The organism is Rhodoferax sp. LS1R11 (assembly GCF_056521395.1).
The window spans coordinates 1-99,870 of record NZ_JBWMAW010000015.1; the positions used below are offsets into that span (position 1 = coordinate 1).

100 protein-coding genes, 1 tRNA gene, 1 pseudogene and 1 riboswitch are annotated in these 99,870 nt (G+C 57.5%); of the genes and pseudogenes, 48 read left to right on the plus strand and 54 right to left on the minus strand.

Annotated features, from left to right (window positions below):
• The 14 genes and pseudogenes from AC097N_RS16365 to AC097N_RS16430 all read left to right on the plus strand — a co-directional run.
• Positions 1 to 655, plus strand: a pseudogene (locus AC097N_RS16365) (hypothetical protein); the annotation flags it as partial.
• Between the two features lie 15 nt (positions 656 to 670).
• The gene (locus tag AC097N_RS16370) at positions 671 to 1,903 is read left to right on the plus strand and encodes a hypothetical protein (protein WP_479582854.1); all 1,233 of its coding nucleotides are present in this window, start codon (positions 671 to 673) and stop codon (positions 1,901 to 1,903) included.
• A 16-nt stretch (positions 1,904 to 1,919) separates the two neighbouring features.
• Positions 1,920 to 2,795, plus strand: a complete 876-nt coding sequence (locus AC097N_RS16375) for a glycosyltransferase (RefSeq protein WP_479582856.1) — start codon at positions 1,920 to 1,922, stop codon at positions 2,793 to 2,795.
• Entirely contained in the window at positions 2,795 to 4,228 is a 1,434-nt protein-coding gene (locus AC097N_RS16380; RefSeq protein ID WP_479582858.1) for an O-antigen polymerase, read from the plus strand. The genes AC097N_RS16375 and AC097N_RS16380 overlap by 1 nt, the downstream gene beginning before the upstream one ends.
• Positions 4,225 to 6,126, plus strand: coding sequence for a glycosyltransferase (locus tag AC097N_RS16385; protein WP_479582859.1), 1,902 nt, complete (start codon positions 4,225 to 4,227; stop codon positions 6,124 to 6,126). The genes AC097N_RS16380 and AC097N_RS16385 overlap by 4 nt, the downstream gene beginning before the upstream one ends.
• A gap of 154 nt (positions 6,127 to 6,280) precedes the next feature.
• Entirely contained in the window at positions 6,281 to 7,429 is a 1,149-nt protein-coding gene (locus tag AC097N_RS16390) for an NAD-dependent epimerase/dehydratase family protein (RefSeq protein ID WP_479582862.1), read from the plus strand.
• A complete protein-coding gene (locus AC097N_RS16395) occupies positions 7,426 to 8,007 on the plus strand; it encodes a serine O-acetyltransferase (RefSeq protein WP_479582865.1) in 582 nt (193 codons plus the stop codon). The genes AC097N_RS16390 and AC097N_RS16395 overlap by 4 nt, the downstream gene beginning before the upstream one ends.
• Before the next feature lie 24 nt (positions 8,008 to 8,031).
• Entirely contained in the window at positions 8,032 to 9,024 is a 993-nt protein-coding gene (locus tag AC097N_RS16400; protein WP_479582868.1) for a WaaS/CpsH family glycosyltransferase, read from the plus strand.
• Between the two features lie 31 nt (positions 9,025 to 9,055).
• Positions 9,056 to 9,616 (plus strand): sugar transferase, encoded by a 561-nt coding sequence (locus AC097N_RS16405; protein ID WP_479582870.1) that lies wholly within the window; start codon positions 9,056 to 9,058, stop codon positions 9,614 to 9,616.
• A 51-nt stretch (positions 9,617 to 9,667) separates the two neighbouring features.
• On the plus strand, positions 9,668 to 9,931 hold the full coding sequence (locus AC097N_RS16410; protein WP_296443494.1) for an AbrB/MazE/SpoVT family DNA-binding domain-containing protein: 264 nt from the start codon (positions 9,668 to 9,670) through the stop codon (positions 9,929 to 9,931).
• Entirely contained in the window at positions 9,925 to 10,248 is a 324-nt protein-coding gene (locus AC097N_RS16415) for a type II toxin-antitoxin system PemK/MazF family toxin (RefSeq protein WP_479582873.1), read from the plus strand. Before AC097N_RS16410 ends, AC097N_RS16415 begins: the two co-directional genes overlap by 7 nt.
• 145 nt (positions 10,249 to 10,393) lie before the next feature.
• Positions 10,394 to 10,651: a UPF0175 family protein gene (locus tag AC097N_RS16420; RefSeq protein WP_479582875.1), complete on the plus strand. Its 258-nt coding sequence runs from the start codon at positions 10,394 to 10,396 to the stop codon at positions 10,649 to 10,651.
• Positions 10,651 to 11,127: a PIN domain-containing protein gene (locus tag AC097N_RS16425; RefSeq protein ID WP_479582877.1), complete on the plus strand. Its 477-nt coding sequence runs from the start codon at positions 10,651 to 10,653 to the stop codon at positions 11,125 to 11,127. Before AC097N_RS16420 ends, AC097N_RS16425 begins: the two co-directional genes overlap by 1 nt.
• 47 nt (positions 11,128 to 11,174) lie before the next feature.
• Positions 11,175 to 13,118, plus strand: coding sequence for a polysaccharide biosynthesis protein (locus tag AC097N_RS16430; RefSeq protein WP_479582879.1), 1,944 nt, complete (start codon positions 11,175 to 11,177; stop codon positions 13,116 to 13,118).
• On the opposite strand, the gene AC097N_RS16435 is transcribed toward AC097N_RS16430, so the two are convergent.
• On the minus strand, positions 13,115 to 14,563 hold the full coding sequence (locus AC097N_RS16435; RefSeq protein ID WP_479582882.1) for a PglL family O-oligosaccharyltransferase: 1,449 nt from the start codon (positions 14,561 to 14,563) through the stop codon (positions 13,115 to 13,117). The two genes, AC097N_RS16430 and AC097N_RS16435, sit on opposite strands and share 4 nt — an antisense overlap.
• 99 nt (positions 14,564 to 14,662) lie before the next feature.
• On the opposite strand from AC097N_RS16435, the gene AC097N_RS16440 reads away from it, so the two are divergent.
• Both AC097N_RS16440 and vapC read left to right on the plus strand, forming a co-directional pair.
• Entirely contained in the window at positions 14,663 to 14,896 is a 234-nt protein-coding gene (locus tag AC097N_RS16440; RefSeq protein WP_479582884.1) for an antitoxin, read from the plus strand.
• The gene (gene vapC / locus AC097N_RS16445) at positions 14,893 to 15,327 is read left to right on the plus strand and encodes a type II toxin-antitoxin system tRNA(fMet)-specific endonuclease VapC (protein ID WP_479582887.1); all 435 of its coding nucleotides are present in this window, start codon (positions 14,893 to 14,895) and stop codon (positions 15,325 to 15,327) included. The genes AC097N_RS16440 and vapC overlap by 4 nt, the downstream gene beginning before the upstream one ends.
• Here the strand turns inward: vapC and AC097N_RS16450 are convergent.
• Positions 15,314 to 16,909, minus strand: a complete 1,596-nt coding sequence (locus AC097N_RS16450; protein ID WP_479582890.1) for a hypothetical protein — start codon at positions 16,907 to 16,909, stop codon at positions 15,314 to 15,316. The genes vapC and AC097N_RS16450 overlap by 14 nt on opposite strands.
• Positions 16,910 to 17,061: 152 nt before the next feature.
• Between AC097N_RS16450 and AC097N_RS16455 the strand changes: the two genes are divergently transcribed.
• Positions 17,062 to 18,444, plus strand: coding sequence for a Fic family protein (locus tag AC097N_RS16455; RefSeq protein ID WP_479582892.1), 1,383 nt, complete (start codon positions 17,062 to 17,064; stop codon positions 18,442 to 18,444).
• Between the two features lie 55 nt (positions 18,445 to 18,499).
• On the opposite strand, the gene phbB is transcribed toward AC097N_RS16455, so the two are convergent.
• From phbB to AC097N_RS16470, 3 genes are read right to left on the minus strand one after another with little or no spacing between them, the layout of a single operon-like run.
• On the minus strand, positions 18,500 to 19,237 hold the full coding sequence (phbB, locus tag AC097N_RS16460) for an acetoacetyl-CoA reductase (protein WP_479582894.1): 738 nt from the start codon (positions 19,235 to 19,237) through the stop codon (positions 18,500 to 18,502).
• Positions 19,238 to 19,288: 51 nt separating this feature from the next.
• Positions 19,289 to 20,467 (minus strand): acetyl-CoA C-acetyltransferase, encoded by a 1,179-nt coding sequence (locus AC097N_RS16465; protein ID WP_479582897.1) that lies wholly within the window; start codon positions 20,465 to 20,467, stop codon positions 19,289 to 19,291.
• A 25-nt stretch (positions 20,468 to 20,492) separates the two neighbouring features.
• Positions 20,493 to 22,217, minus strand: a complete 1,725-nt coding sequence (locus AC097N_RS16470; RefSeq protein ID WP_479582899.1) for a PHA/PHB synthase family protein — start codon at positions 22,215 to 22,217, stop codon at positions 20,493 to 20,495.
• Positions 22,218 to 22,321: 104 nt separating this feature from the next.
• On the opposite strand from AC097N_RS16470, the gene AC097N_RS16475 reads away from it, so the two are divergent.
• Complete coding sequence (locus AC097N_RS16475) at positions 22,322 to 22,600, plus strand: hypothetical protein (RefSeq protein WP_479582901.1); 279 nt, start codon at positions 22,322 to 22,324, stop codon at positions 22,598 to 22,600.
• On the opposite strand, the gene pgeF is transcribed toward AC097N_RS16475, so the two are convergent.
• Genes pgeF through ycaO form a run of 4 tightly spaced genes read right to left on the minus strand, consistent with a single transcriptional unit; the run spans position 22,532 to position 26,260 of the window.
• Positions 22,532 to 23,311: a peptidoglycan editing factor PgeF gene (gene pgeF / locus AC097N_RS16480; RefSeq protein ID WP_479583063.1), complete on the minus strand. Its 780-nt coding sequence runs from the start codon at positions 23,309 to 23,311 to the stop codon at positions 22,532 to 22,534. The genes AC097N_RS16475 and pgeF overlap by 69 nt on opposite strands.
• 2 nt (positions 23,312 to 23,313) lie before the next feature.
• Positions 23,314 to 23,964 (minus strand): maleylacetoacetate isomerase, encoded by a 651-nt coding sequence (maiA, locus tag AC097N_RS16485; RefSeq protein WP_479582904.1) that lies wholly within the window; start codon positions 23,962 to 23,964, stop codon positions 23,314 to 23,316.
• A 47-nt stretch (positions 23,965 to 24,011) separates the two neighbouring features.
• The gene (locus AC097N_RS16490; protein WP_479582906.1) at positions 24,012 to 24,503 is read right to left on the minus strand and encodes a hypothetical protein; all 492 of its coding nucleotides are present in this window, start codon (positions 24,501 to 24,503) and stop codon (positions 24,012 to 24,014) included.
• A 26-nt stretch (positions 24,504 to 24,529) separates the two neighbouring features.
• Complete coding sequence (gene ycaO / locus AC097N_RS16495; RefSeq protein ID WP_479582908.1) at positions 24,530 to 26,260, minus strand: 30S ribosomal protein S12 methylthiotransferase accessory factor YcaO; 1,731 nt, start codon at positions 26,258 to 26,260, stop codon at positions 24,530 to 24,532.
• A 100-nt stretch (positions 26,261 to 26,360) separates the two neighbouring features.
• Here ycaO and AC097N_RS16500 point away from each other — a divergent pair, with 100 nt between their 5' ends.
• The 4 genes from AC097N_RS16500 to AC097N_RS16515 all read left to right on the plus strand — a co-directional run bounded on the left by AC097N_RS16500 (position 26,361) and on the right by AC097N_RS16515 (position 29,525).
• Positions 26,361 to 26,663, plus strand: coding sequence for an antibiotic biosynthesis monooxygenase family protein (locus AC097N_RS16500; RefSeq protein ID WP_479582911.1), 303 nt, complete (start codon positions 26,361 to 26,363; stop codon positions 26,661 to 26,663).
• A gap of 27 nt (positions 26,664 to 26,690) precedes the next feature.
• Positions 26,691 to 27,386, plus strand: a complete 696-nt coding sequence (locus AC097N_RS16505) for a fumarylacetoacetate hydrolase family protein (RefSeq protein WP_479582913.1) — start codon at positions 26,691 to 26,693, stop codon at positions 27,384 to 27,386.
• Positions 27,387 to 27,456: 70 nt separating this feature from the next.
• Entirely contained in the window at positions 27,457 to 28,002 is a 546-nt protein-coding gene (locus AC097N_RS16510) for an NUDIX hydrolase (protein WP_479582916.1), read from the plus strand.
• Positions 28,003 to 28,121: 119 nt separating this feature from the next.
• Complete coding sequence (locus AC097N_RS16515; RefSeq protein ID WP_479582919.1) at positions 28,122 to 29,525, plus strand: exonuclease domain-containing protein; 1,404 nt, start codon at positions 28,122 to 28,124, stop codon at positions 29,523 to 29,525.
• On the opposite strand, the gene AC097N_RS16520 is transcribed toward AC097N_RS16515, so the two are convergent.
• On the minus strand, positions 29,522 to 30,139 hold the full coding sequence (locus AC097N_RS16520) for an outer membrane beta-barrel protein (RefSeq protein WP_479582921.1): 618 nt from the start codon (positions 30,137 to 30,139) through the stop codon (positions 29,522 to 29,524). The two genes, AC097N_RS16515 and AC097N_RS16520, sit on opposite strands and share 4 nt — an antisense overlap.
• Positions 30,140 to 30,329: 190 nt before the next feature.
• On the opposite strand from AC097N_RS16520, the gene AC097N_RS16525 reads away from it, so the two are divergent.
• Positions 30,330 to 30,947 (plus strand): EcsC family protein, encoded by a 618-nt coding sequence (locus AC097N_RS16525; RefSeq protein ID WP_479582924.1) that lies wholly within the window; start codon positions 30,330 to 30,332, stop codon positions 30,945 to 30,947.
• Between the two features lie 68 nt (positions 30,948 to 31,015).
• Here the strand turns inward: AC097N_RS16525 and AC097N_RS16530 are convergent, their stop codons facing one another.
• Positions 31,016 to 31,303: a hypothetical protein gene (locus tag AC097N_RS16530; protein WP_479582926.1), complete on the minus strand. Its 288-nt coding sequence runs from the start codon at positions 31,301 to 31,303 to the stop codon at positions 31,016 to 31,018.
• Between the two features lie 57 nt (positions 31,304 to 31,360).
• Positions 31,361 to 33,508, minus strand: a complete 2,148-nt coding sequence (gene dinG / locus AC097N_RS16535) for an ATP-dependent DNA helicase DinG (RefSeq protein ID WP_479582928.1) — start codon at positions 33,506 to 33,508, stop codon at positions 31,361 to 31,363.
• A gap of 120 nt (positions 33,509 to 33,628) precedes the next feature.
• Here dinG and AC097N_RS16540 point away from each other — a divergent pair, with 120 nt between their 5' ends.
• The 6 genes from AC097N_RS16540 (at position 33,629) to AC097N_RS16565 (ending at position 38,877) form a co-directional block, all read left to right on the plus strand.
• A complete protein-coding gene (locus AC097N_RS16540; protein WP_479582931.1) occupies positions 33,629 to 35,221 on the plus strand; it encodes a GGDEF domain-containing protein in 1,593 nt (530 codons plus the stop codon).
• 157 nt (positions 35,222 to 35,378) lie between these two features.
• On the plus strand, positions 35,379 to 35,831 hold the full coding sequence (locus AC097N_RS16545; protein WP_479582933.1) for a CHRD domain-containing protein: 453 nt from the start codon (positions 35,379 to 35,381) through the stop codon (positions 35,829 to 35,831).
• Positions 35,832 to 35,965: 134 nt separating this feature from the next.
• The gene (locus tag AC097N_RS16550; protein ID WP_479582936.1) at positions 35,966 to 36,241 is read left to right on the plus strand and encodes a DnaJ domain-containing protein; all 276 of its coding nucleotides are present in this window, start codon (positions 35,966 to 35,968) and stop codon (positions 36,239 to 36,241) included.
• A gap of 13 nt (positions 36,242 to 36,254) precedes the next feature.
• The gene (locus AC097N_RS16555; protein ID WP_479582938.1) at positions 36,255 to 36,821 is read left to right on the plus strand and encodes a hypothetical protein; all 567 of its coding nucleotides are present in this window, start codon (positions 36,255 to 36,257) and stop codon (positions 36,819 to 36,821) included.
• Between the two features lie 35 nt (positions 36,822 to 36,856).
• A complete protein-coding gene (locus AC097N_RS16560; RefSeq protein WP_479582940.1) occupies positions 36,857 to 37,603 on the plus strand; it encodes a hypothetical protein in 747 nt (248 codons plus the stop codon).
• 38 nt (positions 37,604 to 37,641) lie between these two features.
• Positions 37,642 to 38,877: a hypothetical protein gene (locus AC097N_RS16565; protein ID WP_479582941.1), complete on the plus strand. Its 1,236-nt coding sequence runs from the start codon at positions 37,642 to 37,644 to the stop codon at positions 38,875 to 38,877.
• On the opposite strand, the gene AC097N_RS16570 is transcribed toward AC097N_RS16565, so the two are convergent.
• The 22 genes from AC097N_RS16570 to AC097N_RS16675 all read right to left on the minus strand — a co-directional run bounded on the left by AC097N_RS16570 (position 38,823) and on the right by AC097N_RS16675 (position 61,093).
• Positions 38,823 to 39,845: a Stealth CR1 domain-containing protein gene (locus AC097N_RS16570; protein WP_479582942.1), complete on the minus strand. Its 1,023-nt coding sequence runs from the start codon at positions 39,843 to 39,845 to the stop codon at positions 38,823 to 38,825. The two genes, AC097N_RS16565 and AC097N_RS16570, sit on opposite strands and share 55 nt — an antisense overlap.
• Positions 39,846 to 39,937: 92 nt before the next feature.
• Positions 39,938 to 40,014, minus strand: a tRNA-Pro gene (locus AC097N_RS16575).
• Between the two features lie 38 nt (positions 40,015 to 40,052).
• A complete protein-coding gene (locus AC097N_RS16580) occupies positions 40,053 to 40,502 on the minus strand; it encodes a MerR family transcriptional regulator (protein WP_479582946.1) in 450 nt (149 codons plus the stop codon).
• Between the two features lie 102 nt (positions 40,503 to 40,604).
• Positions 40,605 to 40,964, minus strand: coding sequence for an integration host factor subunit alpha (locus AC097N_RS16585; RefSeq protein WP_479583066.1), 360 nt, complete (start codon positions 40,962 to 40,964; stop codon positions 40,605 to 40,607).
• 8 nt (positions 40,965 to 40,972) lie between these two features.
• A complete protein-coding gene (gene pheT / locus AC097N_RS16590; RefSeq protein ID WP_479582947.1) occupies positions 40,973 to 43,411 on the minus strand; it encodes a phenylalanine--tRNA ligase subunit beta in 2,439 nt (812 codons plus the stop codon).
• A 25-nt stretch (positions 43,412 to 43,436) separates the two neighbouring features.
• Positions 43,437 to 44,513: a phenylalanine--tRNA ligase subunit alpha gene (gene pheS / locus AC097N_RS16595; protein ID WP_479582949.1), complete on the minus strand. Its 1,077-nt coding sequence runs from the start codon at positions 44,511 to 44,513 to the stop codon at positions 43,437 to 43,439.
• Between the two features lie 111 nt (positions 44,514 to 44,624).
• Complete coding sequence (gene rplT, locus AC097N_RS16600; RefSeq protein WP_114968774.1) at positions 44,625 to 44,984, minus strand: 50S ribosomal protein L20; 360 nt, start codon at positions 44,982 to 44,984, stop codon at positions 44,625 to 44,627.
• A 25-nt stretch (positions 44,985 to 45,009) separates the two neighbouring features.
• Complete coding sequence (gene rpmI / locus AC097N_RS16605) at positions 45,010 to 45,213, minus strand: 50S ribosomal protein L35 (RefSeq protein ID WP_092758776.1); 204 nt, start codon at positions 45,211 to 45,213, stop codon at positions 45,010 to 45,012.
• Positions 45,214 to 45,386: 173 nt separating this feature from the next.
• Positions 45,387 to 45,980 carry a translation initiation factor IF-3 gene (gene infC / locus AC097N_RS16610; RefSeq protein WP_479583070.1) on the minus strand — a complete coding sequence of 198 codons (594 nt, stop codon included), beginning with the start codon at positions 45,978 to 45,980 and terminating at the stop codon, positions 45,387 to 45,389.
• A gap of 89 nt (positions 45,981 to 46,069) precedes the next feature.
• Positions 46,070 to 47,995, minus strand: a complete 1,926-nt coding sequence (thrS, locus tag AC097N_RS16615) for a threonine--tRNA ligase (protein ID WP_479582951.1) — start codon at positions 47,993 to 47,995, stop codon at positions 46,070 to 46,072.
• A gap of 262 nt (positions 47,996 to 48,257) precedes the next feature.
• Positions 48,258 to 49,577 (minus strand): isocitrate lyase, encoded by a 1,320-nt coding sequence (gene aceA, locus AC097N_RS16620; protein WP_479582953.1) that lies wholly within the window; start codon positions 49,575 to 49,577, stop codon positions 48,258 to 48,260.
• Between the two features lie 286 nt (positions 49,578 to 49,863).
• Positions 49,864 to 51,192 (minus strand): type III glutamate--ammonia ligase, encoded by a 1,329-nt coding sequence (gene glnT, locus AC097N_RS16625; protein WP_479582955.1) that lies wholly within the window; start codon positions 51,190 to 51,192, stop codon positions 49,864 to 49,866.
• A 2-nt stretch (positions 51,193 to 51,194) separates the two neighbouring features.
• On the minus strand, positions 51,195 to 51,332 hold the full coding sequence (locus tag AC097N_RS16630; RefSeq protein ID WP_479582957.1) for a hypothetical protein: 138 nt from the start codon (positions 51,330 to 51,332) through the stop codon (positions 51,195 to 51,197).
• A 74-nt stretch (positions 51,333 to 51,406) separates the two neighbouring features.
• Positions 51,407 to 51,676: an aminotransferase class III-fold pyridoxal phosphate-dependent enzyme gene (locus tag AC097N_RS16635; protein WP_479582959.1), complete on the minus strand. Its 270-nt coding sequence runs from the start codon at positions 51,674 to 51,676 to the stop codon at positions 51,407 to 51,409.
• Positions 51,677 to 51,720: 44 nt separating this feature from the next.
• Positions 51,721 to 53,190 (minus strand): aldehyde dehydrogenase, encoded by a 1,470-nt coding sequence (locus AC097N_RS16640; protein WP_479582962.1) that lies wholly within the window; start codon positions 53,188 to 53,190, stop codon positions 51,721 to 51,723.
• Between the two features lie 36 nt (positions 53,191 to 53,226).
• Positions 53,227 to 54,087, minus strand: a complete 861-nt coding sequence (locus AC097N_RS16645) for an ABC transporter permease (protein WP_479582965.1) — start codon at positions 54,085 to 54,087, stop codon at positions 53,227 to 53,229.
• A gap of 1 nt (position 54,088) precedes the next feature.
• Complete coding sequence (locus tag AC097N_RS16650) at positions 54,089 to 55,015, minus strand: ABC transporter permease (RefSeq protein WP_479583074.1); 927 nt, start codon at positions 55,013 to 55,015, stop codon at positions 54,089 to 54,091.
• A gap of 10 nt (positions 55,016 to 55,025) precedes the next feature.
• Positions 55,026 to 56,126 carry an ABC transporter ATP-binding protein gene (locus AC097N_RS16655; RefSeq protein WP_479582967.1) on the minus strand — a complete coding sequence of 367 codons (1,101 nt, stop codon included), beginning with the start codon at positions 56,124 to 56,126 and terminating at the stop codon, positions 55,026 to 55,028.
• Positions 56,127 to 56,221: 95 nt separating this feature from the next.
• A complete protein-coding gene (locus AC097N_RS16660; protein ID WP_479582969.1) occupies positions 56,222 to 57,385 on the minus strand; it encodes an extracellular solute-binding protein in 1,164 nt (387 codons plus the stop codon).
• 88 nt (positions 57,386 to 57,473) lie between these two features.
• A complete protein-coding gene (locus tag AC097N_RS16665; protein WP_479582970.1) occupies positions 57,474 to 58,883 on the minus strand; it encodes an aspartate aminotransferase family protein in 1,410 nt (469 codons plus the stop codon).
• 33 nt (positions 58,884 to 58,916) lie between these two features.
• Positions 58,917 to 60,284, minus strand: coding sequence for a glutamine synthetase family protein (locus tag AC097N_RS16670; RefSeq protein WP_479582973.1), 1,368 nt, complete (start codon positions 60,282 to 60,284; stop codon positions 58,917 to 58,919).
• Complete coding sequence (locus AC097N_RS16675; RefSeq protein ID WP_479582976.1) at positions 60,284 to 61,093, minus strand: gamma-glutamyl-gamma-aminobutyrate hydrolase family protein; 810 nt, start codon at positions 61,091 to 61,093, stop codon at positions 60,284 to 60,286. The genes AC097N_RS16670 and AC097N_RS16675 overlap by 1 nt, the downstream gene beginning before the upstream one ends.
• An 86-nt stretch (positions 61,094 to 61,179) precedes the next feature.
• Here AC097N_RS16675 and pdxR point away from each other — a divergent pair, with 86 nt between their 5' ends.
• Entirely contained in the window at positions 61,180 to 62,655 is a 1,476-nt protein-coding gene (gene pdxR / locus AC097N_RS16680; protein WP_479582977.1) for a MocR-like pyridoxine biosynthesis transcription factor PdxR, read from the plus strand.
• Positions 62,656 to 62,690: 35 nt separating this feature from the next.
• Here pdxR and AC097N_RS16685 read toward each other — a convergent pair whose 3' ends face one another.
• Positions 62,691 to 63,986 (minus strand): NAD(P)/FAD-dependent oxidoreductase, encoded by a 1,296-nt coding sequence (locus AC097N_RS16685; protein ID WP_479582979.1) that lies wholly within the window; start codon positions 63,984 to 63,986, stop codon positions 62,691 to 62,693.
• A 7-nt stretch (positions 63,987 to 63,993) separates the two neighbouring features.
• Positions 63,994 to 64,917, minus strand: coding sequence for an agmatinase (gene speB / locus AC097N_RS16690; protein ID WP_479582981.1), 924 nt, complete (start codon positions 64,915 to 64,917; stop codon positions 63,994 to 63,996).
• 227 nt (positions 64,918 to 65,144) lie between these two features.
• Between speB and AC097N_RS16695 the strand changes: the two genes are divergently transcribed.
• On the plus strand, positions 65,145 to 66,035 hold the full coding sequence (locus AC097N_RS16695) for a DMT family transporter (protein WP_479583077.1): 891 nt from the start codon (positions 65,145 to 65,147) through the stop codon (positions 66,033 to 66,035).
• 1 nt (position 66,036) lies between these two features.
• Here AC097N_RS16695 and rraA read toward each other — a convergent pair whose 3' ends face one another.
• On the minus strand, positions 66,037 to 66,558 hold the full coding sequence (gene rraA, locus AC097N_RS16700; protein ID WP_479582982.1) for a ribonuclease E activity regulator RraA: 522 nt from the start codon (positions 66,556 to 66,558) through the stop codon (positions 66,037 to 66,039).
• A 273-nt stretch (positions 66,559 to 66,831) separates the two neighbouring features.
• Between rraA and AC097N_RS16705 the strand changes: the two genes are divergently transcribed.
• A complete protein-coding gene (locus AC097N_RS16705; RefSeq protein ID WP_479582984.1) occupies positions 66,832 to 67,296 on the plus strand; it encodes an SWIB/MDM2 domain-containing protein in 465 nt (154 codons plus the stop codon).
• 54 nt (positions 67,297 to 67,350) lie between these two features.
• On the opposite strand, the gene AC097N_RS16710 is transcribed toward AC097N_RS16705, so the two are convergent.
• The 6 genes from AC097N_RS16710 to AC097N_RS16735 form a co-directional block, all read right to left on the minus strand.
• Positions 67,351 to 68,337 carry a peptide ABC transporter ATP-binding protein gene (locus tag AC097N_RS16710; RefSeq protein ID WP_479582985.1) on the minus strand — a complete coding sequence of 329 codons (987 nt, stop codon included), beginning with the start codon at positions 68,335 to 68,337 and terminating at the stop codon, positions 67,351 to 67,353.
• Entirely contained in the window at positions 68,334 to 69,308 is a 975-nt protein-coding gene (locus AC097N_RS16715; protein ID WP_479582987.1) for an ABC transporter ATP-binding protein, read from the minus strand. Before AC097N_RS16715 ends, AC097N_RS16710 begins: the two co-directional genes overlap by 4 nt.
• A 22-nt stretch (positions 69,309 to 69,330) precedes the next feature.
• A complete protein-coding gene (locus tag AC097N_RS16720) occupies positions 69,331 to 70,266 on the minus strand; it encodes an ABC transporter permease subunit (RefSeq protein ID WP_479582988.1) in 936 nt (311 codons plus the stop codon).
• A gap of 15 nt (positions 70,267 to 70,281) precedes the next feature.
• Positions 70,282 to 71,310, minus strand: coding sequence for an ABC transporter permease subunit (locus tag AC097N_RS16725; protein WP_479582990.1), 1,029 nt, complete (start codon positions 71,308 to 71,310; stop codon positions 70,282 to 70,284).
• A 103-nt stretch (positions 71,311 to 71,413) separates the two neighbouring features.
• Positions 71,414 to 73,003 (minus strand): ABC transporter substrate-binding protein, encoded by a 1,590-nt coding sequence (locus tag AC097N_RS16730; RefSeq protein ID WP_479582992.1) that lies wholly within the window; start codon positions 73,001 to 73,003, stop codon positions 71,414 to 71,416.
• A gap of 279 nt (positions 73,004 to 73,282) precedes the next feature.
• Positions 73,283 to 75,007 (minus strand): thiamine pyrophosphate-binding protein, encoded by a 1,725-nt coding sequence (locus tag AC097N_RS16735; protein ID WP_479582994.1) that lies wholly within the window; start codon positions 75,005 to 75,007, stop codon positions 73,283 to 73,285.
• Positions 75,008 to 75,092: 85 nt separating this feature from the next.
• Positions 75,093 to 75,326: riboswitch (cobalamin riboswitch) on the plus strand.
• A gap of 197 nt (positions 75,327 to 75,523) precedes the next feature.
• Between AC097N_RS16735 and cobM the strand changes: the two genes are divergently transcribed.
• Genes cobM through cobA form a run of 13 tightly spaced genes read left to right on the plus strand, consistent with a single transcriptional unit; the run spans position 75,524 to position 85,547 of the window.
• Entirely contained in the window at positions 75,524 to 76,378 is an 855-nt protein-coding gene (cobM, locus tag AC097N_RS16740) for a precorrin-4 C(11)-methyltransferase (protein WP_479582996.1), read from the plus strand.
• Complete coding sequence (locus AC097N_RS16745) at positions 76,375 to 77,262, plus strand: sirohydrochlorin chelatase (protein ID WP_479582998.1); 888 nt, start codon at positions 76,375 to 76,377, stop codon at positions 77,260 to 77,262. The genes cobM and AC097N_RS16745 overlap by 4 nt, the downstream gene beginning before the upstream one ends.
• Positions 77,259 to 77,957 (plus strand): precorrin-8X methylmutase, encoded by a 699-nt coding sequence (locus tag AC097N_RS16750; protein ID WP_479583003.1) that lies wholly within the window; start codon positions 77,259 to 77,261, stop codon positions 77,955 to 77,957. Before AC097N_RS16745 ends, AC097N_RS16750 begins: the two co-directional genes overlap by 4 nt.
• A complete protein-coding gene (locus tag AC097N_RS16755; protein ID WP_479583005.1) occupies positions 77,954 to 79,051 on the plus strand; it encodes a cobalt-precorrin-5B (C(1))-methyltransferase in 1,098 nt (365 codons plus the stop codon). The genes AC097N_RS16750 and AC097N_RS16755 overlap by 4 nt, the downstream gene beginning before the upstream one ends.
• Positions 79,048 to 80,385, plus strand: a complete 1,338-nt coding sequence (gene cbiE, locus AC097N_RS16760; RefSeq protein ID WP_479583007.1) for a precorrin-6y C5,15-methyltransferase (decarboxylating) subunit CbiE — start codon at positions 79,048 to 79,050, stop codon at positions 80,383 to 80,385. The genes AC097N_RS16755 and cbiE overlap by 4 nt, the downstream gene beginning before the upstream one ends.
• Positions 80,378 to 81,199 carry a precorrin-2 C(20)-methyltransferase gene (cobI, locus tag AC097N_RS16765; RefSeq protein WP_479583009.1) on the plus strand — a complete coding sequence of 274 codons (822 nt, stop codon included), beginning with the start codon at positions 80,378 to 80,380 and terminating at the stop codon, positions 81,197 to 81,199. Before cbiE ends, cobI begins: the two co-directional genes overlap by 8 nt.
• The gene (locus AC097N_RS16770; RefSeq protein WP_479583011.1) at positions 81,196 to 81,939 is read left to right on the plus strand and encodes a cobalamin biosynthesis central domain-containing protein; all 744 of its coding nucleotides are present in this window, start codon (positions 81,196 to 81,198) and stop codon (positions 81,937 to 81,939) included. Before cobI ends, AC097N_RS16770 begins: the two co-directional genes overlap by 4 nt.
• On the plus strand, positions 81,936 to 82,373 hold the full coding sequence (locus AC097N_RS16775) for a cobalamin biosynthesis protein (RefSeq protein WP_479583014.1): 438 nt from the start codon (positions 81,936 to 81,938) through the stop codon (positions 82,371 to 82,373). Before AC097N_RS16770 ends, AC097N_RS16775 begins: the two co-directional genes overlap by 4 nt.
• A 12-nt stretch (positions 82,374 to 82,385) precedes the next feature.
• Positions 82,386 to 82,577: a CbtB domain-containing protein gene (locus AC097N_RS16780; RefSeq protein ID WP_479583017.1), complete on the plus strand. Its 192-nt coding sequence runs from the start codon at positions 82,386 to 82,388 to the stop codon at positions 82,575 to 82,577.
• A gap of 28 nt (positions 82,578 to 82,605) precedes the next feature.
• A complete protein-coding gene (locus tag AC097N_RS16785; protein ID WP_479583021.1) occupies positions 82,606 to 83,439 on the plus strand; it encodes a CbtA family protein in 834 nt (277 codons plus the stop codon).
• Positions 83,436 to 84,416: a precorrin-3B C(17)-methyltransferase gene (gene cobJ, locus AC097N_RS16790; protein ID WP_479583023.1), complete on the plus strand. Its 981-nt coding sequence runs from the start codon at positions 83,436 to 83,438 to the stop codon at positions 84,414 to 84,416. The genes AC097N_RS16785 and cobJ overlap by 4 nt, the downstream gene beginning before the upstream one ends.
• On the plus strand, positions 84,413 to 84,763 hold the full coding sequence (locus AC097N_RS16795) for a (2Fe-2S) ferredoxin domain-containing protein (protein WP_479583025.1): 351 nt from the start codon (positions 84,413 to 84,415) through the stop codon (positions 84,761 to 84,763). Before cobJ ends, AC097N_RS16795 begins: the two co-directional genes overlap by 4 nt.
• Positions 84,753 to 85,547: a uroporphyrinogen-III C-methyltransferase gene (gene cobA, locus AC097N_RS16800; protein WP_479583027.1), complete on the plus strand. Its 795-nt coding sequence runs from the start codon at positions 84,753 to 84,755 to the stop codon at positions 85,545 to 85,547. Before AC097N_RS16795 ends, cobA begins: the two co-directional genes overlap by 11 nt.
• A gap of 14 nt (positions 85,548 to 85,561) precedes the next feature.
• Here cobA and AC097N_RS16805 read toward each other — a convergent pair whose 3' ends face one another.
• From AC097N_RS16805 to hutC, 6 genes are read right to left on the minus strand one after another with little or no spacing between them, the layout of a single operon-like run.
• A complete protein-coding gene (locus tag AC097N_RS16805; RefSeq protein ID WP_479583029.1) occupies positions 85,562 to 86,800 on the minus strand; it encodes an MFS transporter in 1,239 nt (412 codons plus the stop codon).
• 31 nt (positions 86,801 to 86,831) lie between these two features.
• Positions 86,832 to 88,253, minus strand: coding sequence for a formimidoylglutamate deiminase (locus AC097N_RS16810; RefSeq protein ID WP_479583031.1), 1,422 nt, complete (start codon positions 88,251 to 88,253; stop codon positions 86,832 to 86,834).
• Positions 88,243 to 89,043, minus strand: coding sequence for an N-formylglutamate deformylase (hutG, locus tag AC097N_RS16815; RefSeq protein WP_479583033.1), 801 nt, complete (start codon positions 89,041 to 89,043; stop codon positions 88,243 to 88,245). Before hutG ends, AC097N_RS16810 begins: the two co-directional genes overlap by 11 nt.
• Positions 89,040 to 90,254: an imidazolonepropionase gene (hutI, locus tag AC097N_RS16820; RefSeq protein ID WP_479583036.1), complete on the minus strand. Its 1,215-nt coding sequence runs from the start codon at positions 90,252 to 90,254 to the stop codon at positions 89,040 to 89,042. Before hutI ends, hutG begins: the two co-directional genes overlap by 4 nt.
• Positions 90,251 to 90,811 carry a HutD/Ves family protein gene (locus AC097N_RS16825; RefSeq protein WP_479583039.1) on the minus strand — a complete coding sequence of 187 codons (561 nt, stop codon included), beginning with the start codon at positions 90,809 to 90,811 and terminating at the stop codon, positions 90,251 to 90,253. Before AC097N_RS16825 ends, hutI begins: the two co-directional genes overlap by 4 nt.
• On the minus strand, positions 90,808 to 91,518 hold the full coding sequence (gene hutC / locus AC097N_RS16830) for a histidine utilization repressor (protein WP_479583041.1): 711 nt from the start codon (positions 91,516 to 91,518) through the stop codon (positions 90,808 to 90,810). Before hutC ends, AC097N_RS16825 begins: the two co-directional genes overlap by 4 nt.
• Positions 91,519 to 91,607: 89 nt before the next feature.
• Here hutC and hutU point away from each other — a divergent pair, with 89 nt between their 5' ends.
• Positions 91,608 to 93,311, plus strand: coding sequence for a urocanate hydratase (gene hutU, locus AC097N_RS16835; RefSeq protein WP_479583043.1), 1,704 nt, complete (start codon positions 91,608 to 91,610; stop codon positions 93,309 to 93,311).
• Positions 93,308 to 94,876, plus strand: coding sequence for a histidine ammonia-lyase (gene hutH / locus AC097N_RS16840; RefSeq protein ID WP_479583046.1), 1,569 nt, complete (start codon positions 93,308 to 93,310; stop codon positions 94,874 to 94,876). Before hutU ends, hutH begins: the two co-directional genes overlap by 4 nt.
• A gap of 19 nt (positions 94,877 to 94,895) precedes the next feature.
• On the opposite strand, the gene AC097N_RS16845 is transcribed toward hutH, so the two are convergent.
• The 4 genes from AC097N_RS16845 to cadR form a co-directional block, all read right to left on the minus strand.
• The gene (locus tag AC097N_RS16845; protein ID WP_479583048.1) at positions 94,896 to 95,297 is read right to left on the minus strand and encodes a phage holin family protein; all 402 of its coding nucleotides are present in this window, start codon (positions 95,295 to 95,297) and stop codon (positions 94,896 to 94,898) included.
• Entirely contained in the window at positions 95,282 to 95,509 is a 228-nt protein-coding gene (locus AC097N_RS16850; protein ID WP_479583050.1) for a hypothetical protein, read from the minus strand. Before AC097N_RS16850 ends, AC097N_RS16845 begins: the two co-directional genes overlap by 16 nt.
• A 98-nt stretch (positions 95,510 to 95,607) precedes the next feature.
• Positions 95,608 to 95,748, minus strand: a complete 141-nt coding sequence (locus tag AC097N_RS16855) for a hypothetical protein (RefSeq protein WP_479583052.1) — start codon at positions 95,746 to 95,748, stop codon at positions 95,608 to 95,610.
• A gap of 168 nt (positions 95,749 to 95,916) precedes the next feature.
• Positions 95,917 to 96,348 (minus strand): Cd(II)/Pb(II)-responsive transcriptional regulator, encoded by a 432-nt coding sequence (cadR, locus tag AC097N_RS16860; RefSeq protein WP_479583054.1) that lies wholly within the window; start codon positions 96,346 to 96,348, stop codon positions 95,917 to 95,919.
• A gap of 75 nt (positions 96,349 to 96,423) precedes the next feature.
• On the opposite strand from cadR, the gene AC097N_RS16865 reads away from it, so the two are divergent.
• On the plus strand, positions 96,424 to 98,712 hold the full coding sequence (locus AC097N_RS16865) for a heavy metal translocating P-type ATPase (protein ID WP_479583057.1): 2,289 nt from the start codon (positions 96,424 to 96,426) through the stop codon (positions 98,710 to 98,712).
• A gap of 38 nt (positions 98,713 to 98,750) precedes the next feature.
• Here AC097N_RS16865 and AC097N_RS16870 read toward each other — a convergent pair whose 3' ends face one another.
• Positions 98,751 to 99,689 carry a L,D-transpeptidase family protein gene (locus AC097N_RS16870; RefSeq protein WP_479583060.1) on the minus strand — a complete coding sequence of 313 codons (939 nt, stop codon included), beginning with the start codon at positions 99,687 to 99,689 and terminating at the stop codon, positions 98,751 to 98,753.
• Between the last annotated feature and the right edge of the window lie 181 nt (positions 99,690 to 99,870).

Below are 99,870 nucleotides of genomic sequence, written 5' to 3' on the forward strand. Positions count from 1 at the left end.
CTATGGTTCAAATTTTGAAGCACCAGTCGATGAAAACTCGAAAGCTGTAATACCGATCAATGGCCTTCAGCCGCAAGATTGGTATGGCGTGGCCAAACTGCATGCGGAATGCCGTCATCGCTCGTTGCCGCATCTACCGATTGTTGATATTCGAGTGTTCAACTACTTCAGTCATACGCAGGATATGTCGGCGCGCTTTCTCATTACCGATATCTTGCGGGCCATTCGTGACAGGACCGTGCTCAAGACATCGTCTGACTGCATCGTGCGTGATTATTTGCACCCGTCAGATTTTTTTAATTTGATCAACGCGATACTTGCAGCACCTGCGACCAATGCGACGGTGGATGCTTACAGCAAAGCCCCAATTGATAAACGAACCTTGTTGGCTATCATGCAAGAGAAGTTCGGCTTGCAGTATGAGGTTGTGCAAACGGGTGCTAGTGTGAATGCCACAGGCGGTAAACCGCATTACTACTCTTTAAATACGCGGGCTGTGGAATTTGGGTATCAGCCCACCCTGACTTCGGTTAGAAGTATTTTGCATGAGTTTCAAAAAAATTTGAAAGTATATCTTAATGAATACCAAAGCTCTTCACTTCAAGATTATTTTTTACATGAATCGCCCCCATTGGGAAACGCCCCCCAAGATTAACTATATTATCCGGCGATGAAAGGGAATTTCACTTTATTATTATTTCGCATGATTTCAATATTAATTGCTGTCGCAATTAATATTTTGATAATTAAATTTTTATCACTTGATGAAGTTGGGAAATATTATATTATAGGAACAATTGCATACTTTGGAAATGCTTTGTTTTTTGTCGGTTTTGATTTTTCCCTACAGCGAAAAATTAAAAATATCTCCACTACAAAAGTAATAGATTTTTTGTCGCTTCGATCTAGCATTTTAAAAATACTTCCTTATGGAGTTTTTTCCTCTTTCTTATTGTCATCGGTCGTATCTTATGTAGGCGATGCTCGCTATTGGTTTGGAATCGCACTACTTTGTGCTGTACTATCGATTATTAACTTTTCAACTTCTATTTTACGCAACATATTACAAATTGCGGGTGAAAAATATCGAGTTTCGCATTCATTGCTTCTTGAACAATTGGTTAAATTATGCCTTTGCTTTGCAATGGTATTATTTTTTGGCGCATCCGCTATCGTTATAGCGATAGCATTTATATTGACAGGCTTGGTTTGTCTCGTCTTTAATTATTATCAAATTTCAAAATGCTTACATCCAGTCAATGGAACTGAAAATTATGCCATTGATTCAAATGATATTTCTAAAATCATTCTGCCAGTCAGTGCAGGCGGGGTTTTGAACTGGCTGCAGTTGCAGGCATACCGCCCCGTCCTCGGGCAATTCTTTCAAAAAACAGAGCTTGTTGGAACTGTATCTTTTCTGACAATGCTTGGAGCGACTGTTACCTCGGCTTCGTTAGGTGTTCTGGCACAAGTGTGGACACCGAAGCAATTTGCTACGAATGGCGACGCAAGCCGTCGGTTTGTCCAATTGGCATGTTTTACTACTTTTGCCCTTGCGTTATTAGCATATCCAGCGGCCTATATTTTCTTGCGCCTATTAAAAAAAGATAGCCTGTATGGCCTCGAATATTTGGTAAGCTTTGGAGTGATCATGGAAGGTTGTAACTTTATTCTCGGTGTGCTTGGGAATCATACGAGTTTGACACTCAAAAGCTTCGTTCCCTCCATGCTTGCCGGAGTTGTTGGTTTTGTTACGGTTGTAGTTATTATATTTTCCGTTGATTTCTATCAATGGATGGGACCCGGAACGATAGGTTTTGCTCTTGCTGCGAGCCAATGCGTCGCTGTAGCAGCACTCCTGCCGGTTTTATTGCGAAAACCGTACAAGCAGATGCACTCTTGACTTTTATGGATAATATATGTTAAATAATATAACAGTTTGCATATTTGCTTTTAATGAAGAGAAAAGGATTCTGCGCTGCATTCGTAATTTCGAAAAACATGCAAAAATTCTTGTCATTGACAACTACAGCGTCGATGCAACAAAGAAAATTGTTGAAGGAGCAGGGATTCGGTGTGTATCGATTAAAAATCCAAATTTTATCGAAACCCCTGAAGTTATGAATCCGGTGCTTGATGCAGTTGATACAGACTATATTTTGATTGCTTCCGTTAGCGAATATGTGCCTTTAGCATTACTAAGTAAGTATGCTGACGTAGCCAATACAGGTAGTCATGATGTTGTCGTCACATATCGCGAAAGTATCACAGCCGGACAGCCGATACCAATTAGCGGCGTAGCGCGCAAGGGGGCTCTCGGAGAATTGCGCTTCTTCCGTAAAGGCGCTGTGGACTACACAGGCAACCAAGTTCACGGTCGAGGCATCGTCCGGGCTACCCAAAGCATGGTATTAAATGTCGTCACCAACCCTGCGTTTCATTTTTATCAATTTCGAGACTACGACTGTTCGCAAACGGAAATTGCGCACTGCCGCTACGATGACGTGCTCGCCAAGCAGCGTTACGATGCCGGTCAGCGGTTCTCTTGGACTCGGGCGCTCTATTACTCCAGTAAGTCATTTATCTCTAGCTACGTCCGCGCTGGCTCTTTCCGCTTTGGCATGCTTGGTTTCATGCACTGCTACTACCGGGGACACATGGAGTTTACAGTTTGGCTGCGCATCTGGGAGTGGGAGCAAGGCTATGCCAGGGCAGACGTCATACGGCTAAACAACTCTGTTCGTCAGCACATGGAGGCAGAGCTTGGCGGTAACGCTCTTCGCAGCCCAACTTGATGCTTGATGCGGACTTCCTGTTGCGACTGATGGCGTTTGCGCTGATGGCATCGAGCCTGTACATGGCTCGTATGCTTAGCGGACGGAGTATTGGCAACATACCGCTTTGGAACGGACTAGGAATGCTAGTGCTCTACGCGTGCTATTGTTTTTTAGGGATTCGGTTCAATAATGGCATCTCGGGTGTCGCTGAACTGGTCGTCGCAGCCCTAGTCGCGACAAGTGTCGCCTCATTTGTACTCGGTGAGCGCATGCTTACTATGCGATCCACAAGCAAGCGTCAGACGGGGCGAGCCCTTAATGGGGATATTCGGCCCATCCCCGTGCGCTACCTGTGGGCGCTGGTAGTCGTCTCCAGCATCTTTTATTCAATATTGACACAGGGTCAGCCCCTACGGTTGCTCACTGACGGGGTCGGTCTAAAATTCGAGCGCCTACAGGGCATTGCAGAGAAAAGTCCACTGTTACTTAATCTTGATGCACTGGTGTTGGCTATGACTCTTATAAGTCTTGCATGGGCCATTCTCGGTTACCGCGACAATCGTAAATCAAGATTCACCTTAGGTGCCAGCGTCTTTTTGATTTTGTTGTACGTTCTCTCCACAGGCTCAAGGACACCCTTGATCGCAGTAGTACTGCAGATATTTCCCGCCATAAGCGTGGCACGCTTACGTTCTCGCCACATGGCATGGTTAGCACGCAAGAAATGGGTACTCATTTGGGCATTGGTCGCAGGAATCGGATTCATGATTGTCACGACGGGCTCGCGTATGAAATTCGAGGAACTCAGTGACGACGTTTTCTACTTCTACTTCGGTGTGCGTGATTTCGGAGTTATTGCACCGCTCTTGCAGTCAGGAGACGCAGCGGATTTTTTCCTTGCCACTGCGGCAACCTATGCCGCGAGCACCTTCAACAATGTAATCATTCGATATCAGGAGCTAGATGCGATTACCCTTTCCATGGGATACAAGTTTTTGTTTTTCTACATTTCTGCAGCGCAAATACTTATGCCTGGGTTGGTTCCTCAAGGCGCGGTTGAATGGCGCAACCTCGCCACGACTAACAAAGACTATCTAGAATCGATCTCGCAGGCCGCAGGTCAATGGTCAACACCCTATGGCGACTTAATCTGGGAATTTGGTGTTATCGGCACGTTCATTATCGTAGCTCTTTTGGGCATTTTGGCAGGCTTGATCATTGGGAGTGTTCGGAAAAACCCAAGCTTTAAGAATATCCTGTGGCAAGTTATGGTAATCGGTTTTTCGCTATCCCCCTTGGTGAATTCGTTACTTTCGCTATACGTGCACTATGTATTAGCGCTCCTCATCTTCATTACGTTTCGGTCATCGCGGAAATCACGTGGCGCCACCACTGGTTGGCAGCAAGGCAAGTCTTTCGCCAATAGCCAACAAACTCTTCAGCAAACATGAAGCATCCAACTCTTTCAATAATCACCGTTTGCTTCAATGCCCAATTGACCCTCCGTGACTGCATTCAGTCCATCGCTCAGGACAAGACGCCGGAGGTTGAATATCTGGTCATCGACGGTGCATCAACCGACGGAACGCTGGACATCGTCCGGCAGTATCCTAAATTGGTTGACACGCTGATCTCCGAGCCTGATGGGGGAATTTTTGACGCTATGAATAAAGGCCTTTCGAATGCGACCGGTGATTACGTGGCTTTTCTCAACGCTGACGATATCTATCTGCCGGGCGCGATCCCGGCCATTCTGGATGCAATTTATAGGTCGTGCAAAGAGGTGGACGTGATTTACGGTGACTGGATCGGCGTAGATGCGAAAGGCGTAGAACATTCGCGACGAGCCGATCATCGTCTGAGATGGCGATATTCCCTCTGCCACCAAGCCGTCGTCGCTAGGCGAACCATTTTTCCCGCCCCGTTGGGCTTCAACCTCCGTTATCGACTTTGTGCTGACTTTGATCTTCTCTTGCGCTGGCAAGCAGAAGGAGCCCGCTTCAAGCGGCTTGCCCAGCCGATTGTGCGTTTCAGCGAGATTGGATCGAGTGCCAAATTCATTCGCAGGTCAGCGTGGGAAAGCATAGTGATCGCATTGCGCCGTGCACAGTCCCCTTGGGCTCTAGTGTTCTCTGCGCGGGTCGCGCTGTACGTCGCTCGCGCCACGCTATTTTCTTGGGTCCGCCCTCTGCCACATTTGCCTCCCACCCCGGAAGTGGAGAAGACCGACGGCACTTTACGCATTGTTGTCTCGGCGGTCAACTTCACTGAGGGCGGTCCACTCACTGTGCTACGTGAGTGCCTCGCGTCTGCCGCTGCCGTGCTATCGGTCAAATGGGAATTGGTAGCTCTCGTTCATCGCGTTGATCTAATCAATGAACCGCGAGTTCGTTTGATATCAATTCCGAGTTCAAAGAAATCCTGGTTTCATAGGCTGTACTGGGAATGGTTCGGGTTCAGTCGCATTTCCCGCGAACTAAAGCCCGCATTGTGGTTGTCGTTGCATGACATCACACCACGCGTATCTGCCACGCGCCAAGCGGTTTATTGCCACAACCCTTCACCCTTCTATCGCATTCGCTTGCGTGAGGCATTGATGGAACCAACGTTCCTCATGTTTAACCAGTTATACGCATTGCTATATCGTCTTTTCATCCGTCGCAACTACTGCGTTATCGTGCAGCAAGACTGGCTTCGTGCTGAGTTTATAAGGCGCATGGGGCAACTCCCTGTGGTCGTCGCTCACCCATCCTTTCAGGCTGCCGAGCGTCCAGGCGCTCCGAAGTTCGGACCGGCATTCGTCTTTATCTATCCAGCCCTGCCACGGGTATTTAAGAACATCGAGACTTTGTGCGACGCGGCACAGTTACTGGTTTCCCGGGGCGTCAGAGGTTTCGAGGTACGGCTGACTCTTGACGGCAGCGAGAATCGATACGCCCGATGGCTACAAAGAAGGTTTGGCGCGACGGTGCAAATCCAATTCATCGGCCGCCAGTCCAAGGAAGAGATGGCGATGCAGTATCGCGAGGCCTCCGCAGTCGTGTTTCCTAGCAAGCTGGAGACGTGGGGTCTGCCCATTACCGAAGGCAAGGCACTACGACGGCCGCTACTCGTGGCCGATCTCCCATATGCACGGGAAACCGTCGGAAACTACGATTTAGTGAGCTTCTTTCCGTCCGAATCCTCTGATGTCCTTGCAGATCTCATGCAGTCGATGATTGAAAAAACGTGGCGGCCGACTGGGCACCACTATCCGGACCCTGCGGCCCCATTTGCACCCGACTGGGCGAGCTTGTGGGACATTCTCATTAACGAGCTGCCGCTTGTAACGCAGAACTGTAGTGACTAATTTATATGGCGCTGTTGTTAGTTATTCATCTGAATTGCCTTCACTGCCCGTATTTCATAGGTTAGTTGATCCGACTGATGAATGACGGCGCGTGCGCACGATTGGGGTTTATGAATCACCCGTAGTTTTTTGATTTATTTTTAGAGAGTGACTTATGTCAAATTTAGTTCTTATTACAGGTGGAGCAGGTTTTATTGGACTTCGAATATCTCGTGCGTTGTTGCGACAAGGCTCCAAGGTGCGCATTCTCGATAACTTCAGTCCACAGATACACGCCACGGAGGTCCTGCCAGATGATCTGGCAGGACATATAGAGGTAATCAAGGCGGATGTGCGCGATCGTGATGCGCTTAAGAGCGCCTTGTCCGGTGTAGATACAGTGGTGCATCTCGCGGCAGAAACGGGTACAGGTCAATCGATGTACGAGATTGAACGTTATTTCAGCGTCAACGTGCAAGGCACTGCCGCTTTGCTTGATTTGCTGCAGAACGATGATTGCGGAAAGTCACTTCGCTCCATTGTGGTGGCATCGAGCCGAGCGGTCTATGGCGAAGGAGCTTATCAGTGCGCTGTCCACGGTATGGTGTTCCCAGAGCAACGTACGCGCGCGCATATGTCTTGCGGCGCGTTTGAGCCCGTGTGCCCATCGTGCGAAGCGCCTGTAAGCTTATTGCCCACGCCAGAGTCAGCGCCCTTTATGCCAATGTCGATGTATGGCTTGACAAAACAAGTGCAAGAGCAGGCCGTTTTGTTGTTTGCGCGCACGCGCGGCATTAATGGATTTGGTCTGCGCTATCAGAATGTTTATGGCCCCGGTCAGTCGCTAAAGAATCCATACACAGGGATTTTGGCTGTGTTTTCAAATTTAGCACGTCAAAACCAGGGGATCGAGATTTACGAGGACGGGCTCGAATCAAGAGACTTTGTGTATATCGATGACGTGGTTGAGGCCACGATACGCAGTATTAATTATTCGGATCAATTTGTTGGAGCTTTGAACGTGGGGTCAGCTCAAGCCACCAGTGTGATGACTGTTGCGCAAGAAATAAAAGCTTATTTTGGCAGTGACAGTATCATCAAGGTGACAGGCGCGTTCCGCATGGGTGATATTCGTCACAACATTGCCGATGTATCGAAGCTTGAACAAGTGTTGGGCTTTGTGCCTGGCATGCCTTTCAAGCAAGGCTTGGCTACCTTTTTGGGCTGGGCCGCCGAGCAAGCGCCAGAAGATAAGGCAGCCTATCTGCGTTCGGTGAGTGAACTGGCAGCGCGCGGTCTGATGGGTAATACATCAGCTCAATGAAAAGCAATTTGAAGATGAGTGACGCTGAAGAATATAGCTTGTGGTCATACTTGGCGGCTGATTTGCGTAGAGCGCGAGTATTGCTGCATGGGACGACAGACTGCGTGGCCGGTCTGCGATTGTGGGTGGGTGTGTTTTCGCCAAGGTTTGTACCAGTGCTGCTGTGCAGACTAGCGCATTCCTTCTATCGTTTGAAATTGGGGCCTATTGCCAAGCTGGTTTCATTACTCAACTTCTTTTTGTTTGGTATTGAAATCGCAGTACGCTGTCCTATCGGAAAGGGACTCTTTCTTCCCCACACGCAAGGTACGGTAATTGGGGCTTACTCAATTGGCGAAAATGCCACAATTTTTCAGGGCGTGACATTAGGTGCGCGTGAAGTTGATTTCTCCTATCAAGAAAACTCACGACCCACTGTTGGCGATGGAGTCATCATTGGTTCTGGTGCAAAAGTCTTGGGAGGTTTGACCCTTGGTTCAGGCTCGCGTATCGGCGCGAATGCTGTTGTATTGGAATCGATACCAGAAAATGTGGTGGCTGCAGGTATTCCTGCTCATGTAGTCAAGACGTTGGGCTAACTCCGGCGTTGTCATGTAAATAGTATGTACGATCTCCTTGGTAAAAAAGTTCTATTCGTTGGACCACAGACTTTCGGCTATGAAACGGAAATTGCAAATGAAATGCGCAGACAAGGCGCAGAAGTCGATTTTTTGCCTGACAGGCCATTCACATCACCTTTGATGAAGGCCGTGATGAGGGTGCGTCGCGAGTGGGTGCTGCCTTTAGCTGATAGATTTGTGCTTAGTTCGGTCGAGGCTTTTGGACGAAGCAGCTATGACCTGGTTTTTGTGATTGGAGGCGAAGGACTTTCTGCTAATACTTTGCCAAAATTGCGGACTTTTTTTCCGACCGCAACTTTCGTTTTGTATCTATGGGACTCACTGAGTAACAAGCGGCAGCTTGATCGCAATTTGCCATTCTTTGATCAGTGCATTACCTTTGATGCAAATGATGCAAAGGCTTTTGGAATGAAATTCAGGCCCCTGTTCTTTTCACCTGGTTTTGCACGTGGTCCGAGTACAGCATTTCAATATCATTTGAGTTTTATTGGAACTGCACACTCGGATCGCTTCAAGATAGTGTCAAACCTGCTTGCAGTGTTGCCTGAGAATACAGTTTTCCATCGGTATTTATATCTGCAAGCACCTTGGATGTTTTGGGTTCACAAGTTGGGGAATTCAGCGTATCGAAATGCTTCGATGAAGGACTTCCGTTTTGATCCGCTAGCCAAAGCGGAGGTGCAAAACGTGTTTTTCAACTCACTCGCAGTGTTGGATATTGAGCATCCTGGTCAAACAGGCTTGACCATGCGAACTTTTGAAACAATGGGTGCCAACAAAAAGTTAATCACTACAAATCCGCTTGTAAAAGAGACAGACTTCTACAATTCTAAAAATATTTTAGTAATTGATCGCGCCACTACTCCAAAAATTCCGGACTCTTTTTTTGCTACTCCGTATGTACCGCTAGAAGATGCGCTATATCAGAAATATTCTCTGGCGGGTTGGTTGAACGACGTTCTGTCACGTTCTTAACCAAACAAAAAAATGCAATGAGAATAGTTAAATGAAGCGTTTATTTGATTTGGCATTAGCCTGTTGTGCGGCGGTGATATTGCTGCTACCCGTGTTGTTCGTGGCGATAGCTGTTCGCCTGACCTCCAAAGGCCCCGCCCTGTATTGGTCTGACCGTGTCGGTCGCCACAACCAGATTTTCAAAATGCCCAAGTTCCGCAGCATGCGGGTGGGCACGCCCGCCGTGGCAACCCACTTGTTGGCAGACCCCAAGGTTTATCTGACGCCTATTGGTTCATTTCTGCGCAAAAGCAGCCTGGACGAATTGCCGCAGTTGTGGAGCATTCTGGTGGGTGACATGAGTTTTGTCGGGCCGCGCCCTGCCCTGTTCAATCAACATGACTTGATTGCCTTGCGCACCCAGCAGGGGGTGCATGCCTTGGTGCCCGGGCTCACGGGTTGGGCACAGGTGAACGGCCGTGATGAATTGCCTATTCCGGACAAGGTCAGGCTTGATGCAGACTACTTGCTCCGCCAGTCGCTGCGGTTTGACATTCGCATTTTGTGGCTCACCTTTGTCAAGGTGTTGCGCCGGGACGGGGTGTCGCACTGACGGTATTAGCTAAAAAGTTATAATATTGTTATTATTTTTTAGAGGCTATCCATGCTTACATCCGTGCGCCAAATTGGGAATTCCCGGGGGGTGTTGATTCCGGCCGCCTTTCTTGTGTCTTGCCAGATCGAAGATCAGGTGGATATGCAGTTGCAAGATGGCCAAATTGTGATCAAGCCAGTTCGCCGCAAACTGCGCGACGGTTGGTTTGTTCACGCGGCCGCACCATCAAAAGCTGTCTTGGCCCAAGAGAAGGTAGAGGCGCAGGACTGGAGTGACGCACCTGTTGCCGATGACAGCGAGTGGGTATGGTGAACCAGGCTGTTGTGGCCCGAGGTGATGTGTATTGGGTCAACCTTGACCCTACCATCGGCAGCGAGATTCAAAAGACGCGCCCTGCGCTGGTGGTGTCACCAGACGATATGAACACCGTATTGCCCCGAGTCATCATCGCGCCCATCACCAGTGCTGGGTGGCCTATGGGCTGTCGCCCCGAAGTGATTTTTCAGGGGAAGAATGCGCGTATTTTGTTGGATCAGGTGCGATGCGTGGACAAGATAAGGTTGGGTAAAAAGATGGGCAAGATTGATGAAAAGGTCTGGCATGACGTTTTGCTGGAAATGCTGGCCTAATAAAAAGGGGACGCTACCCTTTTTCTCACCTTTGCCTGTCCTCCAAGGGGTGATGGGCACCAAAGCCCGGCTGGGTTGTGGCGTTATCATCAATTCAGCGGTTTTGGTATCTGCTTAATACACAGTCTTATGCTTGGAGTAGCCAATGAAACACACGATTGAAATTGATTGCCCACCTGAAATATTAATGGGCTTGCATCTGGATGCAAAAAGGTTTGCAGATTTGGTCAAGCTGCAGTCAGCCACGACCTTATTTAGAGAGGGAAAGTTGTCGTCTGGCATGGCGGCCCGGTGGTGCGGCTTGCCACGTATGCATTTTTTGTTGCAAGCCATGCAGGCCGGGGGAGCAAGTTTGCTGGACAACAATGATGACGACTTTGCGCGTGAAACGGCTTTGTTGTGATGATTGTTTCGAATACAACGCCATTTATTTCACTGAGCAGTGTCAATTTACTGCATTTGTTGCCATCTATTTTTGACGAGGTGGTGGTCGCGCCGTCAGTAGTAGAAGAATGCAGCGAAGGCGGCCGAATCTTTGTACCAGATTTGACTAGTCTGCCTTGGGTCAGAGTGGCGCCCGTGAATAGTGACCGACAGTTACCTGCCCTTTTCGAACTCGACAGGGGCGAGCGCGACACTTTGCTATTGGCGGCATTGCAAACCAAAGCCTTGGTGGTGATGGATGAAAAATTGGGTCGAAATTTGGCTGAATATATGGGACTGCAAGTCATCGGCACTTTGGGCGTTCTAGCCAAAGCAAAAACCATGGCATTGATTCCATCTTTTTCGCAGGCAGCATTTCAAATGCGCGAGCAGGGTATCTACTTTCACAAGGATCTTGTGAATAGGATGGCCACCCGGCTTGGAGAGATCAATTGACGTCTTCAGTATCTGAGACTGTTTGCCTTGTCGGCTTGAATATTTAAATGATCAATCAAATTGCAGATCCGCTGCTGGCCTTGTCTCGGCCAATCAAACGCTTGTTGGCGCTGAGCATTGACGCCTTGTTGTGCGTGCTGACCGTGTGGCTGGCCTTGTGTCTGCGGCTGGAAAGCTGGGTCACGATTCAAGGGAACGAGTGGCTGGCGGTGGGCTTGTCGCTGGTGTTGGCTTTGCCCGTGTTTGTGGTGTCAGGCCTGTACCGGGCTATTTTCAGGTACGCGGGTTTGGCGGCCTTGACGACGGTGGCCAAAGCGGTTTTGCTCTATGGCGTGATGTATGCGGGTGCACTGGCTGTGCTGGCCTTGCCAGGTGTGCCGCGCACGCTGGGGGTGTTGCAGCCTATTCTGTTGCTGCTGGCTGTGGGTGCGTCACGGGGGATTGCTCGCTACGGCTTAAGCGGTGCTTATTTAAGCCAGATCAAGCGCAATGCACTGCCCAAGGTGCTGATTTATGGCGCGGGGTCCGCGGGCAATCAGCTGGCGGCCGCCATGGCCAACAGCATGGAAATGCGGGCGGTGGGTTTTCTGGATGATGACGAGCACATTCACGGCCAGGTACTCAATGGTTTGAAGATTTACAACCCCAACCACTTGCCACGCCTGGTGGACCGACTGGAGGTGAGCGATGTGTTGCTGGCGCTTCCATCGGCCAGCCGCCAGCGGCGCAACGAGATTCTGGAACTCACACGCAAGGCCCATGTGTCGGTGCGCACCCTGCCCGGTTTGATGGATTTGGCCCAGGGCCATGTGCAGGCCAGTGACCTCCGTGAGCTGGACATTGAAGACCTTTTGGGGCGCGATGCCGTGCCCCCCAATGCGTCACTGTTTGACAAAAATATTCGTGGCAAGGTGGTGCTGGTCACCGGCGCGGGGGGGTCGATTGGCAGCGAGTTGTGTCGCCAGATCATCAAGGCGGCGCCGTCCAGGCTGCTGCTGGTGGAGTCGAGCGAATTTGCGCTGTATGCCGTGCACCAGGAGTTGACGCAACTGTTGTCTGACGAGGACACGCCGAACATTGAGTTGTTGCCCCTGCTGGCGTCGGTTCGGGACAAAGACCGCATGCGTGAAATCATGCGCACCTGGCTTCCCCATACGGTTTACCACGCCGCGGCCTACAAACACGTGCCCATGGTGGAGCACAACCCGGCCGAGGGTGTCAAAAACAACGTGCTGGGCACCATGACCACGGCCAAAGCGGCGGCAGAGCATGGGGTGAGCGACTTTGTGCTCATCAGCACCGACAAGGCGGTGCGCCCCACCAACATCATGGGTGCCAGCAAGCGTCTGGCGGAGATGGTGTTGCAGGCCGTGGCGGCCGCGTCGGTTCAGGAGGGGTGGAAGACCCGTTTTGCGATGGTGCGCTTTGGCAATGTGCTGGGGTCTTCCGGCTCGGTGGTGCCGCTGTTTCGCAAGCAAATCAAGGACGGCAGCGCGATCACGCTGACGCATGCTGACATTACCCGCTATTTCATGACCATTCCGGAGGCCGCGCAGTTGGTCATTCAGGCCGGGGCCATGGCCAACGGGGGTGATGTATTTGTGCTGGACATGGGCGAGCCGGTGCGCATCATTGATTTGGCGCGCCGCATGGTGGAGTTGTCCGGCCTGTCAGTGCGGGACGATGCCAACCCCGAAGGCGACATTGCGATCCAGATCACCGGCCTGCGCCCCGGTGAAAAGCTCTATGAAGAGCTGTTGATTGGGGACAACCCCCTGCCCACCGAGCACGCGCGCATCATGAAGGCGCACGAAGACTTTGTGCCCTGGACGGAGTTGACGGCCCGTCTGGATGTCTTGGTGACCGCTTTGAACGCCAATGATGTTCCCGCCATGCGCACCCTGCTCAAAGAACTGGTGCCGGGTTACCAGCCCGATGGCGAGGTGGTGGACTGGGTGCACATGGCCCAGGCCCAGAAGGCCTGCCTTTAAGGGAAAGCCGCCCGGGCGCGCTGCAGGTAAAAAAGCGCCTCTTCCTTGCGACCGAGCAAGGTGGCGCTGTCAATCAGCTTGTCCACCACCCGGGGTTCGGGTGAAAAATGCAGCAGGGTTTTGGCCAACGCATGGAGGTGGGCCGCGTTGTTGGTCGTTAACTCCGTGGTGGTGAGCTCCGCAAATTGCACCTGGTCCCTGAAGAGCCACGAGGCTTGCAGTTTGGCCATGGTGTTTTCACGGTAAGGCGCTGAACGATGGGACGGGCTGATATAGACCTGGCTGATGCGGTGGTAGTCCCAGGCCGCATAGCCTGAAAATGCTATTAAAAACATAGCTATACCCGCAGGTAGTACAAGGGCTACAGGCCATATTCTTATAAATTTCTGTGCTGCCTCGCCTGATTCAGGCCACAGCAGCCACACACCAAGAACAAACGCCATCTGAAAGGGCCCGTACCACAACGGGTATTCCAGCAGGCTGTGCAGCAGGATCACAGCCAACACCAGCCACGCCATCTGCCGCGTGGCATTTGCTTCTCGCCAGGGCTTGGCGCGCCACGCCAGCCACAGCCCGCCACCGCACACCACCAGGGCAGCGGGAATACCCAGCTCCACCGCCAGTTGCAGCGGCAGGTTGTGGGCATTGTCCAAAATGGCACAAAACCGCGGCCCTGGATAGAGCGTGATGAAATGGGCGTAATCGAGCTCGCCCCAACCCCAGCCGAACCAGGGCTTCTGGGCAATGAGGTGCAGCACGTTGCGCCACAGGGTCAGGCGGCTTGAACACAATGCGTCGCCTTCATGCAAGCGCGCCAGCACGCCGGTTGCCTTGAGGTCAAAGCCGGACAAGGCGGGCAAGGCCACCGCTGCCACACTGTAGGCCAGGGCCGCAGCCAGCAGCACGCGCCGAATGGCGGGCTGGCGCCAGCCGCCCCAAACCAAACCCAGGGCAACCAGCAGCACCAGCTGAACCATGCCGGTGCGGGACGAAGACGCTGCGTTACCCACACTGAGTAGCGCAGCGGCGACTGCCGCCGCAACAGGGCCCCAAGAGCGGGGTTTGAAAGGCGTTTTGGCGACCCACCACAACAACGCAGCCAGCCCGATATTCATCAAGGTTGCGAACTGGTTGCGTTGGCGCAGGTTGGCATAGGCCTCGCCCACGCCCGTGGTGTTCACCCACGGACCAAAGACCGAAGCGGCGCCAAAGTACTGCAACAAGCCCATCAAGGCACTCAACAGCGCCGCGACCAGCCAGGCCATGGCAACCGCCGCCACCAGACGGGGTTTCCTGTCCTGGTCAGTGGTGAGCCCAATCGCCACCATCAGCCCGGCAGCGCAAGCCCAAGAGAACAGAAGCGGCGCGACGCCAGGCGACGGCCCGAACGTAAACGGGTTGAGCCACGGCAGGGCAACAAAGAGAAATACGACAGAGATTTGCATAAACGATTCGGGGGAGCTGCGTATTGTCGATGCAACTGCATTTGCTTTTTTAAGTCATGGTAATTACCATTGGTGATCATCATTCGCAAAGGAATACAAATGGACACAGCACGTCTTTTTCAGTCGGGTCGCAGCCAGGCCGTTCGTTTGCCAAAAGAATATCGTTTTGAGGGGGTTGAGGTAGTTGTTCGGCATTTCGGCAATGGCGTTTTGCTGCTTCCCGTCAATGAGCCCTGGCGCATGCTGGAGGCCGCCCTGGATGCGTTTGAGCCGGGCTTTCAAATCAGTCGGGACCAGCCCGAGACGCAAGTGCGTGAGGAGATTGGGTCTTGATCCATTACATGCTCGACACCAATATCTGCATTTATGTGATCAGTGCCCGTCCACCGGCCGTGCTGGCACGCTTCAGGGAGGAACATCTGGGCGCTATTGGCATTTCCAGTGTGACGGCTGCCGAGTTGGCTTTTGGTGTGGCCAAAAGCGGATCAGCACGCAACCGCGAGGCACTGAAGATGTTTCTGGCGCCATTGGAAGTCATGCCTTTTGACGATTCCGCCATTTGGCACTATGCAGAGATTCGGACCGATTTGGAGCGGCGCGGCCAGCCGATCGGTGCCCTTGACACCATGATCGCGGCGCATGCACTTGCGTCCAACACAATTTTGGTCACGAACAACACCAGAGAATTCGCCCGGGTGCCAGGATTGCGGCTGGAAAATTGGGCCCAAACACATCCCCCGGGCAGTTCACCTACTTCTGCGTAAACCCGGTAAATTGGTACGCCATCGAGATACCCGCCACATTGGCTTTGAAGTCCCCCCGAATGGCGTCAACACGGCCTGCCGTGGCCAGGATGGAGAGCGACTTGGACAAGCGGTAACCCACTGACGCGTTGCCCTGCACCACCAAACCACCGCCCACCGCCAGCCCGCCGCCGCCCGCCGCGCCAACCAGGGCTTCGCCTTCCACAAACCAGCGCTCGGACAAGGGCCACTGCGCACCGGCACCAATTTGGCCGGTCATGTAGGCCCCCGCGTCACCCGCATAGGCGGCCAGGCCCTGGCCTGTGACAAACCAGTTGGGGGAAACGAAGTAGTCAAGCTGCACACCGAGGTTGCTGACCGAGTCGTCAATGGAGCGGTTGCGCCACTGGGGCGATGCTTTGAAATAGGTCTGGTTCGCCACCCTCACCCGCAGGTTTTGGGCATCAAAACCCTGCAAGGCGCTCCAGGCCACGGTGTCTGAGGACACGTCAGGCAAGCCAAACAGGTAGTCCAGTTTGAGGCCCACGCTTTGGGCCCTGAAGCTGCGGGACGGCGCACGCACTTCACCCAGGGACAGTTCCAGCGCCATGCGCCGGGTGATTTTTTGTTGCAGGGCAATGCCGGCATCCAGCAGCAAGCCGCCACCGGTGTCCACACCACCCCCGCCCGCCGGGCCTGCTGCGGCGTGAAATTTGACGGCCGTGCTGCTGGTAAGCGGCAGGCGGTAGCCCCCGCCTGCCAGAATTTGCATGTAGCCGTTGCTCTGGCCGCCCATGGCGCCTTCGGACTCCAGCTTCAGGAACCAGCGGTCGTCCACATAGGACAACCACTCTACCCCCAGCAAGGCCATGCTGGGGTGTTGGGGTGTGCCGTCGTCACGCACCACCGAGGATGGGATTTTGTAGCTTCGCGCCACCATTGAAAACTCGTTGACACCGGGCTTCACAAGCCGCATGCCCGTGCTGCTGCCGGTTGCTGCAGGGGCTTGCCAACCCGAACTGAGCAGGCTGTAAAAAGGGTACTCATATTGCAGGTAGGGCTGCGTGCTGCCAATCACCCCGGAGGGGAATTTGACGTGGCTCAGGCCAAAGCCCAGGTTGCCGTAACCCGCGGTCTCGTAGGTCAGGCCAACGTCGCCACGCAACATCAGGCCGCCACCCGACAGCGTGTAGCCACCGCGCCCGCCCCCGGCACCCACAAACAAACCGGCATGGCCCACCCACGAGGGGCTGAACCGCTGGCGCATTTCACCCGAAACGCCCAGGGTGATGAAGCCACCGCGTTCGCCGCGCACCGCGCCATAGGTGCCAACGCCCAAACGAACGGAATCGGTCACATCAAACAACAAGTCGCCCCCCACCATGCCCATCTTTTCGCCACCGGGCAGCGAGAGGGTCTCGGAGGTCAAACGCAGAGTGGTTGGCGTGGGCGTCAGCACGGCAGCTGATTCGTTGCTGGTTTGGGCCTGGCTGGCAGCGGGGGCAAACAACGCCCCGGCGCACAAACTGGCGATGGCAATGGCGAGCGGTCGCAGGCAAGGCTTGGCAAAAGTGGCGTGTTTCAGGGGGAGTCCTAGTCGCAATGATGGAAATTGAGGTCCATTTTAGAGGCAGCGTCCAGGCGGGGTTGACGAGGCTGATGGCCCAAATCACGGCTACCCGTTCAAAAATAGAGCTGATACAGGCCAAATTAGCTCGATTTGTTTACAATCAGCTCACTACATCGAGCTGATTTATGCCCTATAACGACCGTCTGACAGCCAATACCTTGCTGCAAGCCATGTTCACACTGGCGTCTGAGGGGCATGAGTCCGTCACATCGACCCAGCTGGTTGAAGCCACGGGCTCGAGTCTGCCTGCCGTCAAGCGCATGCTGTCAAGGCTTTCTGTGGAAAGGCGAGTCGAGGTTACCGGCAAAGCTCGTGCTACCCGGTATCGCCGACTGGCAACAAGCACTCCTGCCACGGTTGTGAAAACGACTGCTCAGCCGCCTGTCGTCCCAGCCTCAAGCCGCTTTGCGCTTCCCTGGAGCGCAACGAGCCTGGAACTCCGGCAGCAACTGGCACTGCCGCTGGCGGCCCGCTTGCCGGTAGCGTACCGTCGTGAATTCGTCGACGAATACAAACCGAACGAAACCTTCCTGCTGCCACCAGAACTCGCAGAAGAACTGGCCTCACTCGGTCGCCTCCCGGGGCAACTGCCAGCCGGCACCTATGTCCGCAAGGTTCTGGAGCAACTGCTAATCGACTTGTCATGGTCGTCCTCTCATCTCGAGGGCAACCGCTACACATTACTGGATACAGAGGAGCTTTTCAAGAGCGGTGCGGCTGCCACGGACAGTGACGCGGTCATGCTGCTCAATCACAAGGCATCCATCGAGTTCCTAGTGGATGCTGTCCCGAACCAGGGACTCAGTGCGGGACTCGTTCGCAATCTGCACGCCGTGCTAATGCAAGACCTGATGGCGGATGTGACGTCGCTCGGGGCCATTCGCGAAAAAGTAGTCAACATCAGCGGCACCACCTACGTTCCCACCCAGGTTCCTGCAATGTTGTTGGAGATGTTCGAGCGCATCATCTCGACAGCTCAGTACATCAAGAACCCTTTGGAGGCCGCCTTCTTCCTATGGGTCAACCTAGCGTACCTGCAACCCTTCGAGGATGGGAACAAGCGAGTGAGTCGGCTTGCCGCCAATATCCCGCTCATGCTATATAACCAGGCACCCCTGTCATTCCTGGATGTCGACCGGGAGGATTACGCGCTGGCCATGATGGGCGTTTATGAGTCATGTGACGTTTCGATGGCGGTGGACCTCTTCAATTGGACCTATCGACGCTCCCAGGTCAAGTACAAGGTGGTGCTGGAATCCATGGGCTCGCCGGACCCCTTCCGCGTCAAGTTCCGTGAAGCGCTCAGCGAAGCGGTGGGTCTGGTGGTTCGCGGTCGTAAGTCTGAGGGGGAGGCGCTTTCCAGCCTGGGTCTGCCCGACGAGGATGAGTCGAAGTTCCAGCAGCTTCTTGCGCAGGAACTGAATGCCCTGGCGGGTTTCAACTGTGCACGCTACCGGATTGGCATCAAGGAAACTCAGGCTTGGATTGACGAGGGGCGCCCTCGATAGCCGTTCATAAAAAAACCCGCCGAAGCGGGTTTTTTAGAGTAAATGCCACGGGGCATCAGCCCATGTGCAGGCCGCCATTGACCGAGAAATCGGCGCCGGTGGAGTAGCCACCTTCTTCCGATGCCAGCCACGCGATGATGGAGGCAATCTCGCTGGGCTTGCCCAGGCGCTTCACGGGGATGGTGCCCACGATCTTGGCGAGCACGTCTTCACGAATGGCGTTGACCATGTCGGTACCGATGTAGCCAGGGCTCACGGTGTTGACCGTCACACCCTTGGACGCCATCTCTTGCGCCAAAGCCATGGTGAAACCGTGCATGCCGGCTTTGGCAGCCGAGTAGTTGGTTTGACCAGCCTGGCCTTTTTCGCCGTTGACGGACGAAATGTTGACGATGCGGCCCCAGCCTTTTTCAACCATGTCGGCCACCACTTGCTTGGTGACGTTGAACATGGAGTTCAGGTTGGTCTCGATGACCGAGTCCCAGTCTTCGCGTGTCATTTTGAGGAACATGCGGTCGCGGGTAATACCGGCGTTGTTGACCAGCACGTCGATGGTGCCGTGCTCGGCTTTGGTCCTGGCGAACGCTTCGACGGTGGAATCCCAGTCACCCACATTGCCTGCCGACGCGTAGAACGTGAAGCCCAGCGCGGCTTGCTCAGCCACCCATTTGGCATGGTCGCGTGTGGGGCCGCAACCGGCGATGACCTTGAAACCTTCAGCGTGCAGACGCTGGCAAATAGCGGTACCGATGCCACCCATGCCACCGGTCACGTATGCTACTTTTTGACTCATTTTGTATTCCTCTTTGTTGAAATCTTGAAACTGATTTATTGTGAACGCAAATCAGCGCTCGATAGTTAGGGCAACCCCCATCCCGCCACCAATACACAGGCTGGCAATGCCTTTTTTGGCGTCGCGGCGCTGCATTTCGTGCAGCAGCGTCACCAGAATACGGCAACCGGACGCACCAATGGGATGACCAATCGCAATGGCGCCGCCATTGACATTGACTTTGGAGATGTCCCACTCCATTTGCTGGTTCACCGCGCAGGCTTGAGCGGCAAACGCTTCGTTGATTTCCAGCAGGTCCAGGTCAGCGGCTTTCCAGCCAGCGCGGGCCAGGGCTTTTTGCGACGCCGACACGGGGCCCATGCCCATGAGTGCGGGGTCCAGACCACTGGTGGCAAAGCTGGCAATGCGGCCCAGGGGCTTGAGGCCCAGAGCGGCGGCTTTTTTGGCGGTCATCACCATGACGGCGGCAGCGCCATCGTTCAGGCCGGAGGCGTTGCCGGCGGTCACGCCACCGGTTTTGTCAAACGCGGGGCGCAGGCCAGCCAGAACCTCGGCATTGGTCTTGCGGTTGATGAATTCGTCAGCGGCAAACACGAGCGGGTCACCCTTGCGCTGGGCGATGCTGAAAGGCACGATTTCGTCCTTGAACTTGCCGGCGTCCTGGGCCGCAGCGGCCTTGAGCTGGCTGGCCAGGGCCAGGGCGTCTTGCATCTCGCGGGTAATGCCGTATTGCTTGGCCACGTTCTCGGCCGTGATGCCCATGTGGTACTGGTTGTACACGTCCCACAGGCCGTCCACGATCATGGTGTCGATCATCTTCCAGTCGCCCATGCGCTGGCCGTCACGCGAGCCGGGCAGGACGTGCGGTGAAGCACTCATGTTTTCCTGACCACCGGCAATCACGATGTCGCTGTCGCCATAGGCCACGGCCTGCGCCGCCAGCATCACGGCCTTCAGACCGGAGCCGCACACGGCGTTGATGGTGAGCGCAGGGGTTTCCTTGGCCACACCGCTCTTGATGAGCGACTGGCGCGCCGGGTTTTGACCCGCGCCAGCAGCGAGCACCTGGCCCATGATGACTTCACCAATCTGGTCTGCGCCGACACCGGTGCGGGCCAGAAGGTCTTTGATGACCGCGGCGCCGAGTTCGGTCGCTGGGGTTTTGGCGAGGGTGCCGCCAAATTTGCCGACAGCGGTGCGGGCGGCTGAAACGATGACGATGTCTTCCATTTTTTAGGTCTCCTGAGTGAAAAAATTAAGCCTTGGCCTTGACGTAGCGGCCAGGGGCGGGTTCGATGACTTGGTAAGGGCCTTTGCCGTAGGTCTTGGGTGCGGGTATTTGTTTACCCGCCTGCGCGCTCAACCAGTTGGACCAGTCGGTCCACCAGCTGCCGGCATGTTCGGTGGCGCCTGCCAGCCAGTCGGCCTGTGATTTGGGTAACTTGCCGTCTTCACGAATCCAGTGGCTGCGCTTGTTTTTGGCGGGCGGGTTGATCACGCCTGCAATGTGGCCGGACGCGCCCATCACAAAACGCTTTTTGCCAGGCATGACTTGCGTGGCCGCATAGGCGCCGCCGATGGGAACAATGTGGTCCTCACGCGAGCCATAGATATAGACCGGGATATCGACCTTGCCCAGGTCAATTTTTTCGCCACAGACGGTCGTCTTGCCAGGCTTGATCAGGTTGTTTTCCAGGTAGGTGTTGCGCAGGTACCAGGCGTAGAAAGGGCCGGGCAGGTTGGTGGAGTCGCTGTTCCAGTAGAGCAGGTCAAACGGGGGCGGTGTCTCGCCCTTGAGGTAGTTGCCCACCACGTAGTTCCACACCAGGTCGTTGGGCCGCAAGAAACTGAAGGTTGACGAAAGGTCTTGCCCCTTCATCAAACCGCCCTTGCCCATCTCCTGTTCACGCTTTTTGACCGAGTCTTCATCGATGAAGATGTCCAGAATGCCGGTGTCCGAAAAATCGAGCAGGCAGGTGAGCAAGGTGGCGCTGGCCACCGGCTTTTCGCCGCGCGCCGCCAGCACCGCCAGGGCTGTGCCCAGGATGGTGCCACCCACACAAAAACCCAAGGCATTGATGCTCTTGGCGCCCGTGATCTCTTGGGTTACCGCTATTGCTTTGATAGCAGCATCTTCGATGTAGTTGTCCCACGTTTTGGTCGCAAGCGAGGCATCGGGGTTGCGCCAGCTGATGACAAACGTGCGGTGACCCTGCGCCACGGCGTAGCGAATTAAGGAATTCTCGGGCTGCAGGTCAAGGATGTAGAACTTGTTGATGCAGGGTGGCACCAGCAGGAACGGCTTCTCGTAGACCTTGGCGGTGAGCGGCTTGTATTCGAGCAGCTGGAACAGCTCGTTCTCAAACACCACGGCGCCTTCGGTGGTGGCGACGTTTTTACCCACCTCAAACAGGCTCTCATCGGTCATGGACACGTGGCCCTGCTTCATGTCATGCAGCAGGTTTTGCACGCCTTTGGCGATGCTCTCGCCCTTGGTCTCGATCGCCTTCTTTTGCGCGTCGGCATTGAAGGCGAGAAAGTTGCTGGGCGACGCGGCGGCCGAAAGCTGCTCTACCGCAAACCGGATGCGGGCGCGGGTCTTTTCGTCCGCCTGCACAGCGTCAGCCATGCTCATGAGGGTGCGGGCGTTCAGGAGGTAGGCGGCGGCAGAAAAAGCGGCCACCGGGTTGGCACCCCAGGCCTCGGTTGAGAAACGCTTGTCATCCGCTTTGGGCGCGCCCTGCATGCCCTGGGCCCAGAGGCTGGCAGCGTCTTTGAGGTACTGCTGCTGTAGTTCTTGCAGCTTTTCGGGAGGAATGGTGATTTGAGGTGGCTTGGTGGTAGGTGCGACAAGCGTCGCGCCAGCAGCACCCAGGTCCATGTTCTGGAAAGACTGAAATGCCGCGGTCCAGCCGTCGGTCAAGGTCTGTTGAAATTGCTGGGCCGATTGTGCCCAGAACTCGCGTGAATCTTCTGTCATGTCATCTCCTCTTATTGTTGCCATTTTTGCAAACGCATTAGTATCCTGCTCTTACCCCTTCGGATAACTGACAATTCACCAAGCGAATATTAACCCGCCAATTTATGTACATTGTTCCTATCGCCTGGTTATATGTTGCGCTCATGATGGCGGTTGCCGAGGCCACCAACACCAACGGCACGATTCTGGGCGCGGTCATCACTTTTTTGCTGTACGGCCTGGGCCCGGTTCTGTTGGTGGTGTATGTGTTGGGAGCCCCTTCCCGACGTCGTGCCATCAAGGAAAAAGAAGCGGCAGAACTGCATGTCTCGTCCTCAACCCAGCCAGATGCTGGCAGCCTGGCGACCACTGACGCGGTCGCGCCGGTGCGAGAAAAACCGTGACGGGTTGCTGACCGTGCACCAGTCACGGCTGCCGTCGTTCCCGTAAATCTGCGTGACACCCAGCGCCTTCAGCCGCAAACGGGCCAGGCCCGGCAAATCAGCCAGCCACTTGCCGGCAGGCAAGGGTTTGAACAGGCCGGTCGCGGCAGCGTCGTGCCCCAGGAACACATCACGCACGTCGTCCCCCACCTCAAACGCATCAGGGCCGATACAAGGCCCAAGCCACGCTATGACATTGATAGCTGCTTGCGCACTATTCACGGGGGCTAGAGGCCTAAAACACTCTAAAACCGTCTCCAGAACACCTTGCCCCCCCTGCCCCGCCAGGCTGCGCCATCCCGCGTGCGCTGCCGCCACCTGCGTTCCCTGGAGGTTGGTGAACAACACGGGCAGGCAGTCGGCCACCATGATGGTGCAGGCCACACCGGCTTGATCGGTAAAGCAGCCATCGGCCTGCGTGCCATGGGCGGTGCTGCCGGAGATGGTGTGCGTGTGCGTGCCGTGCACCTGGGACAGGAAAATCGGCTGCGCCCCGATCGACTGCGAAAAAACAGCACGGTTGGCCGCCACATCGGTAGGCCGGTCCCCCACGTGATCACCCAGGTTCAGGGCGTCGTAGGGCGCCACAGACGTGCCACCGGCACGCGTGGTGCAGACCGCGTGCACCTGCCGGGGTGCGGGCCATTCGGGCACGATCCAGTCCGGGTGCATCGTCATGCCTCGTTGTCCGGGCACTGGGAGGGATGTGCCTGCTGGAATGCGGGCAAGGCCATGCAGGCCTCAAACACGGCCAGGATGCGCGGCAAACCGTCCAGGCTCACATCAAATCGCTGCGCATTGAAGACCTGGGGCACCAGACAGCAGTCGGCCAGCGTGGGGGTGTGGCCGTAACAAAAGGTCGCCGTGCCCTGGTGGGCGTGCAGCTGGGTCAGTTGTCGCTCAAAGTTTTCCAGCCCCTCGCGCACCCAGTGCCGGTACCAGGTGTTTTTGGCCTCTTCATCGGCCTTGAATTCTTTCACCAGGTACTTGAGCACACGCAGGTTGTTGAGGGGGTGGATCTCGCACGCAATGGACTGGGCCAGGGCCCGCACCCGGGCTCGGCCCAGCGCGTCGGGGGGCAACAGCGCGGGCTCAGGACGGGTTTCGTCGAGGTATTCGATGATGGCCATGGATTGCGAGAGACACTGGCCGTCCACTTCAAGCAGGGGCACCAGCTTGTCTGCCGAGAGCGCGGCATAACCGTCGGCATGCTGCTCGCCACGTGCCAGGTGCACCGGCACGTACTCATAACGCAAGCCTTTGAGCGCCAGCGCAATGCGCACCCTGTACGAGGCCGAAGAGCGGAAATAGTTGTGTAATTTCATGCGTCTAGGATAAACCGAAAGACATCCAAAGCAGCGCAGGCCCAGGCTCAGCGGCGGGCTCTTTTCCACCAGACGCGGGTCAACCGTTTGGCCCGCTGCCCGGCCCGCCAGGGCGCTGATTGCCGGATCTCGGCCAACACACCATCTTTCCAGTTTTTCCAGCGGGGATACCAGCGCGCAAACCAGCCCAACTGCATCAAGGCAGGCTGGGTGAGCTGGAACAGGCGCGCCATCAGGGCCGTGCCTACCATCTTTGCACCCATCAGCAGCACCAGGCCCAGGGTGGTCTGGCCTTTGCCAAACAGGTAGAGCGCCAGCAGCTTCACCGGCAACAAAGTCAGCATCGGCACGCCAATCACCAGCAGAGCGGCCACCGGCGGCAATTGCGTTATTTTTCGCTCCAGCCAGCCCCACAGCGGCAGGCGGGCCAGCTGGGCAAAGGCGGCAGCCAGCGGCTCCCAGCCCCACTCCTCAAACAACAACACGCCGGCAATCAGCGCGATGAATATTCTTCGAAAAAGCCGCCGGAGTGCCAGCATGCTAATAGGCCGGGCGACGGCAGCGATCAGGCCGAGCGGACATGCACCTTGTCATAGGCTGCCAACAGCTTGTGGTGCATTTCGCAACCCACCAGCATCAGCCCCGGCGCGCTCAAGCCCATGAAGCGATCGGTTTGCATGATGAGCGCGTGGGCCTGCGCGACGGCACCGGCGCCATACAGCGCACGCAAGGCGTTCAGGTAAGGCCCGGTGTCGCCCATGTCAGCCAGATTGATCAGGCTCTCGATGCAGGCGTAAACACGGCGGCGCTGGGGGTTGAGCTGGTCAAAGTGTTTGATCCAGTCACAGCCTTCCAGCGTGGCGGCTTCGTCGCCAATGGCCAGCGCCAGCAGGGTCTTGAGTTCGCCAATGCGCAGATCGCTCCAGAACGAACCGGCATCGGCCGCCATGCCAATGACGGCGGCCACCGGGCGCTGGTCTGCCAGCGCCGATTCATTGAGTGTGTCGAGCAGGTCCGAGCACTCTTCGTTGTCCAGGTCGGGCAGGTTCAGGATGGCTTCCCGGATGTCGTTGCCCACGCTGTTGTTCTCGAAGTCCAGGTCATCCACCGGGTAAATCTCGGACATGCCGGGCACCAGCACACGGCAGGAGTAAACCCCCAGGTGGGTGAAGTCGGCAATGTAGATTTCACGGCCGTCGCGGTGAATGCGGTCAACCGCCCAGGCGTAGTCCTCGGCCGTGGTGCTGCCAAAATTCCAGTGGCAAAACTCGTAGTCAGGCACGTCACCCAGGAACTTCCAGTGGATCACGCCGCTGGAATCGACAAAATGGATTTCAATATTGGTGGCGCTGGCGGTTTCTTCCAGGTCAAAGCCCGGTACGGGGAATCCGGCCAGCGAGTCCAGCGCACGGCCCTGCAGCAGCTCGGTCAGGGCACGTTCCAGCGCAATCTCAAAGCGCGGGTGCGCGCCAAAGCTGGCGAAGCAGCCCTGGTCTTCCGGGTGCAACAGGGTCACATTCATCACCGGATACTGGCCGCCCAATGAGGCGTCTTTGACCACAATGCCAAAACCGGCGGCACGCAGCGCCTTGATGCCCGCCGCTATGCGCGGGTAGCGGGCAATCACGGCTTCAGGCACATCGGGCAGACAAATGCCCTCGCTGATGATGCGCGCCTTGACGCTGCGCTCAAAAATTTCGGACAGGGCTTGCGTGCGGGCCTCGGCCTGCGTATTGCCGGCCGACATGCCGTTGCTGACATACAGGTTGCCAAGGATGTTGACCGGAAAATAGGTCACCACGCCGTCGCGCAGGCGCACGTAGGGAATGGCACAGATGCCCCGCTCCACGTTGCCGGAGTTGAACTCCACCAGGCTCCTGGCGTCCACGCTTCCTTCAGGGTTGTAGAACTTGTGCAACCCGGGGTTGAGCAGGTCAACGGGCCAACTGCCGTCCTCTCCGGGTTGAAACCAGCGCTCCTGGGGGTAGTGCACAAAATGCCGATCCGCCACCTTGGGTCCCAGGTAATAGTGAGTCCAGAAATAGTTGGTGGAGAGGCGCTCGAAAAACTCCCCCAGCGCACTGGCCAGGCAGGCCAGACGGGTGGCACCCTTGCCATTGGTGAACAAAAGCGGGCAATCCCGGTCACGAATGTGAACCGACCAGATGCCGTCCACCGGGTTCAGCCAGCTCTTTTCCTCAATATGGAAACCAAGCGCCTGAAGCCTGGATTGCATGGTATTGATCGTGTATTCAAGTGAGGCGTCTTTGCCTGGAATAAAGTTTTCAGTTTGCATGGGCGTCAGCATAACCCACACCAAAACAGGTTTCTCACACCACGGGGCTGACGTTAGACTTGCTGCCGACTATCCAAACCACGCCAAACCGGAGCCCTCCATGATTCTCGAACTCGCCGACATCCGCATTCACCCAGGCCAGAATGCCGCCTTTGAAGAGGCCATTCAGCGCGGCCTGGCCACAGTCATCCGCAATGCCCAGGGCTTTCAGGGTTTCAAGGTCAACCGGGGCATTGAAAATACCGAGCGCTATATTCTTCAAATCTTCTGGGACACGCTGGAGGACCACACCGTGGGCTTCCGGGAATCCCCCGCATTTGCCGACTGGCGCGCCATCGTGGGGCCCTTTTTTGCAGGCATGCCCGTGGTTGAGCACTTTGACCTGGTCGCCAAATCGGCCTGAACGTCTTGTTGAAGAAGAGAGATTCCCATGACTTATGTTTTCGCCCCCGCCGCCCCGGTCTCCGTGCCTGTGCTGGGCATGCCAGCGCGCTTCCCCGTTCACCGCATTTACTGCGTGGGCCGCAATTACGAAGAACACGCCAAAGAGATGGGGTTCTCCGGCCGGGAGCCGCCTTTCTTCTTCATGAAACCGGCCGACGCACTGGTGGTGGTCAACGCGGGCGAAACGGGCTCCCTGCCCTACCCCAGCCTGACCCGCAACCTGCACCATGAAATCGAACTGGTGGTGGCCATTGGCACCGGGGGCAAAAACATCAGGGCGGCCGACGCCCTGCAGCACATCTTCGGCTACGCAGTGGGGCTGGACATGACGCGGCGCGACCTGCAAAACGAGATGAAAAAGCAGGGTCGCCCCTGGTGCATCGGCAAGGCGTTCGACCACTCGGCACCGATCGGCCCCATCACCCCGGCCGCTGCGGCAGGAGATATCACCAACGCCGGGATTTCCCTGCAGGTCAATGGGCAAGAGCGCCAGCGCAGCACCGTGTCCAAGCTGATCTGGAACATTGCCGAGACGATCGAGCACCTCTCCGCCGCCTGGGAATTGCAGCCCGGCGACCTGATCTACACCGGCACGCCCGAAGGCGTGGCGGCGGTGGTGGCTGGCGACACCCTGTTGGGTGCGGTGACCGGGCTGGAGTCCATCAAGCTCACGGTCAACTAAGACCCCCTTCCTGGGAGGCCGGGCGCCATGGCGGTCTGCCGCTGAAACGGTTTCAAATTACACTTGACCCATGCTCCGCCTCCCTATCAAACACTGCAAAAACTGTGGCACGGCCGTGGTTTACCGCATTCCGGACGATGGTGACACCAAGGCCCGGGCCGTGTGCCCGGCCTGCGACACAATCCACTATGAAAACCCGCTCAACGTGGTCGGCACCGTGCCGCACTGGGGTGACAAAGTGCTGCTGTGCAAACGCAACATCGAGCCCCGCTGGGGCAAATGGACGCTGCCTGCGGGCTTCATGGAACTCAATGAAACCGTGGCCGAAGGGGCAGCGCGCGAAACCCTGGAGGAAGCCGGGGCGCAGTTTGAGATGGAAGGCCTCTTCTCCCTCGTCAACGTGGCGCGTGTGGGCCAGGTACACATGTTTTACCGGGCCCGCCTGTTGAGCGACCTGTTTGACCCCGGGCACGAGACGATTGAGGCCCGCCTGTTTGCAGAAGACGAAATCCCCTGGGACGAGATTGCCTTCAGAACCGTCAAGGAAACCCTGGAGCGCTACTTTGCAGACCGCCGAAGCGGGCAATACGCCATTCATGCCATCGACATCGTTTGACCTGAAAGCCCGCGCCGAAGTCTGGTTCTACCGGGTAGGCAGCTTCCTGCTGCTCAACCTGATGGACGACCCGGCCTGGTTGGCGCTGATGTTTTGCTAACTTTTGACACCCTTCCCCCATGTTGCCTTGCTACGTTCTGCTTGACCTGGAAACCACAGGTGGCAACCCGGTCCACGACCGCATCACCGAAATTGCGGCCGTGCGCCTGGAAAACGGGCTGGAGGTGGCGCGCTGGAGCACGCTGATCAACCCGGGCACCACGATTTCGCCCTTCATCCAGAACCTGACCGGCATCAGCAACGCCATGGTGGCCGACGCCCCGGGCTTTGACGAGGTCGCCCGGCAACTGCTGGCGATGTTGGAGGGCGCCGTGCTGGTGGCCCACAACGTGCGGTTTGACCACGGTTTTTTGCTCAACGAATTCGCGCGTCTCGACATCGCGCTGCGCGTCAAAACCGTCTGCACCGTGCGCCTGTCGCGCCAGCTCTACCCGCAGCACCGCAGCCACGGGCTGGACGCCATCATGCAGCGCCACGGCCTGCAAACCGCCGCGCGCCATCGCGCCATGGGCGATGTGGACATGGTGCTGGCCTGGCTGCACATTGCACAGGGTGAATTGGGGGCGGAGCAGGTCAAGCTCTGCGCGCAGGCCTTGCTGCAAGGCAGCGCCGCCCTGCCCCCGCAGCTGGAAACCCATGTGAGCGACGTTCCGGACACGGCGGGGGTCTACCTGTTTTATGGTGAAGGTCCGCTGCCCCTGTACATCGGCAAAAGCATCAACATGCGCAGCCGAGTGATGTCGCACTTTCAGGCGGCGGCCAAAGAGGCGCGCGAGATGCGCATTGCGCAGGAGATTCGGCGCATCGAGTGGCGGGAGACCGCGGGTGAACTTGGCGCCCTGCTGCTGGAGGCCCGCCTCGTCAAGGAAAAACAACCGGTCTACAACCGTCAGTTGCGCCGCGAACGCACCTTGTGCGCGTGGCGCCTGAACGAGAACCCGCTGGCCCGCCCGTTGCTGACCCTGGTGCGCGGTGAAGATTTGCAGCCTAAAGAATTTGACCGGCTGTTTGGTGTGTACCGCTCCAAAAACCAGGCCATCACCAGCCTGCGTGAACTGGCGGATACCCACACGCTGTGTCTGCATGCGCTGGGACTGGAGTCGGGCAAGGGACGCTGCTTTGCACACCAGATCAACCGCTGCAAAGGCGTGTGTTGTGGCGAGGAAAACCCGGAGTTGCACTACCTGCGCCTACAACTGGCATTGGCCCAGCAACGCCTGCAGGTGTGGCCCCACGCCGGCAAAATCGGCCTGCGCGAGCACAACCCCAAAAGCGGCCGGACCGACATCCACGTGTTCGACCAATGGTGTCACCTGGCCACGGTCCAGGACGATGCCGAACTGGAAGACACGCTGACCGCCAGCAGCACGCTGGCGTTTGACCTGGACACCTACCGCCTGTTGATCAAACACCTGGCGCTGCCCGCCAAATCGGGCTTTGAGTTGGTCAAATTCTCCGCTTAGAAGTTGTAACGCACGCCCAGGTTGGTCGTGTTGACGCGCTGATTGTCGCCACCGGCAAATTTCATGTCATGGGTTTCGTACTGCAACACAGCAGACCATTGGGGAGTGAACGCGTATTCAGCCCCCAGACCCAGCGCCAGGCCCCAGCCGCTTTCGCTGCCGCTGGCCACACCGGAGCCAACGCCTGAGGACACGTCAGTACGGCCGTAGGTGGTACCGATTTTGCCCAACACGTTGAACGACGGGCTCACCGGCAATTTGCCGATCAGGCTGACGTTGAAGCCGTCCGCCTTGGTCGAACCACCCGCGCGGTTGACGCTGCCGAAATCGGTGTAGCCGATTTCCATGCCCAGGTTGCTGTTGAAGTAACTACCGGCACGAATGCTGTAAGACGTGTCCTTGTTGTCAGAGCCGTACAGGCCGGTGCCGTTGCCCAGCGAGAAGTCCGACTGACCCGCCGCCAGGCCGATGTAGCTGCCGCCCGGGGCGTACATGCTGTAACCGCTGGTGGCAGGGGCTGTCTTGCCACCGCTTTGTGCCTGGGCGCCAGCCACAGCGACCAGAGACGCGATGGCAACGAATAATTGGGTAGCGAGACGTTGGGTTTTTTTCATGAGAAACCTTGTGTGAGGTGAGAAATAGCCCGGTCTGACCGGACGGCTCCATACCGCATGAAGATGAAACAACTTTAGCTTTTGAGCCCCGAAAACGATGTAGGCCTGCCCCAGCAATCCCTGTAGGCCAAGGCGCCTGTCGTGTAAAGCGCAGCCCCTGCGAAAGGCGGGAACGACATAATTGGTCACCATGTCCAAAAACGCCCTTGCCCTCCCCGCCGATCCCCAAGACCTGCGCCACAAAGTGGGCGACGCCATCGTGAATCTGGTGCTCAAGGTGCCCGCGTCAACCGAGACACCCCTGGCGCAACCACAGGAGCGGGCACGCGCCCTGGGGCGCACGGCGGCCCGGCAAGCCAGCCTGATGGCGGGCTCCATGGCGCTGCCGCCGGGTTTTCTGGGCTGGCTCACCATCCTGCCGGAACTGGTGGGGGTCTGGAAGCTGCAGGCACAGATGGTGGCGGACATCGCCGCGGTGTACGGCAAGACGGCCTCGCTGGGCCAGGAGCAGATGATTTACTGCCTGTTCAAGCACGTCTCGGCGCAGCTTTTTCGCGACGTGGTGGTGCGGGTCGGTGAGCGCTACCTGATTCAACGCGCGTCGCTGGGTTTCATTCAATCGGCTGCGCAGACGCTGGGCATCAAGCTGACCCAGAAAATCATCGGCAAAAGCGTCTCACGGTTTGTGCCGCTGGTGGGCGCGGTGGGCGTGGGCGCTTATGCCTACTTCGACACGACGCAGGTGGCGAAAACAGCGATGGACCTGTTTTCCAAAGAACTGGTCATCAACATGCCATCTTCAACATAAAAACAGGCTGTAGCCCAGGTGGGACGTGCGTATGAAGCTATACATTTAATAGCAAACAAAGTCAGCGCCTATTTGATCTGTTTGGGCTCCACGTCAATCACGTTGGAATCGTCACGCGGAACTGCGGCGCCCGGCGAACCCGAGGGGTAAAACCGCCCCCACATCGCCTGGCGGTTGACCTGAAACGTCCAGGGCGACACCGACTGCCCCGTCAGGCGGGCCCACAGCGCCCGAACCAGCCAGACCGACAACAACAAGCCAGCCACCAACAGCAGGCTGGCCACAAAAATCAAACCGGCCAACAACAGCGCCACCCGCAGGATGAGGCTAAAAACCTGACTCACAACTTGGTTCAAGATTGAACTCCTTTAAGACCCCCTAAATGGGGTCGGGCTCATGAAAAACAAGGGCTTTTACGCCGCCAGCGACACGCCACCCACCCGCCGCGACACCGCATAGGGTGGCAGGCCATTGAGCATGCGCCGCCCAAACGCCATGCGCAACAGGCGCCGGTCATAACAAATGACGGTGGCATGGTCATCCTCGGTGCGAATCGCCCGGCCCGTCCACTGCAGCAGCTTGATGCCGGTGGCGGGCACCACCAGTTCGGCAAAGGGGTCGCGCCCGATGCTCTTGAGCCACTCGGAGCGCGCCTCTTCCACCGGGTCGGACGGCGGGCTGAAGGGCAGCTTGGTGATGAACACCGTCTCGCACAGTTCACCGGGCAAGTCCAGGCCTTCACCAAATGACTGCAGCCCGAAAATGATCGACGGTTGTCCGGCCTCCACCCGCGCCTGGTGCGCGCCCAACAGCTTGGTGCGCGCCATCTGGCCCTGCACCAGCACCACCCCCAGCAAGGTGGCGCTCAAAGCATCGACCGCCGCCTTCATCTGTACGCGAGAGGTGAACAACACCAGCGCCCCGTGTTCGATCTGGCTCAGGTCGTCCATCAACTCCCCCACCATTTCCTGGGTGTAGGCCTCGGCGTTCTTGGGGTCGGCCGAGGTCTCGACCACGATGAGTTCGCCCTGCGTGCGGTAGTTGAACGGGCTTTCCACCTCCAGCGTGGACACGTTGGGGTTGTTGACCAGCCCGGCCTCTTTCAGAAAATAGTCAAAACTGCCGCAACTGGTGAGCGTGGCCGAGGTCACCACGGCGCCACGCACCTTGCTCCACAGCGAATGGCGCAGCAAGTCGCCCGGCACGATGGGGCAGGCATGGGCGGTCAAAAACACCAGGCCCGAACTGGTGTCGGACTTGAGCCACTTGGCCTGGGGCTGCGTGCCATGCTCCAGCATCAGCGCGCTGGTTTCGACCACGCTGCCGAGCTTGGGGGCGAGTTGGCCGAGCCGGGCGTACATCAGCGAGCAACTGGCGGCCTGGCTGGGGTCTTCCTTGGCCAGCAGTTTGACCTCGGCACCCAGGGCCTCCAGGGCCTTGGAGAGACCGGCCGAGTGGCTTTGAATCACGGTCATGGGGTCGCGCAGCACATCGGGCAACACGCCGTCCTTGAAACGGTGCACGCCGTCGTACCCCGTGATGTTGACCTTGATCAGGTCCATGGCGATGCGACCGACGTCAAACAACGCGGTTTTGAGTTGCGTGGCCAGCGTGGCAACGTCTTGCGCCAGCGCCATGTGGATTTTTTCGCTCACCTCCTGCAGCGTCTTGGGCAGTTTGTCGAGCCAGCGCAGGCTGGACAAATCCATCGCACTGGCGAACTGGTCCAGCGCCACGGCGGGCAGGTGGTGCCCTTCGTCAAACACCACCAGGCAGTTGTCGAGTTCGGGCAGGGCCTTGCGGCCCAGGGAGGCCAGCACCAGGTCGTGGTTGGCCACAATGACATGGGCCTCCGCCAGCAGCGTGCGGGCGTTGTAGTAGCTGCAGTCGCGAAAACGCGGGCAATGGCGGGCGGTACAGGTGTGGCGCTCGGCGGCCACGGCGGACCAGTCGCGCGGTTCGGGCTGCTCGGGCAGGGTGTCGCGGTCACCGTCCCATTTGCCACCGGCCACGGCCGTGGCCAGCGACTCGTAAAGCTTGATGCGGCGCTCCTCGGGATCTTCGCCCTGCAGCTGTTTGGCAAAGGCGTTGCGCGGCGGGGGCTGGTCTTCATCGGGCTCGAACAGGTCGTCCGTGCCGTCCCCCCCCAAACCCACCAGCCGCTCCAGCTTGAGCTTGCACACGTAGCGACCCCGCCCTTTGGCCAGGGCATACACAAAAGGCGTGTCCAGCACATCCGCCAGGGCGGGTAAATCCTTGGTCATCAGCTGCTCTTGCAGGGCGACCGTGGCGGTGGAGATGACCACCCGGGTCTTGAGGGCCAGCGCCATGGCCACCGTGGTGGACAGGTAAGCCGCCGACTTGCCCACCCCCGTGCCGGCCTGAATGACAGTGATGGCCTTGCCCGGATTGGGGTGCTCGCCCAGCGTGACGCCCGACAAGGCCGTGGCAATGCGTTGCGCCATCTCGCGCTGGCCGGGACGCGAACGAAAACCCGAGGTGGCACGGACCACCTGGTCAAAAGCGCCCACCGACAGGGCCGCCAAATCGTCAGAGCTCAAAAGAAATACCCATGGTTAATTTGCTTGGTTTGATATGCACAGGCTCTATTACACCGCCTTAATTTGACCGCCAGCACGTCAGCCCCCAGATTGGTCATGTTCCTCACGCAAAATGGCAGCATGACCATTGACAACACAAAAATAAGTGATGCAAGTCTGGACGGCTTGCTGAAAAGCGCACATGGCGCACTGGATGGGGGGGACGTGCAAACCGGGCGGGAGTTATCCCACAAGGCACTCAAGGCCGCCCAGGCCATTGACAACAAGCGGGTCGAAGCCAAGGCCTTGCTGTGCCTGGCCCATTGTGACCGCATGCTGTCGCGCTACCGGCGGGCGCACCGTGCCAGCCAGTTGGCGGCCCAGGGTTTTCAGGTGCTGGGCGACACCTCGGGCGAGGTGATGGCACTGACCACGCATGCCTTTGTGGCCATCAACCTCGGGCGCAATGAGGAAGCGGTGGAGGCGGCACTGCTGAGCGTGCGCCTGAGTGAGTTTCTGGAAAACGATGAGCACGGGGTGCTGGCCTACAACGCGCTGGGCATTGCCTATTTCTGGAGCCACAACTTTGACAAGGCCGAGCAGGTCCTGCGCACCGCGATCCAGATTGCCGAGCACGCCAAGCCGCCCTTGAGCACCTTTCAGCCGCGCATCAACCAGTGGTGGACGCAGGTCATCCGCATTTTTTACGAGCGCTATTACGAAGGTGCGCTGCCGTCGCTGGCGCTCATGCGCGACCGCCGGGAAGCCGTGATGCGCCTGGTGGACGGCAACAATGTCACCACCGAAGCGGTGTTGCTGTTTGGCGCCAGCCTGGACGCCTGCTGGCATGGCCAGCCGGAGCAGGCCGCTGACGCGGCTGACGCCCTGACCGACTGGGCCCAGCGCTACGGCACGCTGACCTGGCTGTCCGCGCTGGAAGCCTGGGCCCGGGCCGAAATGGCCTGGGTGCACCACGACTGGGCCCGTGCCAACCAGCATGCCGCCAGGATGATCGACATCGCCGTGACCGTGGAACATGAACAACTGGCCTGCATGGGGCACCTGCTGGCCTCCCAGCTGTTTGTGGCCCAGGGCGACAACGGGCGGGCGCTGGACGAACTGCGCCGCCTGCAGTTGCGCGAGCAGCTGATTCGCTGCGACGGGCTGGAAACCCGTGAACACGTGATTGACTGGCAAGTGGACCTGCGCCTGCGCCAGAAAAACATTGAGCAACTCGAACTCACCTCACGACAGCTGGAAAAACTGTCGCTGGAAGACACGCTGACCGGCATCCCCAACCGCCGTAATTTTGAAAACTACGCCTCCGAAATGCTGCGTACCGGGCTGGAACGCGGTCAGCCGCCGTGCCTGGCCCTGGTAGATGTGGACAAGTTCAAGCACATCAATGACCACTTCTCTCACCAGACCGGTGATGAAGTGCTCAAACGCATCGCGCAGATTCTGAAGTCTCATGTGCGGGAAGAGGACATGGCCGCCCGGCTCGGTGGCGACGAATTCGTCATTCTCTTCAAGACAGCAGACTTGAAGGTGGCGCAACAGGTGTGCCAGCGCATCAGCACCGCGGTGCGCGAGTTCGGCTGGTCAACCGTCAGGCCGGGACTGCAGTCGAGTATCAGCGTGGGGGTGGCACGGGCGCAGCCCGGAGACACGGTGGAGTCGCTCACCCACCGCAGCGACACCGCGATGTACGAAGTCAAAAAATCTGGCCGCTGAGCCAGGAGTAGCTATAAAAACAATAGCTACTCCCGCACGTGGGACGGGGGCTAGATGCCGATTTGTTACAAATAATTCATGCAAAATGACCCCAAACCGGCAGCCCGCTCCTACACTCGCGTGACATCCCCGATCAACCCACGCAGTCAGGCACAGCATGCGATTTCCTGTTTCAAGGCTATTTTTGTCCATCGTGCCGGCCGCGCTGCTGGTCTTGAGCGGCTGCAGCACACTGCAGCCTGATGCGCACCTGGCGGCCTTCAGCACCCAGATGACCGGCATGAACGAGGTGCCATCGGTCAACACACCCGCCACTGGCCGCATCGCGGCGCTGTTGGACAAGAACACGCGTCTGTTCCGCTGGAAGGTCAACTTCAGCGGCTTGAGCGGCGCGCCCACGGCGGCCCACTTTCATGGCCCCGCCGCCATTGGGGCCAACAGCGGCGTGACCCTGGCCTTCAAAAATCCGGTGCAAAGCCCCGATGAAGGCCGGGCGACCCTGACACCCGCGCAGATGGCTGACTTGCTGGCCGGAAAATGGTATGCCAACATCCACACAGCAGCCCACCCGGCTGGCGAGATCCGGGGCCAACTGATCCTGCGGGAATAAACCGTCCAAGCCCAACTAAAATACCGGGTTGGCGCGGACGCAGGTCGGCGTCCCTGGGCCTCCAATGAGGCCTCCCCTTGTGTCGGACCGGTTGAACCCAACCTTGTCCTGTCGCACCAACCGTCAAAGCAGGCATGAGAGACCACTACGCAACCCTGGGGCTGAGCAGCGATGCAACGCTGGCCGATATCAAAAAGGCGTTTCGCCAAAAAGCGTCCCTGCACCACCCGGACCGAAACACAGCGCTGGACGCGGCCGAGAAATTTCGGGCCGTGCAGGAAGCCTATGAGGTGCTGTCTGACGACCTGAAACGCCAGGCCTACGACGACAACCGCCGCCGCAACCTGCTGGACAGCCCGATCGACACCGCGCGTGACATTTGGCAAAGCTATTTCAAACAACTACTGTGACCCCCGATCGACCATGAGAATTTCTCCCTTTTTCCGCCAGCTCCGCTCCGCCTACCAGGCTGAACTCGATGATTTGACCTCTGATTCAGAAGGCAAGGACGTGTTGCGCCAGCGCTTGACCCAGAAGCGCAAGGAGCTTGGCTTCCTGCTGCAGATGATCGAGTTCAGCCCCGAGATGGTGGCTGTGGTGTTTCACCAGGCCTTTCGCTTCAAGTCCCCCGGCGCCATGGACCACCTGCTCACGCACGAGTCCGAAGACTTTCCGGAGTGGGACACGCTGGCCGATTCAGTCCAGATGGCCCCCTGGGCCCTGGAGCTGTCGCAGATCGTGCTCAAGGAACCCAAGGGCGAATGGTTCATGACCGTGGTCGCGGGTCTGGAGTACATGTACAGCAAGCCGGACCCGGCCATGGCCGCCCGGGATGCCCGCGAGGATGAGGGTGACGAGGACGACAACACCGATGAAGACGGTGAGGAGAACTTCAACGAGTTTGACGCCGATGAAGAACAGGACGCCCGCGCACGCAACGAAGCGGGCGCCGACTGGATGGTCGAACAAGGTTTTGACCGCAAAGACTGATCTCCCTTGACTGACAAAAAAAATAGAAAGCCCAGATGAACCACCTTGCCCTCATCGAAAGAACACAAAGCCTGATTGCCTCGGGTGACATCGTCGGCGCCGAAGCCGCGCTGGTGGAACTCGCCGACACCGAAGGCGACCGCGCCCTGATGGTGGTGCTGGAGCAGTTACCGCCCAAAGACATCCTGGCGGTGATTCGCGAGTACGACAACTCCAAGGAGTCCGTCATCAACCTGCTGGTCACCCCGGCGCAGTTTGCCCGGGCCGTGGTGATTGAAAAGCAGTACAAGGACTTGACCCGCACGCACCTGCGCGGCATGGTCAACTCCATCATTTTCCGGGACGACGCCGATCCGGTCGAGTTCATGGAAGCCATTGGCAGCCTGGACGGCGGCAGCGAGGCGCTGGCCGACTACTTCTCCGAAAAGTGGAGCCGCATTGAGGCCTTTGCCCGTTGCGGCACGTTTGATACCGTCGAGGACGATGGCGAGATGCTGTCCGACAGCGCCTTGCTGGCCTCGGCTTATATCAAACCACGGCTGGAACAAGACGAAGTGGCCGACCAGGACTGGATGGAACTGGCGTGGATCCTGCGCTACCTGTGCCCTGACCTCTTCATTGAAATGCTGCTGGTGTTGCGGGCCAAAGCCCGTGCGTTTGAAGCCGGACTGGGTGAAGAAGAGGAATACGAAGAGGACGACGGCAAGGTCGAAACCGGCGACACCGACCGCGGTAAGGCCACCCCTGTGGCGCGCGAGTCGGACGAAGAGTCCGCCATCTAGGCCCCCAGCAAGCCGACGCTCCACCCAGCACTGATTTCATGATGTCAACGAGTAATCCGTCCACTGAACCTTCGGTCATATCACTGTATGACGCGCGTCCGTTTTTCGAGAAAGCGCTGGTTTTTGGCGTGCAACACGGCCTCATCGACCAGGCCAAGCTGGATGCCATCTGCACGGACGCCCCCAAAGGCATGGTGCAAATTGCCCGCTACTTCGGGAACGAGAACCTGCGGCCTGAGCTTGAAAAAGCCAAAGACCGCATGGTCAACCTGGTCAGTCTTTACCTTGAGAGCAGCACGGGCGGCGATTTGCGACGGGCCGCAGAATCCCTGCGCGACCATTCGTTCATGTCACGCTCCAAAGGCGGCTCGGACATGCTCAAGGCCTTGATTGCCATGCCGCAGAACAGCCACTTTGGCATGAACGAGCGCGGCGGTTTCAACGACGAACACATTCCGCTGCTGGCCAAATGGTCGCTGCGCAGTCTGCCCGACTACCAAGCCGAATTGGCCCAGCGAAGCCAGGTGGCACTGGTGGTGGATGCCGCAATCTGGCTGGCCGACGCCTTGGGCATGGACGTCAGCGAACTCGAAGAGGCCGGCAAAGACGCCGAAGCCGTCATTCGCACAGCGCTGCTGATGAGTGCCGCCAAACGCACCGAGATGCCCGATTGGGTGGCCTTCGAGAAGCTGATTACGGTGTTGCGCAAGAAAAGCATGACGACAAAAACCGTCATGCTGGACATCCCCACGCCGCGACATCTGCCCGAGCAGTTCAAACCGGTGATTGACGCCGTGCGGCATTCCGTTCTGAACGATTTGCCCAAAATCCTGGACAGCACCCTGCCCGCCAGAAAGCTGTTTGACCAGACACCCGCGTTCATGGGTCGGTATTTTTGGGTGGAAGACGCCTTGAGCGAGGTCGACCACTTTGACCGCGTGGCATCCGACACCTGGACCAAGGCAACCAGCGGCCACCAGGACGAAGGCTCGCTGCTGACCCTGTTTTTATGCGTAGCCACCCACACGGCGCCCAAAACGCTGCTGACTGAAAAAGGCGCCTCCACGCTGATTCGCAAGATCCGCAAATCGGGGCTCCACGCCGAACTGGCGAACCAATACATCCAGACCCATGCGCCCCAGCAGTACCAGGACGACTACCTGCAGATGTGGGCCAATTTCATCGAAGAGGGCCAGAGCACGCTGCAAAGCGACTTTGACTACGCGCTCACAGACGCCCTGGCCTTGCTTCGACGCGAATGCAACGTGAAGTGACCTTCAAAGATCGATGGGTGGGGAAATACTTCCTGCAAGGCCTCCCGGACCAGCGCCAGTCGGGGGTCATGGGGATGTGCATCATCCGTGGTGTCGTTGACACAAAAAAAGTCAAGCACACCGACGGTGGAAACCAGAAGGTCAAGTTGCATCTCTTCGGCCGCAGCACCTGTTGAGACATACAAATGCGTGTAATCCCGTGTTTTTGCAACGCCGTTGGCCAAGGCCCAACGCATTACAAAGTCCGAGATGATCGTGGGTTTGTCCCAGGTTCTGAAAACCGTTGAACGCACCACCTCAAACAAATCTGCGGCTATATCCTCAAGTTCAAAAAGAACGGACCGAAGCATAGGCCTGGGCGAGTGCGCAAAGGTCCGGAAAGTGTGCGCATAGGGCTCCGACATGTGACGCTCGTTTGAGCTGAGCCATTGTTTGGACAGTCGGCAGGCGTTTTCCAGCGCAGTGGCATCGGGCTGGAGAGGCTCATCAGTGACTTCGGGCTCGTCGGACCAGGCAACATAAATGCCACCGTCCCAGAACCAGTCATTGACGTCCACCGGCGCACCAAAAAATACGTCGTCATTGAAGTAGAAATACCGCTCCGACAAATTCGGAATTCGATGGATGTAGGACTCAATGTTGCCGGAGTCAAAAGTCGGCAAAGACGTTTCCGGGATCAAATCGCGGTGGTCAATGACCGTGAGCCGGCCCGAAATACGCAGCCAGGATGGCGTCTGAGCGTCCGTGACAATATAGATATGTCCATGATCAGGAAAGAATTTCTCCAGCGCACGCAAGCTGTACCGAAGTTCGTCGTTGTCCCGAAAGCGGCCCTCCACATTACCGTAAACCGCCAAGGTATCGCGATGACCCGGGCTCATTTTCTCCACCGCAAGTTGGCGTTTGGTCCTCCAGGCTGGGTCATTGCCATTTACCCAAAGGTAAACAATATCGATGGGTTCGTCCATTTTCACAAAAAAAACATAGCCCGCTTCAAGCTTTAGCCCTAGAAATGACAAAAGGGTTAGCAAGAAATACTTGCTAACCCTTTTGAATTTTTTGGTCGGTGTGAAAGGATTCGAACCTTCGACCCCTTGCACCCCATGCAAGTGCGCTACCAGGCTGCGCCACACACCGATCTAGCCTCAAATTATAACCCGTAGATCACCCAATCCTCAGCATGAAAGCGAGAGGAGATCACGAATTTCAAACAGTTCACGTCGCAAGAACATCAATTGGGTCGAAGCCTCTTCGGGCACAACACCCATCATGCTGTCGTCAAAGTCAACAATTTCCGGATCCAGGCCCTCAATGACTTCAACGCCATCCAGCATGGTGTCCCCGTTGTGTTTTTTATCACGTTCCGACTGCAAGATTTCCTGCATCTTGTTTCGTGCACCGCTGATCGTAAAACCCTGATCATAGAGAAGATCCCGTATGCGACGAATCATCAGCACCTCGTGGTGCTGGTAATAGCGGCGATTACCACGTCGCTTCATCGGACGCAGTTGCGTGAACTCCTGCTCCCAATACCGTAGCACATGAGGTTTTACGCCACACAAGTCACCGACTTCACCGATCGTGAAGTAGCGTTTGGCGGGGATGGGGGGGAGAACATTCTCCATTTAAATCAATGCTGTAGAAGGCAAAGCGTCAAGATTACTCTAAGTGGTCCCGGTATGTAAAGCTGCATTGCTTAGCGTGACGTAAATAAATAAAAGGCTTCATTAACGTCCCGCGGGCGGGCGGCCTTGATCCTGAATCTGCTCTTTGAGTTTGTGGCTGGCGTGAAAAGTTACAACCCGGCGCGCCTGGATCGGAATGGCCTCGCCAGTGCGTGGATTGCGACCAGGACGGGGCGCTTTGGTCCTGATCTGGAAGTTGCCGAAACCAGATATTTTCACGTCATTCCCATCAACAAGGCTATCGGACACCAAGTCGAAAAATGCGTCAATCATGTCTTTGGACTCACGTTTGTTCAAGCCAATTTGCTCAAACAGCAATTCGGCTAGCTGCGCTTTGGTTAGCGCGGGCGTCTCCAGACTTTCAACCGAAATGTCCATTGCGTCCTCTTTCTTGTTTTTTATTCGATGGATCAGGCGCGCTGACGGGCACCCAGCTGAGTTACCAGCGCGCTCACCACGGCTTGAACAGCCGCCTCAATCTGTTCTTCCGTCAAGGTTGCGTTGTCACCATTGAGGGTCAATCGCACGGCCAGGCTTTTCTCACTACTTGACACAGCTTCGCCATCAGCATCTTTCGCTGGTTTCGGGCGATACACGTCAAACAGCGTCGCGTCGCGCAGTAAACCAGAAGTGGGAGCAGACCATACGGCAGCCATCAAGGCGGCGTGAGTGACGGACTCATTCACCATCACAGCGATATCACGCTCCACGGCCTGAAGTTTGGCGACGGCCTTGAACACAGGGACTGTGCGCTGCAACACCGCGTCGAGCTCAAGCTCAAACATCAAGGGCGCCTGCACCAAGTCGTAAGCCTGACGCCACCGAGGGTGAAGCTCACCGACGAAGCCGATGGCGGAACCGTCCAGCCAGACCTGGGCGCAGCGTCCTGGGTGCATGGCCGGGTGTTCGGCGGGCGTAAACGTAGGATTGTGTGGCGCCAGCAAGGCTTCCACATCACCTTTGAGGTCAAAAAAGTCGGCCCCCTGCTGTTTACGGCCCCACTTCGGCAAATCAGTATTCCCACACGACATGCCCGCCACGCGCATAGGCTGATGAAAACCCTCCACAGTCGTGTCGGTGTTCTTGACCGAGGCATCGCGCAGAAAAACGCGGCCCAGTTCGAACACTCGGACTCGCTGGGCTTTGCGGTCAAGGTTAAATTTCAAAACTTGTAGCAAAGAACCTAACAAGGATGAACGCATAACGCTCATCTGGCTCGCAATCGGGTTAAGTAACTTGATCGGATTGGCGTTGCCAGCAAGCTCATGCTCCCACCGCTCGTCCACAAAACTAAAGTTAATGGTTTCCTGATAACCTAGTGCAGCAATCGCACGGCGCACCGCAAACGGGCTGCGTTGGGCTTCAGGCCGAATCTTGGCCGTGATGGGCGCCAAGGGTGGCGTATGCGGCAAATTGTTGTAACCGACCATACGAGCAACTTCTTCGATCAGGTCTTCTTCAATCTGCAGGTCAAAACGATAGAGAGGTGGCTCAACGGTGATGACGCCATCGGTCTGCGTCATGGGTAGGCCTAAACGCTCTAACGCATCGACACACTGCGCCTGCGTGAGTGGCATACCAATGATTTTTCCGGCGCGCGCTACGCGCAAGACAACCGCACCCGGCACAGGCAAATTCACCTGCAAGTCGTCGATAGGGCCGCAAGTGGTATCAGCAGTCCCGCAGATGTCGATGATGAGTTGGGTGATGCGTTCAATATGCTCCACCGTCTGGCTGGGGTCTACCCCGCGCTCAAACCGGTGGCCCGCATCCGTGGAAAAATTGAACCGACGTGAACGGCCAGCGATTGCTTTTGGAAACCAGAAGGCCGCCTCGACATAGACGTGCTGCGTGTCATCTGACACAGCAGTTGCATCGCCGCCCATGATGCCGGCCAGAGACTCCACTTGCTGATCGTCGGCAATCACCCCTACTTTTTCATCAACGGTCACGGTGTTGCCGTTAAGCAGCTTGAGTTGTTCGCCAGGTTTTCCCCAGCGCACGTCCAGTCCCCCGTGGATTTTGTCCAGGTCAAAAATATGTGATGGCCGACCCAGCTCGAACATCACGTAATTCGAGATATCTACCAAGGCTGTGACACTGCGTTGACCGCAACGCGCCAAGCGATCCACCATCCACTGCGGCGTAGTGGCCTTTGGGTTGACGGAGCGAACCACCCGACCGGAAAAACGACCACACAAATCAGGTGCGCTGACTTTGACGGACAAATGGGCTGCATTGCTCACGGTGGCAGATGGAAAACTCGGCACATTCAATGGCGCGCCTGTCAATGCGGCTACTTCACGTGCCACGCCATACACGCTCAGGCAATGTGCCAGATTGGGCGTCAACTTGAGGGTGAAGAGCGTGTCGTCAAGGTTCAAGTGCTGACGAATGCTCTGTCCCAGAACCGCATCTGCCGCGAGTTCCAAAAGGCCGCCGTGCTCCTCCGACAATTTGAGTTCGCGAGCCGAGCACAACATGCCCTGACTCTCCACACCGCGCAACTTGCCGACTTTGATGAGAAATGGCTTCCCGTCTTCTCCTGGCGGCAACTCGGCGCCGACCAGTGCCACCGGCACTCTGATGCCAACCCGGGCATTGGGTGCACCGCACACGATGTCCAGCAACTCGGGCTGGCCCACGTCGACTTTGCAGACGCGCAGGCGATCGGCATTGGGATGCTGCACCGCCTCCCTGATCTCGCCAACCACGATGTGAGTGAATGGCGGCGCAACCGACTTAAGGTCTTCAACTTCAAGACCGGCCATGGTGAGCGTTTCAGCCAGTTGCTCCGTAGACAGCGATGGGTTACAGAATTCGCGCAGCCAGGATTCAGGGAATTGCATAGTCAGCTCTTCTAATCAGTATTTATTATTGAAATTGCGATAGAAAGCGGATGTCGCCGTCAAAAAACAGGCGAAGATCATTCACGCCGTAGCGAAGCATGGTGAGCCTGTCGGGGCCCATGCCAAACGCAAACCCAATGAACTTTTCAGGATCCAGCCCCATATTGCGCACCACATTGGGATGCACTTGGCCAGATCCAGCCACTTCCAGCCATCGACCTGCGAGTGGGCCCGTCTGAAACTGAATATCGATCTCGGCGCTGGGTTCAGTGAAAGGAAAAAAACTGGGGCGAAAGCGTAGCACCAGGTCATCCGACTCAAAGAAGGTGCGACAGAAGTCCGTGAAGACAAACTTGAGGTCCTTGAAACTGACGTTCTCCCCCACCCACAAACCCTCGCATTGGTGGAACATGGGTGAATGCGTGGCATCGCTGTCAACGCGGTAAGTGCGGCCAGGTGCAATGACGCGGATCTCAGGCATGGAGCCAGAAAACAGGGCATCGTTCGACTGCCCTTGCTCAACCAAGGCACGGTGCTGCTTGACGTGCTGCACGGCATGGCGAATTTGCATGGGACTGGTGTGGGTGCGCAGCAAGTTGGGAGCCGTTGCAGAGCCGCCTTCCACATAGAAGGTATCGTGCATAGAGCGTGCCGGATGGTCCTCCGGCGTATTCAAGGCTGTGAAGTTGAACCAGTCTGTTTCGATTTCAGGCCCTTGCGCTACATCGAAACCCATTGATCCAAAAATAGCCTCAATCCGTTCCAGGGTGATGGACACGGGATGTAAACCACCCTGCCCGCGCTGGCGACCGGGCAAGGTGACATCCAGTGCTTCAGCCTGCAGTTGCGCCTGCAACTCGGCATCTGCCAGGGCCTGGCGGCGCTGGTTCAAAGCCGCTTCGATCGCCTGCTTGGCGAGATTGATAGCCGCGCCACGGGACTTTTTTTCATCGACCGTCAAGGCAGCCATGCCCTTCATCAACTCGGTGATACGACCAGACTTGCCTAGGAAAATGGCTTTCGCGTTCTCCAGGTCTGCGGGGGTTACGGCCTGCGCAAAGGCCACCTGTGCGCTATCGACGACGACATTCAACTCGTTCATAAATTCTCTTGAATTCTCTGGTCATTGAAAAAGGGCTAGCGCTCTTTCAAGCTCTAGCCCTTGTTTCTATTGCTTAGAACACTATTCAATGAATAGCGAACCGCCGTGAATTCAAGCAGCCAGCTTGGCCTTGACTTGTTCCACGATGCCGGCAAATGCGGCCATGTCATGCACAGCGATATCAGACAGAACCTTGCGGTCGATCTCAATGTTCGCTTTCTTCAGACCATTGGCGAACTGGCTGTATGTCATACCACACTGACGAGCAGCGGCATTAATACGGGCAATCCACAACTGACGGAAGACACGTTTCTTGGTACGGCGGTCACGGTAGGCATATTGCCCAGCCTTCATTACCGCTTCTTTGGCGACGCGGTAAACATTACCGCGGCGACCGCGAAAACCTTTTGCAAGGGCTAAAACTTTTTTATGGCGGGCGCGAGCCGTTACACCACGTTTGACGCGAGGCATGTGATTACTCCTTGTTCGTCGTTAATTAAATACCACGGCCTGGCAGCATCTGTGCCATGTGACCCATATTGGTCTCATGAACAGTTGCGGTACCACGCAATTGGCGTTTATTTTTAGTGGTCTTCTTGGTCAAGATGTGACGTTTGAAAGCGTGACCGCGTTTAACGGTGCCACCTGGACGGACGCGGAAGCGTTTTTTCGCCGCGCTCTTGGTCTTCATTTTGGGCATATTCATGCTCCTTTTTCATTGTGCTCGTGAGGCGTCTGCAAACTACTTGCAGCCTTGTTGGCCCCGAGCCACTTTTAAGTAGCAGATTTAAACTTGCCACTTTTAAATGACGCCCGCTAAAGCGTCATTTTTCACAAAATACCTGCTGCAGGAGCAGGTACTCCGCAAAACTTTTACGATGCCGACGCTGGAGCGGCTTCCGCCGCTGGCTTTGCAGCAATCTTCTTCTTGCCGGGAGCGATCATCATGATCATCTGGCGGCCTTCCAACTTGGGAAACTGCTCAATCAGGATCAAGTCGCCCAACTCGGTGCGAATACGATTCAACAACGCCATACCAATCTCCTGGTGTGTAATCTCACGACCACGAAAACGCAGTGTGATCTTGCACTTATCACCTTCAGCCAGGAAACGCTTGATATTGCGCAGCTTGATGTTGTAGTCACCGTCATCGGTACCCGGACGGAACTTGATCTCTTTGATCTCAATAACCGTCTGCTTGGCTTTCGCTTCCGCCGCTTTCTTCTGCTCTTGGTATTTAAATTTGCCGTAATCCATCAAACGACAGACTGGCGGAACCGCCGTAGCGGAAATTTCAACCAAGTCAACATCCAAATCACCCGCCATACGAAGCGCCTCCATGAGGCTAACTACGCCGAGTGGCTCGTTTTCAACTCCAGAGAGTCGAACCTCCGGAGCCATGATTTCCCGGTTCAGGCGGTGTTTGCGTTCTTCGCGGTGACGGCGGTCACGAAATTCAGTAGCGATGGCTTAATCCTTCACAAATTCTGCTACGAAAACCGTAGCTACAACCGCTTGGCACACGCCGACAAACCGCAATCTCGCTTGATATCAGCTTAGACGACAGACTTGTTGGTGATGTCATCTGCGATTTTTTGCACGAATGCATCGAGAGACATCACACCGAGGTCTTGACCACCCCGGGCGCGCACAGCAACGGTACCTGCTGCCTTCTCTTTGTCACCCACGACAAGGATGTACGGCAGCTTTTGCATTGAATGCTCGCGTATTTTATACGTTATTTTCTCATTGCGTAAATCGGTCACCACCCTAAGCTCTTGATTTGGCAGTGATTTTTTCAATTTTTCGACTATTTCACGACAGTAATCGGCCTGCGCATCGGTGATATTCAGAACCGCAACCTGTACCGGAGCCAACCACGCGGGCAACGCTCCGGCACTTTCCTCGATCAAAATTCCGATGAATCGCTCCAAACTGCCCACGATGGCGCGGTGCAGCATGACAGGCCGATGACGGGCCCCATCCTCACCCACGTATTCGGCATCCAGTCGCTCAGGCATTGAAAAGTCGACTTGAATCGTGCCACATTGCCACTGGCGCCCAATCGCATCCTTCAACGTGTATTCAATTTTGGGGCCATAAAACGCGCCCTCGCCAGGAGAAATCTCAAACTCGCAGCCCGACGCCCGCAAGCTTTCAATCAAGGCGGCTTCTGCCTTGTCCCAAATTTCGTCAGAGCCGATACGCTGCACAGGACGGGTGGCGACTTTGTAGATGATGTTTTTAAAGCCGAAGTCGGTGTATACCTTCTGCAGCAATGCGGTGTAATTGACACACTCCGCCAGAATCTGCTCTTCAGTGCAGAAGATATGGCCATCGTCCTGGGTAAAACCACGCACTCGCATGATGCCGTGCAGTCCGCCCGAGGGCTCATTGCGGTGGCATTGACCAAATTCGCCGTAGCGCAAGGGCAGGTCACGGTAGCTTTTGATACCCTGCTTGAAGATCAGAATATGACCTGGGCAGTTCATAGGCTTCAAGGCGTATTCACGTTTCTCTGACTCGGTCGTGAACATGTTCTCACGGTACTTGTCCCAGTGGCCCGTTTTCTCCCACAGCGTCTTGTCGATGATTTGCGGACCCTTGACCTCCTGGTAACCATTGTCCCGGTACACCTGGCGCATGTACTGCTCCACGCCTTGCCAAAGAGTCCAGCCTTTAGGGTGCCAAAACACTAACCCTGGAGCATGGTCGTCAATATGAAACAAATCCAGTTCACGCCCCAACTTGCGGTGATCGCGTTTTTCAGCCTCTTCGAGCATCATCAAATGCTGCTGCAACTCATCCTTGGTCGCCCAGGCTGTGCCGTAGATTCGCTGCAACATTTCATTTCGATGATCGCCACGCCAGTACGCACCCGCCAGCTTCATCAACTTGAAAAATTTAAGCTTTCCAGTGCTAGGCACGTGAGGGCCACGGCAAAGATCTTCGAACTTGCCTTCACGGTACAAAGAAACATCTTCGTTGGCAGGGATGCTGGCAATGATTTCCGCCTTGTAATGCTCACCCAAGCTCTTGAAATACGCAACAGCCTCATCCCGTGGCAAAACTCGTCGGGTGACGGGTTCATCCTTGGCAGCCAGCTCCGCCATCTTTTTCTCGATAGCCGTCAAATCCTCGGGCGTGAAGGGACGCTTGTAAGAGAAATCGTAGAAGAATCCGTTCTCGATCACGGGTCCGATCGTCACCTGCACATCAGGAAACAACTCCTTGACAGCGTAAGCTAGCAAATGCGCCGCCGAGTGGCGAATCACATCCAGTCCATCAGCATCTTTGGCCGTGATGATGGACAGCGGGCTGTTGGTCTCGATAAGAAAACTGGTGTCAACCACCTTGCCATTCACCTTTCCAGCCAGAGCGGCCTTGGCGAGACCTGCACCAATGGAGGCAGCGACTTCAGCCACAGTCACAGGTTGCGGAAAGTCACGTTGAGAGCCGTCAGGAAGTGTGATTTGAATCATGATGAAAGGCTGGAAAGAAGTGGACCAAAAGAAAAGCGCGGGTCAGACCGCGCTTTTCTATGAATTTTGTAGCTGCCTGCGCACAAGGCGCGCGGACTAGCGGCTCGTGAGCTATATAAACTGTGCCGGTGTCGTTCGCGGTGTCATAACCAGGCTGCCTTTCTCGCTCTTGTTGCGTATGAGAGGGTTGAGTTTAACAAAAAAAGGGTCTGTGCCACCTGTTACCAGATGGCGCAGACCCGTTTGGATTTAACCGCCGAGCTTAGTGGAACTGCTCTTCTTCAGTAGAACCCGTCAGCGCTGTCACGCTGGACTTGCCACCTTGAATCACGGTTGTCACTTCGTCGAAGTACCCGGTACCCACTTCTTGTTGGTGAGACACAAAGGTATAACCACGGTCACGGGCTGCAAATTCAGGCTCTTGCACCTTCTCAACATAGGCAGTCATGCCGCGTGCGACGTAGTCCTGAGCCAAGTCAAACATGTTGTACCACATGGAGTGAATGCCAGCCAAGGTAATGAACTGGTATTTGTACCCCATGGCACCGAGCTCGCGCTGGAACTTGGCGATGGTCGCGTTGTCCAGGTTTTTCTTCCAATTGAACGAAGGCGAGCAGTTGTAGGCCAGCATTTTTCCGGGATGCTTGGCATGGACTGCGTCAGCAAACTTCTTGGCAAACTCGAGGTCAGGCGTACCGGTTTCGCACCACACCAAGTCAGCGTATTCGGAATAGGCAACTGCGCGGCTGATGGCTTGATCCATGCCCTTTTTCGTCTTGTAGAAACCTTCAGCTGTGCGCTCGCCGGTCAGGAAAGGCTTGTCATTCTCGTCATAGTCGCTGGTCAGCAAGTCCGCAGCTTCAGCATCAGTACGGGCAATCACGAGTGTGGGCACGCCACAGACGTCAGCCGCCATACGGGCTGCAATCAGCTTCTGGCAGGCTTCTGCGGTAGGAACCAGCACTTTGCCGCCCATGTGACCGCACTTCTTCACTGAAGCCAATTGATCTTCGAAGTGAACGCCAGCCGCGCCGGCCTTGATCATGGCCTTCATCAACTCAAACGCGTTCAAAACACCGCCGAAGCCAGCTTCAGCATCAGCCACGATAGGTGCAAAGTTGTCGATGTAGCCTTTGTCGCCGGCATCAATACCTCTTGAATGCTGGATTTCATCAGCACGACGGAAGGTGTTGTTGATGCGCTCAACCACGGTTGGCACCGAGTCCACGGGGTACAGGGACTGGTCGGGGTACATGGAAGCGTAAGAATTGTTGTCAGCAGCAACTTGCCAGCCAGACAGGTAAATGGCCTTGACACCAGCCTTGACTTGCTGCATGGCTTGACCGCCGGTCAATGCACCCAGGCAATTGACATAGGCCTCTGTATTGACCAGGTTCCACAGTTTTTCAGCGCCGCGGCGGGCCAAGGTGTGCTCGATGGGGAACGAGCCGCGCAGACGCACAACGTCAGCCGCGCTGTAACCGCGTTTGATGCCTTTCCAACGGGGGTTGGTGGCCCAGTCTTTTTCCAGGGCGGCGATTTGTTGTTCGCGGCTCAGTTGCTCGGTAATGGTTTGCGGCATGAGATCACTCCTTGGGTTGATTGAAACGGTATGCACCAGATGCTTAAGCAATTCCAGTGCCGATGAATTGATTCTAAGTCTTGTATAAGACTTATTTTTAATCTTATGTCTTATACAAGACTAAATTTAATTTCAAATAAAACAAGCACTTACAAATCATATTTCGCAATACAAAATCATTTTTTTCTCTATGAGAAAACATGACGCACCGCAACATTTAGATTTTTCACTCAATGCATATGCATTTTTGCATTGTGAAATAAACAATATCGCAAGCAAATTAGTCTCAAAATGCATTGGCGTAGCGTTGCATCTCCCAGGCACTGACGTGTAGGCTGTACTCATCCCATTCAAGCCGCTTTAGCTTGATGAACTCCGCGCAGAAAGCTGTACCCAAGCGATCGATTAACACGTCGTCAGCGTGAAGGGCATCCAATGCCGAATTCAAATCACGCGGCAAACGTGCCGGCATTGGTGCACCACTCGCCTGTTGCTCGTACAGATCGAGGTTGCAGGCTGGTGGGGCAACCATCGCGTGGTCGATACCATGCAACCCGGCGGCAAGCGTGGCGGCAATTGCAGCGTACACATTGCAAGACGGATCCGGCAAACGCCATTCGATGCGCCCCGCCACGGTTCGAATCACGCACGTCCGGTTGTTATCCCCAAAACTTTTCCACACGGGCGACCATGTGGTTCCAGAAGCACTGTGACTGCAAGCCAACCGTTTATAACTATTCGCTGTGGGCGCGCAAATGGCGCTCAGAGCATCGGCATGCTGCAGTAAACCGGCTACAAAACTGTACCCCGCTGGGCTCAATTCCAGCGGGTCGGCTGCACCCGTGAAAACAGCTTTGCCTTGAGCATCCGTCACACTGAGATGAAAATGCAATCCGCTACCCGGCGCATTGGCAAATGGTTTTGGCATGCAACTGAACGTCATGCCATGTTGCTGAGCGACCGCATGGGCCGTCATCTTGAACAGCATATATCGATCTGCAGCAGCCAGCGCATCGTCAAACCGGTAATTTATTTCGTACTGACCGCAGGCATCTTCATGATCAATCTGTTGCAGGTCGAAATCAAGTTCAGTCAAGGTTCGGCGCATATCGTCGAGAAAGCCTTGGTTACGGTAAATCGATTTCAGGTCATAGGAGGGCTTGTCCAGTTGATCATGCTCATCGGCACCTTGCCACTGACCCGCCGCATTCTGTTTGAGCAGGAAAAACTCAGGCTCGATACCTACCCACAAGCTCCAGCCACGCTGCTTCAAGCATTGCAATTGTTTCTTTAGCAACTGACGGGAGCACGTTTCGAGCGGCTCGCCACCTGCAAAGCCGTCACACACCGCGTGGGCGACACCTGGCATGAATGGCAACGGCCTCAAGGACTCAAGTTGAACCCGTCCGTAGTACTCACTGCGCTTGCCATGGCGCCCCAAACCAGTACCGGCAATACTCGGGCCGGCAAACCCTGCGCCGGTGTCTACCCATTCCTGCAAGTTATTCAATGGAACCAACTTGCCCTTGGCCACCCCATGAATATCGCAGAACTGCGTCAATACACTGTGAATGCCTTTGGCTACCAACGCATCAATCGCTGACTGCACAGCCATGGTCAGCCCTCGAATCCAATAGTCTTGTCCAAAATAGCCAAGGCTTCGTCAAACACCGAGTCTTCAATCGTCAGCGGGAATAAAAACCGAAGCACGATGCCGTAAACCCCGCAGGTCAGCAACAGGAGGCCTTGCTTCAAAGCATTTGGTTGAACCTGTTTGGTGCGATCTGAGTCAGGTGCACCCGTTTGGGGATCAATGAATTCACACGCAATCATGGCGCCAAGCCCCGCACATCAGAAATGGTCTTGTTGTTGATCTGTAGTTTTTTCAGGCGTTCAGTCAAGCGTACCCCCAGCGCATTGGCACGGTCCACCAACTTTTCATCGACCACGACGGCAGACAGCGTGGTACCACCAGCCATGCTTTTGTCCATCGTCATCAAGTGCGGTGAGACCCCGACATGCTCCAAGGCAAACATCTTGCCGGTGCGGGCGAAGTCGGATTGCACCCCGTCGGAAATGAGCACAATGCCAGTTTTCATAAAGGCATTCATGTTGGGATATTCGCTCGTCCATGCCATGGGTGTCAGACCGGGCTGTCGATTCGAATCCAGGTTGTTTTAGTTTCTGTGTATTTATCGAAGGCATGCAATGATTTATCGCGGCCCACGCCGCTTTGTTTGTAGCCCCCAAAAGGCACGGTGATGTCATCTTCGTCATATTGATTGATGTGCACGGTACCGGCACGCAGTGCGCGAGCCACCCCATACGCCTTGTTGATGTCACGGGTCCAGACCGCCGCCTGCAGCCCATACACACTCTGGTTGGCCTGCCGTACCACGTCAGCGGCATCGGTGAACGAAAGAACCGACAACACAGGGCCGAATATTTCTTCACGGGCGATCGTCATATCATTTTTCACGCCATCGAAAATCGTGGGTTGCACATAGCAGCCACCGGTTTCCGCCATGGTTTGCGCTCCACCTGCGAGCAATTGAGCACCTTCACTTTTTCCCAACTCGATGTAGCGCAGAACTGAATTCATCTGCATCTGATCGACCAGTGCCCCCATGACAGTCGCGTTGTCCAGAGGATTTCCTGGTGCATAGCCCGGCACCAGTGCCAATGCTTTCTCGAGAAAGCGGTCTTTGATGCTGGCCTCGACAAACAGGCGCGACGGCGCATTGCAGCTCTCCCCCTGGTTGAAGAAGATGCTGCCTATGGCCGACTCTACGGCCTTGTCCAAATTTGGACAGTCTGCAAAGACGATGTTGGGCGACTTGCCGCCCAACTCTGTCCAAGCGCGCTTGAGGTTGCTTTGACCGGCCATGACATGAATCTGTTTGCCCACACGGGTTGACCCCGTGAAGGCGATGCAGTCAACATCCATATGCAGGGCCAGAGGTGAACCGGCCTCGGGGCCATATCCCGTGATTACATTGAATACACCGGGTGGGATACCCGCCTCAAGGGCCAGATCTGCCATTCGCAAGGCCGTTAAAGGCGATTTCTCACTGGGCTTGAGCACGACCGAATTGCCTGCTGCCAGCGCCGGTGCGATCTTCCAGGACGCCATGATCATGGGGTAGTTCCACGGCACAATCACACCAACAACGCCCATGGGCTCCCGCGTGATGAGTGCCAGCGCAGTACGGGCTGTAGGTGCAATTTCGTCGTAAATCTTGTCAACGGCCTCCCCATACCAACGAATGCAATTCGCCGCACTGTTGACGTCTACCGCTCGGGCGTATTTGACGGGTTTACCCATGTCCAGCGTTTCCGTCAACGCCAATTCCTCACCATGCGTCTGCAGCAGATCGGCAAACCGAATCATGATTTTTTTTCGCTGCGCAGGCGCCAGACCGCTCCAACGCTGATCCTCAAAAGCAGCCCGGGCCGCCCCAACGGCAGCATCGATGTCGGCAGCGCCGCAACGGGCCACCAAAGTCAACAGGCGACCATCGACTGGTGAAATGCACTCAAAGGTTTGCTCATCCATCGAACCAACCCGCTCACCGTTAATAAACGCCCGACCATCAAACTTCATGTCAGTCATGTCATTCCTATCTCAAATCAGTATTCAATGCTTTGACTACTTCGTCGTCAGGGCGGCAAGTTCAGCACGTGTCGCCGCCGCAATGTCACGCTCACGCCGTCTGGTTTGTCGTGCTACCCAGATGCTGTACCCCACGATCACGGTCGTCACAGACCCAATCAACAAGGTGGCCGCCGCATAAATAGTCGGATTGATACCGCGACGCGCATACCCGAAAATCACCTGGGGCAGCGTATTAACACCTGGCCCCGACAGGAACTCGGCAATCACCACATCATCAAACGACAGCGTGAACGCCAACAAAAAAGCCGCCAGAATGGCTTGGAAAATATTGGGCATCGTGATCAAAAAAAACACCTGATGGGGCCGCGCACCGAGGTTCATGGCCGCCTCTTCAATCGAGCGATCCATCTCCAGCAAGCGCGACTGGATAACCACCATGCCATAGGCCATCCCCAGCAAGGTGTGCCCCAGGACAATGGTCAACATACCGCGCTGCGGCCAGCCAAAGAAGTTCTGCGCGCCCACCATGAGCAACAGCAACGACAGCCCGATAACAACCTCCGGCATCACCAGCGGCGCGTTAACCATGCCTGAGAAGGCTGTTCGTCCGCGAAAGCGACGGTACCGAACCAGCACAAAGGCGGCAAATGTAGCCAGTACGGCAGACAACAGGCCGGTCACAGTAGCGACCTTCAAGGACAGCCAAAAGCCCTCAACGATCTTCGTATCGCGCGTCAGCGCCTCGTACCAGCGAAGCGAAAAGCCCGTGAACTGCGCGTCCTGACGTGTACTGTTGAATGAAAACACAATCATGAAGAACAATGGCACGTATAAAAATAGGTAGACCGCAGCCAGCCACATCTTGCCAAAATGCTTTTCCAAGTAGGTGCTCATATCATCCCCCTGCCTTGCGAGAATCGGTCGATTCGCCGGTGTAGTGGTAATAGATGGCCAGCGGGATCACGATCAATCCGATCATGACAACGGCAAGCGCCGTGGCGCGCGGCCAGTTGTTACTGGTGAACATCTCGTCCCAAACGACCCGCCCAATCATGATGTTCTCCGGCCCGCCCAGTAACGAGGGAATGACAAACTCGCCTACCGACGGTATAAAAACCAGCATGAAACCGGCGATGATGCCAGCCTTGGACAAGGGCACAGTGACCAGCCAGAAAGCCTTGAACGGTGAAGCCCCCAAGTCATAAGCAGCCTCCAGCAGCCGAAAATCCATCTTCACCAGATTGGCGTAAAGCGGCAGGATCATGAACGGCAAGTACACATAAGTCATCCCCACCAGCATGGAGACGTTTGTGTAGAGCATGAGAATAGGCTCACTTGTCACACCCAACAGCATCAGGAGTCGATTGAGAACGCCTTCATCAGCCAGAATCCCTTTCCATGCATAGACGCGCAGCAGGAACGAAGTCCAAAACGGAAGCATCACCATCATCAACAAGGCCGGGCGGACACTGGGTAACGACCGGGCGATGAAATAAGCGAAGGGGTATCCAACCACCAGGCAAAGCACTGCTGTACATAGGGCGTACCAGATCGAACGGATGTAAGCCTCAATGTAGATGGTCTTGAACAGATCTCCGTTATCACCCGTTCGGAAGATCGACCAGTAGTTCTCATATTTGAGCTTGAGCAAACCGGTTTGCGAATCCCAAATAGGTTTGAAGGGAGAAATGTCGTTGCCCATGTCCACAAAGCTGATGTAGACAAGAATCAGAAATGGCAAAAAGAAGAAGACAAAAAGCCAGGTGTAGGGCACGCCGATCACGAAACGCCGGCCCGGAAAAGGAATGGATAGTGTTGCCATGTCGTTCCTTTCAGTCGCGAAGAACAACGCCTGCGACATCACTCCACCAGAAGAAAACATTGTCCTCCCAGGTGATCTTGCCCATGTCCTGACGGGAGGTATTAGCCTCTGTGATCTTGACTCGCGAGCCATCGCTCGCGATCACGATGTAGGTGTTGTGTGAACCGAAGTAGGCAATCTCCTTGACCTTACCCGTAAACACATTGCGATCGACAGCCGGGCGCTCCTTGCTGATTTCCATTTTTTCAGGACGAACCGCAATGGCGACAGGCATATTCAGTGTGCCACTCACGCCATGTCCTACCTGAATTTCGCCGATGCCGGTGATGGCGGCGCACCGGTCAGACTCATCCACACTGAGCCGCCCCTCAAACATATTGACCGTGCCGATGAAATCCGCGACGAACCGGTTCGTGGGATGTTCATAAATTTCCTCAGGTGTTCCCACCTGCAAAACCCGCCCCTTACTCATGATCGCGATACGGCTGGCGATTGTCATGGCTTCCTCCTGGTCGTGGGTAACGACCACACAGGTCACGCCGACCTTTTCAATAATGTTCACGAGCTCGAACTGGGTTTGCTCCCTTAACTTTTTATCCAGTGCGCCCAGGGGCTCATCCAAAAGCAAGAGCTTGGGACGTTTGGCCAGACTGCGTGCCAAGGCGACGCGCTGCTGCTGGCCACCCGACAACTGGTGCGGCTTTCGCTTGGCATAAGGACCCAACTGAACCAGATCCAGCATCTCGCCCACGCGTTGCTTGATCTCGCTTTTAGGCAACCCCTCCCGCTTGAGACCGAAAGCCACGTTTTCCCAAATGTCCAGATGGGGAAACAAGGCGTAAGACTGAAACATCATATTGATGGGCCGGTCATAGGGGGGTAACTTGGCTACATCCTGTCCGCCCAGCAGGATACGGCCCGATGTCGGCTTTTCAAAGCCAGCCAGCATACGCAGCAAGGTTGATTTACCGCAACCTGAACTGCCCAGCAAGGCAAAAATCTCGCCCTTGTCAATCGACAAAGAAACCTCGTCCACAGCCACTGCTTCATCAAATCGTTTGACGAGCTTCTCTGTGACCAGATAGCCGTCTTTTGCACCCGCATCCGCCATGAATGGACCTCTTTTTTGTTTTTACAGATTCAGCAATTGAAAAGGGCTGCTTATACGCGTCGTACAAACAGCCCTTGATGTTTCAGGGAAGGGGATTACTTACCTTTTTTGAAACCGTTGTAGGCATTGGCCATCGCTTCACGCGCTTCGTTGGTGAAGCTGTTGGGTGGGATCATCTTGGCAAAATAGTCTGCTTCGACAAATATCGTCTTGTTGCCTGCAATTTCGGGCTTGATCTTTTCAATGGCTGCCTTGTTGGCCGTTGGGTAATTCATCTCATTGGACATGCGTGCAGCGTTGTCGGCGCGCAGGTAGAAATCAATGAAAGCATGTGCATTAAGGGGGTGCTTGGCGTCTTTGGTAATGGCCATGGTATCGAAGAAAATCAGGGCACCCGTGTTGGGCAACAAGGACTCGATCACGTCTTTGGAACCATTGTCTTTGGCGCGACCTGCTGCAATGTTGATGTCACCCGACCAGCCCACGACCACACAAGCTTTGCCACCGGCAATGTCGTCAATCATGGTTGAACTGAACAGGCGAACGTCTTTGCGGACTTTCGCAAGCATCTCGGTCGCCAACTTGTAGTCGGCCGGATCGTTGGAGTAGGCATCTTTGCCCACATAGTGCAGTGCCACCGGAATGATCTCGGTAGGCGAATCCAGATACGCGATGCCGCAGGATTTCAGCTTGGAGGTGTATTTGGGGTTGAAGACCAGGTCCCAGGCGTTTTCTGGCATGGGCATGCCTGCCAAGGCCTTGTCAACTTTGGTCTTGTTGATACCAACGGTAGTGAAGCCCCAGGCCCATGGCACCAAATGCTTGTTGTCTGGGTCCGCTTTGACCAAAGTCCCCATAATGGCTTGATCCAGGTTGGCCAGATTGGGGATCTTTGACTTATCGAGCGCTTGAAGCAGTCCGCCTTCAATCTGTGGCTTGGCGAACACGGTGCCTGGCACCACGATGTCGTAGCCCGTGTTGCCAGCCACCAGCTTGGCGTGCAAGGCCTCATTGGTCTCAAAGGTGTCGTAATTGACTTTGATGCCTGACTCCTTCTCAAAGGCCGCAATCATGCCCTCAGGAATATAGTCGGGCCAGTTATAAATATTGAGAACTTTTTCTTCAGAGTTGACTGCGATCGCTGCAGGCGCGCTGGCAGCAGGTGCCGGAGCGACGACCGCCACCGGCGCCTCTTCTTTTTTGCCGCAGGCGGCCAGGACCACCGCCGAAAGCGCAAACGACCACAGGTACTTTTTCATGATGTCAGTCACTCCAATATTAAGTTTGGGAATTAAAAACTCTAGTTTACGGTAAGCAATAAACAGACCAATTCAGCTTCTTCCCCTTTCAAAGAAGGCCTTTTGCTTTCAGTTCCTTGTGGGTCAGGTCCAAAGCCAGTCGAATCAGGCGCATCATTTCATCAATATCAGCTTCTGTCATCACCAGCGGGGGCGAAATGATCATCCGGTCACCCACGGCCCGCATGATCAGCCCGTTGCGAAAGCAATGTCCACGACACACCATGCCCACCGAGTCGTCGGCGTGAAAACGTTCTTTGGTCTTTTTGTTTTTGACCAAAACCAACCCGGCGACAAACCCACAGGTCTCGGCCACACCCACCAGAGGATGCTCATTCAACTCCACATAGCGTCGGGCCAGATAAGCCCCCATCTCGCCTTTGACGCGCTGGGGCAGTTGCTCCTCTTCCATGATGTCCAGATTGGCAAGGGCCACGGCACAAGCCACCGGATGCCCGCTGTAGGTGTAGCCATGATTGAACTCACCGCCCTGCTCCACCAGAACCTTGGCCACACGATTACCGACCATCACGCCGCCCAAGGGGATGTAGCCACTGGTAACCGCTTTGGCAAACGTCACCAAGTCTGGCTTGTAGCCAAACTTTTCATAGGCAAACCAATGCCCCAGGCGGCCAAAGGCGCAAATCACCTCGTCACTGATCAACAAAATGCCGTATTTGTCCACAATCCTCTGGATTTCCGGCCAATAGGTGTCAGGCGGAATAATCACCCCACCGGCACCTTGAAGAGGCTCCGCAATAAATGCAGCCACCCTGTCAGGCCCCACGGCCAGAATTTCGTCCTCCAACCAGCGCGCTGCGCGAAGGCCGAACTCATCCGAAGTTTCACCTGGCAGGCCATTCTCAAAAAAGTAGGGCTGCTCAATGTGGGTGATATTGGGGATCGGCAGGTCACCTTGCGCATGCATGCCACTCATGCCCCCCAGAGAAGCGCCAGCCATCGTGCTGCCGTGATAGGCGTTGATGCGGCTGATGATCACCTTACGCTGCGGTTGCCCCAGCAGGTCCCAATAGCGCCGAACCATGCGCACATTCGAGTCATTGCTTTCGCTGCCGCTGGAAGAGTAAAAAACATGCTGAAAGCTGCGGTCACCCACAGTGGGTGCCAGCTCAGCCAGCCGTGTTGCAAGGCGAACTGCGGGCACGTTGGTGGTCTGAAAGAAGCTGTTGTAGAACGGCAGGGTCATCATTTGCTGATAGGCCGCGTCAGCGAGCTCTTTTCGGCCGTATCCGACGTTGACACACCAGAGGCCGCTCATGGCATCCAGCATTTTTTCACCCTCAGAGTCCCATACATAGATGCCATCCGCTTTGGTGATCACGCGCGACCCGCGGGAGGCCAAATCCTTGAAATCCGTGAAGGGGTGAAGAAAATGGGCACTGTCCAAGGCCTGTATTTCCCGGGTGCTGAGGTGTTGGGTATCGGTAAACGCATTCATGCTGATCGTCCTTTCAGGGGGCCAATGGTTGAATCAAACGTGCAGAAGCAGATGCTCCCGCTCCCAGGGCGAAATCACTTTCATGAATTCATCAAACTCCAACTCCTTGATCTCTGAATACACGGTGATGAATTCCTTGCCCAGCACCTCGTGCAAGTCAGACTCCCGGCGCAACCAGTCCAGCGCTTCGCCCAGGCTGCGGGGCAGCGAGTAAGGGGCCAGGTAGGCATCACCCTTCATCTCGGGTTTGGGTTTGATCTTGTTTTTGATACCCAGGTAGCCGCAGGCCAGGGTCATCGCCATCGCGACGTAAGGGTTGGCATCCGCACCAATCACCCGGTTTTCTACCCGGCGCGCAGCGGGAGACGAAATGGGCGAACGGATGCCAACCGTGCGGTTGTCATAACCCCATTCGATGTTGATGGGCGCTGCCGTGTTGCGCGACAGACGACGGTAACTGTTGACGTACGGCGCCACCAGCACCATGGCCGCGGGGATGTAGCGCTGCAGGCCACCAATGTAATGCATGAAAGTCTCGGAGGGTGTGCCATCGTCGTTACTGAACACATTCTTGCCCGTGGCCACATCCAGCAAGCTCTGGTGCACATGCATCGCACTTCCCGGCTCCCCGGCAATGGGTTTTGCCATGAAGGTGGCGTACATGTCGTGACGCAGCGCCGCCTCACGCACGGTTCGTTTGAAGAAAAAGACCTCATCCGCCAGACCCATCGGCTCTGCGTGGAAAAAGTTGATTTCCATCTGCCCCGCGCCGACCTCATGGATCAGGGTGTCGACGTTCAGCTCCATCTTGTCGCTGTAGTCGTAGATCTCTTCAAATAGCGGATCGAACTCATTGACCGCGTCAATGCTGTAGGCCTGCCGTGACGTCTCCGCTCGACCGCTGCGTCCGATGGGCGGCTTCAAAAGGGTGTTGGGATCGGTGTTGCGGGCGGTCAGGTAAAACTCAAGTTCCGGGGCCACGATGGGCTGAAGGCCTTCGGCCGCAAACAGGTCGCAGACCTTGCGCAGCACTGACCGGGGCGCGAAAGGCACCAAATTGCCCTGGTGGTCAAAACAGTCATGAATCACTTGCGCCGTGGGGTCGGTGGCCCAGGGAACAATGCGCACCGTTGACGGATCTGGGCGCAACTGCATGTCTTTGTCGGTCGGGTCAATCACGTCGTAGTAAGGGCCACTTTCAGGAAACTCGCCCGTCACCCCCATGGCCACAATGGCCTGCGGCAAACGCATGCCACGGTCCTCGGTAAATTTTCCGCGAGGCAAAATTTTGCCACGGGCAACGCCGGTCAAGTCGGGCACCAGGCACTCCACCTCGGTCACGCGGCGCTCGTTGAGCCATTGCTCCAGATCATTGAAGTTCATTGCTTTTTTATCATTCATCATGGGCTCCCGGCTGCGGCATGCAGCGTATGTTCAGAATCATTCAAGCGGTCATTTTGACGGGCGCGACAGGCATTGCCAAAAGCCTCGAATATGGCGGTGTAAAAAGGCGTTTCCAGACAGCGCCACTCCGGATGCCATTGCACCGCGTAAGCGAAGGCGCCTGCACCCTCCACCTCAAAGGCCTCGACCAGTCCATCTGGCGCGTGACCCAGTGCACGCAAACCCTGAGCCAATTGCCCGATGCCTTGCCCATGCAAGGAATTGACCCGAGCCGTTTCGGCACCTGCCCAGCAGGCAAACACCGAATCTGGCAAAAATTTGACTTCATGGGTCGGCGCGTATTGGTCCTGGTATGAAAGCTCGTCCTGCGCCCGATGATCCATCAACCCCTGTGCCGAATGCACTTGCTGGCGAAGCGTGCCACCCAAGGCCACATTGATTTCCTGAAAGCCCCGGCAGATGCCAAGCAGAGGCACACGCTGTTCAATGCAGGCGCTCACCAAGGCCAGGGTCAGCGCATCACGCGCCATATCCAAAGGCAGGTCTGCATCAGAGAGCTCTTCGTTGAAGTGGGAGGGATGCACATTGGACGGCGATCCCGTGAGCATGACACCATCCACCAGGTTCAGTAGATCGGGAATTTGACTTGCATCGGCCAAAGGAAAAAGTACAGGCTGCGCCAACGCAACATCTTTAACAGCCCGAGCGTATTTGTCGCCAAGAACCAGGAAGGGCATCTGCTTTTCAGAAGACCCCAACAGGCGGTGATCCATTGGCAACCAGACCAGGCATGGTGGTTTGTTCATGAATCTCTCCGTGCTTATAGAGCCATTCTGCTTGTGCAATTGGCTCACAATAGGAGCCATTTAATCCAAGTGTATGGTGCCACTTTATGCTCTCCGAACTCTTGCTGACGGATATCGCGCAACTGAGCCTGCAAACCAAGTTGCCACTGCACCGTCAACTGTATGAGGCGCTGCGCCGTGCCATTCTGGACGGCAAGTTGGCGGCCGGGGATCGTCTCCCCTCCAGCCGCGAACTCACCCAGGACCTAAAGATGTCGCGCAACACGGTAGTTGCCGCCCTCAATCAACTCGGGGTTGAGGGTTATCTGGTCAGCCACGTGGGCAGCGGCACCTATGTGAACAAGAGCGTACCCAAGCCTGCGATTCGCAGGCACCACGCACCCGACAATCAGGAAGTGAAATTATCCAGGCGCGGGGAGGCCATCACCTCCCTTTTCTGCGCCAATCAACTCGAAATTCAGCCGTTTACCCCCGGCATGGCGGACTTCAGTGCTTTTCCTGTCGCTTTGTGGCAGCGTCTGCAGAACAAACATTGGCGAAAAACCTTCCCCGATATGCTGGACTACAGCTACTCAGGCGGCTACGGTCCGCTGCGGCGAGCAGTTGCCGACTATTTGCGGGTATTCAGAAGCTTGCCACTAGCGGTTGAGCAGGTCATCATCACCAGCGGAACCCAACAGTCACTGGAGTTGTGTGCGCATCTCCTGGCTGACCACCATGACACGGTGTGGGTGGAGGACCCGGCTTACTGGGGCGCTGTCAAAGCGTTCATGGCCACCGGTCTCAAACCCCATCCTGTATCGGTTGATCAACATGGAATTGCCCCACAACCCGGGGACGAAGCCACGCCTGCGCGCCTGATTTACGTGACGCCATCGCACCAATATCCCACCGGCGCGGTGATGTCACTGGCCCGCAGGCATCAAGTTCTTTCCATTGCCCGCAAGCACAAAGCCTGGGTACTGGAGGACGACTATGACAGTGAGTTCCGGTTCAGCGGCCCTCCAATCTCATCGCTGGCAGGGTTGGATACGGACGAACGCGTGCTTTACATGGGGTCGTTCTCAAAGGTGCTCTACCCCGGTCTCAAACTGGGCTATCTGGTTGTTCCCAAAGGGCTGGTGACATCGTTCAAGCAGGCGCACTACGACCTGAATCGGCCCGGCCAGATGCCACTGCAGGCCGCTTTGGCGGAGTTCATTGAGATGGGGCACTTTGCCAGCGCCCTGCGCAAAGCCAGGCAAAGCTACGCCGAGCGCAGGCGCTGTCTGCTTGAAGCGCTTAAACCCTGCCTGGGTGCACAGGCCCAAATCACCGGGGCAGAACAGGGATTGCACCTGTGTCTGCGTCTGCCTGAGGCACTTGATGACAAGGCGTTGGCAGACCGCATCAACCAGTCGGGCCTGACCGTGCGCGCCTTGTCGGTTTATTGCCTCAAGCGCACCGACGCCAAAGGCCTGGTGATTGGTTATGGCTACGCACCGCTTGCTGAAATCGAACGGTGTGGCCCGATGCTGGCACAGGCTGTGTTGACGGCACTCCAACGGCTGCCGCCAGAATAAAGTCATCCGGCCCCCTGGCTGGGGGGATCTCAGAGTCAATCGCGCAGCCGATGAAACAACATGCCCAGCGCCAACGTTGGCATGCGCAGCAGCGCGCCCCCGGGAAATGATCGATGCTGCAAGCGGGTGAACACATCCAGGCGCCTGGCCTGGCCTGAGACTGCCTCAGCCACCAGGCGACCGGCCAACCCAGCCAGGGCAAGCCCATGACCACTGAATCCCTGCAGGTAATACAAGTTGTCGCCCAAGCGTCCAAAGTCGGGCGCCCGGTTCATGCTGATATCGACAAAACCGCCCCAGACATACTCAACAGGTACCTGCTGCAGTGCCGGAAACACTTGCCTCATGCGTGCCGTCATCACACCCTGCAGATCAGCAGGCGTGCGGGTGGTGTAACTGACCCGTCCACCGAAAAGCATGCGATGGTCAGCGCTGAATCGAAAATAGTCCAGCACAAAATTGTTATCGCATACGGCCGCATTGCTGGGTATCAGGCGCCGGCAAAGCGCCGGGTCCATGGGTGCAGTGCCCACGATATAGGTCCCCACCGGCATGATGCGTGGCGCAATCTCGGGCGCCACACCCGGCCCGTATTCGCCCAGGGTGCAATTGCCTGCCAAAACCCCGAACTTTGCGGTCACCCTGCCCTGGCGGGTGCAAGCGATCAGGCTCGCGCCACGCCGGATATCCACCACGGGAGAGTGCTCGTAAATCTGCACGCCCAGCGCGCGTGCCGCCTCAGCCAGACCCAAACCGTACTTCAGAGGGTGCAAATGGCCCGATACCCGGTCATAGGCCGCGGCGCAGTAACGCGGGCTTTCGATGTGGGCCTGGGTTCTCGCACCGCGAAAAAAATCGCAGGTGAATCCATAGTCGCGCGCCATCGACTGCATGTCGTCCTCCAGTGCACGTGCCTTGCGCGCAGAGTCGGCCACATACAGGTACCCATGAACACGGTCGCAATCGATGCCAAACTGCGCAATCCGTTCGTCGATCAACGCAATGGCTTCAACCGACATGTCCCAGGCCAGGCGTGCATCAGCCCGGCCCAGTTGCTGCTCAAACGGCGCCTGTCCGCTGGCAAATCCGACGATGGCCTGCCCGCCATTGCGACCCGAGGCGCCGCTGCAAACCCGGTCAGCCTCCAGCACCACCACACGCAGGCCTTGTTGCGCCAACTCAATAGCCGCCGACAGCCCCGCAAAACCAGCACCGACCACCACCACATCGGCGCGGATGTCCCCTTGCAGTGACTCTGCCAGTGGCCCACGCACCACGCTGGCTTCGTAATAGCTTTGACGGTTGAGTTGGGTGTCGGAATTGAGTAGCACGGACAACTCACCACGCTGAGCGCTTGGCCACCTGACCGCACAGGTAGGTCCAGACGAATGTCGCCGCCGCATGGCTGGTCAACTCCGCATGGTCGTAAGCGGGTGCCACTTCCACGCAGTCCATGCCGACCATATTCAAACCTGCCAACTCTTCAAGAAAAGTCAGCACCTGTGAGCTCGTCATGCCACCAGGCTCGGGCGTGCCTGTTCCGGGCGCGAAGGCCGGGTCCAGACAGTCAATGTCCAGCGTCAGGTAGCACGGCCGGTTGCCCAGCCGTTCCCGAATGGCGGCAATGTGCGGCTGCAGCCCCACCCCATCAAGACCGCGCAGTTGCCGCGCGGTGTAAATCAAGCCCCCCTGGTCTTGAACATACTCACGTGCCGCCCGCTCCCCACTGGAGCGCAGACCGATTTGAACCGTGTGCCGGGGGCTGACCAAACCCTCTTGAATGGCCTCATAGGTCCAGGTCCCGTGGCCGGAGGGCTCGCCAAAATGATCGGTCCAGGTGTCGCAATGCGCATCAAAGTGCACCAGTGCCAGTTCGCCATGTTGCGCATAGGCGGCCCGCAAGAGTGGCAGGGTAATGGAATGATCGCCCCCCATAAAAACACAATGGTGTCGGGCCATTTGGGTAGCCGCCTGGGCCTGGATGTGTTCGCGCACGTCAACCAGAGGCGATGCGTTGGGCAGGCGCATGTCATGCCCGTCCCCCAAATGCTCAACGGGTGAGGCACCAAAAAATGGGTGCAGGCCATCACACAGCATCAGGCTGGCGCGACGGATCTCCTGGGGCCCAAACCGGGCGCCCGGCCGGTTGGTCACTGCGCCATCAAATGGCACGCCAATCACCGCAAAGGGTTGCACGTCAAGCTCTGCCGATGTCAGAAAGCGGTTGCTGTTGTTCGCGTAGGCGAAATGACCCATACCCATGAACTGACCTCTTGTTGGTAGATATCAAAGGTACCTCAGTTTCAAGCACTGGCTGGTACCAATTTGCGCTTCGGGCACTGAGCCAATACACCCCGCAGCAGAGGGCGCCTATCAGGCATGATTCAGGCCTCTCATTTTTCAGACAAACGACTCCCGTGGCGCACTCTCCGACCCCTTCGCAAAGCACCTCCCATCGCCTCACCGCTTATTTTCTCCTCGCCTTGAGCATGTCTCTGGTGGGCAGCTATGTGGCCTTGTCCAAGCCGCTGGTGGCGGCGCTGCCGGTTTTTTTGCTCGCCTGGTTGCGCTTTGGCATCGGGGTGCTCGCCATGCCCCACTGGCTGAAAAAGCCACCCCATGAGGCACTGATGAGCTTGCAGACCAAAAAGCTCGTCTTTCTGGAGTCCCTGCTGGGCAATTTCCTTTTCTCCATCTGCATGTTGTATGGCGTCAGCATGACGAGTGCGGTGTCAGCGGGCGTGATCATGGCCGCGATCCCAGCGGCCGTCGCGCTGATGAGCTGGTTTTTCCTGCGCGAGCGAATTGGGCTTCGTGTCTGGGCTGCCATTGCATGCGCTGCCTTGGGCATTGGACTTTTTTCGCTATCAAAAACAGAGCTGCCTGCGCACGCTGTACCTGGGCTAGAGGCTGATTTAGCTCAAAAAAATATGATTTTTGGCAATCTGCTGGTGTTTGGCGCTGTCCTGTGTGAAGCCGCCTACGCCGTCATCGGCAAAAAGCTCACGGGTGCTCTGAGCCCGAAACGCATCACTGCGCTCATCAACCTGTGGGGTTTTGTTTTGATGACACCCCTGGGCCTCTACATGGCCTTGTCATTCGACTTTGGCGCGGTGGTGCCCGGCACCTGGTTGTTGCTGGTTTTTTACGCGCTGGCCGCGAGCGTCTGGACGGTGTGGTTGTGGATGACCGGCCTGAAAACCGTACCCGCCGCCAAAGCGGGCGTCTTTACCGTGATGCTCCCTATTTCGGCGGCCTTGGTCGGCGTCTTTGCTTTGGGCGAGACATTGCAAGGCTCCCAGCTGCTGGCATTTGGCATCGCGCTGCTGGGGGTGATGCTCGCCACCCTGCCCGCCCGTGGACTGGCGAAGCCGTCCTGAATCAGACCAAAGACCTGGCGCTGACCACCATGCCATCTTCATCGGCATAGAGCCAGTCGCCCGGGCGAACCCAGACACCCTGAATCTGCACGTCCAGGTCCTTTTGCCCCTGGTTGCGTTTCTCGGTGGGCAACGGCATGCTGGCGAGTGCCCGGATACCTATGGGGTCGGCAGCCAGTTCTGCCACGTCGCGCACGCAACCGTCGATGACCACGCCTGCCCACCCGTTTTTGACGGCCGCGGCTCCCAGGTTGCCGCCCAACAAGGCGCGGCGCAAGGAGCCACCACCATCTACCACCAGCACCTTACCAATCCGCCCGGTGGGCGTTTCTTCGAAACCAATGGAATCCACCGCGGCTTTGACAAGTGAATTGTCTTCAAAGCATTTCACGGTCACGACCGGTCCGCAGAACTTGCGCAGCGCGCCAAAATCACGAAACACCGGTGGCAACACCCTGAACTCTGTCGGGGCGTCGTTTTTATGGGCATCGCAGAGGTCGCAGGTTGAAAATTGTGGGTTCATCGTCCGGGTCCTTGAATTGAAATAGTGTGTTGTGGCGGGATGTTAACGGAGGCACCTGTTGAACTGCGTGAACACCGCACAGCGACGAGATCGGCCTGCATTTGCGGTCCAGAGTGGGCAGCAGTTGATTTACCCACGGGAAAAACAACATTTACCAATGAAATATGCGTTTTTTCCCTTGGAGACGCACCCATTCTCCAGTAGCATCCGCTGTGCCAGTGAAGAAGCAGTTTTTTGCTGGTGATTAATCAACTTCTAGAAGGACAATAAATCATGGCAACTGCGAAAAAAGCACCGGCAAAAAAAGCTGCTCCCGCAAAGAAAGTAGCACCGGCAAAGAGCGCTGCGCCTGCAAAAACTGCAGCACCAGCCAAGAAAGTAGCCGCCAAGGCAGCAGCCCCAAAGGCCGTACCCGCTAAAAAAGCGGCACCTGCCAAGAAAGCCGCTCCGGCCAAAAAGGCAGCTGCACCAAAAGCCCCCGCCAAAAAGCGGACCGCCAATGCAGCGTTCATGAAGGCCCTGACGCCTAGCGCCGCTCTCGCGGCTGTCGTGGGTGCAACCCCGCTGCCACGCACTGAAGTGGTGAGCAAGCTGTGGACTTACATCAAAAAGAACAAGCTGCAAGACGAAGTCAACAAGCGCATGATCAACGCCGACGCCAAGCTGAAAGAAATCTTCAGCAAAGCCCAAGTGTCCATGTTCGAGATGGCTGGCCTGATCGGCAAGCACCTCAAATAATCAGCGGTTGCTGGATACAAAAAGCCGACACAAGTCGGCTTTTTTCGTTTGTATTCAGCGTAAGGCTGTTGGCGTCAATGACTCCGCATGGTGGCAGGCGATATGACGCCCCTCCAGCGATCGCAGCTCAGGCACTTCAACCGTGCATCGCTGATCCGCGTAGGGGCAGCGCTTATGAAAAGAACATCCTGACGGTGGGTTCAAAGGACTGGGCAATTCACCCACAATTTTGATTTTTTTCTGCCGCTGATGGGAATCGATTGATGGCGTGGCCGACAGCAGCGCCTGCGTGTAGGGATGCATCGGCCTGGCGAAGATGAGCGTTTTGGGCCCGGTCTCCACCACCCGTCCCAGGTACATCACCATCACGTCATTGGCCACATGCTCCACCACCGCCAGGTTGTGGGAGACAAAAACGTAAGCCGTGTTGAACTCTTCCTGCAGGTCCATGAACAGGTTCAGTACCTGGGCCTGAATGGACACGTCAAGCGCCGAGGTGGGCTCATCCGCCACCAACACCTTGGGTTGCAGGATCATGGCGCGCGCAATGGCAATGCGCTGACGCTGCCCGCCCGAGAACATATGGGGATAGCGGTGACGGTATTCCGGACGCAAGCCCACGCGCTGCATGATGCTGGTGACCGCATCGGCCCGTTCTTGCGCCGACAGGGGTGTGTTGAGCAGCAAGGGTTCGGCCAACTGCGCCTCTATTTTTTGCCGGGGATTCAGGGACGCATAGGGGTTTTGAAACACCATCTGCACCCGGCTGCGCAAACGCTGGCGCTGGCCCGTGTCTCTCGGGTTGACCAGCTCGCCATCCAGCGTCAAGGCGCCGCCACTGGGGGGCTCCACCAAAGTCAGCTGCCTGGCCAGGGTGCTTTTGCCGCAACCCGATTCGCCCACCACCGCCAGTGTTTTACCTGCCTCCAGGGTGAATGAAACCCCGTTCAGGGCTTTCACCGTGAGTTTGGGCTTCATAAACCCCTGTGACACCTCATAATGACGGGTCAGGCCATCGGCTCGCATGACAACATCACTCATACGCCAACCTCCACGGACAGCGGGAAGAAGCAACGCACCCGAACATCACCATGGGCTTCGAGTTGGGGCTTTTGGGTCATGCATTTTTCTTGAACGGACGGGCAACGCGGCGCCAGCAAACAACCTGCTGGCCGGTCATACTGACCCGGCACAATGCCACCCAGGGTGTTCAAACGTCTCGCACCACGGCTGCGCTCAGGCACAGCCTGAAGCAAGGCATGCGTATACGGATGAGCGGGCCGTGAGAACAGATTAGCCACGGCGCCTTGCTCAACCACCTGTCCGGCATACATCACCGCCACGCGCTGTGCCACTTCGGCGACAACAGCCAGATCGTGGGTGATCATGATCAAGGCCATGCCCTGTGCCTTTTGCAAATTCACCAGCAGGTCCATGATCTGGGCCTGAATCGTTACATCCAGCGCTGTTGTGGGCTCGTCGGCAATCAACAATTTGGGGTTGCAGGCAATGGCAATGGCAATCATCACCCGCTGACTCATGCCACCGGAAAACTGATGAGGGTAGTTGTCCAGACGCCCCCTGGCGCCAGGTATCTCCACCATCTCCAGCAGTTCGATGGCGCGCGATTTGGCCGCCGCACCACGCAGCCCCAGATGCTGTTGCAACACCTCAATCAACTGGAACCCCACCGTAAAGCAGGGATTCAGGGACGTCATGGGGTCCTGAAAGATCATGGCCATGTCCTTGCCCAGGATCTTGCGCCGTTGCGCGTCCGAGATGCGCAGCAAGTCTTTTCCATCAAACTGCAACTGGTCCGCCTCCACCCTCCCCTGTCCTTGCAGCAGGCCCATCAAGGCCATCATGGTGACGGACTTGCCCGACCCGGACTCGCCAACAACGCCCAGAATTTCACCTGGATTGACGGTCATGTCAACGCCATCGACAGCCCGAAAGGCGTGCCCCGACGGTCCGAACTCGACACTTAAATTTCGTATGTCCAACAAACTCATGCTCAGTTCCTGTCACGCTTGATCAAGACGCTGTTTTCAATTTGGGATCGAGGGCATCACGCAGGCCATCCCCCATCAGGTTGATGGCCAACACCGACAACAGAATCGTCAGGCCTGGAAGCGTCACCACCCACCAGGCACGCTCAATGTAATCACGCGCCGAGGCCAGCATGGTTCCCCACTCAGGCAACGGCGGCTGCACACCCAGCCCCAAAAATCCAAGTGCAGAAATCTCCAGAATGGCGGCCGAAAAGCTCATGGTGGCGTGAACAATCAACGGGGCCATGCAATTGGGCAAGACGGTGACAAACATCAGACGCAACTGCCCGGCGCCAGACAAGCGTGCCGCCGTGACGTAGTCTCGACTGAGCTCGGTCATGGCCGAGGCCCTGGAAAGCCGCACGTACGCCGGCAGCGACACCAAGGCAATAGCCACCATCGCATTACGCAGACCGGGCCCCAGAATGGCGATGATCGCCACCGCCAGCAACAGTGCGGGCAAGGCCATCATGATGTCCATCAAACGCATGATCAGACCGTCTGCGACCTTGCCCGAGAACGCAGCCACCAGGCCCAGCGTGACGCCGGGAATCAGGGCCAGCAACACGGAAACCAAACCGACGAGCAAGGACAACCTGGCGCCATGGATCAGGCGTGACAGGATGTCTCGACCCAACTCATCGGTTCCAAACAGGAACTGCGCAGTACCGCCATTCCAGACCGGCGGCTGCAGGAAGTGGTCCCGAAACTGCTCCACCGGGTCATAGGGCGCAACCCAAGGCGCAAAAACTGCCAGCAATGCGACCAGCACCATGAAGGCCAAACCAGCCACTGCGCCTTTGTTTTTCGAAAAACCACGCCAGAATTCGGCCAACGGCGAGGGATAAGCCAGAACCGCTTCCAATTCGGCGTGTGCGGTCAACGCCTGCCCGCTGGCTTTTATATCAATTGCACGCATGTGGGCGGCTCCTGTTTAGCGCTGATGCAGAATGCGCGGATTGGCGACGCCATACAAAATATCGACCAGGAAATTGGTCAATATCACCAGCGTGGCAATCAACAAGATCCCGTTTTGCACCACGGGATAATCACGTCGTCCGATGGCGTCGATCAACCACTTGCCGATACCGGGCCAGGAAAAAATGGTTTCGGTCAACACCGCTCCCCCCATCAGTGTTCCGACCTGCAGGCCGATCACGGTCAGCACCGGAATCAAGGCATTGCGCAAGGCGTGAACGAACACGACGCGTGCTGGCGACAAACCCTTCGCGCGGGCCGTGCGCACATAGTCTTCACGAAGCACTTCGAGCATGCTGGACCGCGTCATGCGCGCAATGACCGCCAGCGGTATGGTGCCCAACACAACAGCAGGCAGGATCAGGTGACGCACGGCATCCCACAAGGCCCCCTTGTTGACCAGCGGATCGGCCAATTCGGCACGCCAGGCGTCAATCAACATGAACCCGGTTTGGGGCGGCACATCAAAGACCAGATCCAGTCGACCCGACACGGGCGTCCACCCCAGCCCCACCGAAAATACCAAAATCAACAACAGTCCCCACCAGAAAATGGGCATGGAGTAACCCGTCAAGGCGATCGTCATGACCCCGTGGTCGGCAAACGTACCCCGTTTGACGGCGGCAATCACGCCCGCCACGAGGCCCACGATCAGCGCAAACATCAAGGCGACGATCGCAAGTTCCAGCGTGGCAGGGAACAAGACCTTGAACTCACTCCACACCGTGGCCTGCGTCTTCAAGGACGCCCCCAGATCACCATGAGCCAACTGGGACAGGTAGTTGAAATATTGAATGGGCAGCGGTTTGTCCAGACCCAGACGGGTCAAGGCGGCAGCGTGGACCGCAGGATCCAGCGTCCTCTCGCCCATCATTACCTCGACCGGGTCACCGGGAATCAGACGAATGAGAGAAAACGTAAGCAGCGTGATTCCGAAAAAAGTGGGAATCAACACGCCCAGGCGCTTGAGAATATAAGCAAACATCAATCAAGCCTTCATAAACAAAGAAGGCAGGACCCCGATCATGTCGAGCGCCCTGCCTGCTGTCGCGTCAATTGCCAGTTTTCAATTCAAACCGTGTGGTTGATTATTTGACGCTGACGCCCTCAAAGTTGTAATCACCAAAAGGGCTGATCTTGAAACCATTGAGCTCCTTGCGCATCGGCTGGTTCACGGTTGAGTGAGCAATCGTGGTCCATGGAAGATCGCGCTTGAACACGACTTGCGCCTTCATGTAAAGGTCTGTGCGTTCTTTCAGGTTCGTGCTGTTACGCGCTTTGAGTACCTGGGCATCAAACTCTTTGCTGCAATAGCGGGCATAGTTGGAGCCGCCAACCGCTTCACAGGTCAACAACACACCCAAAAAGTTGTCCGGACTGGCGTAGTCGCCGGTCCAGCCAATCAAGCCGGTGTCATGCTCGCCAGCTTTCAAACGCTTGAGGTACTCACCCCACTCATATTGGGTGATCTTGGCTTTGACGCCAATCTTGGCCCAGTCAGACTGGATCATCTCTGCCATCAGTTTGGCATTGGGGTTGTACGGGCGTTGCACAGGCATGGCCCACAAGCTCAATTCAAAACCATCAGGATAGCCGGCCTTCTTGAGCAACTCCTTGGCCTTCTCGGGGTTGTAATCAGCGTTTTTCAGGGTCTTGTTGTAGGACCAGAGCGAGGCAGGGAACGGGTTGCTCGCCTCTTGACCTTGACCTTGATACACGGCGTCGATGATGGCCTTGCGATTGATGGCCATATCGAGTGCCTGACGCACTTCGAGTTTGGAAGTCTGGGTTTTTTCAGTGTTGTAGCTGAGGTAACCGATATTGAAACCAGGCGCTGAATCCATTTTCAGGGCCGGGTCAGCGCGCAGACCGGCAATGTCTTGTGGCTTGGGCTGAGACATGATGTGGCACTCGCCCGCCTTGAGTTTTTGCACACGCACCGATGCGTCGGTCGTGATGGCAAAAATCAGGTTGTCCACCAGTACATTCTTGGCGTTCCAGTACTGCGCAAACTTCGCATAGCGAATCTGCGAGTCTTTCTGGTAGCGCTTGAGCAGGAAGGGACCGGTGCCTACGGGCTGCTGGTTGATCATGGACGCCTGGCCGGCGGCCAGCAATTTTTCCGCATGCTCAGCGGACAAGATGGATGCAAAAGGTAAGCCGATCTTGGCCAACATGTCCGCATCCGGGTTTTTCAACTGAAAGACAACCGTCAAGGGGTCAGTCTTCAAAATGGCCGCGATATTCTTGTCCAGACCTGTGTCGGACGCAAACGGAAACCCTGCCGGGTAGGCTTTGTTGAACGGGTGCGTTTTGTCCGACATGCGTCCGAAAGTGAAGATCACGTCGTCCGCGTTGAAATCACGGGAGGGTTTGAAATTCTCTGTGGTGTGAAACTTCACGCCAGGGCGGAGTTTGAACGCGTAGGTTCGGCCGTCTTCAGAAATGGTCCATGACGTGGCCAGGCTCGGTTCGATGTCAGTCCCCCCTTTTTTGAAAGCCACCAGCCGGTTGAACACCGCATGGCCCGCGGCGTCAAACGTCGTACCACCGGTGTATTGTGCGGAGTCAAAACCCTCTGGACTGGCTTCGGAGCAATAGATCAGAGTTCCTGCCGCCTGTACGACGAGACTGGCACCAGTCAGGCCCAAGGCAAGTATCAACTTGTTAAGTTTCATAGCACTCCAATGAATTAAAAGTTGTCAAAACAAAAACATCGTCGCCCATTGTGTTCCACATTGGTGCGGCACCACGTCCAGCCAGGATCAGGAGATACCCTAAGCGCCGGACTTGACGTCCGTCTCCGGCCAAACCCGCTCAAACCAGAGGGCTGCCATTGGCAGAATGCACTAAACGTGCCACTCGAAAAACGGGCAAAACGATGCCGCAATTAAACCTACTTCTCCCATATGAAAATTGGGAATGCGCGTGCACACACCATCAGTTATTGATGCCTACTACTTCTGCAACGCTTGTGCCGTGATGGCAGACAAGGTTCCCCGTGTCGTGATGACTTCCGGGTCGAGCTTGACTTCGATCAAGGTACCCTGGGTCCGCGCAATAGCGGCCAGCAATGCGGGTTCAAACTCAGCAGTTTGAGTGATACGCACGCCTGCATACCCATACGCGAGGGCAAGCGCTGCAAAGTCGGGGTTATGAAGTTGTGTGCCCGTCACATGCTGCGGATACTCGCGTTCCTGGTGCATACGGATGGTGCCAAACATGCTGTTATTGAGCAAGACAATGATGGTCTTGGCTCCGTATTGGACGGCCGTTGCCAGCTCTTGTCCATTCATCAAGAAGTCGCCGTCTCCTGCAATGGTGAAGGCCAGTCGCCCGGTCGTGATAGCCGCAGCAATACCCGCGGGCACGCCGTAACCCATGGCGCCGTTGGTCGGTGCAAGTTGCGTCTTGAAGCCTTTGACCAACCCGTGATGTTGATAAAACCGATGCATCCAGCTCGCAAAATTGCCCGCACCGTTGGTCAACACGGCGTCCTCCGGCAGATGTTTTTGCAAGGTCGCAACAAGGGCTGGCATGTCAATATCACCCGGCAAGACCTGCGGCACGAGGTTGGCCTGATAGTCATCCTGACAAGCTTGTGTCCACGCCTCCCATGCCACAGCCACAGGCGCCGACAACACTTCAAGAGAACGGGCTGCCGCGTTCATGGTGGCATTGATGGCGAGGTCCGCCTGATACACCCGGTTGAGCTCTTCAGCACTGGCATGAATGTGCACCAGCTTTTGCTTCGGCCGCGGCGCTGTCAGCAAGGTGTAGCCACCCGTTGTCATTTCCCCCAAACGCGGGCCAATCGCAATGACCAGATCACTGTCCTTGATGCGCTGTGCAATCCTGGGATTCAAGCCGATGCCCACATCGCCCGCATACTGCGGATGAAAGTTGTCAAACGTGTCCTGAAAGCGAAAGGCATTGCCCACCGGCAGCTTCCAGTTCTCGGCAAAGCGCTGCAGGGCCTGCGCGGCCTGGACCGTCCATCCGCCCCCCCCGGCGATCACAAACGGTCGCTCTGATTTCAATAGCATCTCCCGCAAGGTGCGCAAGGACCCCGGGTCACTCCAGGCTTCAACAGCTGCAACTCGCGGCAGGGCTTGTGGCCATTCGCTGGTGGATGGATGCGCAACCACAGGCTGCGCCAACATGTCTTCGGGCAGCACCAAAACCACCGGTCCAGGCCGTCCGTTCATCGCGGTTGCGAAGGCGCGCGCCACGTATTCGGGAATGCGGTGTGCGTGGTCAATTCGTTCTACACGTTTGGCAAAACCTTTGGTGCTGGGCCCGAAGAAGCTCTGGTAGTCCACCTCCTGAAAGGCTTCCCGATCACGCGTATCGCTGGCTACATCGCCCACAAAAAGCACCATGGGTGTTGAGTCCTGAAATGCAGTATGAACACCGATCGAAGCATTGGTTGCACCCGGTCCGCGGGTGACAAAACAGACCCCCGGTCGTCCGGTCAGCTTGCCGTGCGCCTCGGCCATGAAAGCAGCGCCGCCTTCCTGGCGATTGATGATGAAGCGAATGTCGTCACGGTGAAGGTGAAAGCCATCCAGCACAGCCAGATAGCTCTCACCAGGCACACCAAACGCATGGGTAACGCCTTGGGCGACAAGGCATTCGACCAGAAGATGGCCCGCAATTTTTGAAGAATCTTTTTGAGTCATGTCAGCTATTTTGCCCTTGCAACCCGGCCCATGCTGACGACCGGCAAGTCACATCACATTCTGACCATCCCAATTTCACTGCTACACTTTCAGCACGTTATCAGGTGTCTTGCAGGCTTGGGTCTGCAGGATTAAACGGGAAGTCGGTGCGCAGAGGTTTGTCATGAACCCCCGCAATGCCGACGCTGCCCTCGCAACGGTAAACGAGTCAAAGCCAGACCAATCACCACTGTGCACATGCATGGGAAGGTGGTCTAGCAAAGGAGCTGACGCTTCTTAACTCGTGAGCCCGGAGACCGGCCTGGTTTTTTGAGCGTGATCTTGCGATGGGCAAGGGTCAGCGGGCCATGTTTTACAGCGTTCTCTCGGGCATTGATGTCCTAGACCTGCGTTGTTTCGAAACTTTGGCTCTCTTCCCTGTTCCCCTTCCTTTCGCAAGCTCACGCCTGTTGTTCAGTCACGCGATGGGCGTGGAAGGGATGCGATGTTGAATCAACGCTTGAAAGTGTTGGGCCCATGAGCACGGGCACCGTTTGGTTTGTGGGTGCAGGCCCAGGCGACCCCGACCTGATCACGGTCAAGGGACGTGACCTGATTGCGCGCGCTGGCGCTATTTTGTTCGCAGGCTCCCTCGTGAACGCCGCGGCTACGCGCTGGGCACCCCAAGGGTGCACCATTGCGGACTCCAAGGACATGACGCTGGAGCAAATGGCCGCCTGGTTGATTGCGCAAGCCCGCCTGCACGACACGGTGATCCGCTTGCAAACGGGGGACCCAACCCTGTATGGCGCCCTGATTGAGGTGGTGCAACCGCTGGATGCTGCATGTGTGCCGATACAGGTGGTACCGGGTGTGTCTTCGGCCATGGCTTCAGCCGCAGCCGCCGTTGAAAGCCTGACCCTGCCCGAAGTCACACAAACCATGATCTTCACCCGGGTAGAAGGCCGCACGCCCATGCCCGAGGGCGAATCACTGGAGGCCCTCGCGGCACACCACAGCACGCTGTGCATTTTTCTGAGCATCACGCTGCTGGGCCGCGTAACCCAAGCCCTGACCGCCGCAGGATGGGCCAATGACGCGCCGATGGTGGTGGTGCACAAGGCAAGTTGGCCAGGCGAAGAGAAAATTATTCGAGGCACCGTGGCCACGATCCAAGCTTTGTGTCGCGAGGCCAAGATCGTCAGCCAGTCCATGATCATCGCCAGCCCGACGCTGGGTGCCCGCCACTGGGCAACGCTGGCCAAGTCCAAGCTGTACGACTCCAGCTTTACCCACCGGTTTCGCCATGCAAGCGCGGTCCCTGCGGAGGACGCCCACCCTTACTCGCCCTATTCACCTCTCACTCCCACCGAAATCTCGGAGATACCATGACAACAGACACCATTCTTCTTGTGGGCCACGGCTCACGCGAAAAATCAGGCAACGATGAGATTGAAGCATTCGCACAGCAGTGGCGCCTGCGCCAGCCGAACTGGCGCATTGAAATCTGCTTCATCGAATTTTCAGAAACCACCATGAGCGAAGGCCTGCGCCGGGCCGCCACGGACGCACAACGGGTGATGGTGGTACCACTGATTCTGAACGCGGCAGGGCATGTCAAGATGGACATCCCCCAAGCCATTGACGGTGCGCGGCTCAAGTTTCCGGGCGTGCAGTTTGTGTACGCACCGCACCTCACCGCCTGTGATCACATTCTCTCGATTGTCAAACGTCGTCTCAAAGGAGCCATGCAGGCGCTCGACATGCCAGACCCCACGACCACCGGCATTGTCCTTTTGGGACGTGGTTCATCTGACCGGCAGGCCAATGGTGAGATGGCCAAAATGGCCCGCTGGGTGATGGAAGAGACGGACCACGAACTGGTGGATCTGGCCTTCACAGGCATCACCTACCCCCGCCTCGAAAAAGCAGTTCAACGGCAAAGCCTGTTGGGCATGACGCAAGTCGTGGTGTTGCCCTACTACCTTTTCAATGGAACCCTGGTTGAGCGCATCACCAAGCAGGTGGCCAACCTCCAGATGCAGTACCCCACGATACGATTCACCTCGACAACGTATTTTGGCTTTGAACGCGAAATTTTCGAACTGCTGGAAGAGCGCGTCAATGACCTGAAACACGGCGCGCCGGAATCACGCATGCCATGCGATGGCTGCAAATACCGCGAATTTGGCGTTGAGCACGGCATGGGCGGTCACCACCATGACGATGCCCTGCCGCACCACCACGATCACGATCACGCGCACGCGCAGTCATGAGTACTCCTGGCAACACCTCCAATGTGATTACCGAGCAGCTCACAGCCGCCGGGCGGGCGATTGAGCATGACTCCTTTGCGGTGATTGACCGCGAGGTTGCCGCGCATGCGTACACATCAGAACAGTGGCCCATCGTGCGCCGAATGATTCACGCCAATGCGGATTTCGACTTCAATGGCCTGACCGACTTTCACCCGCAGGCGGTCGCGGCAGGCGTGGCGGCGGTCCTGTCACGCAGCACGCGCGTGGTGGCCGATGTAGAGATGATTTGTGTAGGCCTGTCTGCACCACGCCTGGGTCATTTCGGCATGGGCACGCATCAGTTCATCTCGGATTCAGATGTGATTGAACTTGCCAAGATGGAAGGAACAACCCGTGCCGTGCAAGCCATGCGCAAGGCGCATCGGCACAGGTTGATTGATGGCGCCATTGTCGGCATCGGAAATGCACCCACAGCCCTGATTGAGTTGGTTCGCCTGATTCACGAAGAAGGCGCCCTCCCCGCACTGGTCGTGGGCATGCCGGTGGGGTTTGTGTCAGCGGCGGAATCCAAAGACTTGATGGCGCTTGAATATGCCGTCCCCTGGATCGTGATTCGAGGACGCAAGGGCGGCTCCACCCTGGTGGTCGCCGCGATTCACGCCCTGCTCGGCCTGGCTGAAGCACAAGCGTTACAAAAGCCGGTTGCCGCATGATGCACAAAGACGCGGCTCGCGGTACCCGCACCGGATTTACGACCGGTGCGTGTTCGGCTGCGGCGGCGCGTGCGGCGACTCTGGGCTTGGTCACCAGGCAGGTTCCGGACAACATCGAATGCAGGCTTCCCAACGGGGACCTGGTGAGTTTTAAGGTACTTGACGGTGCCGTCCATGGCGACACCGCGCACGCCATGGTCATCAAAGATGCCGGCGACGACCCCGATTGCACCGACAAGGCACACCTCACGGCCGACGTCACCCTGCTGCGCAACTCGCCCGGCCAAGTGTTTCTGTCAGGTGGCTTTGGCGTGGGAACCGTGACCATGCCGGGCTTGGGGCTGACAGTAGGAGGCCCTGCCATCAACCCGGTGCCGCGTCGCAACATCACAGCCAACGTGCAGGAAGCCGCAGGCGAACTGCTTGGAGAGTGCGGGTTTGAAGTCTGTATTTCGGTTCCCCAAGGCGTGGAAATGGCCCAAAAGACCCTGAATGCCCGCTTGGGCATTCTCGGGGGCATCTCCATCCTCGGCACCACAGGCATCGTCAAACCTTACTCCACGGCGGCCTATCGCGCCAGTGTGGTGCAAGGTGTACAAGTGGCCGGGACGTTGGGGCATGGCGTCGTGGTGCTGACCACGGGAGGACGCACCGAAAAATTTGTCATGGAAGAAATGCCTCACCTGCCGGAACCGGCTTTCGTGCAAATGGGTGATTTTTTGCGCTATGCCATGGGCGCTGCGGTCAAGGCGGGCTTGAAACAGGTAGTGATTGGCGGCATGGTCGGCAAGCTCACCAAAATTGCCCAAGGCGAAACCATCACCCACGCCGGACGTGCCGAGGTCGATACCGGCCTGCTTGCCGACATTGCCACCAGCCTGGGTGCACCTCCAGAAGTGTGTAACGCCATTCGCCAGAATGAAACCGCGCGCTACGCAGGCGAACGCATGGATGCGCTCGGCCTCGGTACCGCATTTCACACGGCATTGGCACAGCGGGTGATCCAAACCCTGCGCACCCGTTACCCCGATCAATTTGAATTGAAAGTGCTGGTCTGTGACTTTGATGGTCACAAGATAGCGGAGGCCTCTTGAGTTCTGACGTCACCCACCCCATCACGAAGTGCCACATCATTGGCGTCCTGGACGACGGCGCAGCCAGTCTGGGCCACGGCGCCCTGGCCCACCTGCAACAGGCGCAACTTGTCATTGGCGGTACCCGCACCCTGCAATTATTTGCCGGGTATATCAATCCAGCGGCGCAACAGCGGGATCTGTCAGGCGCACTCTCACAAGTGCCGCAATGGATCCGGGACGCCCAGACAGCCGGTCAACGAGTCGTGGTGTTGGCCACAGGTGATCCTTTGTGCCACGGCATTGCGGCGTATCTCGCCTCTCGCCTGTGCATCGAGGCACTGAATGTGCTGCCCAACGTGTCCACCCTTCAGCTCGCTTGCGCGCGCCTGTGCTTGCCCTGGCAGGAGATGAAATTTTCATCGGTCCATAGCAAGGACGCTGGCGACTGGATCGAAGGCTCGGAACCTGGCCACGGCCTGTACGCCTTGCTTCGCGATATTCGCCAGCATGACCGCCTGGCCATTCTGACCAGCCCCGGCAACACCCCTGACCGCATCGCCCGCATGCTGGTCACGGAGGGCTTGGCAGACGACTTCGAAATGGCGGTGGCCGAGCGGCTGTGCCAGCCCGAGGAGCGAATCGTCAGCGGCATGGCAATCACTGCCGCAGCACAGATGCCTTTTACCGATCCGAACGTGGTGCTGCTTTGGCGAACCACACTGCGGACACCGCCCGTTCTATTGGGCTTGCCAGACGCAAGCTACCAACAGCGTTACCCGGAAAAAGGACTTATCACCAAGAATGAGGTTCGGGTGGTATCACTGGCGCGCATGCAGCTTCGCGTCACCAGCGTGGTGTGGGACATCGGTGCGGGCTCGGGTTCAGTCGGCCTGGAGGCCGCACGCCTTTGCAGCCAGGGGCACATATACGCCATTGAAAAAAACGCAGACGACAGCGCCATTGTGCGCAGCAACCGAAAGAGCCTCGGCATCAGCAACCACACCCTCGTGCAGGGCAAGGCCCCTGATGGCCTGCAACAGTGGCCGGATCCTGATGCCGTGTTTATCGGCGGCTCTGGCGGTGAACTGGCAGAGCTGATCAGGCTGATCATGGCGCGCATCAAACCCTCCGGTTGGCTCGTGATGAACTTCGTCACACTGGAAAACCTGGGCGTAGCGGTGGACACCCTGAAAGCACTTGGCTTTGCCTGGGACGTGCTGCAGCTGCAAGCCTCCCGCAGCAAGCCCATTCTGCACATGAACCGCATGGCCGCTGAAAACCCGGTGTGGCTGGTGTGCGCTCAGAAAATATCGCTGCCAAAAACAGGCAAGGTGGAGCAAGCTGATGACTGACCTTCAACAAGCTACTCCGGTTGTTGCGCCCGGCCGCCTGTTTGGCGTGTCTTTGGGGCCCGGCGACCCGGGCCTGATCACCCGCCGTGCCTGGGCCTTGCTCGAACGCACCGACACGGTCTGGACCTACCCCGTGCGCAGCCTGCGCAAGGAAAGCTATGCGCTGGACATCGCATTGCGGGGCGGGCTGGTGCTGCCCGTCCAGCATCAGTCACTGCTGTTCCCGATGACACACGATACCGAAAAACTCGCACGGCACTGGCTCAAAGCCGCCGAGACCGTCAAGACCCTACTGGCCAATGGGCAGGATGTTCTGTTTCTGGTCGAGGGAGACGCATCCACTTACGCCAGCTTTTGCTACCTGGCGCGGGTGCTGCGGGAACTTGATGCGAACGCCAACATTGACATCGTGCCTGGCGTCACCTCCTTCAACGCCGCCTGCGCCAGACTGCAGATGCCGCTTTCCGAGCAGGACGACACCATTGCCATCGTGCCCGCGGCCTACGGCATTGCAGCCGTTGAAAAGATGCTCGAAGACTTCGACACCCTGGTGCTGATGAAGGTCAAGCCCCTGCTCGACGATCTGATCGACCTGCTGGAGCGGCGTGGCTTGTTGCAACACAGCCGCTTTATTGAAAAAGCCGGTTCGCCAGTGGAGCGCATCGTCACCAACGTGGCCGAGTTGAAGGGCACCAAGGTCAACTATTTATCCCTGCTGCTGGTGAAAAACCCAGGCCGCGTGCGTGGCGAGGTGCAGCGCGGTTGCCGCAAGAAAACATCTACCGAAATTGAAGAAGAGGAAACTCCCGCATGAGCACAGTCACACGTGTCGTTTTAGTCGCCATCACCAAGCACGGTGCCCAGCAAACCGCCGATCTGGCCCGCCAGATGCCCGAAGCCAGCGTTTGCGTGGCCGACAAATTTGCGCCGCTGATGGCCGGCTTGATCAACCCCGTGCGGGCCTACAGCGGCCCGTTCCGTGACGAGATCGCCGCGCTGTTTGCCGACTTTGACCAGGTGGTGTTTTTCGTGTCGCTGGGGGCTGTCGTGCGGCTGATCGCCCCCCACCTGAAAAGCAAGGACGAAGACCCTGGCGTGCTGGTAGTGGACGATGCCGCGCAATTCGTCATTCCCGTTCTATCAGGCCATGTGGGCGGCGCCAATGCGATGGCCGAGGCGGTCGCCGCCTTGTTGGGCGCAACGCCCGTGTTAACGACCGCGTCTGACGTAGGAAAAACCATACCGGTTGACATCCTGGGCCGCGAGCTGGGCTGGAAGGTGGAGGCCCCAAAAATCAACATCACCCGCGTGTCCGCGCATGTGGTCAATGGCGAGCCGATTGCCGTGGTGCAAGAGGCAGGCAGTCCCCACTGGTGGACTCGGCCCACGCCGCTACCCGCCAGCATCCACAAGTTTGAGCGCCTGGCCGATGTGGATCTGGCACGCTTCAAAGCGATTCTATGGATCACCCACGCGGAGGTGACAGACACGCACTGGGCCGAGCTGCATGAGCGCCTGGTGGTCTACCGCCCACCGGTGGAGCAGGCGGTATGAACGTGGCAGTTGGGCTGGGTTGTGACCGCGGCACGCCGCTGGCCACACTGCAATACGCGCTGCAAGCCGCTTTGGCACGGGCCGGAGCTCTGGCCTCGCAGGTGGTGGCTGCCGCGAGCATCACGCTCAAGGCAGATGAAGTGGGCCTGCTGGAGTTGGCCTCAGAGCAAAGCTGGACCATTGCGTTTTACACACCAGACCAACTCGCCGAGGTGGCTGTGCCCAATCCATCAGAGACGGTGCGCCAATACACCGGCACACCCTCAGTCAGCGAGGCTGCGGCCCTGCTGGCTGGCGCTGGGGTGCTGGGTCGTGCACAGGCCTTGCCCATGACCGCCTTGCTGGTCGAAAAATTCAAACACCGTGGTGCCGATGGGCGCAACGCCACGGTTTCCATAGCCCGATGCGACAGTATTCTTTTTTCTCAACCTTGAATGGAGCACACCATGAACCCGTCCACCACGACCACCTTTCCCCTCGACCAGCGCATGAGCGTGACACGAAGCCTGCTATTGCAACTGGCGGCAGGCGCTGCGCTGAGTCTGCTCGTCCTTTACGGCGTGGCGTTTGCGGAGAGTCCCCTGGCACACAACGCTGCGCATGACGTGCGCCACGTGACAGTCAAGCCGTGCCACTGATCACTCACCACCACACCGGGAGATACCCATGATTTTTCAACGATTGATTTGGGCTGCCTTGGCAGCTGCCTTGCTGGTTGGCAGCGTGCAGTCGGGCGTGCAGCAGCTGCAGGCCGTGCCCATCATCCTGGCGGCCGAGGTGTTTGAGAGCCAGAAGGTGGAGACACCGGCGCCGGTGAATGCGCCTGCCATGGCTGCCATGCATACGCATGCGGACGGTGCTGCGCACGACCATGGCACCGCCCCTAAAGCCGAAGAATGGTCTCCTGCCGATGGCGCAGAGCGCCTGTTCTGGACCTGGGTGGCCAATGTGTTGCACGCGTTCAGCATGGCGCTGCTGGTGTTTGCGGCAATGGGGGTCAGCCTGTGGCGTGGTACCGCACTGCGCTCATTGCCTTTGGCTTCCTGGGTGGCTGCGGCAGGCTGGCTGACCTTCCATTTTTGGCCTTCACTGGGTCTGCACGCCGAGATTCCTGGCATGGATGCCGCCCGGCTGGGCTCGCGCCAGGGTTGGTGGGTGCTGGCTGCAGGCAGTGCGGCACTGGCTTGTGTGTCACTGGCGCTGGTGCGCAGTCACCTGCGTTGGGCCGCGGCAGCAGCCTGGCTCGCGCTGCCCTATGTGGTGGGCGCTCCGCACATCGTGGTCGATCCCCTGGCCGGCTTCAGTGGTGAAGCCCAAGTGTTTTTGCGTCAGTTGGGCATCCAGTTCATCTGGGCGACGACCTGGGTGTCCTTGTCGTTCTGGGTGAGCCTGGGTGTCGTGACTGGTCTGACATTTCAGCGCTGGCTGCGCCCCGCCGTGGTGGCCATGCTGGAGCGCTCGGGCGCCACCACCCCCCATACCGTGAAAGCCTCTCAATGAGCGATATCAAAGGCAAGATCATGCTGGTGGGCATTGGCCCCGGCAGTCATGACCACATGACGCAACGCGCGCGAGACGCCATTGCCGAAGCCGATGTAGTGGTCGGCTACGTCACCTATATCAAATTGGTGGCTGACTTGCTCGAAGGCAAGGAAGTCATCCGCAAGGGCATGACCGAAGAACTCGACCGTGCCGTGCATGCACTGGCCAGCGCCCGCGAAGGAAAAAAGGTAGCGTTGATTTCCAGCGGCGATGCCGGGGTATATGGCATGGCCGGCCCCACCTACGAAGTACTGTTCCAGGCGGGCTGGACACCGGAGTCGGATGTACAGGTGGAAGTCGTTCCGGGCGCGTCCGCCATCAACGCCTGTGCGGCGCTGGTGGGGGCGCCTCTCACGCATGACTTTTGCTCCATCTCGTTGTCAGACCTGCTAACGCCCTGGCCCATCATTGCCCGCCGTCTGGACGCGGTGGCGGCCGCTGACTTTGTGGTGGCGCTGTACAACCCAAAAAGTGGTCGCCGCACGCAACAAATCGTAGAAGCACAACGCTTGTTTTTACGCCATCGCCGGCCCGATACCCCCGTGGCGGTGGTCAAGTCGGCCTATCGACGCCGCGAGCGTATTGAGTTCACCACGCTGGATCACATGAGCGAATGCGACATCGGCATGCTGACCACTGTGCTGATTGGCAACAGCAACACGTTCGTGCGCCATGGCTTGATGGTCACACCACGCGGCTACGCCAACAAATACGAACTGCATGGTGATGGCAGCACACGTGAAGGAGAAAAAGCGGGACGATCGCTGTCAACTGGCCTGCTCGGCTGGATGGAAAACCTGCGCATTGACCACGCAGAAGGTGCCACTGTTGCCGCATTGGCCCGCCAACACAAGCTGCCAGTGGACTACATCGAAGCCGTGCTATCAGACACCAGCGAACCAATGGTGAGCACCCCCGAGGAATCCGAGGTATGAACGATGTGGTTAAGCCAAAAATCGGTGCCTACAAACGTCACCTGCTGATCTGCACCGGTCCGCGCTGTACGCAGGATGGAGCGTCGCAGGCACTGTTTGACAGCCTAGGCGACAAGTTCAAGACTGCGGGCCTGCACGATGGCGACACGCGCGTCAAGCGCAGCCGGGTCAGTTGTTTTGCGGCCTGCAAAGGTGGCCCGGTGATGTGTGTGCAACCTGATGGTGTCTGGTACTACAACGTCACTCCTGCCAACATGGATCGAATTGTTGAAGAACACCTGGTCAATGGCCGGGTGGTCGAAGAGCTTGTTTTTCACCGCGGGCCGGGGAACTGTGATGACGAATGAACACACCCCGCGTATCGGCATGGTGTACCTGGTGGGCGCAGGACCGGGGGCGGTGGACCTCTTGACCATGCGTGCCATCCACCGGATTCAACTCGCCCAAGTCGTGGTGCACGACCGCTTGGTCGGGGAGGACATCATGGCGCTCGTACCCGCCCATGCCCAACGCATTTACGTCGGCAAGGCAGCAGGCAACCATGCGGTGGCCCAAAATAACATTCACACCATTCTGGTGGAACATGCACGCGCTGGCAGGACCGTGGTCAGGCTCAAAGGGGGTGACCCCTTTGTGTTCGGCCGCGGTGGTGAAGAAGTTCAGGCGCTGCAGGCCGCCGGTATTCCACACGAAGTGATTCCAGGCATCACGGCAGCCAGCGGCTGCTCCATGGCAGCAGGCATACCGCTCACCCACCGCGATATGGCCAGCAGCTGCGTATTCCTGTCAGGCCACCTGGCCAATGAGGACGACGAACCCGACTGGCATGCCCTGGCGCAACCGCGGCAAACCCGCGTTTTTTACATGGGGGTGGAGCGCCTCGCGCTGATTGCGCAACGCCTTATCGCGCACGGCCTGCCACCCGACACACCCGCGGCCATCGTTCAGGATGGCACACGGAGCAGCCAGGTGGTCATTGCCACCGGACTGCAGCAATTGGTACAAAAAGCGCCAGGGTATGGGCCCCGACCTGGACTCCTCATCGTTGGGGAGACCGTGGCCATGAGCCCCCACTACCGAGCCCATCCCACCCCACGCACCACCACACTAGACGCCTCCACGCCCATTTAGAGAGCCTGGTTGGATCAGCGCATGCTGGCAGTTATTGTCGAGGCGTTTTTACTGCGTTTTCCAACGCCCAATGCGGCCACCACACTGAGTGACAAAACCACTGCGGCGCCCATCAGGGTCGCACCATACCAGCCCCGGTCCATGAAGGCACCAAAGAGAATGGGCGACAGGGCAAAACCAACATCCAGCCCCGAATACACCATGCCATAGACCCGGCCTGTCGCCCCTTTGGGAGTGGCCTTCTTGATCATCATGTCACGCGAAGGCCCGCCAATGCCCACCGCAAACCCAGTGCCCGCCAACACGACCATCGTGCCCATGGCACCGAAAATCCCGGTCCCGCACACAGCGAGCAACACAGCGGCAACACCCATGGCCAACGCCACCACACGGTCGCTGTTGGCGGTGCGTCCAGCAATAAAGCCACCGACAAACATGCCCAATGCACCGCACAGCATGTAAGCCGTCAGCGTTAACGTGGCAGCTTCAAAACTCACGCCATGCATGGCCTTGAGAATGGACACTGAAAAACTCTGCACCACGGCCAACGTCATGGTGGAGAGCAAAAAGAAGCCGAAGCACCACCACACCACAGGAAGCTTCATGAACGCCATGTCATGCTCGGCAGGCCCCTCTGAAGGATGCACCACCACCTGGGTACTGAGCTTGTCGCGCTGCACCAGCAGCAAGACCAGGATACCGGCATACATGGCCGCCGCTGCGAGGTAAGCGGTGCGCCAGCTGTAGAGGCTACTCAGGGTCGCAAAGAACAGCGGCGCCGCGGCCCAGCCCAGGTTACCGGTCAGCCCATGCGCACTGAAGGCATAGCCCAGGCGGGGTGCCGAGACCCGCTGGTTGAGAATCGTGAAGTCCACCGGGTGAAACGTGGCGTTGCCCAAGCCCGCCAGAGCGGCCACCAGCACCAGTCCCGTGTAACCCGTGACCAGGGAAGCCGCCAGGCAGGCCGCTACAAAAATCCCCATCGCCACAAACAGCAGCGGCCGCGCACCTACCCGATCCACCACAAAACCGGCAGATGCCTGCCCCAGCCCCGAGACCACAAAAAACGTGGTCATCAGCAAGCCCAATTCGGAGTAGCTCAGGCCAAACTCCTTCATGAACACCGGGAACATGAGAGGTAGCAACAAGTGCGCAAAGTGTGAACTGGCGTGGGCCAAACCCACCAGGCCGATGATGGTGGCATCCTGTTTCAGAGGCACGGGTAATGGAGCGTGGAGTGTGGCGGTAGTCATGCCCTCTATGTTAATCACTGAGAGGGGCGCTTCATGCCCACAGTGCTTTCATGGTCTGCACAAAGTCTTGCGCCAGTTGCGGCCACACATCCGTATCAGCATGGCAGCCGCAGGCCCGTCCCTCGGCCACCACTTGTTGACCAGCCACATAAACCTGGCTGAACCGGGCATCGGGGCTGGAAAATACAAGGGCATCAAGCACATTCTCAATAGGAACGCCCAGCAGCGCTGAAGACTGCAGGTCAAGCACCACAAAGTCAGCCCGGTGGCCCTGAGTAATGGCCCCCAGAGGGAGCGATGTTGCGCACGTCCCACCCGCCAGCGCCCCCTCCAGCAGTGCCGCAGCACAACTTTCGCCCGGACCCAATTGCGCCGCCACGTTGCGCTTTTGCTGCGTCAGGCGCTGCGAATACTCAAGCAGGCGAAGCTCTTCGGTCCAGCTGCGGGTCACGTGGCTATCGGACCCGATGGACCAACGGCCACGCAAGTGGGCGAAGCCGCCATAGTCAAACACACCGTCTCCCAGGTTGGCTTCGGTGCTGGGACAAATGACAATGGCTGCGCCGCTGCCGGCCACTGATTGCAGCTCAGGCAACGTGGTGTGGGTCGCGTGCACCAGGTTCCAACGGTCGCCCACCGGTTGGTTGGCCATCAACCATTCAATGGGACGCTGGCCGGTATGGGCGATGCAATCCTGCACCTCTTGCGTCTGCTCCGCCATGTGGATGTGGACCGGCAGCCCGCCCCTGGCGGCAAACGCGGCTACTTCACCCAGGGCCGGGCTGTCGGCCGCACGCAGCGAGTGCACGGCAAGACCCACGTTGACGCGAGCCAGCACCGCCGTCTGGCGTTGCACACCCTCCACAAGACGCATGACGCTGTCCGCCGTAGACGCGAAGCGCCGCTGATCTTCGCGCAGGCCCACCGCGCCAAAGCCGGAACGCATGTACAGCGCGGGCAGCAGCGTTAACCCCATCCCCACCCGCTGCGCCGCACGCACGAGTGCCAGCGACATCTCCAAGGGGTCCGCGTAGGGGCGACCATCGACCGCGTTGTGCAGGTAGTGAAACTCGCACACCTGCGTGTAGCCGCCCGCCAGCAGTTCGGCATACAGCAGCGTGGCGATGCTTTCCAGCTGGCGGGGCGTGACGCGCAAGGCCACCGAGTACATGCGGTCACGCCAACTCCAGAAGTCATCACCGCCCGCGCCGCCCTCCCCACGCCGCTCGGTCAGGCCGGCAATGGCACGCTGAAAGGCGTGGCTGTGGGCGTTCACCACGCCAGGTAGCACCGGACCGGAGAGCCATTGGGCGTCCCTCCGATCTGCGGCGGGCGCGTCAGTCTGAATGCCGCACCACGCGCCGTTGGCGTCCACGGTCAAGAGCACATCGCGAACCCAGGCGCCCTGCACCCAGGCTTGGGACGCGAAGAATCGGGTCAATTTAACGGCCATACAACGCTCCACAGGTGGTCAGGGCTTGGGTCATCAGGGCCTTGAGCAAGGGTTGGATCTGCCCGGCCTGATGGGCGTCATAGTCATACGGCGCGGCTTCGCGCATGTAAAGCGACTGGCACATCTCCATCTGCACGGCATGCACCTTGTGTTGGGGGTCACCGTAGTGCCGGGTAATAAAGCCGCCTTTGAAGCGACCATTGACGACATGGCTCACCGTACCCGCGCGAACGCAAGCCTGGTCAAGCGCCGCGGCAATCGCCGGGTCCGCACTGGTGCCGCTGGCCGTGCCGATGTTCAGGCCCGGCAAGGTGCCGTCAAACAGCCAGGGAATCTGGGAACGGATGCTGTGCGCATCCCACAGCAGGGCAAAGCCGTGAAGGGCTGTGATGCGTTGCAACTCCGCCGCCAATGCCGTGTGATAGGGCTCCCAATACAGCTCACGGCGTCGGTTCCGCTCGTCTGGCGCGGGCGCGCAACCCGGCTTGTAGAGTGCATCGCCCGTGAAAAACCGGGTCGGGCACAGTTCGGTGTTGGCCGCACCGGGGTACATGGGCGCGTCGTCCGGCGGGCGGTTCAGGTCGATGACATAACGGGACATCTGCGGCAGCAAGACACTGGCGCCGAGTTCGGGCAGAAAGTCATGAAGGCGGTCCAGGTGCCAGTCGGTGTCTTCCAGCGCCAGGGCGCGCGGCACATAGGCATCCTGCAAGGCCAGTGGAATGTCAGTGCCGATGTGGGGCATGCTGACCAACAGGGCGGACGTACCGCGATGCAAGGTGTAGCTCATCGCGGCTCGCCGTGGAAGATGGTTTGAATACAGGGGTTGGCCCCCAGGGCATAACTGAGTTGGGCTGGGCGCTGCACATCCCACAGCACAAAATCCGCCCGCTTGCCTGGCGCCAGCACCCCCCTGTCCTGCAGACCCAGCGCCAGTGCGGCGTGGCGGGTGACCCCGGCCAGCGCCTCCTCAGGCGTCAAGCGGAACAGGGTGCAGGCCATGTTGAGCATCAACAACAGCGAGGTGCAGGGAGAGGTGCCAGGATTGCAGTCGGTGGCAATCGCCATGGGCACCCCGTGCTGGCGCAGCAGGGCCACTGGCGGCAGCTTGGTTTCACGTAGAAAGTAAAACGCACCCGGCAGCAAAACCGCCACACTGCCCGCCGCCGCCATCGCGCGAGCACCCTCTTCTGACAACCACTCCAGGTGGTCGCAACTCAGGGCGCCAAAGCTGGCCGCCAACTGGGCGCCGCCACTGTCACTGAGCTGTTCGGCGTGCAGCTTGACCGGCAAGCCCAGGTGCCGGGCCGCTTCAAACACACGGGCCGTCTGTGCCGGGCTGAACGCAATGCGCTCACAAAACGCATCCACGGCGTCCACCAGTCCGTCGGCGTGCAGCAGGGACAACATGCGCAGCACTTCGTCCAGGTACTCGTCCCTGCGCCCTGCAAATTCAGGCGGCAAGGCATGCGCGCCCAGAAACGTGGTGCGCACGTCCACCGCATTCATGTGCCCCAGCGTGCGGGCCACCTGCAGCGTCTTGCGCTCATGGGCCAGCGCCAGGCCATAACCGGACTTGATTTCCAGCGTGGTCACGCCCTCCTCCAGCAAGTGCTTCAGGCGCACCTGGCTTTGCGCCAGCAGCTCATCAGACGTGGCACTGCGAGTAGCTTGCACGGTGGAGGCAATGCCGCCGCCCTGGCGCGCGATGTCTTCATAAGACGCACCATTCAAGCGCATCTCGAACTCATGGGCGCGGTCACCGCCGTAGACCAGATGGGTGTGGCAATCGATCAGCCCCGGCGTAATCAACGCGCCGCCTGCCTCGTTGACTTGCCCGCAACGCGCCAGCAGCTCCTGCGGCAATTGGTCTCGCGGGCCCACCCAATGCACTTGTCCACCGGCCACCACCAGCGCCGCGTCGTCAATCAAACCGTAAGGTTGCGGCGCGTCGGCTTGCAGGGTCGCCACGCGGCAATGGGTCCAGAGTTTCAGGCTCATAGTTCAATCTCCATCCATAAGGCGTGGGCAGCGCTGACCTGTACCTCGGCCCCGGCGGGCAGCGACTGCCAGGCCAGGCATTGGGCAGGAATCAGCAGGGTTTTATGATCAAAACGAACGCTAGCCCAGGTACCACCTGCGTATATAGCTATCATTTTAGGAGCATCAAGACTGAAGCTGACGTCTCCTTCAATTCGCATCATCTGCGCTGAAGCCCGGTCGCAACGCACCATCAGGTTGAAGTCCTGGGTCGCGCCACCCAGCAACTGGCAGCCCACCGGGGTGGCACCGTCAAAACAAAAGGGGGGGCTTGAAGGCGTCAACTCATGCACCTGCTGCGCCAGCGTCAGTCGGACCCCCTCGCCGTCCAGGACGGCAAACCAGCGCTGTACGCCTTCAAAGCCTGAAAACGGTCCATTGCGGGTCACGTCCGCCACCGACAGGCGCCAGATCCAGTTCTGGGCGGAGGGCCAGGCCACCAGTTCGCGGGTAACACCACCGCCGTTTTTCCAGGGCGTAGGCGCCACATCCGCCAGGTGAACGATGGGCCAGTTCACAGTTGAAAATTGCCGTTGAAGCTGTAACGCATGCCGGGGTACACCAGGCGCGCCAAGCTGGCCACATGGGGGCCACTCACCGTGCTGCGGATCATCACCAGGCAGGGTTCGCCCCGTTTGATGCCAAGGTGTCTGGCCTCTTCCGCGCTCGCCAAAGCCGCCTCAATCGAATAACTCGCCTCGGTCAGCGGCGCGTGCTCCAGCAGGTAATGCGTGGGCGTGGTGGCCGTGAAGTCCACCGCCAGATAGCCCGGAGCCGAGGCAGGGTTCACATGGCGGTCTTCAAGCTGGATCGCCACACCATCCTCAAAATGAACGAGCACGGAATGAAACACTTTGGCACCGGTGCGCAGGTTCAACACCTTGGCCAAGGCGGCGTCGGCCTTGATCGACTCCACCGTCAACACCTTCGTGGTGTGGACGTGCCCGCGCTCCAGAATTTCCTCATGAATATCGCGAATGGCCAGTGTGCTGGAGATGCGGTGCAACTGCGCCACCACCGTGCCCGAACCCTGCACCCGGGTCACCACGCCTTCTACCGCCAACTCTTTCACCGCCCGGTTCACGGTCATGCGGCTGATGCCGAACTGCTGCTGCAACGCCGCCTCGCTGGGCACGGCATCACCGGGGCGCCAGACGCCGCTGTTGATCTGGGCCTTGACGAAGGCTTTGACCTGCTCATAGGCAGGAAGTTGGGTAGTGGTCATGCTGTGCCTCAGGGTTTTCCCGCTATTGTATAAGTTGTATAGACAACTAAACTATCCAGACAAACCCTTAACCCTCACAGAGTTCAACCATGTCCGATCTCTCCCAACGCCCCTTTGCCAACAGCCAGGCCCGCCCGGTGCGCGCGCCCCGTGGCTCCGAACTGACCTGCGCCAACTGGCAAATCGAAGCGGCCTACCGCATGCTGCAAAACAACCTTGACCCCGAGGTGGCCGAAAACCCCGACGCGCTGGTGGTGTACGGCGGCATTGGCAAGGCTGCGCGCAACTGGCCGTGCTTTGACGGCATTCTGGACAGCTTGCGCAACCTGAAAGCGGACGAAACCCTGCTGGTGCAATCCGGCAAACCCGTGGGTGTGTTTCGCACCCACACCAACGCGCCCCGCGTGCTGATTGCCAACTCCAACCTCGTGCCCAAGTGGGCGACCTGGGAGCACTTCAACACGCTGGACCGTGCCGGGCTCATGATGTACGGCCAGATGACCGCCGGCAGCTGGATCTACATCGGCTCACAAGGCATTGTTCAAGGCACCTATGAGACTTTTGTGGAAGCTGGGCGCCAGCACTTCGGCGGTAGCCTGGCCGGGCGCTGGGTACTGACGGCAGGACTGGGTGGCATGGGCGGCGCACAGCCGCTGGCCGCCACGTTTGCCGGGGCCTGTTCACTCAACATCGAGTGCCAGCAAACGAGCATCGACTTCCGCCTGCGCACCAGCTATGTGGACAAACAAGTCGCCACCCTGAATGAGGCACTGCAAATGATCCAGCACCATACCGCCCGTGGCGAGGCGGTCTCCATCGCGCTGTGCGCCAACGCGGCCGATGTAGTGCCCGAACTGGTACGCCGGGCCAAGGCGGGCGGACTGCGCCCCGACATCGTGACCGACCAAACCTCGGCGCACGACATCATCAACGGTTACCTGCCTTCGGGCTGGACCGTGGCGCAATGGAAGGCCGCGCAAAAGGACGCATCCCAACACGCCGCACTGACCCAGGCCGCAGGCGAATCCTGCGCCGTGCATGTACAAGCCATGCTCGACTTCCACGCCATGGGCATTCCCACAGTGGACTACGGCAACAACCTGCGCCAGGTCGCCAAAGACTTTGGCGTGGCGAATGCGTTTGACTACCCCGGCTTTGTGCCCGCCTATGTGCGCCCGTTGTTTTGCCGCGGTGTGGGGCCCTTCCGGTGGGTCGCGCTGAGCGGTGACCCGGAAGACATCCGTAAGACCGATGCGAAGATGAAAGAGCTTTTTCCCCACAATGCAGGCCTGCACCGCTGGCTGGACATGGCGCAGGAGCGCATCGCGTTTCAGGGTCTGCCTGCCCGCATCTGCTGGATCGGCCTGGGCGAGCGGCATCTGGCGGGCCTGGCCTTTAACGAGATGGTGCGCACGGGCGAGCTCAAAGCGCCCATTGTGATCGGCCGCGACCACCTGGACAGCGGCTCGGTGGCATCCCCCAACCGCGAGACCGAAACCATGAAAGACGGCAGCGACGCCGTGAGCGACTGGCCGCTCTTGAACGCCCTGCTCAACACCGCCAGTGGCGCCACCTGGGTCAGCCTGCACCACGGCGGGGGTGTCGGCATGGGTTACTCACAGCACGCCGGTGTCGTGATCGTGGCCGACGGAACACCGGAAGCGACCGAGCGCTTAGGACGTGTGCTGTGGAACGACCCCGCCACCGGCGTCATGCGCCATGCCGACGCCGGCTATGACATTGCAGAAAACTGCGCCAAAGAACACGGCATGAACCTGCCCATGAAAGCGTGAATACCATGACCCCCACCTCAACCACCCTGCTCATTCAGCCCGGTCAGCTCACCCTGGAACAACTGCAAACCATTCACGCCGGTGTGGTGCAACTCACCTTGCCCGCATCGTGCCGCGTCATCATCCGTGCCAGCCAACAGGTGGTACAGCGCGCCGCGGATGGTGACGTGCCGGTCTATGGCGTGAACACCGGCTTTGGCAAACTGGCCAACCAGCGCATCAGCAAGGCACAGCTGGACACCCTGCAACTCAACCTGATTCGCTCCCACAGTGTGGGCGTGGGCGAACCGCTGGCGCCTGAAATCATGCGACTCATGATGGCCACAAAGGCCGCCAGCCTGGCGCGTGGCTACTCCGGCGTGCGCGAAGTGGTGATCGACACCCTGCTGGCCGTGCACAACGCCGGACTGGTGCCCTATGTGCCATCACAGGGTTCAGTCGGTGCCTCGGGCGACCTGGCCCCCCTGGCCCACATGACACTGGCCCTGATTGGCGAAGGCGACATGCTGCAGGACGGCCAGCGCGTGCCCGCCGCTCTGGCGCTGCAGCAAGCCGGCATCACACCGCTGCAGCTGGGCGCCAAAGAAGGCCTGGCGCTGATCAACGGCACACAAACCTCGACGGCACTCGCACTGCACGCCCTGCTCAGTTTCGAGCCCGTGCTGGAAGCGGCCCTCGTGATTGGTGCCCTGACGATTGACGCGGCCCGCGGCAGTGATGGCCCGTTTGATCCCCGCATCCACGCCCTGCGCGGGCAGCCAGGCCAAATGGACGTGGCGCAGTATTACCGTGAACTGCTCAAAGGCAGCGCCATCCGCAACTCCCACCTGGACGGCGATGACCGCGTGCAAGACCCCTACTGCCTGCGCTGCCAGCCCCAGGTAGTAGGCGCCTGTCTGGACCAGCTCCGCCACGGCGCCCTGGTGCTGGTACGCGAAGCCAATGCAGTGACCGACAACCCACTGGTATTTGCCGAAGATGGCGCCATGCTTTCGGGCGGCAATTTCCACGCCGAACCCGTGGCGCTGGCTGCCGACGGCATGGCTCTGGCCATTGCTGAAGTGGGTGCCATTGCCGAACGCCGTATTGCCATGCTGATTGACAGCAGCGTGTCACGCCTGCCGCCTTTCCTCACCGCCGATGCCGGCCTGAACAGCGGCTTCATGATTGCGCATGTCACCGCTGCGGCCCTCGCCTCAGAGAACAAATCATTGGCCCACCCCGCCAGCGTGGACAGCCTGCCCACCAGCGCAAACCAGGAAGACCATGTGTCCATGGCCACGTTTGCAGCGCGACGCCTGCAGGCCATGATCAGCAACACGGCGAATATTTTGGGGATAGAACTGCTGGCGGCCGCCCAGGGCATCGAGTTTTTGCGCCCCCTGCAAAGCTCGCCTTCGCTGGAGGAGGTGCATGCACTGCTGCGGCAAACGGTGCCGCAGATGGCGCAAGACCGTTACCTCGCCCCGGACATGGAACGCGCCACCCACCTGGTGCGCAATGGGTCGCTGAGTAAGATTTTGCGCAATCTCTCCAACCTGCCAAAACTGTGGATTCCTGCCTGAGCTTATTTCTACGATCGCCTCACAGCCACATGCCGCTGTGAGGCATCTGGAGGGTGTGCGACGCGCTTCCAGGCAGAACGAATGAACCAAGCAAAAAGCTGAGCACGGTGATGAAGATGCTGGCAAAAAACGCTGTCCAAAAACTGGAGACCTTGAACCCGCTGACCAGCGAAGAGACCAGCAGAATCATCAATGCGTTGATCACCAGCAGGAACAAGCCGAAGGTCAAAAACGTCAACGGGAGTGTGAGCACGATGAGCAGGGGCTTCACGATCGCGTTGGCAAAACCCAGCAACAGCGCCGAGACGATCAGCGATCCGGTGTCAACAAACTTGATGCCACGAAAAACATGACTGGCCACCCAAAGCGACACGGCCGTGATACCCCAATGCAGGAGGAATGGAGTCAGATCGTCGAACATGTCAGAGGGCCTTGTGGATACGTTGATTGAACATCAACCAGAATCATACTGTGCCAATCATGGATAGCCGTCATGCGCAGGTCTGGGGATCTGGCCAACTGCGGCACCACGATTTGCAATGTCAGTTCTTGCCACAAGACTGAAACGGCGATGCACACGCCGCCGTAGGCCGCATACACACATCCAACGGGATGAGGAGACAGTGTCAGCAACTATACGAACAAGGTCAAACTCAATGCAGCAAGAAACCTGCAGCCATTAAACCAGTGGCAAACCAGAAAGATGTGTTGGCGGGCTCTCCAAACACTGTTCATGCCAGCATCTTTCGGTACATGCAATAGATGAACTGCTGGTCTGTACCAAAGGGCGTGTGGTGCAACTGCTCTTTGTGGGTCAGCATGGTGAACGCCTCGCCGAATTTGGCGTGCAACTCGTCGGGTGCGTAGCGCATGACCGGCAGACCACTGCACTGCGCCGGGCCATTCGCGCCAAAGGTTGCCTTGATGACGTGCCCACCAGATCGGCATCAGGCTGAAACCAGCTCACGCCATCCGATGCCTTGGTGGAATAGACTTTTTCCCAGTGATCTTTGCTGTGCATAAAAAGCACCTTCAAATCTTCAACCCAAATGGGTATGGCGCTCTGGCTTCTGTGCGGTTTCCATCGCCGCCAACCCTTGCAAGATGCCACAGGCGTCGACCGCCTGCTCGGTTCGACATCGCTGCCGTAGGGCATTCAATTGCAGCTTGAGCTGGGCCAACTCCTGAATGCGCTCTTCCACATGGGCAATGTGTTCATCGAAAACGGCATTGACAGCACCGCAGCCCTCGGCGGGCTGGTCGGCCAACTTGAGCAAGGTGTGAATTTCTTCGTGGCTCATATCCAAGGCACGGCAGTTGCGAATGAAGCGCAATCGTTCCAGATGTTCAGGCCCGTACACCCGGAAATTACCCGGCGTGCGCGCGGGTTCAGGCAGCAAGCCTTCCTTCTCGTAATAACGCACCGTCTCAACCGTGCATTGCGCCACGTTCGCCAATTCACCTATTTTCATGAAAACTCCCAAAACCTGTTGACTCTATAGTAACTTCAGGTTGTTTAATTTGCTGAACACTCCTGGAAATACCTGATGTCAGCAAAGAAAAACCACGATTCCCACAGCCATGGTCACCGCCATGAAGAAGGACACGCTCATACGCATGAACATGGTGGTCAAGCTTGTGGCTCCTCACCCCTGGCATCCGTCTCTGCTGAGATTCCCGACTGTTGCGGTGCAGGGACCGTTAAGTCCCTGGCCAAACCCAGTGCGCCAGTGTCCACAGCCAAAGGGTTACAAACGCCCATTCGGATCATGCAGATGGATTGCCCTACCGAGGAAGCTCTTTTACGCGGCAAGTTGGGCAGCATGGCGGGTGTGGCTGGCATGGAGTTCAATCTGATTCAGCGCGTGCTGACCGTCACACACGAGCCTGCCGCCATTGAGCCGATCCTGGAAGCGATCCGCTCACTGGGCTTCACCCCAGAGATATCCGACGGTACATCTACCTCCTCCGAACCCACGCCAGAGCCTGTAAAGCCCTTGTGGCCGCTTGCATTGGCCGGTATTGCAGCCATCGCTTCAGAGGCCGTGCAATGGGCGGGGATGCCGGGCTGGGTGGCAGCTGTCCTTGCCGTGATCGCCGTATTCGGCAGTGGCCTCACCACTTACAAGAAGGGGTGGATTGCCATCAGCAACGGCAACCTCAATATCAATGCGCTGATGAGCATCGCCGTCACCGGTGCATTGCTGATTGGTCAATGGCCTGAAGCGGCGATGGTGATGGTGCTGTTCACGATTGCGGAGCTGATTGAAGCCAAATCACTGGACCGTGCCCGCCATGCCATCAAAGGGCTGCTGCAAATGACGCCGGACCGTGCCACGCTGTTGCAAGGCGATGGCACCTGGGCAGAGGTAACCGCAAAGTCTGTTGTATTGGGCGCACGGGTTCGCGTCAAGCCTGGTGAGCGCATTGCTTTGGATGGAAAAATAGCCAAAGGGAGCACCACTATCAACCAGGCCCCCATCACTGGCGAAAGCATGCCGATTGAGAAAACAGAAGGCGATACGGTCTTTGCAGGCACGATCAACGAGTCTGGTTCTTTTGAATACCTGGTGACCGCAGCAGCGGGTGACAGCACCTTGGCACGAATCATTCATGCAGTGGAAGAAGCACAAGGATCACGGGCACCGACCCAAAGATTTGTCGATCAATTTGCTCGCGTTTACACCCCGGTTGTTTTTGCGATTGCTCTGGCCGTCGCCATCATCCCTCCCCTGTTACTGGGCGGCGACTGGTCCGCTTGGATCTACAAAGCGCTGGTCCTGCTGGTTATTGCCTGTCCGTGTGCGCTCGTTATCTCCACGCCTGTGACCATCGTCAGTGGATTGGCCGCAGCCGCTCGCAGAGGTATTCTGATCAAGGGCGGCGTGTACCTGGAAAAGGCCCACCAAATCAAGGCGATTGCCCTGGACAAGACAGGCACCATCACCGAAGGGAAACCCAAACTGGTCGCCACGGAATTCGTGGTGTCAACAGTACCAGAGTGGCAAATTCTGCGATGGGCAGCCGACATGACAGACCATTCAGACCATCCCGTCTCCAAGGCCATCGCCCAAAGCCTTGACCCAGGCAGCAGCCAGCTTGAAGAATTTACAGCACTGCCTGGTCGAGGCGTTCAGGCACGTGTTGATGGACAAATGCTGGTACTGGGCAATCACCGGCTCATCGAGGAGCGAGGGTTGTGCAGCCCAGCCATCGAAGCCATTTTGGCGGCACAAGAAGTCTTGGGACGTACGGTCACCATGCTGGCCTCCAGTACCCAGGTGCTGGTAATTTTTGCTGTTGCGGACACCATCAAAGAAAGCTCTCGCGAGGCGCTCATTGAGTTGAAGCGTCTGGGTGTGGCCACGGTGATGCTGACGGGTGACAACACCGCGACTGCGCAGACCATTGCCAAACAGGCGGGGATTGACGATGCCCGTGGCAACCTGCTACCAGAAGAAAAACTTGCGGCTATCGAGAACTTGCAAAGCAAGTATGGTGTTTGCGCGATGGTTGGGGATGGCATCAATGACGCACCTGCGCTTGCGCGTGCGGATATCGGTATTGCCATGGGTGCGGCAGGAACAGACATTGCCATGGAGGCGGCGGACATCGTCATCATGAATGATGACTTGCGGCGCATCCCGGAGGCTATTGAGTTGTCGCGCAAAACCCAATCAGTGCTTTACCAGAACATCGCCCTGGCCCTGGGCATCAAAGCGGTATTCCTGGTCCTGGCGGTTTCTGACGGCGCTTCCATGTGGATGGCGGTGTTCGCCGATATGGGGGCCAGCCTGCTGGTAGTTGGCAATGGTTTGCGCTTGTTGAAAAAGTGAAGCATGCAAATCGCCCGCCTGACAAAAAGCACCCACCACTATCCGACCACACCTTCATAAATTATTTTCCAGACGTTGTTTCGCCTCTGCCAATACTGGCGCATGGTGCGCCCAGTCTTGTCGCCCACAATGACTTCACCAAAGGTGGCGACCATGGTGTCTGCTTCGTCCGTCCAACGGATCAATGACACGTCATTGAGCTGCACTGGCCGGTCACCTAGTTTGGCTATTTCGGTTTTCAGGCTCAGGCTGAATTGGTTTAAGTCTTTGCCGTCCGCATTGAAATCGTTGGCGTAAAACTTCACCAATGCGCTCTCTCCGCCTTTTTTCTTGGCTTGCACCCAGGTTTGCAGCGTGTCCGTGAAGGCCGTCTTGTCGCTATTGACGTGGGTCGGGCGAAGCCATTGAAAGTTCTTTCCGATGAGCACCGGGGTGGTGCGAATCTCCACCGTTTTGATAATTCGGGTCAGGTCGGGATTGGCCACAGCCACACAACCATCGGTCGCCTGGGGCGCCCTGGTAAATTGGTTCGAAGGCGTTCCATGCAGCCAGATGCCACTGCCAGTTTTTCCCCGGCGCAAGTCAAGAACATTGGGGTAGTTCACGGGCAGAGCGCCTGACCCATAGAGATCTTTCAGACTCTTGGGGTCGAGGTTGCTGGTGATGAAGTACACCCCCAAAGGGGTGCGCTGATCGCCCTCCACATTTTTTCCAACGCCAGCTTTACCCACAGAGATGTAGTAGTCGGCGATCAGTCGTGTGCCCGCTGCGCTGTTTTCGAAAAGATAAAGGCGTGCTTTGGCCGTGTCTACTGCAATGGCATGCTTGTTACGCTTGGATAGAGCAACAAACTGCGAAGGAATGGCATCCTGGGGCGGAGGTTGTTTGATCGCTGCGATGCGCAGTTGCGACTCCGCTCGCAATGCCTGCAGATTTTGCAGTCCCGCTTGTGCAACATCCGGCGGTACATCGCCCATAGTCTGGACCGGTCTTGCCAACGCAGACAATAAATCCCCGTAGACAAGCTGCGCCAGTTGAAAGTTAGGGCTACGCTGAACAAGTGCCGTCAAAACGCCAGCCGAGGCTGATGACAGTGCGATTTCTTGAAAACGAAGCGTCAATCGCCCTATTTTGTGGCCCCTGGGGCCTGTTGTCAGG

Bases quoted from the DNA above. Each gene is read 5' to 3' on its own strand.
- AC097N_RS16755 (WP_479583005.1), top strand. From the start codon at position 77,954: ATGATGCACAAAGACGCGGCTCGCGGTACCCGCACCGGATTTACGACC.
- AC097N_RS16640 (WP_479582962.1), bottom strand. From the start codon at position 53,190: ATGACTGACATGAAGTTTGATGGTCGGGCGTTTATTAACGGTGAGCGG.
- pheT (WP_479582947.1), bottom strand. From the start codon at position 43,411: ATGCAATTCCCTGAATCCTGGCTGCGCGAATTCTGTAACCCATCGCTG.
- thrS (WP_479582951.1), bottom strand. From the start codon at position 47,995: ATGATTCAAATCACACTTCCTGACGGCTCTCAACGTGACTTTCCGCAA.
- AC097N_RS16635 (WP_479582959.1), bottom strand. From the start codon at position 51,676: ATGAAAACTGGCATTGTGCTCATTTCCGACGGGGTGCAATCCGACTTC.
- AC097N_RS16490 (WP_479582906.1), bottom strand. From the start codon at position 24,503: ATGCTGGCACTCCGGCGGCTTTTTCGAAGAATATTCATCGCGCTGATT.
- cobJ (WP_479583023.1), top strand. From the start codon at position 83,436: ATGAGCGATATCAAAGGCAAGATCATGCTGGTGGGCATTGGCCCCGGC.
- AC097N_RS16510 (WP_479582916.1), top strand. From the start codon at position 27,457: ATGCTCCGCCTCCCTATCAAACACTGCAAAAACTGTGGCACGGCCGTG.
- AC097N_RS16420 (WP_479582875.1), top strand. From the start codon at position 10,394: ATGAAACACACGATTGAAATTGATTGCCCACCTGAAATATTAATGGGC.
- AC097N_RS16865 (WP_479583057.1), top strand. From the start codon at position 96,424: ATGTCAGCAAAGAAAAACCACGATTCCCACAGCCATGGTCACCGCCAT.
- AC097N_RS16715 (WP_479582987.1), bottom strand. From the start codon at position 69,308: ATGAGTTTGTTGGACATACGAAATTTAAGTGTCGAGTTCGGACCGTCG.
- AC097N_RS16665 (WP_479582970.1), bottom strand. From the start codon at position 58,883: ATGAATGCGTTTACCGATACCCAACACCTCAGCACCCGGGAAATACAG.
- AC097N_RS16785 (WP_479583021.1), top strand. From the start codon at position 82,606: ATGATTTTTCAACGATTGATTTGGGCTGCCTTGGCAGCTGCCTTGCTG.
- AC097N_RS16515 (WP_479582919.1), top strand. From the start codon at position 28,122: ATGTTGCCTTGCTACGTTCTGCTTGACCTGGAAACCACAGGTGGCAAC.
- AC097N_RS16465 (WP_479582897.1), bottom strand. From the start codon at position 20,467: ATGGAAGACATCGTCATCGTTTCAGCCGCCCGCACCGCTGTCGGCAAA.
- hutU (WP_479583043.1), top strand. From the start codon at position 91,608: ATGTCCGATCTCTCCCAACGCCCCTTTGCCAACAGCCAGGCCCGCCCG.
- AC097N_RS16540 (WP_479582931.1), top strand. From the start codon at position 33,629: ATGACCATTGACAACACAAAAATAAGTGATGCAAGTCTGGACGGCTTG.
- cobI (WP_479583009.1), top strand. From the start codon at position 80,378: ATGACTGACCTTCAACAAGCTACTCCGGTTGTTGCGCCCGGCCGCCTG.
- AC097N_RS16845 (WP_479583048.1), bottom strand. From the start codon at position 95,297: ATGTTCGACGATCTGACTCCATTCCTCCTGCATTGGGGTATCACGGCC.
- AC097N_RS16705 (WP_479582984.1), top strand. From the start codon at position 66,832: ATGGCAACTGCGAAAAAAGCACCGGCAAAAAAAGCTGCTCCCGCAAAG.
- AC097N_RS16795 (WP_479583025.1), top strand. From the start codon at position 84,413: ATGAACGATGTGGTTAAGCCAAAAATCGGTGCCTACAAACGTCACCTG.
- cadR (WP_479583054.1), bottom strand. From the start codon at position 96,348: ATGAAAATAGGTGAATTGGCGAACGTGGCGCAATGCACGGTTGAGACG.
- AC097N_RS16505 (WP_479582913.1), top strand. From the start codon at position 26,691: ATGACTTATGTTTTCGCCCCCGCCGCCCCGGTCTCCGTGCCTGTGCTG.
- AC097N_RS16870 (WP_479583060.1), bottom strand. From the start codon at position 99,689: ATGGGCGATGTACCGCCGGATGTTGCACAAGCGGGACTGCAAAATCTG.
- AC097N_RS16655 (WP_479582967.1), bottom strand. From the start codon at position 56,126: ATGGCGGATGCGGGTGCAAAAGACGGCTATCTGGTCACAGAGAAGCTC.
- AC097N_RS16570 (WP_479582942.1), bottom strand. From the start codon at position 39,845: ATGGACGAACCCATCGATATTGTTTACCTTTGGGTAAATGGCAATGAC.
- AC097N_RS16560 (WP_479582940.1), top strand. From the start codon at position 36,857: ATGAACCACCTTGCCCTCATCGAAAGAACACAAAGCCTGATTGCCTCG.
- AC097N_RS16735 (WP_479582994.1), bottom strand. From the start codon at position 75,007: ATGACTCAAAAAGATTCTTCAAAAATTGCGGGCCATCTTCTGGTCGAA.
- AC097N_RS16520 (WP_479582921.1), bottom strand. From the start codon at position 30,139: ATGAAAAAAACCCAACGTCTCGCTACCCAATTATTCGTTGCCATCGCG.
- AC097N_RS16380 (WP_479582858.1), top strand. From the start codon at position 2,795: ATGCTTGATGCGGACTTCCTGTTGCGACTGATGGCGTTTGCGCTGATG.
- AC097N_RS16500 (WP_479582911.1), top strand. From the start codon at position 26,361: ATGATTCTCGAACTCGCCGACATCCGCATTCACCCAGGCCAGAATGCC.
- AC097N_RS16385 (WP_479582859.1), top strand. From the start codon at position 4,225: ATGAAGCATCCAACTCTTTCAATAATCACCGTTTGCTTCAATGCCCAA.
- AC097N_RS16810 (WP_479583031.1), bottom strand. From the start codon at position 88,253: ATGGCCGTTAAATTGACCCGATTCTTCGCGTCCCAAGCCTGGGTGCAG.
- AC097N_RS16650 (WP_479583074.1), bottom strand. From the start codon at position 55,015: ATGGCAACACTATCCATTCCTTTTCCGGGCCGGCGTTTCGTGATCGGC.
- pheS (WP_479582949.1), bottom strand. From the start codon at position 44,513: ATGAACGAGTTGAATGTCGTCGTCGATAGCGCACAGGTGGCCTTTGCG.
- AC097N_RS16470 (WP_479582899.1), bottom strand. From the start codon at position 22,217: ATGACAGAAGATTCACGCGAGTTCTGGGCACAATCGGCCCAGCAATTT.
- AC097N_RS16415 (WP_479582873.1), top strand. From the start codon at position 9,925: ATGGTGAACCAGGCTGTTGTGGCCCGAGGTGATGTGTATTGGGTCAAC.
- AC097N_RS16775 (WP_479583014.1), top strand. From the start codon at position 81,936: ATGAACGTGGCAGTTGGGCTGGGTTGTGACCGCGGCACGCCGCTGGCC.
- AC097N_RS16855 (WP_479583052.1), bottom strand. From the start codon at position 95,748: ATGCGCTACGCACCCGACGAGTTGCACGCCAAATTCGGCGAGGCGTTC.
- AC097N_RS16430 (WP_479582879.1), top strand. From the start codon at position 11,175: ATGATCAATCAAATTGCAGATCCGCTGCTGGCCTTGTCTCGGCCAATC.
- AC097N_RS16695 (WP_479583077.1), top strand. From the start codon at position 65,145: ATGTCTCTGGTGGGCAGCTATGTGGCCTTGTCCAAGCCGCTGGTGGCG.
- rraA (WP_479582982.1), bottom strand. From the start codon at position 66,558: ATGAACCCACAATTTTCAACCTGCGACCTCTGCGATGCCCATAAAAAC.
- AC097N_RS16405 (WP_479582870.1), top strand. From the start codon at position 9,056: ATGAAGCGTTTATTTGATTTGGCATTAGCCTGTTGTGCGGCGGTGATA.
- AC097N_RS16455 (WP_479582892.1), top strand. From the start codon at position 17,062: ATGCCCTATAACGACCGTCTGACAGCCAATACCTTGCTGCAAGCCATG.
- AC097N_RS16805 (WP_479583029.1), bottom strand. From the start codon at position 86,800: ATGACTACCGCCACACTCCACGCTCCATTACCCGTGCCTCTGAAACAG.
- hutI (WP_479583036.1), bottom strand. From the start codon at position 90,254: ATGAGCCTGAAACTCTGGACCCATTGCCGCGTGGCGACCCTGCAAGCC.
- AC097N_RS16780 (WP_479583017.1), top strand. From the start codon at position 82,386: ATGAACCCGTCCACCACGACCACCTTTCCCCTCGACCAGCGCATGAGC.
- AC097N_RS16645 (WP_479582965.1), bottom strand. From the start codon at position 54,087: ATGAGCACCTACTTGGAAAAGCATTTTGGCAAGATGTGGCTGGCTGCG.
- phbB (WP_479582894.1), bottom strand. From the start codon at position 19,237: ATGAGTCAAAAAGTAGCATACGTGACCGGTGGCATGGGTGGCATCGGT.
- pgeF (WP_479583063.1), bottom strand. From the start codon at position 23,311: ATGCACCCGGACTGGATCGTGCCCGAATGGCCCGCACCCCGGCAGGTG.
- aceA (WP_479582953.1), bottom strand. From the start codon at position 49,577: ATGCCGCAAACCATTACCGAGCAACTGAGCCGCGAACAACAAATCGCC.
- hutG (WP_479583033.1), bottom strand. From the start codon at position 89,043: ATGAGCTACACCTTGCATCGCGGTACGTCCGCCCTGTTGGTCAGCATG.
- AC097N_RS16440 (WP_479582884.1), top strand. From the start codon at position 14,663: ATGGACACAGCACGTCTTTTTCAGTCGGGTCGCAGCCAGGCCGTTCGT.
- AC097N_RS16660 (WP_479582969.1), bottom strand. From the start codon at position 57,385: ATGAAAAAGTACCTGTGGTCGTTTGCGCTTTCGGCGGTGGTCCTGGCC.
- AC097N_RS16390 (WP_479582862.1), top strand. From the start codon at position 6,281: ATGTCAAATTTAGTTCTTATTACAGGTGGAGCAGGTTTTATTGGACTT.
- AC097N_RS16555 (WP_479582938.1), top strand. From the start codon at position 36,255: ATGAGAATTTCTCCCTTTTTCCGCCAGCTCCGCTCCGCCTACCAGGCT.
- AC097N_RS16545 (WP_479582933.1), top strand. From the start codon at position 35,379: ATGCGATTTCCTGTTTCAAGGCTATTTTTGTCCATCGTGCCGGCCGCG.
- AC097N_RS16750 (WP_479583003.1), top strand. From the start codon at position 77,259: ATGAGTACTCCTGGCAACACCTCCAATGTGATTACCGAGCAGCTCACA.
- AC097N_RS16580 (WP_479582946.1), bottom strand. From the start codon at position 40,502: ATGGAGAATGTTCTCCCCCCCATCCCCGCCAAACGCTACTTCACGATC.
- AC097N_RS16670 (WP_479582973.1), bottom strand. From the start codon at position 60,284: ATGAATGATAAAAAAGCAATGAACTTCAATGATCTGGAGCAATGGCTC.
- AC097N_RS16425 (WP_479582877.1), top strand. From the start codon at position 10,651: ATGATTGTTTCGAATACAACGCCATTTATTTCACTGAGCAGTGTCAAT.
- AC097N_RS16725 (WP_479582990.1), bottom strand. From the start codon at position 71,310: ATGTTTGCTTATATTCTCAAGCGCCTGGGCGTGTTGATTCCCACTTTT.
- maiA (WP_479582904.1), bottom strand. From the start codon at position 23,964: ATGAAATTACACAACTATTTCCGCTCTTCGGCCTCGTACAGGGTGCGC.
- AC097N_RS16400 (WP_479582868.1), top strand. From the start codon at position 8,032: ATGTACGATCTCCTTGGTAAAAAAGTTCTATTCGTTGGACCACAGACT.
- AC097N_RS16435 (WP_479582882.1), bottom strand. From the start codon at position 14,563: ATGCAAATCTCTGTCGTATTTCTCTTTGTTGCCCTGCCGTGGCTCAAC.
- AC097N_RS16720 (WP_479582988.1), bottom strand. From the start codon at position 70,266: ATGCGTGCAATTGATATAAAAGCCAGCGGGCAGGCGTTGACCGCACAC.
- pdxR (WP_479582977.1), top strand. From the start codon at position 61,180: ATGCTCTCCGAACTCTTGCTGACGGATATCGCGCAACTGAGCCTGCAA.
- ycaO (WP_479582908.1), bottom strand. From the start codon at position 26,260: ATGCAAACTGAAAACTTTATTCCAGGCAAAGACGCCTCACTTGAATAC.
- AC097N_RS16675 (WP_479582976.1), bottom strand. From the start codon at position 61,093: ATGAACAAACCACCATGCCTGGTCTGGTTGCCAATGGATCACCGCCTG.
- AC097N_RS16375 (WP_479582856.1), top strand. From the start codon at position 1,920: ATGTTAAATAATATAACAGTTTGCATATTTGCTTTTAATGAAGAGAAA.
- hutC (WP_479583041.1), bottom strand. From the start codon at position 91,518: ATGACCACTACCCAACTTCCTGCCTATGAGCAGGTCAAAGCCTTCGTC.
- cobM (WP_479582996.1), top strand. From the start codon at position 75,524: ATGAGCACGGGCACCGTTTGGTTTGTGGGTGCAGGCCCAGGCGACCCC.
- rplT (WP_114968774.1), bottom strand. From the start codon at position 44,984: ATGCCTCGCGTCAAACGTGGTGTAACGGCTCGCGCCCGCCATAAAAAA.
- AC097N_RS16745 (WP_479582998.1), top strand. From the start codon at position 76,375: ATGACAACAGACACCATTCTTCTTGTGGGCCACGGCTCACGCGAAAAA.
- AC097N_RS16550 (WP_479582936.1), top strand. From the start codon at position 35,966: ATGAGAGACCACTACGCAACCCTGGGGCTGAGCAGCGATGCAACGCTG.
- rpmI (WP_092758776.1), bottom strand. From the start codon at position 45,213: ATGCCCAAAATGAAGACCAAGAGCGCGGCGAAAAAACGCTTCCGCGTC.
- AC097N_RS16770 (WP_479583011.1), top strand. From the start codon at position 81,196: ATGAGCACAGTCACACGTGTCGTTTTAGTCGCCATCACCAAGCACGGT.
- AC097N_RS16395 (WP_479582865.1), top strand. From the start codon at position 7,426: ATGAAAAGCAATTTGAAGATGAGTGACGCTGAAGAATATAGCTTGTGG.
- AC097N_RS16565 (WP_479582941.1), top strand. From the start codon at position 37,642: ATGATGTCAACGAGTAATCCGTCCACTGAACCTTCGGTCATATCACTG.
- AC097N_RS16710 (WP_479582985.1), bottom strand. From the start codon at position 68,337: ATGAGTGATGTTGTCATGCGAGCCGATGGCCTGACCCGTCATTATGAG.
- AC097N_RS16410 (WP_296443494.1), top strand. From the start codon at position 9,668: ATGCTTACATCCGTGCGCCAAATTGGGAATTCCCGGGGGGTGTTGATT.
- AC097N_RS16370 (WP_479582854.1), top strand. From the start codon at position 671: ATGAAAGGGAATTTCACTTTATTATTATTTCGCATGATTTCAATATTA.
- AC097N_RS16475 (WP_479582901.1), top strand. From the start codon at position 22,322: ATGTACATTGTTCCTATCGCCTGGTTATATGTTGCGCTCATGATGGCG.
- glnT (WP_479582955.1), bottom strand. From the start codon at position 51,192: ATGGCTGTGCAGTCAGCGATTGATGCGTTGGTAGCCAAAGGCATTCAC.
- AC097N_RS16525 (WP_479582924.1), top strand. From the start codon at position 30,330: ATGTCCAAAAACGCCCTTGCCCTCCCCGCCGATCCCCAAGACCTGCGC.
- cobA (WP_479583027.1), top strand. From the start codon at position 84,753: ATGACGAATGAACACACCCCGCGTATCGGCATGGTGTACCTGGTGGGC.
- AC097N_RS16730 (WP_479582992.1), bottom strand. From the start codon at position 73,003: ATGAAACTTAACAAGTTGATACTTGCCTTGGGCCTGACTGGTGCCAGT.
- speB (WP_479582981.1), bottom strand. From the start codon at position 64,917: ATGGGTATGGGTCATTTCGCCTACGCGAACAACAGCAACCGCTTTCTG.